Origin of the sequence: Thioclava sp. SK-1, assembly GCF_001705665.1 — a bacterium.
In the GTDB taxonomy this organism is placed as follows: domain Bacteria; phylum Pseudomonadota; class Alphaproteobacteria; order Rhodobacterales; family Rhodobacteraceae; genus Thioclava.
In genome coordinates this window covers 1-115343 of the sequence record NZ_MDHA01000044.1, presented here as the reverse complement: position 1 = coordinate 115343, position 115343 = coordinate 1, and the positions used below count along the sequence as shown (strand labels likewise).

The 115343-nt window shown below is 57.2% G+C and carries 94 protein-coding genes and 1 tRNA gene (1 of these 95 running past the window's edge); 72 read left to right on the top strand and 23 right to left on the bottom strand.

The window, feature by feature from the left end; all coding sequences use genetic code 11:
* On the bottom strand, window positions 1-366 hold the start of the coding sequence (locus BFP70_RS10720; RefSeq protein ID WP_141693170.1) for a LysR family transcriptional regulator. 609 nt of this gene lie to the left of the window's left edge; only the first 366 of its 975 coding nucleotides appear in the window; its start codon is at window positions 364-366; its stop codon lies off the left edge, out of view.
* Window positions 367-483: 117 nt separating this feature from the next.
* Here BFP70_RS10720 and chvE point away from each other — a divergent pair, with 117 nt between their 5' ends.
* The 17 genes from chvE to dacB all read left to right on the top strand — a co-directional run bounded on the left by chvE (window position 484) and on the right by dacB (window position 21918).
* Window positions 484-1536 carry a multiple monosaccharide ABC transporter substrate-binding protein gene (chvE, locus tag BFP70_RS10715; protein ID WP_066011567.1) on the top strand — a complete coding sequence of 351 codons (1053 nt, stop codon included), beginning with the start codon at window positions 484-486 and terminating at the stop codon, window positions 1534-1536.
* A 116-nt stretch (window positions 1537-1652) separates the two neighbouring features.
* Window positions 1653-3170 carry a multiple monosaccharide ABC transporter ATP-binding protein gene (gene mmsA / locus BFP70_RS10710; protein ID WP_066011745.1) on the top strand — a complete coding sequence of 506 codons (1518 nt, stop codon included), beginning with the start codon at window positions 1653-1655 and terminating at the stop codon, window positions 3168-3170.
* Window positions 3171-3182: 12 nt separating this feature from the next.
* Window positions 3183-4403, top strand: coding sequence for a multiple monosaccharide ABC transporter permease (gene mmsB / locus BFP70_RS10705; protein WP_066011566.1), 1221 nt, complete (start codon window positions 3183-3185; stop codon window positions 4401-4403).
* 2 nt (window positions 4404-4405) lie between these two features.
* Window positions 4406-5365 carry an AraD1 family protein gene (gene araD1, locus BFP70_RS10700; RefSeq protein WP_066011744.1) on the top strand — a complete coding sequence of 320 codons (960 nt, stop codon included), beginning with the start codon at window positions 4406-4408 and terminating at the stop codon, window positions 5363-5365.
* 15 nt (window positions 5366-5380) lie between these two features.
* Entirely contained in the window at window positions 5381-7132 is a 1752-nt protein-coding gene (gene araD, locus BFP70_RS10695) for an L-arabinonate dehydratase (RefSeq protein ID WP_066011565.1), read from the top strand.
* A gap of 29 nt (window positions 7133-7161) precedes the next feature.
* Window positions 7162-8667, top strand: coding sequence for an aldehyde dehydrogenase (NADP(+)) (locus tag BFP70_RS10690; protein WP_066011564.1), 1506 nt, complete (start codon window positions 7162-7164; stop codon window positions 8665-8667).
* Complete coding sequence (locus BFP70_RS10685) at window positions 8667-9563, top strand: 2-dehydro-3-deoxygalactonokinase (RefSeq protein WP_066011743.1); 897 nt, start codon at window positions 8667-8669, stop codon at window positions 9561-9563. The genes BFP70_RS10690 and BFP70_RS10685 overlap by 1 nt, the downstream gene beginning before the upstream one ends.
* Window positions 9560-10174: a 2-dehydro-3-deoxy-6-phosphogalactonate aldolase gene (locus BFP70_RS10680; protein WP_066011563.1), complete on the top strand. Its 615-nt coding sequence runs from the start codon at window positions 9560-9562 to the stop codon at window positions 10172-10174. Before BFP70_RS10685 ends, BFP70_RS10680 begins: the two co-directional genes overlap by 4 nt.
* Window positions 10171-11040 carry an SMP-30/gluconolactonase/LRE family protein gene (locus tag BFP70_RS10675; RefSeq protein ID WP_066011562.1) on the top strand — a complete coding sequence of 290 codons (870 nt, stop codon included), beginning with the start codon at window positions 10171-10173 and terminating at the stop codon, window positions 11038-11040. The genes BFP70_RS10680 and BFP70_RS10675 overlap by 4 nt, the downstream gene beginning before the upstream one ends.
* A gap of 62 nt (window positions 11041-11102) precedes the next feature.
* Window positions 11103-12044 carry a Gfo/Idh/MocA family protein gene (locus tag BFP70_RS10670; RefSeq protein WP_066011561.1) on the top strand — a complete coding sequence of 314 codons (942 nt, stop codon included), beginning with the start codon at window positions 11103-11105 and terminating at the stop codon, window positions 12042-12044.
* Window positions 12034-13107: an aldose epimerase family protein gene (locus BFP70_RS10665; RefSeq protein ID WP_066011560.1), complete on the top strand. Its 1074-nt coding sequence runs from the start codon at window positions 12034-12036 to the stop codon at window positions 13105-13107. Before BFP70_RS10670 ends, BFP70_RS10665 begins: the two co-directional genes overlap by 11 nt.
* 253 nt (window positions 13108-13360) lie before the next feature.
* Complete coding sequence (locus BFP70_RS10655) at window positions 13361-14611, top strand: Zn-dependent hydrolase (RefSeq protein ID WP_066011558.1); 1251 nt, start codon at window positions 13361-13363, stop codon at window positions 14609-14611.
* Window positions 14612-14803: 192 nt separating this feature from the next.
* Window positions 14804-16255 carry a dihydropyrimidinase gene (gene hydA / locus BFP70_RS10650; RefSeq protein WP_066011557.1) on the top strand — a complete coding sequence of 484 codons (1452 nt, stop codon included), beginning with the start codon at window positions 14804-14806 and terminating at the stop codon, window positions 16253-16255.
* Between the two features lie 113 nt (window positions 16256-16368).
* A complete protein-coding gene (locus BFP70_RS10645) occupies window positions 16369-18744 on the top strand; it encodes a mechanosensitive ion channel domain-containing protein (protein ID WP_066011556.1) in 2376 nt (791 codons plus the stop codon).
* Window positions 18745-18887: 143 nt separating this feature from the next.
* A complete protein-coding gene (locus BFP70_RS10640) occupies window positions 18888-19586 on the top strand; it encodes a phosphatidylserine decarboxylase (RefSeq protein WP_066011742.1) in 699 nt (232 codons plus the stop codon).
* A 73-nt stretch (window positions 19587-19659) separates the two neighbouring features.
* Window positions 19660-20400 (top strand): CDP-diacylglycerol--serine O-phosphatidyltransferase, encoded by a 741-nt coding sequence (gene pssA, locus BFP70_RS10635; RefSeq protein WP_066011555.1) that lies wholly within the window; start codon window positions 19660-19662, stop codon window positions 20398-20400.
* A gap of 99 nt (window positions 20401-20499) precedes the next feature.
* On the top strand, window positions 20500-21918 hold the full coding sequence (gene dacB / locus BFP70_RS10630) for a D-alanyl-D-alanine carboxypeptidase/D-alanyl-D-alanine-endopeptidase (protein WP_066011554.1): 1419 nt from the start codon (window positions 20500-20502) through the stop codon (window positions 21916-21918).
* A gap of 6 nt (window positions 21919-21924) precedes the next feature.
* On the opposite strand, the gene BFP70_RS10625 is transcribed toward dacB, so the two are convergent.
* Window positions 21925-22347: a tellurite resistance TerB family protein gene (locus BFP70_RS10625; protein ID WP_066011553.1), complete on the bottom strand. Its 423-nt coding sequence runs from the start codon at window positions 22345-22347 to the stop codon at window positions 21925-21927.
* A gap of 162 nt (window positions 22348-22509) precedes the next feature.
* Here BFP70_RS10625 and BFP70_RS10620 point away from each other — a divergent pair, with 162 nt between their 5' ends.
* Together BFP70_RS10620 and BFP70_RS10615 are read left to right on the top strand one after the other, a co-directional pair.
* Entirely contained in the window at window positions 22510-24156 is a 1647-nt protein-coding gene (locus tag BFP70_RS10620; RefSeq protein ID WP_066011552.1) for a lysine--tRNA ligase, read from the top strand.
* 225 nt (window positions 24157-24381) lie between these two features.
* Window positions 24382-26670 (top strand): glycosyl hydrolase family 28-related protein, encoded by a 2289-nt coding sequence (locus BFP70_RS10615; RefSeq protein WP_066011551.1) that lies wholly within the window; start codon window positions 24382-24384, stop codon window positions 26668-26670.
* Here the strand turns inward: BFP70_RS10615 and BFP70_RS10610 are convergent.
* Window positions 26667-27155 (bottom strand): HugZ family protein, encoded by a 489-nt coding sequence (locus tag BFP70_RS10610; RefSeq protein WP_141693175.1) that lies wholly within the window; start codon window positions 27153-27155, stop codon window positions 26667-26669. The genes BFP70_RS10615 and BFP70_RS10610 overlap by 4 nt on opposite strands.
* A 447-nt stretch (window positions 27156-27602) precedes the next feature.
* On the opposite strand from BFP70_RS10610, the gene acs reads away from it, so the two are divergent.
* From acs to BFP70_RS10565, 9 genes are all read left to right on the top strand, one after another.
* On the top strand, window positions 27603-29573 hold the full coding sequence (gene acs / locus BFP70_RS10605) for an acetate--CoA ligase (RefSeq protein ID WP_083217450.1): 1971 nt from the start codon (window positions 27603-27605) through the stop codon (window positions 29571-29573).
* The gene (locus BFP70_RS10600) at window positions 29570-30265 is read left to right on the top strand and encodes an adenylate kinase (protein WP_066011550.1); all 696 of its coding nucleotides are present in this window, start codon (window positions 29570-29572) and stop codon (window positions 30263-30265) included. Before acs ends, BFP70_RS10600 begins: the two co-directional genes overlap by 4 nt.
* Before the next feature lie 121 nt (window positions 30266-30386).
* Window positions 30387-30644, top strand: a complete 258-nt coding sequence (locus tag BFP70_RS10595; RefSeq protein WP_066011549.1) for a DUF4212 domain-containing protein — start codon at window positions 30387-30389, stop codon at window positions 30642-30644.
* A gap of 18 nt (window positions 30645-30662) precedes the next feature.
* Window positions 30663-32387, top strand: a complete 1725-nt coding sequence (locus BFP70_RS10590; protein WP_066011548.1) for a sodium:solute symporter family protein — start codon at window positions 30663-30665, stop codon at window positions 32385-32387.
* A gap of 88 nt (window positions 32388-32475) precedes the next feature.
* Complete coding sequence (locus BFP70_RS10585; protein ID WP_066011547.1) at window positions 32476-34299, top strand: DUF294 nucleotidyltransferase-like domain-containing protein; 1824 nt, start codon at window positions 32476-32478, stop codon at window positions 34297-34299.
* Between the two features lie 24 nt (window positions 34300-34323).
* Window positions 34324-34857: a hypothetical protein gene (locus BFP70_RS10580; protein ID WP_066011546.1), complete on the top strand. Its 534-nt coding sequence runs from the start codon at window positions 34324-34326 to the stop codon at window positions 34855-34857.
* Entirely contained in the window at window positions 34850-35233 is a 384-nt protein-coding gene (locus tag BFP70_RS10575) for a response regulator transcription factor (protein WP_066011545.1), read from the top strand. Before BFP70_RS10580 ends, BFP70_RS10575 begins: the two co-directional genes overlap by 8 nt.
* A 1-nt stretch (window position 35234) precedes the next feature.
* Window positions 35235-37316, top strand: a complete 2082-nt coding sequence (locus BFP70_RS10570) for an exonuclease domain-containing protein (protein ID WP_066011544.1) — start codon at window positions 35235-35237, stop codon at window positions 37314-37316.
* A gap of 94 nt (window positions 37317-37410) precedes the next feature.
* Window positions 37411-37484, top strand: a tRNA-Gly gene (locus BFP70_RS10565).
* A gap of 47 nt (window positions 37485-37531) precedes the next feature.
* On the opposite strand, the gene BFP70_RS10560 is transcribed toward BFP70_RS10565, so the two are convergent.
* Window positions 37532-39592 carry a glycosyltransferase family 2 protein gene (locus BFP70_RS10560; RefSeq protein WP_255356669.1) on the bottom strand — a complete coding sequence of 687 codons (2061 nt, stop codon included), beginning with the start codon at window positions 39590-39592 and terminating at the stop codon, window positions 37532-37534.
* Window positions 39593-39724: 132 nt separating this feature from the next.
* On the bottom strand, window positions 39725-40882 hold the full coding sequence (carA, locus tag BFP70_RS10555) for a glutamine-hydrolyzing carbamoyl-phosphate synthase small subunit (RefSeq protein WP_066011543.1): 1158 nt from the start codon (window positions 40880-40882) through the stop codon (window positions 39725-39727).
* Between the two features lie 168 nt (window positions 40883-41050).
* Between carA and BFP70_RS10550 the strand changes: the two genes are divergently transcribed.
* The 3 genes from BFP70_RS10550 to BFP70_RS10540 all read left to right on the top strand — a co-directional run bounded on the left by BFP70_RS10550 (window position 41051) and on the right by BFP70_RS10540 (window position 44510).
* Window positions 41051-41527 carry a GatB/YqeY domain-containing protein gene (locus tag BFP70_RS10550; protein ID WP_066011738.1) on the top strand — a complete coding sequence of 159 codons (477 nt, stop codon included), beginning with the start codon at window positions 41051-41053 and terminating at the stop codon, window positions 41525-41527.
* 98 nt (window positions 41528-41625) lie between these two features.
* On the top strand, window positions 41626-43686 hold the full coding sequence (locus tag BFP70_RS10545) for a PAS domain-containing methyl-accepting chemotaxis protein (protein WP_066011542.1): 2061 nt from the start codon (window positions 41626-41628) through the stop codon (window positions 43684-43686).
* A 128-nt stretch (window positions 43687-43814) separates the two neighbouring features.
* Window positions 43815-44510, top strand: a complete 696-nt coding sequence (locus BFP70_RS10540; protein ID WP_066011541.1) for a molecular chaperone DjiA — start codon at window positions 43815-43817, stop codon at window positions 44508-44510.
* A gap of 75 nt (window positions 44511-44585) precedes the next feature.
* Here the strand turns inward: BFP70_RS10540 and BFP70_RS10535 are convergent, their stop codons facing one another.
* The 4 genes from BFP70_RS10535 to BFP70_RS10520 all read right to left on the bottom strand — a co-directional run bounded on the left by BFP70_RS10535 (window position 44586) and on the right by BFP70_RS10520 (window position 59769).
* Window positions 44586-50336, bottom strand: a complete 5751-nt coding sequence (locus BFP70_RS10535) for a DUF11 domain-containing protein (protein WP_083217449.1) — start codon at window positions 50334-50336, stop codon at window positions 44586-44588.
* Window positions 50337-50408: 72 nt separating this feature from the next.
* A complete protein-coding gene (locus tag BFP70_RS10530) occupies window positions 50409-53045 on the bottom strand; it encodes an S-layer family protein (protein WP_066011540.1) in 2637 nt (878 codons plus the stop codon).
* A gap of 49 nt (window positions 53046-53094) precedes the next feature.
* Window positions 53095-53607 carry a hypothetical protein gene (locus BFP70_RS10525; RefSeq protein WP_066011539.1) on the bottom strand — a complete coding sequence of 171 codons (513 nt, stop codon included), beginning with the start codon at window positions 53605-53607 and terminating at the stop codon, window positions 53095-53097.
* A gap of 267 nt (window positions 53608-53874) precedes the next feature.
* Entirely contained in the window at window positions 53875-59769 is a 5895-nt protein-coding gene (locus BFP70_RS10520) for a GEVED domain-containing protein (RefSeq protein WP_083217448.1), read from the bottom strand.
* A 392-nt stretch (window positions 59770-60161) separates the two neighbouring features.
* Between BFP70_RS10520 and BFP70_RS10515 the strand changes: the two genes are divergently transcribed.
* Window positions 60162-60650, top strand: a complete 489-nt coding sequence (locus tag BFP70_RS10515) for a GNAT family N-acetyltransferase (RefSeq protein WP_066011538.1) — start codon at window positions 60162-60164, stop codon at window positions 60648-60650.
* A 283-nt stretch (window positions 60651-60933) separates the two neighbouring features.
* Here the strand turns inward: BFP70_RS10515 and BFP70_RS10510 are convergent, their stop codons facing one another.
* The 7 genes from BFP70_RS10510 to BFP70_RS10480 all read right to left on the bottom strand — a co-directional run bounded on the left by BFP70_RS10510 (window position 60934) and on the right by BFP70_RS10480 (window position 68250).
* Window positions 60934-61740, bottom strand: a complete 807-nt coding sequence (locus tag BFP70_RS10510) for an aldolase/citrate lyase family protein (protein WP_066011537.1) — start codon at window positions 61738-61740, stop codon at window positions 60934-60936.
* 133 nt (window positions 61741-61873) lie between these two features.
* The gene (locus BFP70_RS10505; protein ID WP_066011536.1) at window positions 61874-62887 is read right to left on the bottom strand and encodes a TRAP transporter substrate-binding protein; all 1014 of its coding nucleotides are present in this window, start codon (window positions 62885-62887) and stop codon (window positions 61874-61876) included.
* Window positions 62888-62940: 53 nt separating this feature from the next.
* A complete protein-coding gene (locus BFP70_RS10500) occupies window positions 62941-64218 on the bottom strand; it encodes a TRAP transporter large permease (RefSeq protein ID WP_066011535.1) in 1278 nt (425 codons plus the stop codon).
* On the bottom strand, window positions 64215-64766 hold the full coding sequence (locus BFP70_RS10495) for a TRAP transporter small permease (RefSeq protein ID WP_066011534.1): 552 nt from the start codon (window positions 64764-64766) through the stop codon (window positions 64215-64217). The genes BFP70_RS10500 and BFP70_RS10495 overlap by 4 nt, the downstream gene beginning before the upstream one ends.
* A 2-nt stretch (window positions 64767-64768) precedes the next feature.
* Complete coding sequence (locus BFP70_RS10490) at window positions 64769-65935, bottom strand: fumarylacetoacetate hydrolase family protein (RefSeq protein WP_255356668.1); 1167 nt, start codon at window positions 65933-65935, stop codon at window positions 64769-64771.
* A 138-nt stretch (window positions 65936-66073) separates the two neighbouring features.
* Window positions 66074-66790, bottom strand: coding sequence for a FadR/GntR family transcriptional regulator (locus tag BFP70_RS10485; RefSeq protein ID WP_066011532.1), 717 nt, complete (start codon window positions 66788-66790; stop codon window positions 66074-66076).
* A gap of 35 nt (window positions 66791-66825) precedes the next feature.
* Complete coding sequence (locus BFP70_RS10480; protein WP_066011531.1) at window positions 66826-68250, bottom strand: FAD-binding oxidoreductase; 1425 nt, start codon at window positions 68248-68250, stop codon at window positions 66826-66828.
* Between the two features lie 132 nt (window positions 68251-68382).
* Here BFP70_RS10480 and denD point away from each other — a divergent pair, with 132 nt between their 5' ends.
* The 3 genes from denD to BFP70_RS10465 are packed head-to-tail and all read left to right on the top strand — an operon-like array spanning window position 68383 to window position 72038.
* Window positions 68383-69366, top strand: coding sequence for a D-erythronate dehydrogenase (gene denD / locus BFP70_RS10475; protein WP_066011530.1), 984 nt, complete (start codon window positions 68383-68385; stop codon window positions 69364-69366).
* Window positions 69363-70256 (top strand): NAD(P)-dependent oxidoreductase, encoded by an 894-nt coding sequence (locus tag BFP70_RS10470; RefSeq protein ID WP_066011529.1) that lies wholly within the window; start codon window positions 69363-69365, stop codon window positions 70254-70256. Before denD ends, BFP70_RS10470 begins: the two co-directional genes overlap by 4 nt.
* Window positions 70257-72038 carry an IlvD/Edd family dehydratase gene (locus BFP70_RS10465; RefSeq protein ID WP_066011528.1) on the top strand — a complete coding sequence of 594 codons (1782 nt, stop codon included), beginning with the start codon at window positions 70257-70259 and terminating at the stop codon, window positions 72036-72038. It begins immediately after the preceding gene.
* Window positions 72039-72097: 59 nt separating this feature from the next.
* On the opposite strand, the gene BFP70_RS10460 is transcribed toward BFP70_RS10465, so the two are convergent.
* The gene (locus BFP70_RS10460) at window positions 72098-72982 is read right to left on the bottom strand and encodes a LysR family transcriptional regulator (RefSeq protein WP_066011527.1); all 885 of its coding nucleotides are present in this window, start codon (window positions 72980-72982) and stop codon (window positions 72098-72100) included.
* A 99-nt stretch (window positions 72983-73081) separates the two neighbouring features.
* Here BFP70_RS10460 and BFP70_RS10455 point away from each other — a divergent pair, with 99 nt between their 5' ends.
* Entirely contained in the window at window positions 73082-73579 is a 498-nt protein-coding gene (locus BFP70_RS10455) for a lactoylglutathione lyase family protein (RefSeq protein WP_141693174.1), read from the top strand.
* A gap of 42 nt (window positions 73580-73621) precedes the next feature.
* Here BFP70_RS10455 and BFP70_RS10450 read toward each other — a convergent pair whose 3' ends face one another.
* Together BFP70_RS10450 and BFP70_RS10445 are read right to left on the bottom strand one after the other, a co-directional pair.
* On the bottom strand, window positions 73622-74026 hold the full coding sequence (locus BFP70_RS10450) for a cupin domain-containing protein (RefSeq protein WP_066011734.1): 405 nt from the start codon (window positions 74024-74026) through the stop codon (window positions 73622-73624).
* 150 nt (window positions 74027-74176) lie between these two features.
* Window positions 74177-75061, bottom strand: a complete 885-nt coding sequence (locus tag BFP70_RS10445) for a LysR family transcriptional regulator (RefSeq protein WP_176715548.1) — start codon at window positions 75059-75061, stop codon at window positions 74177-74179.
* Between the two features lie 129 nt (window positions 75062-75190).
* On the opposite strand from BFP70_RS10445, the gene BFP70_RS10440 reads away from it, so the two are divergent.
* From BFP70_RS10440 to BFP70_RS10380, 13 genes are all read left to right on the top strand, one after another.
* Complete coding sequence (locus tag BFP70_RS10440; protein ID WP_066011525.1) at window positions 75191-75670, top strand: hypothetical protein; 480 nt, start codon at window positions 75191-75193, stop codon at window positions 75668-75670.
* Window positions 75667-76230 carry a peroxidase-related enzyme gene (locus BFP70_RS10435; RefSeq protein WP_066011524.1) on the top strand — a complete coding sequence of 188 codons (564 nt, stop codon included), beginning with the start codon at window positions 75667-75669 and terminating at the stop codon, window positions 76228-76230. The genes BFP70_RS10440 and BFP70_RS10435 overlap by 4 nt, the downstream gene beginning before the upstream one ends.
* Window positions 76231-76241: 11 nt before the next feature.
* Window positions 76242-76616: a Rid family detoxifying hydrolase gene (locus tag BFP70_RS10430; RefSeq protein ID WP_066011523.1), complete on the top strand. Its 375-nt coding sequence runs from the start codon at window positions 76242-76244 to the stop codon at window positions 76614-76616.
* Between the two features lies 1 nt (window position 76617).
* Complete coding sequence (locus tag BFP70_RS10425; RefSeq protein ID WP_066011522.1) at window positions 76618-77748, top strand: PLP-dependent cysteine synthase family protein; 1131 nt, start codon at window positions 76618-76620, stop codon at window positions 77746-77748.
* A gap of 206 nt (window positions 77749-77954) precedes the next feature.
* Window positions 77955-78890 carry a LysR family transcriptional regulator gene (locus tag BFP70_RS10420; protein ID WP_176715547.1) on the top strand — a complete coding sequence of 312 codons (936 nt, stop codon included), beginning with the start codon at window positions 77955-77957 and terminating at the stop codon, window positions 78888-78890.
* 8 nt (window positions 78891-78898) lie between these two features.
* Entirely contained in the window at window positions 78899-80359 is a 1461-nt protein-coding gene (locus BFP70_RS10415) for an NAD(P)/FAD-dependent oxidoreductase (RefSeq protein ID WP_141693168.1), read from the top strand.
* A gap of 44 nt (window positions 80360-80403) precedes the next feature.
* The gene (locus tag BFP70_RS10410) at window positions 80404-81369 is read left to right on the top strand and encodes a tripartite tricarboxylate transporter substrate binding protein (RefSeq protein WP_066011519.1); all 966 of its coding nucleotides are present in this window, start codon (window positions 80404-80406) and stop codon (window positions 81367-81369) included.
* A gap of 77 nt (window positions 81370-81446) precedes the next feature.
* Complete coding sequence (locus BFP70_RS10405; RefSeq protein WP_066011518.1) at window positions 81447-81920, top strand: tripartite tricarboxylate transporter TctB family protein; 474 nt, start codon at window positions 81447-81449, stop codon at window positions 81918-81920.
* Window positions 81921-81931: 11 nt separating this feature from the next.
* On the top strand, window positions 81932-83431 hold the full coding sequence (locus BFP70_RS10400; RefSeq protein ID WP_066011517.1) for a tripartite tricarboxylate transporter permease: 1500 nt from the start codon (window positions 81932-81934) through the stop codon (window positions 83429-83431).
* Between the two features lie 96 nt (window positions 83432-83527).
* Window positions 83528-84565, top strand: coding sequence for an alpha-hydroxy acid oxidase (locus BFP70_RS10395; RefSeq protein WP_066011516.1), 1038 nt, complete (start codon window positions 83528-83530; stop codon window positions 84563-84565).
* A gap of 227 nt (window positions 84566-84792) precedes the next feature.
* A complete protein-coding gene (locus BFP70_RS10390) occupies window positions 84793-87030 on the top strand; it encodes a TonB-dependent siderophore receptor (RefSeq protein WP_083217447.1) in 2238 nt (745 codons plus the stop codon).
* A 77-nt stretch (window positions 87031-87107) separates the two neighbouring features.
* A complete protein-coding gene (locus BFP70_RS10385) occupies window positions 87108-87788 on the top strand; it encodes a Fe2+-dependent dioxygenase (RefSeq protein ID WP_066011515.1) in 681 nt (226 codons plus the stop codon).
* On the top strand, window positions 87785-88453 hold the full coding sequence (locus tag BFP70_RS10380) for a tetratricopeptide repeat protein (RefSeq protein WP_218059672.1): 669 nt from the start codon (window positions 87785-87787) through the stop codon (window positions 88451-88453). Before BFP70_RS10385 ends, BFP70_RS10380 begins: the two co-directional genes overlap by 4 nt.
* Before the next feature lie 5 nt (window positions 88454-88458).
* Here the strand turns inward: BFP70_RS10380 and BFP70_RS10375 are convergent, their stop codons facing one another.
* Window positions 88459-88947 (bottom strand): MarR family winged helix-turn-helix transcriptional regulator, encoded by a 489-nt coding sequence (locus BFP70_RS10375; protein WP_083217446.1) that lies wholly within the window; start codon window positions 88945-88947, stop codon window positions 88459-88461.
* Window positions 88948-89078: 131 nt separating this feature from the next.
* Between BFP70_RS10375 and BFP70_RS10370 the strand changes: the two genes are divergently transcribed.
* The 7 genes from BFP70_RS10370 to BFP70_RS10340 all read left to right on the top strand — a co-directional run bounded on the left by BFP70_RS10370 (window position 89079) and on the right by BFP70_RS10340 (window position 97058).
* The gene (locus tag BFP70_RS10370) at window positions 89079-90773 is read left to right on the top strand and encodes an AMP-binding protein (RefSeq protein ID WP_066011512.1); all 1695 of its coding nucleotides are present in this window, start codon (window positions 89079-89081) and stop codon (window positions 90771-90773) included.
* Complete coding sequence (locus tag BFP70_RS10365; RefSeq protein WP_066011511.1) at window positions 90770-91585, top strand: enoyl-CoA hydratase/isomerase family protein; 816 nt, start codon at window positions 90770-90772, stop codon at window positions 91583-91585. The genes BFP70_RS10370 and BFP70_RS10365 overlap by 4 nt, the downstream gene beginning before the upstream one ends.
* A gap of 2 nt (window positions 91586-91587) precedes the next feature.
* Complete coding sequence (locus BFP70_RS10360; RefSeq protein WP_083217469.1) at window positions 91588-92505, top strand: SDR family NAD(P)-dependent oxidoreductase; 918 nt, start codon at window positions 91588-91590, stop codon at window positions 92503-92505.
* 45 nt (window positions 92506-92550) lie between these two features.
* Window positions 92551-93582: a TRAP transporter substrate-binding protein gene (locus BFP70_RS10355; protein ID WP_066011509.1), complete on the top strand. Its 1032-nt coding sequence runs from the start codon at window positions 92551-92553 to the stop codon at window positions 93580-93582.
* Window positions 93583-93651: 69 nt separating this feature from the next.
* Window positions 93652-94170, top strand: coding sequence for a TRAP transporter small permease (locus BFP70_RS10350; RefSeq protein WP_066011508.1), 519 nt, complete (start codon window positions 93652-93654; stop codon window positions 94168-94170).
* Complete coding sequence (locus BFP70_RS10345) at window positions 94163-95458, top strand: TRAP transporter large permease (RefSeq protein WP_066011507.1); 1296 nt, start codon at window positions 94163-94165, stop codon at window positions 95456-95458. Before BFP70_RS10350 ends, BFP70_RS10345 begins: the two co-directional genes overlap by 8 nt.
* Window positions 95459-95483: 25 nt before the next feature.
* On the top strand, window positions 95484-97058 hold the full coding sequence (locus BFP70_RS10340) for a tannase/feruloyl esterase family alpha/beta hydrolase (RefSeq protein WP_066011506.1): 1575 nt from the start codon (window positions 95484-95486) through the stop codon (window positions 97056-97058).
* Window positions 97059-97178: 120 nt separating this feature from the next.
* On the opposite strand, the gene BFP70_RS10335 is transcribed toward BFP70_RS10340, so the two are convergent.
* A complete protein-coding gene (locus BFP70_RS10335) occupies window positions 97179-97763 on the bottom strand; it encodes a hypothetical protein (protein ID WP_176715546.1) in 585 nt (194 codons plus the stop codon).
* Between the two features lie 104 nt (window positions 97764-97867).
* Window positions 97868-98836, bottom strand: coding sequence for an AraC family transcriptional regulator (locus BFP70_RS10330; protein WP_083217444.1), 969 nt, complete (start codon window positions 98834-98836; stop codon window positions 97868-97870).
* A gap of 142 nt (window positions 98837-98978) precedes the next feature.
* On the opposite strand from BFP70_RS10330, the gene BFP70_RS10325 reads away from it, so the two are divergent.
* The 5 genes from BFP70_RS10325 to BFP70_RS10305 all read left to right on the top strand — a co-directional run bounded on the left by BFP70_RS10325 (window position 98979) and on the right by BFP70_RS10305 (window position 104085).
* Complete coding sequence (locus tag BFP70_RS10325) at window positions 98979-100226, top strand: extracellular solute-binding protein (RefSeq protein WP_066011504.1); 1248 nt, start codon at window positions 98979-98981, stop codon at window positions 100224-100226.
* A 74-nt stretch (window positions 100227-100300) separates the two neighbouring features.
* Window positions 100301-101164: a carbohydrate ABC transporter permease gene (locus BFP70_RS10320; RefSeq protein ID WP_066011503.1), complete on the top strand. Its 864-nt coding sequence runs from the start codon at window positions 100301-100303 to the stop codon at window positions 101162-101164.
* A complete protein-coding gene (locus BFP70_RS10315) occupies window positions 101161-101979 on the top strand; it encodes a carbohydrate ABC transporter permease (RefSeq protein WP_066011502.1) in 819 nt (272 codons plus the stop codon). The genes BFP70_RS10320 and BFP70_RS10315 overlap by 4 nt, the downstream gene beginning before the upstream one ends.
* 4 nt (window positions 101980-101983) lie before the next feature.
* Window positions 101984-103036, top strand: coding sequence for an NAD(P)-dependent alcohol dehydrogenase (locus tag BFP70_RS10310; protein WP_066011501.1), 1053 nt, complete (start codon window positions 101984-101986; stop codon window positions 103034-103036).
* Window positions 103036-104085 carry an ABC transporter ATP-binding protein gene (locus BFP70_RS10305; protein ID WP_066011500.1) on the top strand — a complete coding sequence of 350 codons (1050 nt, stop codon included), beginning with the start codon at window positions 103036-103038 and terminating at the stop codon, window positions 104083-104085. Before BFP70_RS10310 ends, BFP70_RS10305 begins: the two co-directional genes overlap by 1 nt.
* 129 nt (window positions 104086-104214) lie before the next feature.
* Here BFP70_RS10305 and BFP70_RS10300 read toward each other — a convergent pair whose 3' ends face one another.
* On the bottom strand, window positions 104215-105249 hold the full coding sequence (locus tag BFP70_RS10300; protein WP_176715545.1) for a LacI family DNA-binding transcriptional regulator: 1035 nt from the start codon (window positions 105247-105249) through the stop codon (window positions 104215-104217).
* A gap of 155 nt (window positions 105250-105404) precedes the next feature.
* On the opposite strand from BFP70_RS10300, the gene BFP70_RS10295 reads away from it, so the two are divergent.
* From BFP70_RS10295 to BFP70_RS10245, 11 genes are all read left to right on the top strand, one after another.
* Window positions 105405-106379, top strand: a complete 975-nt coding sequence (locus tag BFP70_RS10295) for a substrate-binding domain-containing protein (protein ID WP_066011498.1) — start codon at window positions 105405-105407, stop codon at window positions 106377-106379.
* A gap of 109 nt (window positions 106380-106488) precedes the next feature.
* Window positions 106489-107529 carry an ABC transporter permease gene (locus BFP70_RS10290; protein WP_083217443.1) on the top strand — a complete coding sequence of 347 codons (1041 nt, stop codon included), beginning with the start codon at window positions 106489-106491 and terminating at the stop codon, window positions 107527-107529.
* A gap of 11 nt (window positions 107530-107540) precedes the next feature.
* Window positions 107541-108533 carry an ABC transporter permease gene (locus tag BFP70_RS10285; RefSeq protein WP_066011497.1) on the top strand — a complete coding sequence of 331 codons (993 nt, stop codon included), beginning with the start codon at window positions 107541-107543 and terminating at the stop codon, window positions 108531-108533.
* Between the two features lie 8 nt (window positions 108534-108541).
* Window positions 108542-109354 carry an ATP-binding cassette domain-containing protein gene (locus BFP70_RS10280; protein WP_066011496.1) on the top strand — a complete coding sequence of 271 codons (813 nt, stop codon included), beginning with the start codon at window positions 108542-108544 and terminating at the stop codon, window positions 109352-109354.
* A gap of 81 nt (window positions 109355-109435) precedes the next feature.
* Window positions 109436-110344 (top strand): sugar phosphate isomerase/epimerase family protein, encoded by a 909-nt coding sequence (locus BFP70_RS10275; RefSeq protein ID WP_066011495.1) that lies wholly within the window; start codon window positions 109436-109438, stop codon window positions 110342-110344.
* A complete protein-coding gene (locus tag BFP70_RS10270; RefSeq protein WP_066011494.1) occupies window positions 110344-111345 on the top strand; it encodes a Gfo/Idh/MocA family oxidoreductase in 1002 nt (333 codons plus the stop codon). The genes BFP70_RS10275 and BFP70_RS10270 overlap by 1 nt, the downstream gene beginning before the upstream one ends.
* Window positions 111346-111387: 42 nt before the next feature.
* On the top strand, window positions 111388-112560 hold the full coding sequence (locus BFP70_RS10265; protein ID WP_066011493.1) for a Gfo/Idh/MocA family protein: 1173 nt from the start codon (window positions 111388-111390) through the stop codon (window positions 112558-112560).
* A 26-nt stretch (window positions 112561-112586) separates the two neighbouring features.
* Window positions 112587-113528 carry a sugar phosphate isomerase/epimerase gene (locus tag BFP70_RS10260; RefSeq protein WP_066011492.1) on the top strand — a complete coding sequence of 314 codons (942 nt, stop codon included), beginning with the start codon at window positions 112587-112589 and terminating at the stop codon, window positions 113526-113528.
* Between the two features lie 18 nt (window positions 113529-113546).
* Window positions 113547-113846, top strand: coding sequence for a putative quinol monooxygenase (locus tag BFP70_RS10255; protein ID WP_066011491.1), 300 nt, complete (start codon window positions 113547-113549; stop codon window positions 113844-113846).
* The gene (locus BFP70_RS10250; RefSeq protein ID WP_066011490.1) at window positions 113846-114775 is read left to right on the top strand and encodes a TIM barrel protein; all 930 of its coding nucleotides are present in this window, start codon (window positions 113846-113848) and stop codon (window positions 114773-114775) included. The genes BFP70_RS10255 and BFP70_RS10250 overlap by 1 nt, the downstream gene beginning before the upstream one ends.
* Before the next feature lie 3 nt (window positions 114776-114778).
* The coding region (locus tag BFP70_RS10245; RefSeq protein WP_255356667.1) for a PfkB family carbohydrate kinase at window positions 114779-115343 on the top strand (565 nt) is incomplete at its 3' end.

Sequence of the window (115343 nt, the reverse complement as noted above, 5' to 3'; positions counted from 1 at the left end):
CAAATGCCCCAGTGCGGGACCGGTCACCGCACCCACCCGAACTGTTCCGCCAAGCCCGGCGCGCAGATCGGAAAATTCCTCTGCCATGCGCGTCAGGTCATGATTGATCCGCGTGGCATGTCGCGCCAAAAGCGCGCCTGCATTCGTGGGCTCCATCCCCTTGGCGCTACGGGTAAATAACGCGGTGGCCAGATTGCGTTCAATCTCTGCCAACATCCGCGATGCGGCAGGCTGGGTCATCTTGCAACTAGAGGCCGCAACCTGCAGCTGGCCATGTTCCGCGATTGCCGCCACAAGCCGGATTTGTGCGGGGCGCAGGCTTTCCAAATATTGGGCCATATGCGACATACCTATTTTGTTATACATATCACTGATACTGGTATTTGATCGGTATGTCACCAAAGGATACACCTATGCCAGCCTTTGGTGTCCAAGGGCGATCAGGAAGGCCCGGGGAGGGGCCTTCTGTCAGGGAGGAAATCGATGAAATTCATGAACTTCGCGGGTGCGCTCGCGGTGAGCCTTATCGCCATGACCGCAGCCCATGCTGATGGAATGGTTGGCATCTCGATGCCAACGAAATCCTCTGCGCGCTGGATCGACGATGGCAATAACATGGTCAAACAGTTCCAGGACGCGGGCTATGAAACGGATCTGCAATATGCAGAGGACGACATCCCCAATCAGCTATCGCAGATTGAAAACATGGTCACGAAAGGCGTAGACGTGTTGGTCATTGCGGCAATTGATGGCACGACCTTGTCCAACGCTTTGGCAAATGCGGCAGCGTCGGGTGTGCGTATTGTGGCTTATGACCGCTTGATCCGCGACAGTGGCGATGTCGATTACTATGCAACATTCGACAATTTCAAAGTGGGCGTGCAACAGGCGACATCGCTGGTTGACGGGTTGAAAGAACGCTTTGGCGATGGCCCCTATAACGTTGAGCTGTTTGGCGGGTCGCCCGACGACAACAACGCGTATTTCTTCTATAATGGCGCAATGTCGGTGCTGCAGCCGCTGATCGATGACGGCACGATTGTTGTGCAATCGGGTCAGATGGGCATGGATAAGGTCGGTACACTGCGCTGGGATCCGGCCACCGCACAGGCGCGTATGGATAACATCTTGTCGGCATCTTATACCGACAAAGACGTACATGGGGTCTTATCGCCCTATGATGGGCTGTCGATCGGGATTTTGTCCTCGCTTAAGGGGATTGGCTATGGCTCGGGCGATATGACATTGCCGGTGGTCACCGGTCAGGATGCTGAAATTCAATCGGTCAAATCCATTCTGGCGGATGAGCAATATTCAACCATCTTCAAAGACACCCGTGAATTGGCCCGTGTGACCGTTAATATGGTCGATGCGATGCTTGATGGCGGCGAGCCAGAGGTGAATGACACCGAAACCTATGACAATGGCGTTAAGGTCATTCCGTCCTATCTACTGGAACCGCTTCCGGTGGATAAGTCGAATGTTGAAGAGGTGCTGATCGGCTCCGGTTACTATACCGCAGATCAGATCGATTAACCCTCCCCCTTGGGCTGCGCAGTTGTGTCTGGGCAGCCCAACCGAACAATTTGTTCGACCCGTTCGGTGCGGATCAAGCCCGTGCCGTGATGGATCATGTGTTGAAGGGTGTGGCGATGACGACATTGCTCGAAATGCGCGAAATCACGAAAGAATTTCCAGGCGTTAAGGCGCTGGACCGCGTCTCGCTTTCGGTGGCGCAGGGGGAAATTCACGCGATCTGTGGCGAAAACGGGGCTGGAAAATCCACCCTGATGAAGGTTTTGTCAGGGATTTACCCGGCCGGCAGCTATGATGGCGAAATCTATTATGATGGCGCGTTGGCACAGTTTAAGACATTGTCTGACAGCGAAGACCGCGGCATTGTGATTATCCATCAGGAATTGGCCCTGGTGCCGCAATTGTCGATCGCGGAAAATATCTTTCTGGGAAATGAACGCGCCAAAGCCGGTGTGATGCAATGGCAAGAAACCTATGGCCGCACCGAAGCGCTGCTGGCCAAGGTGGGGCTGCGTGACAATCCCGGCACGCTGGTCGACAGTATCGGCGTTGGCAAGCAACAGCTGGTTGAGATCGCCAAGGCCCTGTCCAAGGATGTCAAACTGCTGATCCTGGATGAGCCAACGGCGGCCTTGCAAGAAAATGACAGCCGTAAGCTGCTGGACCTGATGCTGGGTCTGAAGGCGCAGGGCGTGACCTGCATCATCATCAGTCATAAATTGAACGAAGTGCGCTATGTGGCCGATACGGTCACGGTCATTCGTGATGGTATGGCCGTGTCACGGCTGGATGCGCGCAAAGGTCTGGAAGAAGACCAGATCGTGCGCGACATGGTGGGCCGCGATATGTCGGCACGCTACCCCGAGCGTGAACGCCATGCCGGTGATATTGTGATGCAGGTCGATGATTGGAACGTCTGGCATCCAGATCATGCGGAACGACAGGTGATCCATAATATCAGTATGAACGTCCGCGCCGGCGAAGTGGTGGGCATTGCCGGGTTGATGGGGTCTGGCCGGACCGAATTGGCGATGTCAATCTTTGGCAAAAGTTGGGGGCGGGCGATCTCGGGTCAGGTTAAGCTGCATGGCCGCCCGGCGGATCTGTCGCAGGTGGACCGGGCGATTGACGCAGGGTTGGCCTATGTTACCGAAGACCGCAAATCCCTTGGGTTGGTGCTGGATGAAACGATCCGTTTCAACACCACGCTGGCGCATTTGGAAGGCGTTTCAACCAAAGGCGTTCTGGCCGAGGCCCGCGAAACCGAAGTGGCCGAACGTTACCGTCAGGCGCTGCGCACCCGCACGCCATCAGTGATGCAACAGGTGGGCAACCTGTCAGGGGGCAATCAGCAAAAGGTGGTTCTGGCCAAATGGCTGTTCACCGAACCAGAGGTGCTGATCCTTGATGAACCCACGCGCGGCATCGATGTGGGCGCCAAATATGAAATCTATTCGATCATCAATGACCTGTCAGCACAGGGCAAAGGGGTGATCATGATCTCGTCTGAGATGCCAGAGCTTCTGGGCATGTGCGACCGGATCTACGTCATGAATGAGGGGGCTTTCGTGGGCGAATTACCCGCCGCCGAGGCCAGCCAAGAGCGCATTATGTCGCTCATCGTCAACGAATAAGGGGGAGTGGCGATGCCATCGAGCGAGCCGACCGAAACCGGTCTGAAATCCTATCTCAAGGCGCATATGCGCGAATATGGTCTGCTTTTCGCGTTGATCGCGATCATGGTCTTTTTCCAGATCGTCACGGGCGGCACGCTGATGCGGCCTGTGAACATCACCAACCTGTTCTTACAAAACAGTTTCATCATCATCATGGCGTTGGGGATGTTGATCGTCATCGTGTCGGGGAATATTGACCTGTCGGTCGGCTCTGTCATGGGATTTATCGGCGCGTTTTCGGCGGTGATGATCGTAGAGTGGAATATGCCGATCGCAGTGACCATTCCGGTTGCGCTGGTGATGGGCGGTCTGATCGGGGCTGCGCAGGGCTATTGGGTGGCCTATTGGAAAATTCCGTCTTTTATTGTCACTTTGGCGGGCATGTTGGTGTTTCGTGGCGCGTCGCTCTGGCTGTTGCAGGGCCAATCGGTTGGTCCCTTTCCGGGCGGTTTCCAGCTGCTGTCGACCGGGTTTGTGCCCGATATTCTGCCCCGCGATGCGACCTCTGGCATTGCTGCGGCGTTGGGGTCGCGCAATTTCAATGTGTTGGCGATGGGTGTCGGCGTTGCAGCCGCGGCAACTATCGTGTGGCTGGGCCTGCGTGACCGTGCCCGCAACGCCGCCTATGGTATTGTGGGTGAGCCGGTGAAATTCTTCTGGGCGCGCAATGCCATCGTTTTGGGTGCATTGCTGTTCCTGGCGTTCAAACTGGCCACATTTCGCGGGCTTCCCAATGTCTTGGTGACGATGGGCGTCCTGATCGTAATCTATTCCTTTGTCACGCAGAATACGGTGATCGGGCGGCGTATCTATGCGCTTGGCGGCAATGAAAAGGCCGCGAAACTGTCTGGGATCAAGACGGAACGTCTGACCTTCCTGGCCTTTGTGAATATGGGTGTGCTGGCGGCATTAGCTGGGCTGATCTATGCGGCGCGGCTGAATACGGCGACCCCCAAGGCCGGTTTCGCGCTGGAGCTGGATGTAATCGCGGCGGTGTTTATTGGCGGGGCGTCCATGTCCGGCGGCTCGGGTAAGATCGTCGGTGCCGTTGTCGGTGCCTTCATCATGGGGGTGATGAATAACGGCATGTCGATCATGGGGATTGGCATTGATTATCAACAGATCATCAAGGGGCTCGTGTTGCTCGCGGCGGTGATCTTCGATGTTTACAACAAACAAAAGCAAGGCTGATGATGTTCCTTTCGCAAGTGAAATCGGGCGGCGTTATTGTCCGCGAAGCCGAGGCGGCACGACTGATCGCAGGCACAACAATCTTTGAACTGGCCAATGAGGCGATTGCGAAATCCGCACCCTTGGCAGGCGTGATCCCGGCGGGGGGCGAGGCCGTGGACCTGCCCGCGTTGGCTGCCAAGGGGGTGTTGGATGTGCCGTTGCGCCATCCAGAACCTGCGCGGATGTATCTGTGTGGCACCGGGCTGACACATACCGGATCGGCGGCCACGCGCAATGCGATGCATGGCGATGCAGCCACTGAAACCGACAGTATGAAGATGTTTCGCATGGGTATGGAGGGCGGAAAACCCGCCCCCGGACAGCCCGGTGTGCAGCCCGAATGGTTTTATAAGGGGCCGGGCACCGAGGCCGTGGCCAGCCATGATCCACTGTTGCAGCCCAGCTTTGCCGAAGATGGCGGAGAGGAGCCAGAGATCGCCGGTTTCTATCTGATCGGGCCTGATGGCACGCCGCACCGGGTTGGGTTTTCGTTGGCCAATGAATTTTCTGATCACGTCACCGAGAAGGTAAACTACCTGTTTCTGGCCCATTCAAAATTGCGCCCGGCGTCGTTCGGACCAGAGCTTCTGGTGGGGGATCTGCCGCGCCATATCGAGGGGCGTTCGCGCGTTTTGCGCGGTGATCAGGTGATCTTCGATCAGCCCTTTGTATCGGGCGAAGACAATATGTCCCATTCCATCGCCAATCTGGAACATCACCATTTTAAATATGCGCCTTTCCGCCGCCCTGGGGATTTGCATGTGCATATGTTTGGCACGGCAACCCTGTCCTTTGGTGCGGGAGTGCGCACGCAGGTGGGGGATGTGTTTGAAATCTCATCACCGCAATTTGGCCAGCCCCTGGTGAACCCTTTGGCGCAAGCCAGTGATGCCGGCCTTGCCGCCGTCAGCCCCCTTTAAGATCGGAGCGAGCCCATGTCAGCCAGTGATTTCACGCCAGCCCCTTGGCCGCGCAAACTTCGTTCTACCCATTGGTATTCGGGCAATTCGCGCGATACGATCTATCACCGCGGGTGGATGAAGAACCAAGGCTATCCACATGATTTATTTGATGGAAGGCCGATTATTGGTATTTTGAATACATGGTCGGACCTGACGCCATGCAACGGCCATCTGCGTGAGCTTGCTGAAAAGGTCAAAGCCGGTATTTGGGAGGCCGGCGGCTTCCCCGTTGAGGTTCCCGTTTTTTCGGCCTCGGAGAATACCTTCCGTCCGACGGCGATGATGTTTCGCAACCTTGCTGCCCTGGCGATTGAGGAAACAATTCGTGGACAACCGATTGATGGTGCGGTGCTTTTGGTGGGATGTGACAAGACCACGCCATCTTTAATGATGGCGGCGGCCAGCTGCGATATCCCATCAATCGTGGTGACGGGCGGGCCAATGCTGAACGGGTATTTCCGTGGCGAGCGTGTGGGCTCTGGCACGCATCTGTGGAAATTTTCCGAGGCGGTGAAGGCCGGCACCATGTCGCAAGAAGATTTCCTTGAGGCAGAAGCCTCTATGAGCCGTTCTTCAGGCACTTGCAACACAATGGGAACAGCCTCAACGATGGCGTCCATGGCCGAAAGCCTTGGTATGGCCCTGTCGGGTAATACAGCGATCCCTGCGGTGGACAGCCGCCGCCGTGTGATGGCGCAATTGTCGGGGCGCCGCATTGTGCAAATGGTTAAGTATGACTTAAAACCATCTGATATCATGACGAAAAATGCGTTTGAGAATGCGATACGCACGAATGGGGCCATCGGCGGTTCCACCAATGCGGTGGTGCATCTTTTGGCATTGGCGGGCCGTGTGGGCGTTGATGTGACGCTGGATGATTGGGACCGTTGTGGTCGCGATGTGGCAACCATTGTAAATTTGATGCCATCAGGTGAATATTTGATGGAAGAATTCTTTTATGCTGGTGGTTTACCGGTCGTTCTTAAAAGATTGGGTGAGGCTGGGCAGCTGCATAAAGACGCGCTGACGGTCTCGGGTGCATCAATCTGGGATGAGGTCAAAGACGTTGTGAACCACAATGAAGACGTGATCCGACCGGTGGACAATCCGCTGACGGCACAGGGCGGTATTGCGGTGGTCAAAGGCAATCTTGCGCCCAAGGGGGCGGTGCTTAAGCCCTCGGCCGCCAGCCCGCATTTGCTGACCCATCGCGGCCGCGCAGTGGTGTTTGAAGATATCGATGATTACAAAGCACGGATTGAAGATCCCGATCTGGACGTCGATGAAACCTGTATTTTGGTAATGAAAAACTGCGGGCCAAAAGGGTATCCGGGCATGGCTGAGGTCGGCAATATGGGTCTGCCGCCAAAGGTTCTGAAAAAGGGCATCACGGATATGGTGCGGATTTCAGATGCGCGGATGTCGGGCACGGCCTATGGCACCGTGGTTTTGCATACTGCGCCAGAGGCTGCAGCGGGCGGCCCGCTTGCGGTTGTGCGTAGCGGCGATATGATCGCGCTGGACGTTCCGAACAGATCGCTGACACTGGAGATTTCGGATACGGAATTGGCTGAGCGCCTGGCAGCGTGGCAACCGATGCATGAACAGGCCACCGGTGGCTATGCCTGGCTGCATCAGGCACATGTTCAAGGCGCGGATACAGGCGCGGATCTCGATTTCTTAAAGGGCTGCCGGGGCAATCCGGTGGGCAAAGACAGCCACTAAGCGGCGGCACTGAATTCAAGGAGTTTGCAATGACATTTCACGGCCAACATCTGATTGCGGGCGCCCGCATTGGCAGCGATGACACATTCACCGCCAGCCAGATTGACGGCCCCGGTCATCCTGTGTCCAAAGGCAACCCAGAGCTGATTGACCGCGCCGTTTTGGCCGCCGAGGCCGCCTTTGACAGTTTCGCCGCCACCACGCGTGAGGCGCGCGCGACATTGCTGGACACAATCGCACATGAGATCGAGGCGCGCGGCGCGGCCTTGACGCAGATTGCCACCGCCGAGACCGGTCTGCCCGTTGCGCGTCTTGACGGTGAGCGTGGGCGCACCACCGGGCAGCTACGGCTGTTTGCCAACCACATCCGCGAAGGGACCTATCTGGATCGCCGTCATGATCCGGCCTTGCCCGACCGCGCGCCTTTGCCGCGGCCAGATTTGCGCATGATGCAGCGTCCGATTGGCCCGGTGGCGGTGTTCGGGGCATCGAATTTCCCATTGGCGTTTTCAGTGGCGGGCGGGGATACGGCCTCTGCGTTGGCTGCGGGTTGTCCTGTTGTCGTGAAGGGACACGAGGCACATCCGGGCACGGGTGAGCTGGTGGCAGAGGCGATCACCGCCGCGATTGCCTCATGTGGCATGGATGCGGGCGTGTTTTCCTTCGTGCACGGCGGCGCACAATCGGTTGGCGCGGCGCTTGTCTGCCATCCGCTGATCTGCGCAGTGGGCTTTACCGGCGGTTTGCGCGGCGGGCGGGCGCTGTTTGATCTGTGCGCCCAGCGGCCCGTTCCAATTCCATTTTTCGGTGAGCTTGGCTCGATCAACCCGATGTTCATCTTACCACAGGCCGGTCAGGCGCGTGGCGCGCAGATTGGCACAGCATGGGCGGGGTCCTTGACCATGGGCGTGGGGCAGTTTTGCACCAATCCCGGCGTGGCGGTGGTGTTGGACAGCCAGGCCAGCGCGGTGGCCGATGCGGCAAGCGTCGCGTTGCAAGGCGTGGGCCCACAACCCATGCTGACCGAAGGGATCGCACAGGCCTGCCGGGCGGGCACTGACGCGCTTATGCAGGTCAAAGGGGTGAGACCTATAATGCATGCGACCAGTGACGCGCGCAACGGTGCGCCGGGGCTGTTTTCTGTTAGTGCACAGGATTGGCTGACCACCCCGGCATTGGCGCATGAGATCTTTGGCCCGGTCGGCATTCTGGTGACCGTCCGCGATATGGATGAAATGCGCAAGGTGGCGCAATCGCTTAGCGGTCAGTTGACCGTGACCTTGCATTTGGAGGACGCTGATACGGATGCGGCGCAGGCCCTGATGCCGGTGCTGGAACGCAAGGCGGGCCGGGTGATGGTCAACGGCTTTCCCACCGGGGTGGAGGTAAGCGACACGATGGTGCACGGCGGCCCCTATCCCGCAAGCACGAATTTCGGCGCCACCTCTGTGGGCACAATGGCCATCCGGCGCTTCTTGCGCCCGGTATGTTATCAAAACCTGCCGCAGGCGCTGTTGCCGCGCGATTTGCAATGATGCAGATGGATTGGATTGCGGTCGATTGGGGCACGTCGCATCTGCGGGCTTATGCGATGGCAGGGACGCAGATTGTGGATCAGGCCACGTCCGCTGCGGGGATGGGGACGCTGTCGCGCGACGGGTTTGAACCTGCGCTTTTGGCGCTGATCGATGGGTGGCTGGGCCAGAAAACACGCGTGCCAGTGATTGCCTGCGGCATGGTCGGGGCGCGCACGGGCTGGCAAGAGGCGCCGTATCGTGGCTTGCCCTGTGCAGCGGTCAGCGCGGGTGCGTTGATGACGATTGTCACAGATGATCCACGCATTGCGGTGCAAATCGTGCCGGGTTTGTCGCAAGCTGCCCCGGCGGATGTGATGCGCGGTGAGGAAACGCAGATCGCCGGGTTGCTGGCAGATCACGCTGATCAGTTCGATCAGGTCATTTTGCCCGGCACACATTCAAAACATGTCATGGTCGCGGGCCAAACGGTCACCGGTTTTACCACGTATATGACGGGGGAGCTGTTCGCGCTTTTGTCACAGCAGTCGGTTTTGCGGCTGTCTATGGTGGCCGAGGAGGGCGCGGATGCGGGTCCCCAGGGCGCGGCCTTTGCCAAGGGTGTTGAGCTGGGCGCAACCGGGGCTTTGGCGCATCTGTTTGCCTTGCGCGCGGAGGCGCTTTTGCACGACCTTACGCCCGCGCAAGCCCGCGCGCGCCTGTCGGGCCTGTTGATCGGGGATGAGCTGCGCCATATTCGCCGCGCGACCCGCCCCATCGCGGTGATCGGCAGTGGCGATCTGGCGGCGCGCTATGCGCAGGGCTTGCAGTTGCTGGGCCATCGGTCGCACATATTTGACGGGGCCGATTTGGTCATCAAAGGGCTGGCAATGGCCCGCCGGAAGGAGACCGTATGACACGGAACTTGATCGCAATTCTACGCGGTATCACACCAGATCATGCCGCGCCTGTCGCGCAATGTCTGATTGATTGCGGGATCACTATGATTGAGGTGCCGTTGAATTCACCCGATCCGCTGGATTCGATTTCTGCGATGGTTGATATGGCACAGGGCAATGCGATGATCGGCGCGGGAACGGTGCTGAGCGTAGAGCAGGTGACACAGGTTGCGGCGGTGGGGGGGCAGTTGATCGTCTCGCCCAATTTCGACGCCGATGTGATCGCCAAAACCGTTGCGCTGGGGCTGCAATCATGGCCCGGCGTCTTTACCCCGACCGAGGCCTTTGGCGCGCTGAAAGCCGGAGCATATGGGTTGAAGCTATTCCCCGGGTCGATGGCCGGGCCTGCCGGGCTGAAGGCGATGCGTGCCGTGTTGCCACGCGATTGCCCTGTCTATGCCGTTGGCGGGGCAGGGCCAGAGAATTTCGCACAATGGATTTCCGCCGGCGCTGATGGGTTTGGCCTTGGAACGGCACTGTATACGCCGGGTCTGAGCGTCGATCAGATTCACGACCGGGCGCAGGCCATTGTGGCCGCCTATGATGACGCGGCCGGGGGTGAAGCATGACACCGCTTGATCACAAGCCCTGCGCCCTGGGCGAGGGTGCGCTGTGGCATCCGGGGCTTAAGCGATTGTTCTGGTTCGATATCACTGGGCAGCGTTTGCTGTCGCATGACCCCGCTACAGGGATGAACCGCGATCAGCCACTGCCAGAGATGTTCTCGGCAGCGGGATGGGTGGATGATGATACGATGGTGCTGGCATCGCAATCGGCGCTGTGGCGGTATCGGATTGACAGCCATGCGCTGCACCGTTTGCTGGACCTAGAGGCCGATAACACCCTGACCCGTTCCAATGATGGGAGGGCCGATCCGCATGGCGGGTTCTGGATTGGCACGATGGGGCGGCGCGCACAGCCCGGTGCCGGTGCGATCTACCGCTATTGGCGTGGCACATTGCGCTCAGTGGTGCAGGGGATCACCATTCCCAATGCGATCTGTTTTTCTCCCGATGGCACCACCGCGTATTATGCCGATACGCCGCAGCAAAAGATATTTGCCGTGGGGCTGAATGCGCAGGGCTGGCCCGATGGTCCCGAACGTGTTTTTGCTGATCTGGCCGCGCATGGGTTGAACCCCGATGGCGCGATCACCGATGCGCTAGGGCGGTTGCATGTCGCCTGCTGGGGCGATGGGGCGGTGCATGTCTTGTCCCCCGATGGTGCGTTTATCGCCCGACATCCGGTGCCGGTGCCGCATGTGACATGTCCGGCCTTTGGTGGTGCGCAATTGGACGTGCTGTTTTGCACCTCTGCGACCGAGGGCATGTCCGCGCAGGCGCTTAATGATGCCCCCCTGGCCGGGACAACCTTTGCGCTGCACGGGTCGGGCGCGGGTCGGGCGGAGCCTGCCATTGATCTGTCGCATATGTGATCTTCCGTCCACTTCCCAGGGACGAAATCCGTAACACGCTGATTTATATATAGGAGCCAGCTATGGCTGACCAAAGCCCCCTGATACAGCTTGGCCTTGTCGGGCTTGGCACGATTGCGCGAAATCAGCATCTGCCGTCTATCGCGCAGGTGCCGCAATTGCAGCTGACCGCCGTGGCCAGCCGCAATGCGACATTGGATGGCGTGGCCCATCATCATGATATTTCCGCGTTGTTGGCGGCGCATCCGGATGTGGCGGCGATCACGCTGTGCACGCCGCCGCAGGGGCGGTTTGATCAGGCCGCGCAAGCATTGGCCGCCGGGCGTCATGTGATGTTGGAAAAGCCACCCGGCGCCTCTGTCTGTGAGGTGCAGGCCTTGCAGAAAATCGCGAAAGATGCCGGTGTGACGCTGTTTGCCACATGGCATTCGCGCGAAGCTGCCGCTGTGGAAGAGGCACGGCGGATCTTGTCGCGCGCCACCATCACCGGCGTTGAGATTACCTGGAAAGAGGATGTGCGCCACTGGCATCCGGGGCAGGAATGGATCTGGCAGCCGGGCGGTTTGGGCGTGTTTGATCCGGGTATCAATGCCTTATCAATTCTGACGCGGATTTTACCGCAACCGGTGCATGTCACCCAGGCGATGTTGGAAGTGCCGCAAAATTGTCAGGCGCCGATTGCGGCGCAGATGGAAATGCGCATGGCCTCTGGCGCGCCTGTATCTGCGGTATTCGATTGGCGCCAGACCGGGCCGCAGACATGGGATATCGTGGTGCGCGCGCAGGGCGCTACGGTCACGTTGCATGATGGCGGCGCGCGGCTTGTGGTGGATGGCGCGGATGTGATCACAGCGCAGGATCAGGAATATCTGCGCCTGTATCAACAGTTTGCCGCCTTAATCGCATCGGGGCAGTCCGATGTGGATGTTACGCCGCTGCAACTGGTTGCGGATGCGTTTCTATTGGGCAAAAGAACCGAGGTCGAGGCCTTCCATGACGCCTAGACCGCAGGTTCAGATCTTTGGGCATCTGCCCGATGGTCGGGCCGTAGAATGTGTGACATTGGCGTTGGACAATGTGACGGTGCGGATCATGACCTTTGGTGCGGCTGTTCAGGCGCTGCTATGCCCTGATGCAGATGGCGTGGTCGATGATATCGTGCTGGGCCATGATACTTTGGATGGATATCTGGCGCATCGCAGCTTTTTTGGTGCGACGATTGGTCGTGTGGCCAATCGGATTGCCGGGGGACAGGTTGTCGTGCAGGGACGGCACCATGATTTGTCACGAAATGAGGGCACGACCTGTTTGCATGGCGGGGCGCAGGGGTTTGATCGCAGGCTGTGGAAGCTGCTGGATCACAGCGCCACACATGTCACGCTGAGCCTGACCAGCCCCGATGGGGATCAGGGTTTTCCCGGTCAGGTGGATTTGCAGCTGACATATGATCTGCGTGCGGCCGATCCTGATAAGGGCGGCGGTGTGGTGCTTGGCCTGTCCTATGTCGCGCAGACCGATGCACCAACCCCGCTGGCGTTGACCCATCACAGCTATTTTGCGCTTGCGGGCGGGCGCGCGCTGGCGGCCCGACCCAAATCCGCCTTAGAGATGCAGATCACCGCGCCTGCGGCACGATATTTGCCTGTGGGTCCGGATTTGATCCCGCATGCGCCCGCGCCTGTTGGGGCGACGCCGTTTGATTTTCGTAATATGCGTCAGCCTCTTACCGCCATACGCAGCGGGCTGTTGGCGGATTATGATCATTGCCTGTGTTTGGACGAAGGCTGGCTGCGGTTGTGTGATCCCGGCTCTGGTCGTTGCCTGCATCTGCAAACCGATCAGCCCGCCGTGCAACTTTATACCGGTGGGCAATTGTCGGGGGCTGTGAGCGGTAAGGGGGGCCGGGCCTATCGGGCACATGATGCGCTGTGCCTAGAGCCGCAGCCATGGCCCAATGGAATGAATATGCCCGCCCATTGGGGCGCGCCTGATATGATCTATGGGCCGCACCGGCCCTATAGCCAAAAGATGCAACTGCATCTGTTTGCGCAAGGCCGGCAGGTTTAAGCCCACGCCCCGACGCGTCTGGCGTTGATGAAATTTTATGCAATTTTGCGGGTTCAAACCGGTGACGCGGCGCGATGGGCTGCAGTTGTCTTGACGTGTTGTGCGGATCATGTCCCGATGTCCCTGACCGATTGGTCAAAAATGCCCCTGTCTGGCCGTGGTGCTTTGTGCTTGTGCTGTCGCAAACGGATGCCGGTTGGGCCGGGGGTGCATATCACGGCGCTTGGGCGCCGATCCCGATAAGGAGAGACCTATGCCAGCCGTCGCCCAAAACCTTCGCATCAATCCCCAACGCCTGTGGGACAGCCTGATGCAAATGGCGCAGATCGGTCCGGGGATCGCGGGCGGCAACAACCGCCAGACATTGACCGATGAGGATGCCCAGGGCCGTGCACTGTTTCAAACATGGTGCGAAGAAGCGGGAATGGTGATGGGTGTGGATCAGATGGGCACGATGTTTGCCACCCGTGCAGGCGAAGATCCTGATGCGTTGCCGGTCTATATGGGCTCGCATTTGGATACACAGCCGACAGGCGGGAAATTCGACGGCGTGCTTGGGGTTTTGGGCGCTTTGGAAGCGGTGCGCACGATGAATGATCTGGGGATCAGGACGAAACACCCGATTGTTGTGACCAATTGGGCCAATGAAGAAGGGGCGCGGTTTGCGCCTGCTATGTTGGCCTCGGGCGTGTTCGCGGGGGTGCATACGATGGGCTATGCCTATTCGCGCCGCGATCTGGAGGGTAAGACATATGGCGAGGAACTGGAGCGGATTGGCTGGAAAGGGGATGAGCCTGTGGGCGCGCGCAAAATGCATGCCTATTATGAGCTGCATATCGAACAAGGGCCAATCCTTGAAGCGCAAGCGCGTGATATTGGCGTTGTGACCCATTGTCAGGGGCTGTGGTGGTTGGAATTTACCCTGACCGGCAGAGAGGCCCATACCGGGTCAACACCGATGGCGATGCGGGTCAATGCCGGGCTTGCGATGGCGCGAATTTTAGAGATGGTGCAAGAGGTCACTATGGGTGAGCAACCTGATGCCGTCGGCGGTGTCGGGCAGATGCAATTTGCGCCCAATTCGCGCAATGTCTTGCCCGGATCGGTGGTATTCACGGTGGATATTCGCACCCCCGATCAGGCAAAGCTGACCCGGATGCGCGCCGCAATTGAGCGGGCGGCCGAAGCGATCTGTGAGGATCTGGGTGTGGGCTGCACGGTGGAGGCGGTGGGACATTTTGATCCTGTGACATTCGCGCCCGATCTGGTGGAGGCTGTGCGCACCGCCGCGCAGCGTTTGGGGTATAGCCATATGGATGTGGTGTCCGGCGCAGGGCATGATGCATGCTGGGCTGCAAAAATTGCCCCGGCGACGATGATCATGTGCCCATGTGTGGAGGGTATTTCGCATAACGAGGCGGAAGAGATTTCGCCACAATGGGCTGCGGCGGGCACGGATGTCTTGTGCCATGCCGTGTTGGAGACGGCGGTGATCATCGCGTGACGAGGCGCGGATTGCGGCCTGCGTGTCCTTAGGGGGCCAGCCCCCTTTTGGCGCCAAGCCGCCAATTCACCCCCGGGATATTTCAGGCAAGATGAAAGTGGACAGTGGTTTGGGATGTGATGATCTTTGCGCCGTTTTACCGGGGGTGAAATTGAGACCTAAGATTTTAAGAGACAATATAAGGGGCATGCGATGACCACAGTGATCAAGGGCGGCACGGTTGTGACTGCGGATTTGACCTATGAGGCGGATGTATTGGTGGAGGGGTCGCAGATTATAGCGATTGGCCCGGAGTTACAGGGCGACACCGTTCTGGATGCGGCGGGATGTTATGTGATGCCCGGTGGTATTGATCCACATACGCATTTGCAAATGCCATTCATGGGAACATATTCGGCGGATGATTTTGGGTCTGGCACCCGGGCGGCTTTGGCGGGCGGCACGACGATGGTGATTGATTTTGCGCTGCCCGACCCGGGGCAGAGCCTGCTGGATGCGCTGAAGCTGTGGGACAATAAGTCGGCACAGGCGCATTGTGATTACTCATTTCATATGGCGATCACCTGGTGGGATGAGCAGGTGTTCAATGAGATGGAGGAGGTGACAAAGCGGGGCATCAACACGTTTAAGCATTTCATGGCCTATAAAGGCGCGTTGATGGTCAATGACGATGAAATGTATGCGTCGTTCAAACGTTGTGCTGAGCTGGGCGCTATTCCTTTGGTACATGCGGAGAACGGGGATGTGGTTGCGGAATTGCAAGCCAAGCTGATGGCTGAAGGCAATTGCGGCCCTGAGGCGCATGCCTATTCCCGTCCTCCGCAGGTGGAGGGGGAGGCGACCAACCGGGCCATTATGATTGCGGATATGGCGGGGGTGCCGCTGTATGTGGTGCATACATCGTGTGAGGAGAGCCATGAGGCCATTCGCCGCGCCAAGATGCAGGGCAAGCGGGTTTGGGGAGAGCCGTTGATCCAGCATCTGACATTGGATGAAAGCGAGTATTTCGACAAGGATTGGGATCATTCTGCCCGTCGGGTGATGAGCCCGCCGTTCCGCAACAAGCAGCATCAAGACAGTCTTTGGGCGGGGCTTTCGTCTGGGTCATTGTCTTGCGTGGCGACCGATCATTGTGCCTTTACCACGGATCAAAAGCGCTTTGGGCTTGGGGATTTCAGAAAAATTCCCAATGGCACGGGCGGGTTGGAAGATCGCTTGCCGATGCTTTGGACCTATGGGGTGAGCACGGGCCGGATCACGATGAATGAATTCGTGGCAGTGACATCGACCAACATCGCAAAGATTTTGAATTGCTACCCGAAGAAAGGTGCGGTTTTGGTGGGATCGGATGCGGATTTGGTGGTTTGGGATCCGCAGGCGCAAAAGGTGATATCGGCAAAAGATCAACAATCTGCCATTGATTACAATGTGTTTGAGGGGAAATCCGTGACAGGTCTGCCGCGGTACACATTGACCCGCGGTGTTGTCGGTTTTGCCGATGGCCAGGTTGTAGCACCCGAGGGGCATGGGCAATTTGTGGCCCGTGATCCGGGCATGTCGGTCACGCGATCCCTGTCGACATGGAAGGCACTGACCGCCCCGCGCCCGGTGGAGCGTTCGGGCATTCCCGCAAGCGGGGTGTGAGCCAGGGTCACAAAGGCGTGACGCAGTTTGGCGTTTCAATTCGGTCGGTTTCTATGAAACATGGGGGCATCAGATTGTAATGAACATGTGGTGCCATGACTTTTCGACAACCGATGATCGCAAGATCGATAGCCGTTCTTTTGATGGCAGTCTTGTGCCTGCCTGCGCTGCGGGCGGGTGCCCAGACATCGTCAAGTGCCCAGACATCGCCAAGTGCGCAAACAACAGCAGAAGCGCCCGCAGCAGATAGTAAATCCAATCTGGATCTGTTGCTGGACGTGATTGAGAATGATCAAAGCCGCGCGGCATTGATTGATGAATTGCGTGCAGCCCAGGGCCGCGGCGATGATAATGTGCATAGTGCTGATCAGGTGGCCGATTCCGCTGTGACGGCCCTGGCCCCGCAGGGCGTTGCCACCCCGCCTGAGACCCTGTCATTCGGGCGCCGTATTGCATTGATCACCCAAAGCGTTGCCGAAGGCACGGCACATCGATTGACCTCTACCTGGGGGCAGTTACAGCAATCCCCCGCCGTGTTCGATGGGTTGAACGGGTCCGAGGTCAGCGTGCTTTTGGAGGCGTTGAAAGAGCTGGCGCTGATCATCGTGACCACGGTTGTCGTCTTTCTGATTTTGCGCCGGATGGGGCGGTCGATCTATGCCCGAATGGGCGCATCGGCAAAAGAGGGCGGCGTGGTGCGCACGGTGGCGTTGTTTTGTGCGTCGGCCTTGATTGATGCGTTGCTGGTCGTGGTGGCCTGGGCTGTCGGCTATCTTGTGGCAACGTTGGTTTTGGGCAATTTCGGCCAGATCGGTATCCGGCAAACGCTGTATCTGAACGCATTCCTTTTGGTGGAGCTTGTAAAGGTCGTGATCCGCATGGTCTTGTCGCCTTCGGCGCGGAATTTGCGGCCGTTGCCGATTTCAGACACAGGTGCATCCTATCTGACATCGCGGTTGAACCTGATGGTCGGCTTGGTGGGGTATGGCCAGCTGTTGATCGTGCCGATCATCAATTCCAACGTATCTGCCGCCGGTGGGCGTGCGATATCCGCGCTGATTGCGGTATTGGTTGTGGCCATTGCGGCCTGGCTGGTGATGCGCAATCGCAAGCCGGTGGCGCAGTGGCTGGCCCGTGGTGGCCAAACCCAAACCGAGGAAGAGGCACAGGCTGAACTGGCGCGTGACGCCCAAAAAGATCTGCCACAAGACAGCACACCCGATGAATTTCCGCAGGCCCAACCGCACTCTGGTCCCAAGCGCGGCTCATTCGATTGGATATCACGGCATTGGCATTGGGCGGCGATGGCCTATCTGGGCCTGATGCTGGTTCTGGTGCTGTCAAGCGGAGATGCGGCGTTTCAAAGTCTGATTGCCTCTGGTCAAGTGTTGATAATGGCCATTGTCGGCGTTGCTGTGTCAGGGATCTTGACGCGGATTATGGTGCGCGGCGTGGTCCTGCCCGACAATCTGACGGCGCGTTTGCCGCTGTTGGAAAGCCGGTTGAACCGTTTTGTTCCCAAGGCGCTGTTTGTGTTGCGGTTGGCGATCTTTGTGCTGGTGGTGGTGTTTGCGATGAACGCGATCAGCGTCATTGATCTGAAAGCCTGGCTGGCCAGCCAGATCGGGCTGCGTTTGACCAGTACGATCTTCTCGGTTGCGATGGTTCTGCTGGTGTCTTTTGGGATCTGGGTGGCGATGACCAGCTGGGTCGATTATCGCCTGAACCCAGAGTTCGGTTCGGTGGCGACATCGCGCGAACAGACCTTGCTGACATTGATGCGCAACGCCGCCACCATTGCACTGGTGATCATCACCTTGATGTTCGTTCTGTCAAAGGTGGGGCTGGATATTGCGCCACTTCTGGCCTCCGCCGGGGTGTTGGGCTTGGCCATCGGCTTTGGCGCGCAAAAGCTGGTGCAAGACATTATCACCGGCATTTTCATCCAGTTTGAAAACGCCATGAATGTGGGGGATGTTGTCACCGTTGGCGGTACGACAGGCGTGGTCGAGCGTCTGACGATCCGTTCCACCAGCCTGCGCGATGTGTCGGGCGTGTTTCATGTTATCCCGTTTTCCTCGGTCGATATGGTCAGTAACTATATGCGCGACTTTGGCTATTTCGTCTGCGATATGGGCGTGGCCTACCGTGAGAATATCGAGGATGTGAAACAGGCCATGCTGGACGCGTTTGACGAGCTGCGCGCAGATCCTGAACATGCCGCAAACATCATGGCGGATTTGGAATGGTTCGGCGTGAACAGCTTTGGCGATAGTGCGGTGGTCTGCCGGGCGCGGATCAAATGCGTTCCGGGCAAACAATGGGGAGTGGGTCGTGCCTATAACGGCGTGCTTAAGACCGTGTTTGATGCGCGCAATATCGAAATCCCCTTTCCGCATCAGACGATTTATCTGGGCGAGGCAAAGGACGGCAAAACCCAGCCATTCCATGTGACGATGGACACGCAGGAGGGCGCAGCGCAAACCTAAGCGTGATCGCCGTCAAGACCAAGGCAAACAGCCGCATCTTATCGGGTGCGGCTGTTTCATTTTGCACCGATTTGCAGGCCGTGCGTTTGCAACTGGCCCCGATTGCGGTAAGCACGGGGAAACCTGTAGCAAAGGGCTTCTTAATGTCTGTTTCCATGCTTTCGACTTTCGTAAAGCCGATGCACCCCGAAGGGCGCAAGTTCGTCGCGATTTTTGCCGCCATTGCCCTGATCTTATTTTTGATCTGGGAGCCGCTTGGCTGGGTCGGTGTTGGGCTAACCGTTTGGTGCTACTATTTCTTCCGCGACCCAGAGCGGGTGACACCCGTGCGTGAAGGGCTGATGGTTTCGCCTGCGGATGGCGTTGTGTCCTTGTTGGAACCCGCCGTGCCGCCTGCGGAGCTGGGTTTGGGGGATCTGCCATTGACCCGCGTGTCGGTGTTCATGAATGTGTTCAATTGCCATGTGAACCGTTTGCCCTACGCGGGCAAAATCACCCGTGTGGCCTATCGTGATGGGAAATTTTTGAACGCATCTCTTGATAAGGCCAGCTCTGAGAATGAGCGCAACGGCCTTGCGGTGCAGATGGAGGACGGGCGCTCATATGGTGTGGTGCAGATCGCAGGGCTTGTTGCGCGCCGCATCCTATGCGAGGTCAAAGAGGGTCAGCAACTGCTGTCGGGGGAACGGTTTGGCCTGATCCGGTTTGGCTCACGTTTGGATATTTACCTGCCTGAAGGGGTTCATCCGCTGGTCTGTATCGGACAAACCATGGTCGCGGGTGAAACCGTTTTGGCCGACATGCGTTCTGATGAAGAGCCCCGCAGCGGCGGCATTCGCTAAGCTCAGACCCCGGCGCTGCGTTTAAACCCTATGCGCAGCGCATTTTTTGCGGCCAGCCCCGAAAGGACAGCCCATGCCGAGTTCAGATCCACACCGGTCCAAACCGGACCGGATGCCCTTTATTCAGCTTTTGCCGAATTTGGTGACGATTTCGGGGATGTGCCTTGGGCTGACCTCGATCCGGTTTACGATGGTTGACCGCTATGAAACCGCTGTGATGCTGATTGTATTGGCTGCGCTGATTGACGGAGTTGACGGATTGATTGCGCGCCGCCTGAAGGCGACATCGGAATTTGGCGCCGAGCTGGACAGCCTGTCAGATTTCCTGTGCTTTGGTGTGGCGCCTGGGTTGCTGGTCTATCGGTTTGCCCTGGGGGAGACGAATTCACTTGGCTGGGTCTTTGTGCTGGTCTTTGCAGCGGCGGGATGTCTGCGCCTTGCGCGGTTTAATGTGATGCGCGCCGAACCGGATTCGATGCATCATTTCACCGGCGTGCCCGCGCCTGCGGGGGCGGGGCTGTGTCTGTTGCCGGTGTTCCTGAGCTTTGCTGGAATTGTCGATGTGCGTGCCGCGCCGGTGCTTGTGGCACTTTGGGTCGGCTTTGTCGGGATGTTGATGATTTCGCGGATCCGAACGTTCAGCCCGAAATCCTTGCGCGTGCCGCGTTGGGCTTTTGCGCCAATGTTGATGGGCACGGTGATCGCCATGGGGCTGATGTTCAGCCGGTTTTGGCTATTGCTGGTGATCGTATCGCTGATCTATCTGGCGATGTTGGTGCCGCCGATGATCAAATCCAAAGGCCGGCTGTTGTAATCACAGTTTGCGCAGCGGTCATGCCCGCCCTTGTGCGGGCGAACCCGCCTGGGTTACGGTAAACCTATATCTATTTATTTGCCATGTTCTGGGGGCGATATGCGTTATTCGCGGCGGGTCTTTTTAACAACATTGTCGGCTACGGCATTGTGTGCTGCGACGCCTTCGTTTGGGGTGACGCGCGCTGTGTCGTCGTTGATCGCCGCGGCCAATTTGGGCGGCGATGTTAGCTTTGTCGTGGCTGATGCGCGCACAGGGCAGGTTCTGGAAAGCAGCAACGCGGGCAAGCCAATGGCACCCGCGTCCACCGCGAAGGCGCTGACCTCTATTTATGCCCTAGAGACATTGGGGCCCGATTTCCGCTTTTTGACCCGGTTGGTGGCGACCGGGCCGGTTGTGAATGGCGTTATCCAAGGCGATCTGATCCTGGCTGGCGGTGCTGATCCAACGCTGTCGACAGATGATCTGGGCGCAATGGCAGCCGAACTGACAAGCACCGGCGTGCGCGGCATCACGGGCAAGTTTCTGATCTGGGCAGGGGCGATCCCCTATGCCGCGCAGATTGACCGCGACCAACCAGAATATGTTGGCTATAACCCCGCGATTTCCGGGATGATCCTGAATTATAACCGCGTGCATTTTGAATGGAAACGTGCGGGATCTGGCTGGGCGGTGGGCATGGATGCGCGGGCGAAACGCTATGTGCCGCGCGCCTATACGATGACCATGAGCGTGGCCAATCGTGACGCGCCGTTGTTCAGCTATTCCGACCGTGGAGGCAAGGAAAACTGGACCGTGGCGCGCAGCGCGCTGGGGCGTGGCGGCTCGCGTTGGTTGCCCGTGCGCCACCCCGAGACCTATGCAGCAGACGTGTTCCAGACCCTGGCGCGGGCGCAGGGTTGCCCCTTGCCCACGCCAGAGGTGGTGCGCAATATGCCCGGCGGCACGGTTCTGGCCAGCCATGTATCGGATAAGCTGCCGGTGATTTTGGCCGATATGCTTAAATATTCCACCAATATCACTGCGGAGGCCGTGGGCATGACCGCCAGCGCAATGCTGGGCGCGAATGCACGGCTTGGTCGCTCTGCCGGGGTGATGAGCGATTGGTTAAGCCAACGCGCCGGGGTCGGATCAGCGGCATTGGTGGATCATTCGGGATTGGGCGGGGATGGCCGGATTTCTGCGATGGATATGGTGCAGGTGCTTCTGCGCCTGGGGCAGCAGCGCGGCCTGCGGTCTTTGATGAAACCCGTAAAACTGCGCGATGAGACTGGCAAATTCCGCCAAAGCCAATCCCTGAAGATTGATGCGAAAACCGGGACGTTGAATTTCGTATCTACTTTGGCGGGCTATATGACGGCGGCAGATGGGCGCGAGCTGGTCTTTGCGATTTTCACCGGTGATTTAAGACGTCGCGCACAGGCTAAGAAAGTCGACAAACCGCAGGGGTCAACCGCCTGGGTGCGGCGGTCGAAGATCTTGCAAAGCCAGCTGTTGGAACGCTGGGGCACGTTGTAGCGCAGCCTACAGCGTCATATGACGGGCGCGCGCACCCCATTCAATAGAGGCGGCGTGCAGGCGGTCAATTGCCAGCTCGCTGCGGATTTCTTCTAACATACGCAATTCCGTTTGCATCAATGTGCCATCGGCGGCGGCAACATCACAGGCCAGCGCGTAGGCGGTTTCAAACAGCCGATCGGGCAATGTGTCCCGCACAAGGCCGAACAGCGCATCAATTCCGTCCTCTTCTTCAAACAGCGAATAGACCGATGTGGCGACCGCGCCGATCCGGTCAGTGTCATAGCTGCCAAAAATGGGCATGTGATTGACCATCCGCTCAATCGCCAGAAGTTCGGATGTGGTGATATTCTCATCCGAGGCAGAGACGGCCACCATAACGGCAATCAGGGCATCTTGTGGTGAAAGCGAAGGCAGGGTGTCTGGCACGTTAGGCATCCTTATAAACGTCTCTTTTGGTTCGGCATGGGGCCGTTTCAGCCAAGAGTTATTGACGATCCCTGCGCCGTTCAATAGGGGAGGCACAACAGGGGGCACAATGCGCCCCTTTTTGCCGTTATCCTTTTGCCCTGACACCCGATGAGGTATGTTATGACGACCCTGCGCGATGCTGCGATGAAATCCAAGGCCTGGCCCTTTGACGAAGCGCGCCGGGTGCTTAAACGCTATGAAAAGGCGCCGCCCGAAAAGGGCTTTGTGCTGTTTGAGACCGGCTACGGCCCATCGGGTCTGCCCCATATCGGCACATTTGGTGAGGTAGCGCGGACAACCATGATCCGCCGCGCCTTTGAGGTGATTTCCGATCTGCCGACCAAACTGATCTGTTTTTCGGATGATATGGATGGGATGCGTAAAATCCCATCGAATGTGCCAAATCAAGAGCTGCTTAAGGCCAATGAGCAAAAGCCGCTGACATCGGTCCCTGATCCGTTTGAGGAATACGACAGCTTTGGCGACCACAACAACGCGATGCTGCGCCGATTTCTGGACACGTTTGGCTTTGATTATGAATTCTACTCGGCGACCGAGTTTTATAAGACGGGTCAATTCGACACGGTGCTAAAACGTGCGGTCGATCATTATGAAGACGTGATGAAGGTCATGTTGAAGTCCCTACGTGATGAACGTGCGGCGACCTATTCGATCTTTTTGCCGATCCATCCCGAAACCGGGCGGGTTTTATATGTGCCGATCAAATCGGTGAATAAAACCGATTACACGATCACTTTCGACGATGAAGACGGGCGCGAATGGACGTTGCCTGTGACCGGTGGCAATGTGAAATTGCAGTGGAAGCCGGATTTTGGTGCACGCTGGGCCGCGCTGGATGTCGATTTTGAGATGTATGGCAAGGACCATTCCACCAATACGCCGATCTATGACCGGATCTGTGAAATCCTTGGCGGCAAGAAACCAGATCATTTTACCTATGAGCTGTTCTTGGATGCCAATGGCGAAAAAATTTCTAAATCCAAGGGCAACGGCCTGTCGATTGATGAATGGTTGACCTATGCATCGACCGAGAGCCTGGGCTATTTTATGTTTCTTAAGCCCAAGACCGCCAAGCGCATGCATTTCGATATTATTCCCAAGATGATGGATGAATATCACCAACAGCTGCGCGCCTATCCGGGGCAAAGCGTGGATCAGCAGTTGAACAACCCGGTGTGGCATATCCACGGGGGTAAGCCGCCGGAATCGAAAATGGTGGTGCCGTTTTCGATGTTGCTGAATTTGGCCTCGGTCGCGGGTGCATCGGATAAGGACGGGCTGTGGGGCTTCATCAAACGCTATGCGCCAGATGCCTCGCCTGAGGCCAACCCTGATTTGGATCAGGCTGCAGGTTTTGCGCTGCGCTATTTCGATGATTTCGTGAAGCCGACCTTGCAGTTCCGTGCCCCTGACGACAAAGAGCGCGCGGCCCTTGAAGATCTGGTTGCCGCTCTGCGTGATCCAGCCGCAGCCGTGGCGCAAATTGCCAAGAAAAACGCGATGGATGGCAAGGAAGAGGCTGCGCCCGAAGCCGATATGACATCGGATGATTTCTTGCAAACGGTGGTGTTTGCGATTGGCAAGAACCACGGCTTTGAAAACCTTCGCGACTGGTTCAAAGCGCTGTATGAGGTGCTGTTGGGGCAGTCGCAAGGGCCGCGCTTTGGCGGGTTTATTGCGCTTTATGGTGTAGATGAAACCGTCGTTTTGATTGAGCGTGCCTTGCAAGGTAAGCTGGCAGTTTAACCAATTTGCGATGATTTATTTTTAAAAAACGCCTGGAAAGCAATGTCTTGTCGGGCGTTTTTAATGTGTTGCACTAACCATAGGTCGGTCCGGATAGGAAATATTTAACCTTTGCGCCCAGCCTGCGAGCCAAGGTGGCAAAAGATCTTCGTAAGACGTTTGGCTGGACCGTCCCAGAGCGCGTTTGGCGGGTGATGCCACGGCTTTGTCAAAAGAGGTTAGGGCATGAATAAGGTTATCACCGATGGGCTGGCGCTGATGCCGCCGGGATTTTCGCAAGGTTTGGATCTATGGTCCAAAGAGAATGGCACCGCCGGGTCTGCGACCTATGCCAATGATGCGAATGCGGCGGTCGTGGCGGCGGATGCGGATTTCGGATCCTGCCTTGAGCTTTACAAAACCGCATCAACGCAAAAGCTGCGCTACATGGGGCAGACGCCGATCCTGCCCGGTGTGTATTTGCAGATTACGGCGCGGGTGAAAGCGGTGAGTGGCAATTTGCCTTCGGTTCGGATTGCGGGCTATGCGATGGATGGATCGAGCCATGTCAGCGGATTGACCGAGATTGGCAACACCGTGAGTTTAGACAGCTATGGCACAGTGGTCACGGTGCGCGCGATTGTGGGCACCGGCACGCGCGGCGGCGTGGACATGCCCTGGGGCGTGGGGCCGGCCTATGGGTTCTTTGGTCTGGACCTGACAGGGCAGAACGGCGGCGTGGTGAGGATCGACGATCTGGTGATCGAAGATATCACGCAGGCGTTTTTGCGCGATATGATGGATTGGGTTGATGTGCGCGATTTCGGCGCCGTGGGCGATGGAAGCACCGATGACCGTAGGGCATTCTTGGCGGCCGATGCGGCGGCGGGGGGGCGCCAGATCGTGGTGCCCGAGGGGGAATATTACCTTGGCAGCACCGTGTCCATCCATGCGCCGATCCGGTTTAGCGGCACAGTCACAATGCCTGTTTCGGCCCGTCTGGCCCTGACCCACAGTTTTGATTTCCCCACCTATGCCGCGGCGTTTGGCGATGAGGAGCTGGGGTTTAAAAAGGCGCTTCAGGCGTTGTTTTCCTATACGGATCACAACGTTTTGGACCTGAAAGGGCGCCGTGTGGAACTGTCTGGCCCGGTGCGTATTTCAGAAATTGCACCGGATCTAAGCGCGTTTTCCAACCGTCGGGTGCTGCAAAACGGGCAGTTCAACGCGATTGCCGGCGCGGAATGGGAGGATGTGGTTGTTACCTCGCAGGCGAGCTATGCGACCGGTCAGGAGCGGCAGCTGACCGATGTTGCCAATATTGCCAATATCGCAGTGGGGTCGCGGGTGACCGGAACTGGGGTTGGCCGGGAAGTCTATGTGAAGGCGGTCAATGTCGGGGCGGGCTCTTTGACGCTGTCGCAGCCGCTGCATGGCGGGTCAGGCACGCGCAATTACACCTTTACGCGCAACCAATATATCCTTGATTTCAGCGGCATGGATAAATTGGACCGGTTCAATATCGCGAATGTCGAGATGTTGGGAAACGGGGTCGCGAGCGCGATTATGCTGGCGCCTGACGGGCAGATGTTTCAGATCCGTGACAGCTATATCACCCATCCCAAAGACCGCTGCATTACCTCTATCGGGCGGGGGTGTCAGGATTTGCTGGTGGATGGATGCCAGATGCTGTCGGATGAACAAAACACGCTGGCGCAGAACCGCAGCTCGGTTGCGATCAATGTCAATGGAAATGACAGCAAGATCCGCGACAGCCGGTTCGTGCGTTTTGGCACGACCTTTGTGATGAACGGATCGGGGCATTTGATCGTGGGAAATCATTGGTTTCAGGGCGATAACAGCGATAATGGATCGCGCGTGGCGGGGTTGGTCTTTACGCAGCCCAATGTGCAATCCGCCGTCACAGGCAATTATATCGACAACAATGTCATTGAATGGACCAATGAGCATGACGCGACCCCCGATTTTGGGGTGGAGTTCAGCTTTGGCGGGCTGACGATGACAGGGAACACCTGTATTTCATTGGATTCAGCGACGTGGTTTACGTTTTTATCGGTAAAGCCCTATGGTTCGGGCCATTTTCTGCAAGGGCTGGTTGTGTCCAACAACGTGTTCAAATCGCTGAATGGCACGATTGATCGCATTGAGAAGGTGGACACCACATTTGCTGATCTGGACCGATCGCGGATGCGCAATGTGATTTTTGAGGGCAACACCTATAATGGGATCAGCAAATTTACCGCCAGCCCGGTGTTGCTGGAGGTCAATCAGGCCTCGGCGCAATCGGTGTGGACGGTGCAGGCGAGCGATTATTTGCCCTTTGACGGTTGGGCGCGCAATGTGGAGAGCATCGTGGCAGAGGGGATGATTTCCAATGCCGGAAACGGTCGGGTGATGGCAATGCCTTATGTTGCGGTAGAACAAGGGTCGGGCAGGCAGAATGTCACGCTGAATTGGCCGGAGGCTGCAAAGGGCCGGGTGCATGTGCGGGTGCGGATGGATAATCCGACCTAAGGTGCAACAGAGGGCAGGTCCTGATCTGTCAAATGCCAGCTGCGTCCGAACCCGCCATTCAGATTGGCATCCACCGGGCGCAGCTCAATGAAAGAAAAGTCAGGCAGGTCGATATAGAGCTTGGATTTCGGATGATCGGCCAGCCAGCGATCGCGCAGGCTGGGCGCCATCGCGTCCATCGGATCCAGCCAATGGGCGGTCACGCGCAGGCTTAGCCGGGGATGAAACAGCGGATCGCCCTTTGGGGCCACATCACCCAATAACAGCCCTGCACGCGGATCGGCCTGTAGGGCTTTGGCATGGGTGGCCAACCCGGAGATCAACGTCCATAGCCCGCCTTGCGGCCCCGGTCCCAAGGCAATCCGTGTGACTTGCGGATGCCCTGTGTCCGGATCAAGCGTGCCAAGCGATCCAAACCGTGCCCTGTCTATCAGCTGCGCCGCCAATGCGCGGGCCTCATCATCTGTTGCGGTCAGTGGTGTCATACGATCTGGCAATTGGCGATCTGGCATTTGGCGCGCCCTTTAGGACATTTCTTTCTTTCACTGTAGCGCGTTCTTCCCTTGGGGCAAGATGACAAAAAAGCGCCGAATCAACTCATGGGTGCGTGGGGTGTGTCGGTCGCGAATGCTGCGTAGCAGCATTAACCTACAGGACATAAAAATTAACATGATGTTGCGGACCCATGCCGTTATGTTCATGCCTGTAACAGGCAACGGCTTGAAATAAAGTATCAAATTGCTCGTTATATTCACAACATTAACAAATTTATACCCATTTTCGTCAATAAATTTACAGAAAAAATCAATACCAATAGGGGGTTACATGATCATGACTGTGCGGTTTACACTGAGCTGGGGAAGAGCGTTACCGGGACCTCCGGGCGCTGGACGCGGCAGTCGCCGCAAAAGAACATTGAGGGAGGAGACGCCATGTCCACTCAGGAAAAGCACAGTGATGCGCCGATGATGCGTGACATTCCGGCCGGGTTCGAAAACGCACATGCCGATACCGCAAAATATCGCGAGATGTATAAAGAGTCGGTCGAAAACCCAGAGGCATTCTGGGGCCGTGAAGGCAAACGTCTGGATTGGATCACACCCTATACCAAAGTGAAGAACACCGATTTCACCTTTGGTCATGTGTCGATCAAGTGGTTCGAAGACGGTGTGCTGAACGCCAGCGTCAACTGTGTGGATCGGCATTTGGCGACGCGCGGCGATCAGACGGCGATTATCTTTGAACCCGATGAGGCAAGCGACCCGGCACAGAATATCACCTATAACCAGCTGTCCGAAAACGTGAACCGGATGGCAAATGTGCTGTTGTCGCAGGGGGTTATGCGTGGCGACCGCGTGGTGATTTATCTGCCGATGATCCCAGAGGCGGCCTATGCGATGCTGGCCTGTGCCCGTATTGGTGCGATCCACTCTATTGTTTTTGCGGGCTTTTCGCCCGATGCTTTGGCGAACCGGATCAATGATTGCGGTGCCAAGCTGGTGATCACCGCCGATACTGCACCGCGCGGGGGACGGCGCACGCCACTGAAAGGAAATACCGATCTGGCACTTTTGCATTGCTCGGATAAAGTGCGTTGCCTTGTGGTAAAACACACTGGTGATCAAACCACTTGGATCGATGGGCGCGATGTCGATGTAAAAGCCATGATGGCGCTTGCATCGCCAGAATGCCCGCCGCGCCCGATGAATGCCGAAGACCCGCTGTTTATTCTGTATACTTCTGGCTCGACCGGGAAACCCAAGGGTGTTGTGCATTCGACCGGCGGCTATCTGACCTATGCGGCGATGACGCATCAATATGTGTTTGATTATCATGACGGCGATGTTTTCTGGTGTTCAGCCGATGTGGGTTGGGTCACGGGACACAGCTATATCGTCTATGGTCCCTTGGCCAATGGCGCGACGACGGTGATGTTTGAAGGCGTGCCGACCTATCCCGATGCGGGCCGCTTTTGGGCCGTATGTGAAAAGCACAAGGTCAATCAGTTCTATACCGCGCCAACCGCGATCCGCGCATTGATGGGGCAAGGCACGGAATGGGTTGAGAAATACGACCTGTCAGATATGAAGGTTCTGGGCACTGTCGGGGAGCCGATCAACCCAGAGGCCTGGACGTGGTATGATAAGAATATCGGCAAAGGCAAATGCCCGATTGTCGATACATTCTGGCAGACGGAAACCGGCGGCCATATGCTGACACCGCTGCCCGGTGCGACCCCGACCAAGCCGGGTTCGGCCACGCGGCCGTTCTTTGGCGTGAAGCCGGTAATCTTGGATCCGCAGACCGCAGTACGGCAGGATGAAACCCAGGCCGAGGGCGTGTTGTGTATCGCGGATAGCTGGCCGGGGCAGATGCGCACCGTCTGGGGGGATCATGAACGGTTCCAAGAGACCTATTTCAGCCAATACAAAGGGTTTTATTTCACCGGAGACGGCTGCCGCCGTGACAGCGATGGCTATTATTGGATCACGGGCCGGGTTGACGATGTGATTAACGTGTCGGGTCACCGGATGGGCACGGCAGAGGTTGAATCCGCTTTGGTGGCGCATCAGGCAGTGGCAGAGGCCGCGGTTGTTGGCTTCCCGCATGAGATCAAGGGCCAGGGCATCTATGCCTATGTCACTTTGATGAATGATGCCGAACCCTCTGACGCGTTGCGCAAAGAGCTGGAGACATGGGTGCGCACTGAAATCGGCCCGATTGCCAAGCCTGATGCGATCCAATGGGCGCCGGGCCTTCCAAAGACCCGCTCTGGCAAGATCATGCGCCGGATTTTGCGCAAAATCGCCGAGAATGACACCGGTTCTATGGGGGATATCTCGACTTTGGCGGACCCGTCGGTGGTCGCAGAGCTGATCGACAATCGGTTGAACAAAGGATGAGCGATTTGGCAGGAAACGTGACCACCAAACCCGCCGTTTTGATCCTTCTTGGCCCGCCTGGGGCCGGGAAGGGCACACAGGCCCGCAAATTGGAAGATCAGTTTGGGCTGGTGCAATTGTCCACCGGTGACATGCTGCGCGAGGCGGTGGCCAATGGCACGCCGGCGGGGCTTGCAGCCAAATCGGTTATGGAGGCCGGCGGTCTGGTCAGCGATGAGATCGTGCTGGCGATCTTGCGCGATCGGCTAAGCGCGCCTGATACCAAGGCCGGCGTAATCCTGGATGGGTTCCCGCGCACGGCCGGGCAGGCCGAAGCGCTGGACAGCCTGTTGGCCTATAGCGGCCAAAACGTCACGGCGGCGATTGCGATGGAAGTCGACGATGAGGCCATGATTGCCCGCGTTGCAGGGCGTTACACCTGTGCGGGCTGTGGCGAAGGCTACCATGATGATTTCAAGCAACCTGCAGCTGCGGGAGCTTGTGACAAATGCGGCGGCACGGAATTCAAGCGCCGTGCCGACGATAATGCCGAAACTGCGCGCAATAGGCTGCAGGCCTATCATGCGCAGACGGCACCGCTGATTGCCCATTACAAGGCACTTGGCAAGCTTGAGGCAATTGATGCGATGGCCTCCATCGACGAGGTTGCCTTGGGTCTGGGAACGATCGTTACGCGCGTATCGTCCCAGTAGATCGCATAAGCCCCGCATATGGTTGAGGAGCCATATGCGGGCGGTTTGATCTGATTTTGGGGAGGGGCAGGGCCTGTCACGGGGCCTGTCACAGGAGGAAATCAATAAGGGAGTGCACCCTATGGATGACACATCATCGTCCAACGCCTATTGGAAGGCGAATATCCGCACGATTCAGATCTTTTTGGTGATCTGGTTCGTTTGTTCCTTCGGCTTTGGCATCCTGCTGCGTCCGATGCTGTCCGGCATCGGAGTCGGTGGGACTGACCTTGGCTTTTGGTTCGCCCAGCAGGGCTCTATTCTCGTGTTCCTCGTGCTGATCTTCGCCTATGCGGCGCGGATGAATAAGCTCGACCGTGAACATGGCGTAGAAGAATAAGGGAGGCAAGTAAGACCTATGGATCAGTTTACCCTGAACCTGCTGGTGGTCGGTGCAACCTTTGCGCTGTATATCGGCATTGCGATCTGGGCCCGTGCCGGGTCGACCGCAGAATTCTACGCCGCCGGCCGGGGTGTTCACCCGGTTATGAACGGGATGGCCACCGGCGCTGACTGGATGTCGGCGGCATCGTTTATCTCAATGGCGGGGATCATCGCCTTTGGTGGGTTTAACACATCTGCCTATTTGATGGGTTGGACCGGCGGCTATGTGTTGCTGGCGATGCTGTTGGCGCCCTATCTGCGTAAATTCGGCAAATTCACCGTGCCGGAGTTTATCGGCGACCGGTTCTATAGCCAAACAGCGCGGACTGTGGCCGTTGTGTGCCTGATCATCGCGTCGGTCACCTATGTGATTGGTCAGATGACAGGGGTCGGCGTTGCGTTCTCGCGCTTCTTGGAAGTGTCGAACGAAACCGGCCTGTTCATCGGCGCGGCCATCGTCTTTATGTACGCGGTTGTGGGCGGCATGAAAGGCATCACCTATACGCAGGTGGCGCAATATGTCGTATTGATCGTGGCCTATACGATCCCTGCGATCTTTATCTCATTAGAGCTGACGGGCAATCCGATCCCGGGCCTTGGCCTGTTCTCGCAGACGCAATCGGGACAACCGCTGTTGACCGAGCTGAACGGGCTGTTGGTTGATCTGGGCTTCTCGAATTACACCGAGCAGACAGATACCACGTTGAACATGTTCTTGTTCACCTTGTCGCTGATGATCGGCACTGCGGGGCTGCCCCATGTGATCGTGCGGTTCTTCACCGTGCCAAGCGTGGCCGATGCCCGGGTTTCTGCTGGTTGGGCGCTGGTGTTCATCGCCTTGCTGTATCTGACGGCCCCTGCCGTGGGTGCGATGGCGCGTTTGAACCTGATCAACACTGTCTATCCGCAAGGTGTGGCCGAAGCACCGCTGGCCTATGAGGCGCGTCCTGACTGGGTCAAGAACTGGGAACAGACCGGTCTGTTGAAGTTTGACGATAAGAACGGCGATGGGCTGATCCAATATGTGGCAGATGATGCGGCCAATGAATTCACGGTGAACCGCGACATCATTACCTTGGCCAACCCTGAAATTGCGAACCTGCCCGGTTGGGTGATCGCATTGGTTGCGGCAGGTGGTCTGGCGGCCGCATTGTCCACGGCTGCGGGTCTGTTGATGGCGATTTCATCGGCTGTGTCGCATGATCTGATCAAATCGCAGATCAACCCGTCGATCTCGGAAAAAGGTGAACTTCTGTCGGCGCGTATCGCGATGGCAGTGGCGATTGCGGTTGCAACATGGTTGGGTCTGAACCCGCCCGGATTTGCGGCGCAGACGGTGGCCTTGGCCTTTGGTCTGGCGGCAAGCTCGATCTTCCCGGCACTGATGATGGGGATCTTCTCAAAGCGGATCAACAACACCGGTGCGGTGGCTGGCATGTTGTCAGGCCTGATCGTGACGCTGATCTATATTTTCTTGCATAAGGGCTGGTTCTTTGTCGCGGGCACCGCAAGCTTCTCGGATGCAGATCCGTTGTTGCTGTCGGTCAAATCGACATCCTTTGGTGCAGTGGGTGCCTTGATCAACTTTGTCGTCGCCTTCGTGGTGTCGGGTATGACCAAGGAAACCCCACAAGAAATCCAGGATCTGGTGGAATCCATCCGCGTGCCAAAAGGCGCTGGCGCGGCTGTAGATCACTGATTTTGTTTTGCAAAACCGGGATGGGCTGTGCAGCAATGCATGGCCCATTCTTTCCCCCAGCCACCTTTTCCCTATAGGAGAGCCGATTATGGACACGCTGTCGCCCGTTCTCGCGTTTTTGGAAGGTGTGCATCCCTATGACGCCCTGCACAGGGACGAGCTGACGCGGGTCGCCGGTTCCTTTCTGCGCATGGAGGTGCCTGCCGGCGCCACCATTTACCGCCATGGCTTACCGCTTGACGGGCTGTATCTGATCCAGTCGGGCGGAGTGGAAGTCACTGACCCCAATGGCGCCCTGGTGTCCATTCTTGGGCCGCGCAATTCCTTTGGTGAGCGTGGGCTGATGCGCGACGGGTTGGCTGTGACAACGGCGACCGCCTGCGAAGATTGCGTGTTGCTGCTGTTACCCGCCGCCGTGTTTCACGGGCTGGTGCAGCGGGCAGCACCGATGCGGCGTTTTTTCACGCGTGCGCGCGGCGGTAATCTGCGCAAGGGCTCTGATCTGGCAACGACGAAACTGTCCGATCTGTTGTCGCGTGACCCTGAAAGCTGCACAGCCGATACCACTGTGGTCGATGCCGCGCGCAAGATGCGAGACCTGAAAATATCGTCCCTGGGCGTTTGCGATCGCGATGGTATGTTGTTGGGTGTGATCACGCAGCGCGATATGTCCAACAAGGTGGTGGCGGGGAATTTCCCGCCCTCGGCAAAGGTGGGCGCGATCATGACCGCCGATCCGGTCACACTGGCGCCGCATGCGCTGGGATCGGATATCTTGCATGTGATGCTGGAAAACCGCATCGGACATTTGCCGATTACGGATCACGGGCGGTTTGTGGGCATGATCACCCAGACGGATTTGACGCGGTTTCAGGCGGTGTCTTCGGCGGTGCTGATCCGCGATGTGGCCCAGGCCCGGACCGTGCATGATCTGGCGCAGGTCACGGCGCTGATCCCGCAATTGTTGGTGCAGCTGGTCGCCAGCCATCAAAGCCATGAGGTCGTTACACGGTTGATCACCGATATTGCCGATGCCGTCACGCGGCGTTTGCTGGTCATGGCGCAGGCGGAATTGGGCGCGCCACCGGTGCCGTGGCTGTGGCTGGCTTGTGGATCGCAGGGGCGGCAAGATCAGACCGGGGTGTCAGATCAGGACAATTGCATGATCGTGGATGATGCGGCCACGCCGGAGGATATGATCTATTTCCAACAATTTGCCCAGATCGTTTCAGAGGGGCTGAACGCCTGTGGCTATGTATATTGTCCGGGCGATATGATGGCGTCTAACCCGCGCTGGTGTCAGCCTTTGCACGTGTGGCAAGGGTATTTCCGCAACTGGATCGCCACGCCCAGCACCGAGGCGCAGATGTTGGCCTCAGTCATGTTTGACCTGCGTGCCATTGGCGGGCCAGCGCCGTCGCTTTTTCATGATTTGCAGGCGCAAACCTTAGAAACCGCATCGAAAAATTCGATATTCGTGGCGCATATGGTGGCCAATAGCCTGACCCACACACCGCCCCTGGGCCTGTTGCGCGGCTTTGCCACCATCCGCACTGGCGAGCATCGCAACCAGATCGATCTGAAACATAACGGGGTGGTGCCGGTGGCGGATCTGGCGCGGGTCTACGCGCTGCGCGGCCGCATCACAGAGGCCAATACGCGCAATCGGCTGCAAGCGGCGGAAGATTTCGGTGTTATTTCGGATTCGGGCGCGCGCGATCTTATCGAAGCCTATGATTTGATTGCAGGAATGCGTTTGGAAAATCAGTCGAACCTGATCCGGTCAGGTCGGGCGGCGGATAATTTTCTTGCGCCCTCGGATCTGTCAGATTTTGAACGCTCGCATTTGCGGGACGCGTTTGTCGTGGTGCGCACGATGCAAGGCGCGCTGGGGCATGGCCGTGTTTTGTGAGCCGTGCGATGGAAAGGATATAGGATGATTACGGATTTTATCGCGATGCTCAGTGCCGGTGTTCTGGCAGGTTTGGTCATGTTTGCCGTCCGTCATGCGATGCGCAGATGGCTGGGTGCCAGCGTGCCGAAATGGATCACGCCTGCGGTCGCGGGGGTGACAATGCTGGGCTACACGATCTATGCGGAATATACATGGTATCCGACGATGCGTGCAGCATTGAACGATGATGTGGCCGTCGCCATCGCCGTACAAGACAGCAATTGGTGGCGTCCGTGGACCTATGCGGTGCCGGTCACAACGCGGTTTATGGCGTTGGATCAGGGGCGGATCACCGATAGCGCGTTGCCGCAGACCGAATTGCTGCTGGTGAAACGCTGGGCTCCAGTGCAGGCGGTTCCGGTTGCCTTTGATTGCGCGGCGCATCGGCGTGCGGATTTGATCGGGGGGGCGGCGCTGCGCGATGGTGATCTGACCGGCGGGTCATGGGTGACGGTGGGTGTTGATGACCCGGCGCTCGCGCTGGCCTGTGGCGGCCAGGAGCAAACCCATGGCTGATCCACGCCACGTTTTGATCATTGAAGATGAGGATAATATTGCCATCGCGTTGGATTATCTGATGACGCGTGAGGGCTTTACTCATGACCGGATTGCCACCGGCGCCGGCGCGGTGGAGCGTATTCGTGGCACTCGTCCTGACCTTGTGTTGCTGGATATCATGCTGCCTGAGGTGTCAGGGTTTGAGATTTGCCAGCAGGTACGGGCCGATCATGGCTGTGACCGGGTTAAGATTTTGATGATGACCGCGCGCGGTTCAGCGATGGAGCGGCGCAAGGGCCTGGCCCTTGGGGCGGATGGGTTCATCGCAAAACCCTTTGATCTGCAAGAACTTCGCACAGCTGTGCATGAGATGCTGGACCGGGAGGGCGCGTGACATGCATCTGCCCCGGCTTAGCCTGCGTCTTCGGATCGCTGCGATCTTTGGCGCGCTTGGGGCCGGGTCTGTTGTCGCCATCATCGGCGCCACATGGTGGGATCAGGCCCGTGGCGGCGCGGGCTGGCTGGGCGCGGCGGTGGCGGGTTTTGCGGTTCTGGGGCTTATTGTCTGGGTCTGGGTGCTATTCGACGATCATGTCGCAAAGCCGATAGAGCGGCTGTCGGGAGCAATGCGCGCGCGCAGCCATGCCGATGTCGCTGCGCGTTTCCCGACCGATATAGGTCCCTATCTGGGCGATTTGCCCAATGCGGCGGCCGATGTGACCACTGCATTGGTGCAGACGCGGCATGATCTGACCCAGGCGGTGATGCGTGAGACACGTCGATTGCAGCTGCAACGCGACCGGTTGCAGGCGCTGTTGGCGGATGTGCCAGTCGGTGTTGTTCTGTGTTCGGTCGATCATCAGGTGGTGTTTTACAACGGTCAAGCCGTTGATTTTTTAGGTGGAAACCGCGCGGGCGACCAGGGGCTTGGTTTGCGCCGCGGGGTGTTTGATTATCTGCATGCAGGGCCGATTGTGCATGCCTACAGCCGGTTGCAGGCGACGCAAGATCCCGATGCCGCATCGGATCTGCTGTGTTCTACCGTCGCGGGCGGGGCGATCCTGGCGGCGCGGATGCGTTTGCTGACCGGGGAGCAGGGGCAGGCGGAGGCCGGCTATGTGCTGACATTGCGCGATGTGTCAGCTGATGTCGCCGCGCACCGCACACGTGAGGATCTGATTGATGCGTTGTTTGATCAGGTGCGCCGTCCGGCGGCGGCCTTGCAATCGTTGATCGGCGTTTTGACAGATCCGGCAGGCCCCGTGGGAGAGGCGCGCGACCGCGTGCGGCTGGCGGCGCAAAGCGAGGCGGGCGGCTTGGCGCGGGCGATCCACCATCTGCAGGACCGACATGAGGCGGGCCGGGCAGAGTGGTGGCCGCTGGCGATGATCCGTGCCTCGGATTTAGGGGATGCGGTGCGCGCGCGGATTGAAAGCCGTGGCGGGGCGCTGATGCCTGTCGCCTCGGCGTTGATGTTGCGTTGCGATGGGTTTGAGCTGGTCGCGCTTTACGCGGCGCTGGAAGCCTGGTTGCGCGATGGGCGCGATGGGTTTCGGCTGGAAATTTCCGAAGATGGCACCGGGGCGATGTTGGCGCTGGAATGGATGGGGCCTGCAGTGTCGATTGCGATGTTGGAAGATTGGCTGGATCAGCCGCTGGATATGCGTATGGCGGATTTGACGGGGCAGGCGGTTTTGACCACCCATGCCAGCACACTTTGGCCCGAAGAAATGAGCGATGGCCGCGCCCGGCTGTGTCTTCCCCTGCGCGAGGCGCGGCGCGCGACGGCACGTCCCACGCGGCCCGCCCGCGCGGTCGTCTATGACTTTGATCTGCTGTCGCAGGGTCCGGGGGGCGATCTGGCGCAGATGCCGCTCGATCAATTGACATATGTGGTATTTGATACCGAAACGACCGGTCTGCGGTCGGATGCGGGGGATGAAATCGTTCAGATCGCCGCGCAGCGTATCGTCAATGCCCGCCGGGTAGAGGCGGAGATGTTCGATACATTGGTCAATCCGGGCCGCGATATTCCGGCAGCTTCAACGAAAATCCACGGGATCACCAATGCGATGGTGCAAGATGCACCCACGATTGCAGAGGTCGGGCGCAGGTTTCACCGGTTTGCGCATAACGCAGTGTTAGTGGCGCATAACGCCCCGTTTGACATCGGTTTCTTGCGGTTGAAAGAGCCGGTGATCGGCCAGAAATTCACCCATCCCGTGCTGGATACGGTGCTGTTGTCAGCCGTGGTTTTTGGCCAATCCGAAGATCACAGTCTGGACGCGCTGACGCATCGGTTGGGTATCACCATCCCGGAGGAGGCTCGTCACACTGCGCTGGGGGATACGCTGGCCACCAGCGAGGCGTTTTTGCGCCTGTTGCCTGCGCTGCAAGCCCGGGGCCTGACGCGGTTCGGCCCGCTGATCGAAGAGCTGCGCAAACATGGCCGCCTGTTACAAGACCTAAACCGCTGATCTGCCGATCCGGGGAATGGCCCAAAAATTTGCGTTCTTGTGCAGCGCGCCCTCTTGTCTAGCGGGCAGGTGCAGGGTAAAAGTCCGATGCAATGCGGGTGTATCTCAATGGTAGAGAAGCAGCTTCCCAAGCTGATGACGAGGGTTCGATTCCCTTCACCCGCTCCAATCCCTTTCCAAATTTTGATTGAGCGGATGCACATAGTGCGCAATTGTCAGTCGATCAGCGGTGCGATCGACAAACGTTCGCGCGTAGGGGCAGGCGCGGTGACAGCCACCGGTATTGGCACCGGAAGTAAATCAGGATGGGTGTCAAAAATCCCGTGGTCAGTTTTGTCCCAGTAAAACGGACGGTGGATCAGCTCTGATACGGCTTTCCAGCCCGCCAAAGCACCGATCGGGAAATACAGATGCAGGCTTGGCACCCATGGCAAAAGGTGGCGATGTTCTGCACCGCGCACGGCATAGATCCCGGTCCCTATCTGTACAAGCTCTGTCGTGATGAAAAATGCAATCAGCAGCGACAGCAGATCGGGCGGCATCATTGGCTGTAGCGGATGCGGCAGACCCAGTGATAGCAGCCAGAAGCTCCATAACAACGGGGCAAGAAGATATTGCGATACGCAGCCTAAGAACATGATTTGAAAGCCGATAAACTGTCTTGGCCCCAGATCGCGCCACAGTTGGGCGGGATTGCGCATATGCACCATCCATGTCATCGCATAGCCCTTTAACCAACGCGACCTTTGCTTGATCCATGCGCGGGGGCGGCAATTGGCCTCTTCGCGGGTGACGGACTTCATCAGTTCTGTGCGGTAGCCTTTGCGCGCCAGACGTATTCCCAGATCGGCGTCTTCGGTGACGTTATGCGCATCCCACCCGCCCAGAGTTTCCAACAGATCACGGCGAAAAAATAAGGTGGTGCCGCCCAATGGGATCGGCATTTTCAGCCGCGACAGTCCGGGTAAGATCACCCGAAACCATGTCGCATATTCAATGGTAAAACAGCGCGACAGCCAGTTAATCCGCGGGTTGTAATAGTCTAATATCCCTTGCACACAGGCCAAATTTTCGTCACCCTTTGCAAAATGTGCAACGACATCATGCAGTTGATCCGGATCGGGCATATCTTCGGCATCATAAACCCCAACGATAGAACCGCGACAGAAATTAAGTGCGAAATTCATTGCGCGGGGCTTAGTGCGGATTGGTCCATTTGGCACGGTGATAACGCGCATCCAGATCGGCAACGGCGTCTGGGCAAGGGCCGTGCGGGTTGCGTGGTCGCTTTCTTCAATGACAAGCAGCACATCCAGCAGCTCTGGCGGGTAATTCAGCCGCGCCAATCGCGCGATAAGGCGCGGCGCGATGGTCGGCTCGTCAAACATTGGCACCAAGATCGAAATGATCGGCAGGCGGGTGTGCGCCTTGGGGCGTGGCACTGTTTTGGCGGGGGGGTGCCGCTCATGCAAGATATGTGCGGCGCAGGCGCAGGCGCGCAGCACGCTGCTGGCGGCCAATGTCACGATCATCCAACAAAACAATACCGACAGCGTGGCAATCGGTGCCGTGGCTGCCACAGCAACCCCGGCAGCACAGGCAATGGTAAATGCGGTTTTGGGCTTTGGCCTTGGCTGGGGGCGGCAGCTTAGCTGGGGCTCTAACAGGCGTTCCGCACGGCGGATTAATGCGGTTTGACGGCTGGTCAGCAGGCTTTGGTGAATGGCACTTTCAGATGCCAGAAGCATTCGGTATGGGCCAAGTTCCGGCGGAAAGGTTTTGACTATCTGCGCGAAATATTCAGGCCGTGCGGTGGCCACAGCGCAGACGCCCCCGATACACCGCCAGGGCACAACCGTTTCACGCAGGCACAGATCTGCACCAAAGGCATCAATCAATCGTGGGTCCGGACGCTGCACGGCCAGATCAATTTCGTTTACCTTCCATTGGTATGCCAAGGCGGCCATCAGATCGGGTTCGCGCACCCAGCCACGGGTCAATAGAATTTCCCCCAAACGGGCCGCTTCACGTCGACGCAGGGCAAGAGCGCGTAATAGCTGTTGCGGCGTGATGGCGCCGCGTTCAAGCAATATCTGCCCCAAGGGTTTGCGCCGCACCGGGACGGTCGGAATGCGCGGGCGTGGGGCCGGTCGATTGGCGGGCGTGGCCTCGTCCTGGCGTTGCATAAAGGCGTTAATGAAGGCGGTCGCGGGTGCCTCTGTCAGCCCGCGCGGGGCAGGGGATGTAACGATATGGTAATTCGGCGGTAGGGACATGGCGTGGCTGCTTATCCAATTGCAACCTTAGCGTGCATCCGCTTAGTTAATGATACGTTAAATAAAAACGACACGCCCGGGAGCGTGTCGAATGATCTGTGGATAACTCTGTGGTCAAATGAAGACCTTAGGTCAACGTGTCTTCATCGCGTCTGCGAAACGCTCAAACAGATAGTAGCTGTCCTGCGGACCCGGGCTGGCCTCGGGGTGGTATTGAACCGAGAAGACGGGCCGGTTGCTCATCGCGATGCCACAGTTGGATCCGTCGAACAATGACACATGGGTCTGTTCCACACCGTCGGGCAGGGTCTGGCTGTCAACGGTGAAGCCGTGGTTCATCGATGTGATCTCAACCTTACCGGTTGTCAGGTCTTTGACCGGGTGGTTCGCGCCGTGATGACCGTGGTTCATCTTGATGGTCTTTGCACCAAGGGCAAGGGCAAGCATCTGATGGCCAAGGCAAATTCCGAAGACCGGCAGATCTGTTTCCAACACGCCCTTGATCATTGGCACGGCATAGGCGCCGGTTGCAGCCGGGTCTCCGGGACCGTTGGACAAGAACACGCCATCTGGATTAAGTGCCAAAACCTCTTCGGCGGTGGCGCTGGCCGGAAGCACAGTCACATCGCAGCCCGCAGAGGCCAAGCAGCGCAAAATATTGCGTTTTGCACCAAAATCAATGGCAACAACCTTGGGGCCGCCTTCGGCCTTGGGTTGATGCCCATCAGGCCAGGCCCAGCGTTTTTCGTTCCAGCGATAGGACTGTGCACAAGTAACATCTTTGGCAAGGTCCAGCCCTTCAAGGCCGCTCCAGTCGCGGGCTTGTTTTACAAGGGCTTCAATGTCGAAATTGCCTTCTGGATCATGGGCGATGGCGACATTAGGTGCGCCTTGCTGACGGATCGCGCGGGTCAGGCGGCGGGTATCGACACCGCCGATACCGATCCGGCCCGTCTTGGTTAGCCAATTGACAAGATTGTCGGTGGCGCGCCAGTTCGATGGCTCGGTCGGGTCCCATTTCACCACCAACCCGGCGGAAACGGGCTGCGCAGTTTCGTCATCTTCCGGCGTTACACCGACATTGCCGACATGCGGAAAGGTGAAGGTCACAACCTGACCAGCGTAGGACGGGTCGGTCATGATTTCTTGGTAGCCAGTCATGGCGGTGTTGAACACCAGCTCGGCAACCGTGGTTCCGGTTGCGCCGAACCCACGGCCGTAAAACAGCTGCCCATCGGCCAAGGCGATGACAGCGGTGGGTTTGTCGTTGGACTGATAGTTTGCAGGCATGGTGCGACTCCCCGGACAAAATCTGCTGGAACCTACGAGCGACACGCGAAGGGGTCAAGGGGGCTTTGCATATTTGTGTTGTCTATGTTTATCAATAACTTAGGCTGCTTGTGCGTTGCGGGGCAAATCGCTATTGTGGACGCTTGCTTGGAAACTGGGGATCAGACCATGGAAATGCGTGCAAAGATTGCCGCTGCGCTGAAGACAGCGATGAGGGATAAGGACAAAATGCGCTTGTCGACCCTGCGGTTGGTAAATGCTGCGATCAAAGATCGTGAAATCGCCATGCGGTCTGAGAGCGACGCGCCAGAAGTTGGCGATGCCGAGGTTCTGGCGATTTTGGGTAAGATGGTGAAGCAACGACAAGAATCGGCGCGCGCCTATGAAGAGGCCGGGCGTTTGGAACTGTCCGAGAAGGAACGTTCGGAGATTTCGGTGATCGAGGATTACCTGCCCCGCCAGCTGTCAGAAGCGGAGGTTGAAGCGGCGGTGGACGCCGCGATTGCCGCAGTGGGGGCCACATCGATTCGCGACATGGGCCGTGTGATGGGCGAACTGAAATCGCGCTACACCGGGCAGATGGATTTTTCGAAAGTGGGTCCAATTGTAAAGACCCGCCTGGGATTCGTGGCCCAGAACGGTTGATAGTGGCAGGGTGGGAAGAAAGGTTCTGCGGCGGAAAGGCTTTATTCAGAATTATATGCCAGAAATTACATGTAACCTGACCTTAATCTGGATAGTACATGTTTTTTCGCAAGCCCTCTGCCGTATCTGCCCCATCGATGACACAGCTTGAGACAGCCGTGGATCAGAGCATGGCTGTTATCAAGTTCCAGCCCGATAGCACGATCGTGACGGCCAATAAGAATTTTTGCGATCTGATGGGCTACTCAGAGGCGGAGATCGTTGGACAAAAACATCGCATTTTTATGATGGATCAGGACCTGAATGGCGACAGCTATCAGGCCTTTTGGGAGAAGCTGCGCTCTGGCAAGCCCCATCACGAAACCCTGCGGCGAAAGACAAAGGCCGGAAAAGCCGTGCATATTGAGGCCAATTATGTGCCGATAAAGGATGCGAAGGGCGATGTCGTCGAGGTCATAAAGCTGGCCTCTGATGTGACACGCTACGCCACGGCCCGAATGGCGATGAGCAGCAAACTGGATGCGATGAACGCGTCCTCTGCTGTTATCGAATTCGATATGGAGGGTAATATCATCTATGCCAATGATAATTTCCTGTCGGCCACCGGATATTCTGCCGAAGAGTTGCGCGGCCAGCATCACCGGATTTTCATGGATCCTGACGAGCTGTCCGGCGCCGAGTACAAAACCTTTTGGCAAAATCTGGGCCGTGGAGAATTCATCCGTGGAGAGTTCCGCCGCAAGAAGAAAAACGGCGACACATTGTGGTTGAGCGCAAGCTATAATCCGATGCGCGATGTCGATGGAAATTTGATCAAAGTTATCAAGTTCGCATCTGACATTACAAAGATTAAACGCACCAATCTGGATAATGCGGGGCAGATGAACGCGTTAGATGCCAGCCAAGCGGTGATTGAATTCGACCCAAAGGGTAAAATTTTGAAAGCGAATGACAATTTCCTATCGGCAGTGGGGTATTCGCTGTCCGAAATCGTTGGAAAACATCATTCGATATTCGTTGCACCGGAAGAACGCGAAACGTCCGATTATACCAAATTTTGGGCAGATCTGGGCGCAGGGGTGTTTAAGGATGGTGAATACCGTCGCATCCGTAACGACGGATCTGACGTGTTCATCCAGGCGACCTATAATCCCATCGTGGATGGCAAGGGGCGCGTGTATAAGGTGGTGAAATTCGCCAGCGATATCACCCAACGCAAGAAGGCGATTGCCGGGTTCCAAACCGTGATTGAAAAAATGAGCCATGGTGATTTGACCGGGCGTATGAATGAAGCTGTGCCGGCGGATCTGGAACGGCTGCGTGAGGCGTTGAACGCGTCGATGTCGAAGACGGCGACATTGGTAGGTTCTATTGTTGCCAGTGCCGAAACATTGATGACCGAAAGCGGCAGTTTGACAAATGCGGCGGCGGATCTGGGCCACCGGACAGAGTCGCAAGCCGCCTCGTTGGAGCAAACCGCCGCCGCGATTGAAGAGCTGGCAAGCTCTGTCAAAAGTTCTGCGATGGGTGCGAAAGACGCGGCCAAGACCGTTGGGACGGCCAAGGATCGCTCGGTTGCCGGGCGTGCGGTGGTGCAGCAAACCATCACAGCGATGACGGAAATCGCCAACAGCTCCCAATCGATTTCGCGGATCACTTCTGTGATTGATGATATTGCTTTCCAGACCAACCTGTTGGCGCTGAATGCCGGTGTTGAGGCCGCACGGGCAGGCGAGACAGGGCGCGGGTTTGCCGTGGTGGCGTCTGAAGTGCGTGCTTTGGCGCAACGGTCCTCGGATGCGGCGCGCGAAATCGCAACATTGATCGAAACATCTGAGAAGCAGGTGCAAAGCGGTGTGTCACTTGTCGATCAATCAGGCACAGCTCTGAGCGAGATCGAGAACCTTGTTTCGACGTTGGATACATTGGTGCGTGGCATTGCCGCGTCTGCCGAAGAACAATCAATTGGTCTGAATGAAATCACATCGGCGGTTACGCAGCTTGACCAGCTGACGCAGCAAAACGCAGCAATGTTTGAGGAAAGCTCGGCTGCCACCAATGTGCTCAGCCAAACGGCCAAAGAGCTCACTGCAGAAGCGTCAATCTTTATTCTGTCTGAAAGCGGATCACCCTCTTACGCGGTGCGCCGCGCCTCTTAAACAGGTGACGCATATGTCGCAATATAAGCGGGCGCAGTGATCATTTCATATACGCCCGTTGCGCTGCGGGTAGTGATAGCGAAAATGTCAGGATGCATTCCGCCGCGAGTCAGTTTAAACTGATGCGTATGGATAAGCCGCTTTCAATATGGTCCCGCATTGCAGCCATCATTGCCGCCCTTGCACGGGGCGAGGGATTGTCTGTTGTTTTCGATTATTTGCGCGCGCCTCCTGAGCGGTCTGTGGCTTTTACCATTGCTGTCATCGCGCTTGGCGCAAAGATGGCTAAGGCCGATGGGCATGTCACCCGCAATGAGGTGGAAACTTTTCGCCGTATTTTCCAAATTCCGCGGGAAGAAGAGGAAAACGCTGCGCGTGTCTTCAATCTGGCACGCACGGATGTGGCGGGATTTGATGCTTATGCCCGTAAGATCGCCGCAATGTTTGGCCCTGGTGATCCGGTTTTGAAAGATATTTTGGAGGGACTGTTTGCGATCGCCGTTGCAGATGGCGATTACCACGAAGCCGAAGACGCCTTCTTGCTGGAAGTGGCACGTATCTTCGGGTTGGAGCAATGCTGTTTCCGCTCGATCAAGGCCACATTGGTCCCCGATGCAGAGCCCGACCCCTGGACGGTTCTTGAGGTCACGCCGGGTGCGCCGCTGGATCAAGTTCGCGCGGCATGGCGCAAAGCGGTCCGTGAAGCTCATCCTGACCGCGCCATTGCGCGGGGGCTGCCCGAAGAAGCCGTGAAACTTGCACAGGAACGAACTGTTGCGTTGAACCGGGCGTGGGCCGAAATTCAGGCCTCTACTGCCGCGTGAGTGTTCATAATATAATATCTTTTCGTATGAGCTTGGCCTATTTGCATAGTGAATATGCAACCGGGCTAAATCACACTACTTGGCAAGAAGCCCGTTCAGGCGATCCCATAGGCTGTCATCCAGCAACAGGTTTACGCGCAGATAGGCGCCGTCCTGATATAGATCAGACTGCCCCGCGACCTCGTCAGACACAGCGTTAAAGCCCACAGCAATGAGCGCGCCTTCTGTTGGGGAAAAGCCAAGCTCGGCGCCAATGCCGGTCGTGCCGGCGCCATCATTGTCCCACAGCCGGGCGGCATTCATCCCGAATTGAAGGCGGTCATCGAAGAATTCGACGTTCAGCCCGGCTTGTAACAGCTGTGTGGTCGTTTGTGCGTAGGTTGGACCGACACAGATCGATTGATGCTGCCCGGCATATTTTCCGTTCAGCCGCAGGTTCTCGGTGGGTTCATAATGCGCGTCGACTGACCATAGATGCGTTTCATTGCGGCCATGCCTTTGTTCTAACCGATGCTCATACCAACCCAACACATCCAGCCGTGGATCTGATACGGGACGATAGGCAATGCCCAGCCGGGTCCGAATGCGTTGGTGATGGGGTTTGCTGCGTTTGTCGACGGCAACACGGGTACGGCCCAGCAGTGCCCAATCTGGCGTGACCTGCGCCGCAAGGCCAAGGCTTGCATAGAATGTGGTTCCATCTGGCTCTATCGTCGTGTCGAAATCGGCGTCTCCAACCCTTGTCCCGGCATGGTTTTCCCATGTCGCGCCCAGGGTGATGCTGGTCAACTCTTCACCTCCCGTCTTGGCCTTTCGCGAATGTTCCAACCCCAAATTCAGGGTCGTAGCGTCATTGATCTGCCACTGTGTGTCTACGCCCTGATGCAGCGTTTCTTCCAGGTCATCGGGGGCTTCGCTGATTTCTGTCGTGCCGCTTAACCATGAGTTAAGTTGATATTCCATGCCCCAGCGCGCGCGTGATAACAGCATACGGCGGTCAAATGTCAGCTCCACCTCATTATAGCTGCGCCAGCCCGGCGCGGGTTCTCGGTAGCTGCCCAAGACCAGTTCAGCGTGATCGCGGTTTTGGCCGATGACAGGCAGGCGAAGCCGCGCACGGATCGCCACATCAGGACGGCTTGTGGGGGACCAATCCGCCCCAATGATCACCGCGCCATCTTCTCCGCGCCGACCATCTTGTGACCGGCTGGCCAGTTCCAGACCTATTTCGCCACGCAATCGATCGTTAAAGCGGCGCGCATATAGTGCCTCGATTTCAAGTGAATCCCTGTCTGCGCTGCGATCTTTTAGATATTGCGCCACGAGTTCCAGGTCATTCTTGTCGTCCAACGCCACGCCATATGAGAGACGCATTTGCGTTGTGCCCGCACGCGCCAAGCCGCCGCCGGCGACAAAATTATTTCCGGTGTGAATGGCTTCAAATCGCAGCTGCTGATCTTGGGTGCGCAGATCATAGGATAGCCGCCCTGCCTGATCACGACGCCCAGCGAAATCGACGGACCGTGCCAGCTCGGCCTCCCATATGCCACCCCTGAGAGTTTCATGGCGTAGATAGGCAGATTGCAGCTGTTCACGCGCGGGGTTGCCCTTGGGCGCATCGGAATGGACCCCGCGCGCGCCCAGCGTGGTCCGCTCGTTCAGCGCATAGTTGACCTCGCTGCCATAAAGCCAATAACGGGCCGCGCCATCGTGCTCGACCTCATAAGTGACGCGGACCGAGATCGGGTTCCCTTGCAGATCATATTGGCGCAGCGGGTCGTCAAAGGTGATTGTATTGCGGAAGAAATCCAAAATGTAATCCGTGCCACGCCGCAATGAAGTGGCGGTTAAAATATCTCCGCCATCTTCGTCACGCACCAAGACCTCAACACGTTCTGACCCCTCGACATAGCCCGCCAATGTCAGATTGTAGGGGCCAGACACGCCGCGCCCGGGAAATTCAACCACTTGCTGGTTTTGGGCGGTGTATGCGCCGAAGACAGTGACCGATACGCGATCATTTTCCCAATGTGCCTTGGCTCCGGTGGCGACGCGGCGCTGTCCGCCCAGTTTGAACGCGCTGGCCTCTGGCTCAATCGCGATGTCGCCGTAAAGCATGTAGGATCGGCCCTGTTCCACTTTTACATAAAGATTGCTTGAAGATTGGGCATCATAGCCGCGTTCTGAGCTGTCGCCATAGATCGGATAATATTCATCGGCCTGAATGTCACGAAACAGCCGGTCTTCTGTATCGCGATCAGAGCTGTAGCGCAGCGTCAAAAGCGACTCTCCGCGGATTGCGCCTTTGAAATACAGCTCTCCGCGTAAGCCAGTGGTTGTGTCTTCGAAAGGGTTGAGCCGCCCATCGCGCAGCAACGCGCCCGCAGTGTTTTTGTTGAGCGCAATCGCGCCTTCGATCACCCCGATTAGGATGTGCTCGTTCAGGTCAGGGGTAAAGGTGATGGCGGCCTGCGCGGTGTCGAAACCGGCACGAATGATCAGCGTATCTGGACCCGCGATTTGCGGCGCGATCAGGTTGAACGTTGCCTCGCCATTGTCGATATAGGCCTGCACGCCGGGGGCGCCGGGGCGGATATCTTCGACATCCCACAGCGCCTTGCCCGCCGATAGCGTCACGGTGGCAGAGGCAGGGACAGGCAGGCCGCGCGCATCCAACAGGCGTACAACCACCGGGATCTTATTGACCGGATTGGCGCTGGCTGTGTCGGGGGCGATAATGTCAATGCGCGTGGCATCGCCGGGTGCCGTTACACGGACGTCATGGCGCAACCGTTCAATACCAAACCCATCGCGTCCCACAAGGACCAGATGGTTGTCGCCTGCGCGCAGGGTGACGGCGATAAATTCAATGGCTTGAACGTTTTTTTCGCCCCAGCGGCTGTGTTCGCCAACGCGCTGCGATCCAAGGGGGCGGCCGTTCACGATCAGATCCAAGGTTAAATCTGCCCTGGCTTTTACACGAATGTTTTGCGTTCGTCGCTTTAGGATTTGTCCGTCTTCCAGATCCAAAAAAACCGCCGTTTCATCAAACTCTTTGATCATCGCATCGAGCGGCCGGCGAGGTGTTCTGGTTTTCTCTGTCAGGGTAGGGCGCAAAACACCATGTTGCGGATCTTCGTTTTGGGCCTGCAAAAGCGACGGCGTCAGATGTGTGGTGGTGGCCACCCCGGCTTCGGAGCGCGCGGAAAGGGTGGTGGCGCGCGTCGCCTCAATGGGCAGGTCAGTGGCGTGCAACCCGGGGCGTTTCATGTCTTGGGTGAAGTGATCGCGGCGCGCCGTGACCTCGGCCAGCGTGTCGGGCGTGCACGCCAGAACCGCGAAATTTTCTACCCGCATTTCTCCACGGCGCAGGGGCACCAGACGCGTTCCGCCGCGGCCAAGATCATTGCTGCGCGTCACACGTATTTGCGTATTGGCCGGCAATGTCGCGCTTTGCACCCCGAACGCGTGTGTGACGGGGCGTAGTCCGGGAAGCGAGTATTTGCCATTGATATCAGTGACAACAAACAGCCCCTCCTGTGTGACGATGCGAATTCCGGGGATGCCGGGTTCTGATGTGCCGTCTTGGCGCCCATTGGCGTTGCAATCCATGAATACCGTGCCTAAAACCGTGCCTTGCCGCGCAAACACTCCGCCCGAATTGTCCAGCCGTACCACAGCACGCGCCAGTGCCGATTGGTGCAAAATCCCGCTGCCGGCTTGGCGACCAGTCAAAATCGCGGTGTTTTCAAGCTGTCCTTCGTGTGCGACTGCGGTGACGGCCATGGCATAGCTGAGCTTATAACTGCCCAGCGGCAGCAGATTTCCCAAATCGAACACCATGTCGCCATCGGCGTCGGCCATCGGGTCGGCCAGTGCTGTTCCATTCAAGCTGGACGATCCAGGCACGATGCGCATTCCCCGGTCGGGGCGGTCAAAAACCTGTGCCCCAACAAGGGCTTGTTGCATGTTGTTGGTCAGCGTCAGCGTGTAGGTTACAAAATCACCCTGTGTCACACGGTCACGATCTGCCTGTTTGCGCAGCCCGATGGGCGCGCCATAAAACGGATCCAGCGGCAGGTCCGAGACCGAGATCACCCCGCCACCATGGTTAAAAATCGCGCCGAACGCGGCCTGTGTTGTGCTGCGCCCAAAGCCGCGAAACTCTGCCCGGATTGACGGGAATTGCCAGTCAGACGTATCGGCAATGTCAAAACGGTAGCGCCCCGGCGGTAATGTGCCAAAGGCGAAAAAACCACGCGCGTCACTGCGTGTGCGGGCCGTTTCACGCCCCGTGTTCGCATCGATCAACACAAGTGTCACATCGGCAACCGGCGCATTGGTGATCGCATCAAAGACAAAATTTCCTGGCTCTACCTGCACTGTGGCCTGTAGGGCCGTACCCCCGCATTGCGTTTGCGCATGCAGATGATCCCCTTGGATTGCGGCGATAACCCCATCCGCGTGCACAGCCTGTGCCATGTCTGCAATGGGCAGCGGAGGCGTGACGAAAACCCCCGTGTTGGCCCCTGTTTCACGCGCCAAAATGGGTTCGATGTCTCCGGTCAGCTGGCTGCGCAGCATGACCATGAGCGTGTCGACTGCTGTGGAAATGTTACACGCGCCAGAGGTCACGCGCAGCGCAATATCGGAGCCCAGCGTGGCATGATCCACCCCTGTTTCGGTGTGGGGATCAATGATATGCAACTGTCCCGGCGCATCCCGATTGGCGATATAGCGCACCGTGTTGGACGGCAGGTCGAACGCGCCGGAACCGCCCGTGCCATAGGTTTGTGCGGTATTCTCCACCTCAATTTCGCCAAGCGTATGGTCCAGAGTGACAGAAAATGCCACGTAATTGGCGCGCCCAGACGCATAGGCACCAGGATGAAAAAAAGCAACCGCGTCAATTGTGCGGGAATCATTTGGCCGCTTCGTCAGATAACTGTGCTTGGGATCGCCACGGCGATGATACAGCGGGGTCAGCCCACCATTTTGAACGATTTCAGCGAAAACCGTATTCAGTGGCACGCTATCGCGCAGCACAATACCTGCGGTTTGGGTGCCGTTGATTCGTACAGGTGCAGCGTCGATTATGTCATAGGCGGCAACGGCCATGTCGGACATATTGCGCAGCCGCAGATCATAGCGCAGCGTGTCACGGGTATCGCCAGGCACAATGGATTGCGTTTTCGTTAGCTCCAACGCGGCCAAGACGATAGTGGCTTGTCCCATGGCGTCGCCCGTCACCTGCTGTGCAACGGCGTTGTAATCGGCATGTAAGATGAGTTCGGCTTGAAACTGGTCCCCCGGTTGCGCGCCTTGAGCAATGCGAAAGCTGTAAATCAGATCAATCGTTTGTCCCTGTTTCAACGTGAGTTGGACCGAAGGATCGACGGCTAAATCATCACGGTCGACAAGGCCATTGCCATTCACATCACGCACGAGCCGGGCATCGCGTACTAGCGCGACCGCGCCGCGCAGCTGGATCTGCGGTGCGATCTGTAAGGACACATTGCCGGTATTGCGGATGCGGTAATAATAATGGTCACGGGTACCGCGTGAGATGTTTAGCCGCGTCTGGCCGGAAATATCTACGGCGGGAACGGCGGCAACGCGGGCCTCCACCGGATTTGACTGAATGGTCTCCATCAGCCCAAGGGCGGTGTTGAAATAGGTGGTCTGGGCAATATTGCGAATGACCGTGCCTGCCGTGATCGGGCTGGCCAGACTGGTCTGTGGCGTGGCGCAAAGGCCCAGGGCGATCACAATCCCAAGGCGCGCGCATAGGCCCATAGCATGTGCAAAGCGGATGAAGCCTCGCATTACTCGTGCTCCTTAAAGACCAATGACCCGATGCGCAGGCGTAGCCCCCGTGCCAAGGCAGGGCGGATCGGGTTAATTGTCCACCCGCACGGTGAATTCAATCCGAGCCACCCCGCCGGGTAAAACCGTTCCATGATCACTGGAAATGCTCGTGGTGGTGACGGTGGCGGTGCTGCTTGTCGGGAACAGCGTTTCAGGGCAAAGCCCACCGCAATTTGTCACCGTCGTATAGGCTGGAGCCGTGTCAGAAATGCGCACATTATCGGCGTCAAACGCGCCGGTATTTGCGGCCACGATCATGTAGCGGATGCATTGCCCGGGATCGACATTTTGGCGCGTCTTGGAAAATGTGCCGACGGTTCCATCACAGGCGCTGTCAATATATTGGTATTTATTCAAGGTCACATCGCCGGAAACGATGATAATCCGGTCTTGCACAGAGTTATCGCTTGTATCGGCATCCGTTCCCGCACCCAGGTTCAAGCTGGTCGCGACGCTAAGCGTGGCAATTTCCAGAACGCCGGCGGTGGCGGTGGATGGGGTTTGGACACGGTAGATCACCGAAATGCTGCCCCCCAGCGCAAGACCATTCACGCCGCTGCTGATCCCATCAGTCAGCTCATCAAAATTCTCGATCACCGGGTCGGAGGCATCCAGAACCCCATTTTCGTTTTGATCCCAGAAAATTGCACCCGCGAAATCGGACAGCCCGCCATGCGCAATCGCGCCTTCGGTGATGGCGACATTGCCCGCGTTGGTGATCGTATGAAAAATATCTACCACACCGCCAGGCGAGGCCTGTACATCCTGGCTTTCGATGATGTGAATATCGAATATTTCGCTGACGCTCAGCGCGTTGACAATCCGGTCAGATTGTCCTGACACCGCGCTGGAGACTTTGATATCTATGGGAGCCGTGCCGGGGGCGGCTGTTTTCGCCGGGATCACCGTGACAGAGATGGCGGATTGCTGGCCGGCAGGAATTGTTCCGGTGTTGCTGATCAGCGTGCCATTGGCGTTGCGGAACTCTACGGTCCACCCGCTCGGCAATGCCTGATCCAGTGTCAGGTTATAACTGTCTGATACGGGACCATTATTCTCGACAATCATGGCGAATGTAACAGGCGCACCCGGTGCGACAGCCTGGGTGATCCAAGGGGCGCCGCCATTGGTTGGGGCCGCTCCATCGCCCTCGGCACCGACCAGTGTATTTTCCAGATCGACACTGGCGGCGAGGATCGCACCGGTAAATTCTGCCGTGGATGTATCTGTGACGCCTGAGGCGTCAGAGGTCACGGTGACGACCGCAGTGTAATCCGTGGTTGTGGTGGGGAGCAGATTGCTGGGCAAAGTGGCAATCAGCGTGACACGCGTGCTGGCGTCAATCCCTAATGGTCCGACGGAGCCGATGATCGGCGTCACCCCATCGGCGCCGACGATACGAAATGTGGTGTCTGCAGGGAAATCGGTATTGGCGACCGAGACCACAAAGCTATCTGCTTGATTGGAGTGATTGGTGACAATAAATTCATGGCGAATAACCGCGCCTTGGAAGACATCTGCGGTTTCGGTGACGCTGTCGTTTTGGGCGCCATCATCATCGGTCGACGAGGTCACCGACCCATCTGGGGACCCATCGGCATTGATCGCCGTATCTGCGATAGAGGCCGAATATTGATTGGCGATTACGATGGATGCAGTGTTCGAGTTCGGGAATGTGGTGCCGTTCACGGTTTGGGTCGCAACGTTGGTGATCAGCCCGGCATTGGCGCCGGCGGCCACTGTTGCTTGAAACGTGACTCGCCCGGATCTGCCAGAGGCCACCGAGGACAGGTTAAAATTCACGGTCTGAGTGCCGTCAAATTCCCATGCGATCGTTTCGCCATTGCCATTGCTGGCATCGGGCGTGGGGGCACCATCCGCATCATCCAGAGCCACACCGGAATCCGACCAGCGTGCCGATCCGGGCACATAGCTCAAGCCGGTGCTTAGGACATCTTCGACGGCGTAATTGGTCGCGGCAGTCAGTCCGGTGCTGGAATATGTCAGCGTGATTGTGACCGTATCGCCGGCGTCGATAATGTTGGGATTACCCGCCGAGGCGGCATCGGCCACCATAGATTTCACCAGCTCGACAATTGCGTCATTGGAAATGGTCAATGTATCGGTATTGCTGGATAAAACGGTGCCATCTAATTGCGACGCGGCTTGGACGGTTATGGTTTCTGCCCCCGCGGCGGTAGCGGGCACAGTGGCCTCGATGACCACGCCGAACTGCTCACCCGGGGCCAAGACCGGCGTTTGGCTTAACGATGTCGCACTATCGGCAACCCCGTCCATATTCGCGTCCGGGTAAAACACCAGTTGCGACGTATTCAGCGTACCGCTGCTGTCTTCCGTCGCCGTTAACGTAAAGGCGTCGGGCCCATTGCCTTCATTGGTGATAATATGTGGCAAGAAGGCTTTGCCGCCGGGCGCGATGGTTTCGGAATTGTCGGATGTCAGTGTCACGCCGGCGACTTGCTGCACGAGTGTTTCAACGGTGTTGGAGGTCACGGTGATCGTATCACCTGACGCATTGGTGTAGGTTGCGACAGCTTGGTTGCCGATGACTGCGCCGGCTTCGGGCGCTGCATAGGCTGCGCCGCATATGCACGCGCTAAAAGCCACTGCGCTTGCATAGCGCAGGAATGCAGGATGATACGTCACGATGAATTCCTTGGATTAAGCTTTATGCACGAACAGTATGGGCCCTGTGTCAGTTGACGCGGACGCGGTAACTGTTGAAGGCGGTTTCACCCGGCTCTAGCGTATTTGCGTATCGCCAGCGCACTGCGACGATTGCGCTGGCGGGCAGGGGTTCGTCTTGCACTACGCCGCGGCCATCGATCACTTTGCGCATGGCGGGCAGGGTGGACCATTCCAATCCGTCCTGGGTTGGGTCCAGTTCGGCCTGCACTTCAAATGTCGCCGGGACAGAGCTGCTTTGTCCGTCTATCGTGATGGTCACGCCCTGCGGGACGGGCGCCGCAATCACCAGACCGGCCATCGCATCCTGTGTCATATTTGCATGGCTAAGCTGGTAGTGGATGAGCTCACCGGGTTTGACGCTGTCGCGGGTGATCAGCTGTTCTTGCCCCTCTGCGTTATATTCAACAATCTGATAGGAGAACTGGCTTTCCAGTGTCTGCGCCCAAGTCGCACTGGCCGCAGCAAAAAGCGCCATTACGGCGATCAGCACCAAAGCCTGACGATCAAAGAGAAATGACATAGGCAGTTCCTTCGTAACCGAGAAAAATTTCAGCGTTTACCACCTTAGATTGATTTTAGTTTAGATAGTCTTACTGGCATTCATTATGATCTATAGGATGCTGAAATAATTGATATTTTTTGTTTTTTTGTCCGTTTCTGCTTTGTGAATCTGAAAAAAGGGCAGGTAATTACTTGGTTTTCGGAAGGGATTTCTTCCCATGGATGCAATCTATGGATGTGATGATTCGTCCCTGCATGTGAACGACACGGTCGTGGTCGCTCGGGCTTAGGGCGCAATCTGCACTTGGAATGTCACACTGCCTGTCGCACCGGGGGGATGGGTCCCCGCGCATTCCCAGCGTAGCGGCCCGGCATAGCCAGCGTTGTTTGGCGAAGGCACGGCAAGGGTGCAGATCACATCCGTGCCAATTGCGGTGGAGCTGGGGATCGGCGCCGCGAGGGTCGTGTAGGGCGGTGTTCTGTCGTGGATCACAATTTGCGTTGCGGGCAGAGTGCCGGGATTGTCCAGATAGATGCGATATTCCAGCACATCCCCTAATGCCGCCCCGTTGCTGACGCCTTCGGGAGTGCCCTGTGTGATGTTACGCACGGTTTTACGCAATGTCAGCTGCCCTTGAGAGCTATCGACGCGCACCACATCGGTGTTGCGAACTTGCGCGCTGAGACCGGTCGCGCCATAGGTTGTATCCGCGATCAGGTCAAAGGCGATGCTGGCCCCCGGGCTGGCCGCAGACGAGGCTGTGACCCTAATCACCAGGCAGATGCGCGTGTCTGCCGTGATCGGCTGCGCCCCGTTCACAGCCGTTATGGGGGTGCCATTACAGGCTGGGTCGAGGAATATTCCGGTTGAAAATAATCCTGGCATTGTCGCTTGGTGCACGTCAATTTCAAAGGTTACATTGCCTGGGGCTTGGGCTGTATACTCATGGCGGAGGGTGATAACCTGTCCCGAGCGCATTGCGGCCTGTTGGCTGTTACGCAGCCGTGCAGAGGGGATCACGCCGAAATTCAGATTGCTATAGGTGCCGCCCGAAACGGGGGTAAAGCCGAAGCTTCCGTCGCGCGCTTGCGTATTCACCAGACCGGGCAATGTGCCGGGGGATTCGGACACAACTTGGCCGTCCGAAGTTGGCGCCAGCGTAACAGTGACAGCGCTGTTGAACCCCTCTGGCAAGGTCAGCGACCATGTGCCGTCCGCGGCAACCACCGGCTGGCCCAGCACGGTCCCGACGGTATCCGCGACAGTTACGGTCGCATCAGGAATTCCCGGTTCTTGAGCCCCTTGGAGACCATCATAGGCGGTGTCCCCTGCCGCCCCGTTGTCGCGAAACACCGTGCCCGACAGGGTCGGCCCCATGCCAATGAAACTGACCGTTGCGCTGGCCTCATCATCATCGACAATCCCATCGGAAAGATCGTCGCGAAGCGTGCCGACCGCCGGGTCGCTATCGGGATCGGGTATGGCCGAGGCCACGATCTCTGCCGTATTGGTATGGGTGCCGGTGGCCTTCATCACCACACGCAGCGTCAGTGTCGCGCTGGTGCCATCGGGCAGATCGGTCAGGGTCCAGATCCCGCTGCTGGGGTCATAACCCATCGCCTGTGCTGCAGCATCATTAGAGACATAGGTGAACCCATCGGGGATCAGATCGCGCACCCGCACATCCGTTGCGGTGGCCGGGCCATCATTCGTCACGGTCAAAACAAAATCAATCTGCGCTCCGTCTTGTGCAGATGACAAGGCGGCACCTGATGTGTCAAAGGCTGCTTTGTTAAGCGACAGATCGGCCTGCAAAGCCGTTGCTTCAAACCCGAAATCCTGATCAGAGGTCTCGGCGCCGGTCATCACCGTGACGCCGATGCGCGGGTTCGGGGTGCTGATCGTTCGGTTCGCGGGTATCTCGGGATCCGCCTCGTTTACCTCAATCCGGTAGGTCACAGTGGCATCGACCCCGGCAAAAACATAGCGGCCATCACCATCGGTTTGGGTGGTGGTGACCAATATGTCATCTGTCAGGTCTGCCGGTGTCGCATTATCGCGGTATAGGGCCATAGAGATATCGGCGGGCAGGCCGCTTTCGCCCACATCATAGGCCCCCGATGCGTTGCTGTCGTGATACAGCCTGCCCGATATCGTGCCTTCGGCAAATACGGTCGAGGCATAGAAAGATCCTTTTCGGCAGGAGGCACCATCATTTCCGATCTGCGCGGAACCTGTTCCATCCACCTTAAAGAACTGAAAGCTGGCTGGGCGGTCCCCGGCCTCGCCCAGCTCAAGCGCAAAAATCTGTTGCGAGACATTATCATAGGCGTAGAAATAGCCGTTCTCATCCATCCAGACGGAGTCCAGCTGATATGATCCGGTGCCTGCCGGCAGTGTCACATTGTCCGCCACAAGCACGGTTGAGGTCGCACCAGCCACCCCACCAAGCGGATCGAGCGCATAAATGTCATTGCCATTTGCCACCATATATAACAGCCCGTCGCGTGGGTTATAGGCCATATCCAGGCCATTGGGCGCGCTGCTGCCTGCCTCTAACACGCCCAAATTGGTTGGGGCGGACGGGTCGGAAATATCGACAAGCTGATACCGCCCCGTTGTGGCCTGAGAATTATAGATCAACACGCCATTTGGCAGAATTTCCAGCGTGGTTCCCACCGGTTCTAATCCCAGCGCGGACATATCACTGACCAGTTGCACAGCACCTGAATAGGTGACGCGGTGCAACTGAAACGTATTGCGAAAAATGCCGTAAATATAGTTGTCGACCTCGTTCCAGCCCCAGCCGGACATCGTGTATGTGCCAGAGAAATTGGCAGGATAAGTCGTGCCGTTGGTGCTATAACTGCCGGCAGACCCGCTGATCTGTAGCTTTTCTAAAATCGGCTGCGCACCGCTTTCATAGATCATATAAAACCCGGTGTCGCAAACCAAAGGCGCATTGGGATTGGACAGGGTAACAAGGTAATCTTCAACCTCCCCATCCAGATTAAGCCCGTCAAAGGGTTCCAGCCCGACAATGCTGGTGGTGGACCAACGCACGCGCGCATAAGATATGCCGTTGCCAATATCCCCCGGCACGGGAATTTCCAGACTGATCTGATTGTTGAATACCCCATCGGTGTCGCCGGCGCCGCCGTCACGGTAATTGACCGCGACCTGTTCAGAGGTCTCAAACCTGCCGTTTTGATCCCAGTCGACCCAAAGCTGCAGGTTTGTAATCCCCGATAATACCGGCAAGCCAAGCGCCAGCTGCAAGCTAAGCGTTTCATGGGTTTGCACCGTCAGGTTTTGTGTCGTGCCCGCCTCTAACACCGGGAAAAGCGCGATGGCATCTTCATCATCACTGCCGGCCAGATCATCGGCATCGGCGGTGACACTGTTTTGCGGCACCCATTCAGTATCGGGTAGTCCGGCGCCAAGATAAATTGAGGGTACGACAATATGGCGTGGGTCACCATAGCTGGCCGGGGCATCGCCGCGATCCACCAGATCTGCGGCGACGATCACCAGCGAGTAATCCTCTACCTCGCCATCCAGGGCGAAGCCTGCCGCGGGCAGGCCCGGCGTGCTGGCATAACGAAACCGCGCGTATGTTGTCGCGGTCGTGGCATCGGTGGGCACGGCCACATCCACCTGAATCACACCATCGCCTGCGACAGTATCAAACCCGGTGCCGTCATCTGACAGATCGCTGGCAATACGTTCGCCCAGAGTTTCCTCAAACACGCCGTCCCCGTTGAAATCAATCCAAGCCTGCAAAACGCCTGCACCGGTTACCGGAATATTCAGCGTGCTGATCGCGCCCTGTGTCATTACGGGGAAAAGGATGGCATCTTCATCGTCATTATCGATCAGGTCATCTGCGGTGGCGGTGGCATCGGATTGCGCCACGATTTCAATATCTGGTGCAACCGACCCCAAATATATGGTGGGGGAGGGTCTGACGGCATGAGCCGCCACCAGATACGTGACCGGCGCATCGCCGAAATCCAGCCCAAGCCCATCAAACACAGCCAATGTCACCTTGGCGCGGTCGCAATCGCCCGGCGTCAGGCTGTCGCACAATCGGTAATCGATCGTATATGTCCCGGCGGGCACCCCGGGCGGCACAATCACCCGTCCCGCATCCACTCCAGAGGTTTCCAGAACAGGCACCGGGTCGCCATCATTTTGCGGAACCGCCGGGGTCAAAACCTCCAATGTGGCGGTGGGGAACAGCGCGGGCAGCGCGTTAATCGTGTCATTGACCAGAACCTCCCCCGCGGTGCCACCAAGCAAGCTATTCAGGGGCGAGGCGGTGTAATCATCGTCGCGCGCGATCACATCGGCAGAGCTATTGACGATACCGCATAGCAAAATACCCGAACCGCGCGTGGCCGGATTGGTGGATGAACCGGTAAAGCCATGAATGAACGCGCCTTCTATAAATGTGTCATATTCATAGGTGGCGTAATTGTCGAAATTGGTTTCATTGGGTTCATCGATCCAATTGCTGGGATCACCCTGTTTTGCGGGGTCCATTGCGATGGCCTGGCCCGGCGCGGGAAAAGCGACAAGAGGTGCCGTGTTAAGATAGCTTATGGCACGCGGCGAAGAAACGGGGCCCACAACGTCCGAACTGTCATCAGAACTGCCACGGCTGTCCACATCGGTTTGCTGCACGATCACACCGTTAATCCGGCTTTGTTCAATTGCGATGCCTTGCGGATTGGCCGGGGTGGCGGTGCCATCTTGCACAAGGCGCAGCCGATAGGTCACATAGCCATTATTTGATGGGGTCATTAATGCTTGCAGTGACCCTTCCAGCTTTACGGCGCTGGCATTGCTGATCTGATCCAGCTGAAACACCACATCAATGGCATTGCCGTTGACATCTTCGGTAACGTCATCGAACAGGAAAATATCGGAGGTGGTTAAGGCTGCGGCACTGCCGGGCCCTGCCAACTGGCTACGCGTGTGGGCAAAGACCGATTGAGGGGTGCAGTTTTGCGCGCCGCTGTCCCCCGATAATACGCTGGTCACAAGCGAAAGTGACTGGCTGTTGGATTGCAGTCGGGCTGAAAAGGCCTGACCGATGGCGCCGATCCCGGCGGTGGCTGTGCTGTTGACCGTTCCGGTCAGCACGTCAAGCGCGGATATCGTATAGGGTGCGGTGCAAGTCACCGTGCCGCCAGGCGCGATTGGGGCGGTGATCGCCGGACATGTCACACTGCCCAGAAGATCATCTTCAATCACCACATCCTGACCAATGTTAAAGGGTAATTCGCCATTGTTGGTGACGGTATAGCTGTAGGTCACTGTGTCGCCTTGCAGGCCCGAAATGGGCGTGACCGACCGTGCCAAAGAGATGGATTGATCCACGGTAAAATTGGCGTTGCCAAACATCCCAAGTCCGCGCGCACCGGGATCATATGTGGTGAAGACGTTGTAATTCCGAACATTCTGGATGCTTTCATCATACCAAAATGTCACGGAAGAAGTCGCATCCGGGAAGGTCGCGCGCACAGACCCCGTATCATCATTGGGCGACGTAGGCGAGCCGGTCGGTCCCTCAAAATAAATACATTGCGCCTGATTGGCTGTGATTGGTCCGGTCAAGCCAGAGCCAAACCCCGGCCCCACCACGACAGAAGGTGTCAAACTGAGCGTGCTAAGCGTGGGATTGCCATTATCACCAAACACGGTCAAAAAATCACAGCGGTCAGAAACAGCATTGTTGTCGGTGCTGTCGATGTCGAACACATCAATCGTCAGGTCGTCGACAAGAATGGCAATACCGCCAGAACTGGCCGAGACAGTAGAGATCGTGCGGGAGTCGCCAATCGCGCCCTGATTTTGCGGCGCATCCACTACCAAGATCAGCGATTCCGTGCTGCCGCCGAAAATCGTTACGTCGTCGGGGGTGGGAATGGTGCCACCAGCCCCGTCAGGATAGCCCGCGAAAGGGCCGGTATGGGTGACGGTGACATCGACCTCAAACCCGTTTTGGTCTCTCAGCGTGCGGACTAAGGGGCCGGTCACGCCGGCGGGCCAGTCGAATGCTTCCCAATCAATTTGAAAATCACCGGCATGGGCCGCAGGTCCGCCAAGCCCCCAAAGGATTGCAATTGTTTGACATATCGCGCTGGCCCTGTGTCGCAAGATCCGATGTATCACTCAATCAACCCTAACCTGCATCCGTGCGAAGCGGCGTGTCGTGTCCGTGTTCAATTTTTAGTGCCAAATCAACGAATAATGATAGCAATCTTGATACGATATAAGCGCGCCGGCTGACGCCATATCAACCCAAAGGAGAATCTTCTCTATGACGATAGGGGGGGTATGCTTACCGATAGGTTACGATTTGGCCGTATACAGGTGGAGCGAATTTGAAAATCATCAGATAAGCCTGCCCATGTTGCCACCGGGCATTGATCTTGGCTGGGCTGTCAAAGTAAAGGCTGCGCTTCGATAGTTTGGCACCATCGTCATGAATGCTAACGTCAACAGATTAGTTCGGTTTTTTTCGTAGGTTAGATCGAAAACCATGACAACTGGTCGGAGGCAAAATGATCAAAATAGACATTGCGGACCCAAAAGATAAACAAATCTCTGACCTTATTGGCATACATACAGCCTATGGTGACGCGCATTATCCGAGTGAAAGCAATACTCACGTCTATTTGGACGAATATGAAACAAGCGGAGTGCTTCTTTTCGGTGCTTGGAAAGGCGACGAATGTGTCGGGATTGCTGGGCTGAAATCCCTTACGGGCGAACACGGCGAACTAAAGTCGATGCATGTTCTTGAGCAGACGAGAGGTAAGGGCGTTGGCACCCACCTGATAGACACGGTTATTAAAGCGGCCAATGAGAGGGGCCTAAACCGTTTGTCACTTGAGACTGGAAGTCGTGAGGCGTCAGCAGCCGCTCGCAGGCTCTATGCAAAAATTGGTTTTGAATATTGCGGACCTTTCGGCGGTTATAGGGAAGATCCAAATTGTGTCTTCATGACGATGTGCCTTGCCCAGGCCATAAAACCCTTTGGATCAAAGTGACTGCGCCCGATTAACAAAGCGGCCAAAGGCTGCTGGGGCGCGCGCAGACTGTAGCGTCATACGCCACACCACTCATAACAGGGAAGGCGTTTGTAACGAGCGGGCGATCTTGGCTTTTGGCTGACATTGCGCCGCGCTGTTTTTATCCGAATTTTTAGCAAGCCAAGGGCCGGCTTGTGCGTTTCGCTGCCAACGGTCCGTGTTGCGGTTTGGGACCGAGCGGGCAGGGTGCATACAGCATATTTCGTCATCAGACAGGCTTAGGTGCTGCGCAATGGCCAGGTCAATAAACCTTTGTCTGGGCTGTGGCGTGGGCGGGAGCAACCGCATGAAAATCAGCCAACAGCTTTGATGCCCCCAGCGCCAAAAGCCCGACATCGTGACCGATCGCCACGAATGTTGCACCCAATTGCGCATATCGTTTTGACAGCGCCAGGTCCCCGATCAAGATCCCCGCGGCTTTGCCGTGACCAATCACGCGGGCAATAATATCTTCGATCACGCGCTGCACTTGCGGATGTGCGGGATTGTCCAGATGGCCAAGGCTTGCGGCCAGATCGGCTGGGCCAATGAACACCCCGTCAACGCCCTGTGTCGTTGCGATTTCATCAAGATTTTCCAACCCCCGCACCGTTTCTACCTGCACCAGAAGGCAGGCTTGGGCATCGGCGGTGGGCACATAATCCGCGATGCGCCCAAAGCCAGAGGCCCGCCCGACGACAGCGCCCACCCCGCGGATACCATGGGGCGGATAACGCATCGCACGCACCAAAGCTTGGGCGTCTTGTGCTGTTTCCACCATCGGCACCAGAATAGTTTGCGCCCCGGCATCCATCAGTTGTTTGATCATCCACGGCGCCCCCATCGCGGGCCGGACAATAGGATGTGCGCCGCTGCCCCGTGTCGCCGCGATCTGACCAGAAATTGTCACCAGATCATTTGGCCCGTGCTCGGCGTCAATCAATAGCCAGTCATAGCCCGCATCAGCGCAAAGTTCGGTGCAGTAGGGGCTGGCAAGATCTTGCCACAGGCCGATCTGCAACTGGCCGTTCGCCAATGCGGCCTTAAACGGATTTTCGGGGGCGGGCATTGCAATCTCCTGACGATAGTATCGGGGCATGCCAAGCGGCGCATTACGCTGGTGCCTGTGGTCGTGCTTGTAACTGGCGGTGTTCGCAAGTGGTCCCGCCAGCGGACTGGCGGGACCGATTGGCAGGCAGGGCTTAATTGGCCGCCCGCATTTCGCTTAGCGTGTTTTGGACCATGTCAACCACATCTGCGCCAATTTCGACCTTATGGGTTTCATACACAGGCTGCGATTTTTCCAACATCCGCACCTGTTCTTCGGGCGAGACCGTGTTGAATTTCAAACCAGCTTTTTCCATTTTCGCCAGGGATTCTTGGTTCAGCGTCTGGATCACCTCGCGTTCAACGTCGCGACCAACCACAGCACATTCACGCAATGCGGCCTGTTCCTCGGGAGAATATGTGTCGAAAATTGGCTTGGAGAACAGGAACAGGAATGGCGTATAGGTATGTTTTGTTTCGCTGATATAGCTTTGCACCTCATAGAATTTTGAGGTGTCGATTGTCACATAGGGGTTTTCCTGCGCATCGATGGCTTTTGTTTCCAGTGCCGAGAAAACCTCGCCAAAGGACATCGGCGTCGCATTTGCCCCGAAGTTTGAGAATGTATCAAGGAAGATGTTATTTTGCATGACGCGCATCTTCAGCCCGTCAAGATCCTCCCATTTTGTGATAGGGCGTTTGGAATTTGACACGTTGCGGAAACCGTTTTCCCAATAGGCCAGATTGATCAGCCCAACGCCTTCCAGCTTTTCATTCAAGAAATCACCAAATTCGCCATCCATGACAGCATAAGCTTCTTCGTTGGAACGAAACAGGAAGGGCAGGTCAAATACACCAAGCGCAGGCTCGATCCCGACCAAGGGCGACGAGGATGTCACCACTGCTTCTTGCACACCCGAGCGCAGCGCCTGTGTGGCCTGTAAATCGCCGCCAAGCGCGCCGCCCCAGAACCCCGTCATCTTCATCATTCCGCCGGTTTTCTCATCCAGACAGGCCTGCATCGCATCCATGCCGTTGTGAACGGGATGGTCCTCTGCGATCCCATTCGAGACACGGAAATTGCGTTCTTTGAATTCTGCCAATGCGGGGCTTGCGACCCCGCAGGCCACGGTCAACAGCAAGGCTGCTTTCAGGTTCAATTTTTTCATGTGATCCTCCCTAATCAAGTGAAAAATATTTGGTCGTGAGCGACCGGTTCGGCTCAGTAGAACCAGCTTGCAGGCACAAGAACGATCTGTGGGAACACAACCAGCGTCAAAACGACGAGGATCTGCGCCAGCAAAAACGGCCAAACGCCTGCGATCACGCGGCCAAGGGGCAATCGTCCGACCCCGCTGACCACATTCAGCACCACACCAACCGGCGGCGTTAGCAGGCCGATGCAGCAATTCATGATAAACATCACCCCGAAATAGACCGGGTCGATGCCTGCCTCTTTGATGATTGGCAGCAGAACCGGCGTCAGGATCAAAATCGTGGGTGTCAGATCCAGCGCGGTGCCCACAACAAGGATCAGCGCCATGATCGCCAACATCAGCAAGATCGGCCGGTCAATCAGTGGTTTGATATAGGCCGAGATTTCAGCCGGAATATTGGCCGCTGTGATCAGCCATGCTGACACAAGCGCAGCACAGACCAAAAACATGATCGCCGCCGTGGTACGGCCCGCGTTCAAGATCACCTTGGGCAGGTCGGTCAGCTTCAGTTCCCGATACACGCAGGTGCCAACGAATAGTGCATAAAACGCGGCAATTACGGCGGCTTCAGTCGGTGTGACGACGCCGAATTTAATCCCCCCCAATATAATCACCGGCATGCCAAGCGCCCAAAGCGCGCGCCCCCCTGTGCGACCGCGTTCGGACCAGCTGGTCTTGGGCAATGTTGCCACTTCGTCATTTCGTGCGACAATGATCCAGGTAACAATCAGCACCAGCCCCATCAGAACGCCCGGCACGATCCCGGCCATAAACAGCTTTGAGATAGAGATATTTCCGGCCACACCGAAAATGATAAAGGCCATCGACGGCGGGATGATAGGCGCAATGACACCACCCGCGGCAATCAACCCTGCAGAGCGTGGCAAATTATACCCCGCCCGGGCCATCATCGGCAGCAAGATCGCCGCCAGCGCCGCGCTATCGGCTGCAGCAGAGCCAGAGATACTGGCCAGGATTATCGCCGCGAAAATCGCCACAATGCCCAGCCCGCCGCGGATATGGCCCACGCAGGCAATAGAGAAATCAATGATCCGCTTGGACAGGCCACCGGCGTTCATCAGCTCTCCGGCCAGAATGAAAAACGGGATCGCCAGCAAGGTAAATGTATCCGCACCGATCATCATATTCTGTGCGATGATCTGGGTGTTGAACATATCCATATAGGTCATCAAGGCGACACCGCAGACGATCAGCGCAAAGGCCACCGGCACACCGGTCAACATAGAGCCGATCAGCGATGCAATAAAGACAACAAGTGTCATTTGGCACCTCCGCGCGGGTCTGGGGTCAGAGGTTCATCAATCAGGTGGCGTTCGCCTGCGAAGGCCGCGATTTCGGCCTCAGTCATGCGCCCTGATAACAGCCGCGCCAAACGTGTAGCAGAGATCGCAGCGATCATCCCGGCGGTAAACATCCCCGTGCCATAGACCCATGCCATTGAGATCCCGGACACCGGCGCGTTCATCGTAATATTGATCGGAAGCTGCTTCCATGTGCCCAGAAACAGCACCCAGGAACAGCCCAGAATGATCACCTCTGACAAGCCCATCATCACCATTCGGCCCCGGCGCCCCAAGGCCGCTACGAATGTCTCCATCCCCATATGCATGTGATGACGATGGGCAACGACCGCCCCGATAAAGGTTAGCCAGACAAAGAAAAAACGCGACAGCTCTTCCGATACCGGAATGCCTGAATTCAACCCGTAGCGTAGCACGACGTTTAAAAAGACCATCACGGCCATGCCGGCCAGCAACACGATCAGCACAAGGTCCAAAAAGCGGTAAAACAGATCGAAGATGCGCGCCATGATCACAACCTTTCTCCCAGCCCGCGGGTCAGCAGGTTGCGAAACAGGGCGGTGATGCCAAAGTCCCATTGTGGGCAAGTATCGGATTTCGCAACCCAATTCACCAGCCGCCCCAGCGCGGGCGATGAGATTTCAACCCGATCTCCGACATCATGTGTGAACCCTTGGCCAGGGTGGTGACGGTCTTTGGTGGGGGCGAACATCGTGCCCAGGAACAGTACCGCACCATCTGGATATTGATGGCTGCGATTATGCATTTGACCGACCAGATCGGCAGGCCGGCGCGAGATTGCCCGCATCGGACTGTTCCCGGACATGGTGAACCCGTCTTTGCCCTCGACATGCAACGAGACGACAACGTCATCAATACTGTCCAATGTGAAATGATCATCAAACAGCCGGATAAACGGTCCCAGCGCACAAGAGGCGTTATTGTCCTTGGCCTTGCCCAGCAGCAGTGCCGAACGCCCCTCAACATCGCGCAGGTTGACATCATTGCCCAGCGTTGCGCCTACAATCTGCCCGGCGCCATTGGTGATCAATACAACCTCTGGCTCTGGGTTGTTCCACTGCGACATAGGATGAATGCCGACCTGATCGCCGCACCCGACTGCAGACATGGGCTGTGATTTGGTGAAAATCTCGGCATCGGGGCCGATGCCGACCTCCAGATATTGCGACCACAGGCCCATGTCTTGCAACAGCGCCTTCACCTGTGCGGCCTTATCCGATCCGGCTTTGATATCGCGCAAATTCTCCCCGATCACCGGGGCCAGTTTTGCGCGTATATCATTGGCGCGCGCGGCATCGCCGCGGGCCTGTTCTTCGATCACACGTTCTAACATGCTTGCGGCGAATGTCACACCGGCGGCTTTGATCGCCTGTAGGTCAATGGGGGCCAAAAGCCGTCCCGCAGACCCATTCAAAAAACCGTCTAGCGAGCCCAGACAGGGCAGGTCCGACCGTCGCACGATCTGATCCATGTCCGCACGCTCTAACAGATGGGTCATGGTCGCAGCGATGCCTGTCAAATCATACAGGTTTTCACCGCGAACGGTAACAATACAGGGACCGCCCTGCGCGGTTACCCAGACGCGCCCTACCAGCACGGCCCGATGATGATCATCCGGCAGCACCTGGCCCGCCCTCAACATATGCGCTGAAGCCAAAACATCCTCCCTTACATTCGCGCAGCGCCTCCACTCGCTCCGCCAGACATATGATGTCTGACAACAATACAACAGCAGGGATGCCAGCAGCGCAAGCCAAAACTAGGCAGGGGAAGGATAAAAATTGGACCGTTTTTTTTATGAATAAAATTCGATACTTAGTCCAACACGCTGCGCTGATCCGATCAAGTGTCGGCGCATTGCCGCGCGTGCGACCACCGGATCTTTGGTGCGGATCGCGTCGCGAATGGCCGTGTGTTCTTCAATCGTGTGGGCAATCACATCCTCTAATTGCCCTTCGGTCCTGGCGATCACAATCACATGGCTGATTCGATCTGAAATCGCGCCGATAAACTGGCCGAAATATATATTTCCGGTAGCTTCTGCGATAATGCGGTGAAAATCCAGATCGGCCTCCACGCCAGAGCCGCCCCAGTTCTCTGTATCGGTGATCCGGGAAAGTGCCGCGCTTAGCGCGTCCATCTGTGCAGTGGTGTGATGCACGGCAGCAAGGGCGGCAGCCTCCATCTCAAGTGGGATACGCAATTGATAAAGCGAGCGAAAATCGTGCCGGTCCATTGCCTTAGCATCATCAAGATAGATTTGTCGCGCCGGGCGTTCCAGGACAAAGGCGCCAACGCCTTGACGGCTTTCGACCAGGCCTTCGCTGCGCAGTTGCGCAATCGCTTCCCGTACCACCGTCCGGCTGACGCCAAATGTCTTGGCCATCATATGTTCAGTCGGCAGCTTATCCCCGGGCTGCAAGCTGCCCTCATAGATACGCTTGGCAAATTCCGAGGCAATCCGGGTCGGCAGATGCGCAACGCGTTTGATCTGTTCTAAGCCGCTGTCCATATGTCTTCCTTTTACCAGACATCAGATCGCATAGGCTAAAGATCGATCTGACAGCCCCCATTCATCGTTACAGCTGGATCGATAGCCGTTTTAACCGCGCCCAGCAATCTGCGGTGAACATCAGTAAGTCTCTGATCAAAATCGTGTTTCTTTAAACGACCGATCCCATGTTCCGCGCTGATGGAGCCGTTATAACGGTCCAGAACCTGATTGACGATCTGTTTGGCGCGGTAAATCTGCGCATCTATATCGCTGCTGTTGTCTGGCAACATATTCAGATGCACATTTCCATCGCCTACATGGCCATAGGACACGCAGATAACACCGGGCATTTCAGCCAGGATCGCGGCTTCTGCTTCGATGACGAATGTGGCCACTGATGACAGCGGCACAGATATATCGGTGCGCAGATGTTTGCCGCGTTTCGCCTGACCTTCGTTCATCCCTTCGCGGATCAGCCATAGATTGCGTGCTTGTGTCTGGGACTGTGCCACCACCCCGTCTTTGACCAGTTCTGCGTCAAACGCATATTCAATGAATTGCGCCATCAGGTCGTCAATGTTCACCAGGCCAGAGCCTGACAGCTCCATCAACACATAGGCGGGATGCGCGGCTTGCATCGGCAGCACCAGATCGGGCAGCCCCTCTTTTGCCAGCGTAAAGGCCAGTGGTGGCAGGAATTCAAACGCCGACATCAGGTCACAGCATTGTCGTCGGGCGTGGCGATATAATGTGATCGCATCGTCAAGCGAGCCAAGCGCAAGCAGCGCGGTGGCCACCTGTTCGGGTGCAGGCGTCAATTTGACCGATACGGCTGTTATAATGCCTAAGGTTCCTTCAGATCCAATGAAAAGGTGTTTAAGATCAATGCCTCTATTGTCTTTGCGCAGCCGTGTAAGCCCGTCGAACAGGCTGCCATCGGGCAGCACAACCTCTACGCCTAACAACAGATCTCGTGTCATCCCATAGCGTAGAACATTCACCCCACCCGCATTTGTGGCGACATTCCCACCCAATCGGCAGCTGCCCTGCGCGCCCAGTGTCAGCGGGAAATATAACCCGGCCTGAGCAACACTTTCCTTAAAGCTTTCCAGCACAATCCCGGCTTCGACCACAGCCGAAAAATCCTCTGGATCCAGCCGGCGAATAGCGGTCATTCGCTCCAGTGACATCACAACCTGCTGGTCAGGGTGATCTGGCATTGCCCCCAAAACCAGCCCGGTATTTCCGCCCTGCGGCACGATCTGCAGGCTCAACTGCGCTGCAGCACGCACGCAGTCTTGCACTTGGGCGGTGGTGCGCGGGCGCAAAACCGCAATCGCATCAGACTGCATGTCGCCATGCCAATCGCGGCAATAGGGGGCGATACCATCCCCGGTCATCACTACATCTGCACCCAACCGATCTTGCAGCGCGCGTGCAGCATCTGTGCCTGTGTGGCGGTCCTTAACGGCGTCCATCTGTTTTCCTCCTGCGAACGCTTACCCGCCCAGATCGGGTAAATCCTCTCTTGCGTTTCCTATCATGTTGTCAGACAACATTACAATACCAGACTGGCGGGGAGGTCAGTCCGAAACGTCGCGGAGGACAAAATGCACAGTTTAATCATCGGTGCCGCCGGAATGGTGGGGCGCAAGCTGACACAAGATCTGCTGAAGAATCCGCAGTTGGGCAGCGCGCAGATCACAACGCTGGATCTGGTGGATGTCATTCCCCCCGATCGGCCCGACACATCACAGATCACACTTCGTTGCCAAAAGGCGGATCTGTCCGACCCTACAATAGCTGCGACATTGATCGCGCAGCGCCCAGAGGTGATTTTCCATCTGGCAGCGATTGTCTCGGGCGAGGCAGAGGCCGATTTCGACAAGGGCTACCGCGTCAATCTGGATGGCACGCGCGCCTTGTTTGATGCGATCCGCCACGAACATGATCGCAATGGATATACGCCGCGCGTGGTATTTGCCTCTTCTATCGCCGTGGTGGGGGCGCCCTTGCCCTATCCTATTCCTGATGAGTTTCACACGACGCCACTTACCAGCTATGGCACACAAAAGGCGATTTGTGAGCTGTTGCTGGCCGATTACACACGACGCGGAATTTTTGATGGGGTTGGGATCCGGCTACCGACCGTGTGTATTCGTCCGGGCAAGCCCAATAAGGCAGCCTCTGGCTTTTTCTCGGGAATTTTGCGTGAACCTCTGGTGGGGCAGGAAGCGGTGCTGCCGGTGCCAGACACGATCCGCCATTGGCATGCCTCGCCCCGGTCGGCGGTTGGGTTCATGCGCCACGCGGCCAGCATGGACACGGGCGCGATCGGGCCGCGCCGCAACCTGTCCATGCCCGGTGTATCTGCCACCGTGGCAGAGCAAATTGAGGCGCTGCGCCGGATCGCCGGTGACGCTGCAGTGCAGCTGATCCGCCGCGAACCTGACGCCGCGATCACCGCGATGTGTAAAGGCTGGGCCCCAGGGTTTGAGGCCAAACGGGCGTTATCGCTTGGGTTTCGTGCCGAGACGAATTTTGAACACATCATTCAAGCCCACATTGAGGATGAGTTGGAAGGTGTCAAATGAGCCAGATCGCCTTTTTAGGAACCGGCCTGATGGGCGCGCCAATGGTGCGTCGCCTGTTGGCTGCGTCCCATGATGTTAAGGTCTGGAACCGCGACGAGGCCAAGGCGCGGGCATTGCTGCCTGATGGGGCACATCTGGCCCAAACGCCGGCACAGGCCGTGCATGGTGCGCAATATATTTTTACGATGTTGTCAGACGGCACGGCAGTAGAGGATGTGATCTTCACCCAAAACACGGCTCAGGCAATGGGGCAGGGCGCGGTTTTGATCGATTGCTCTTCTATTGCGCCCGATATTGCGCGCGATCACGATGCCCGATTGGCGGCGTTGGAAATTGCTTATTGTGACTGCCCGGTTTCAGGGGGTGTAGCCGGTGCAACCGACGGCACGTTGTCACTGATGGCAGGGGGCGGCGCACAGACGATTTCAGATATTGCCCCTGTCATGGCGGCGTTGGGGCGGTTGACCCATGTTGGCCCTGCGGGTGCCGGCCAGATTTGCAAATTGGCCAATCAGCAGATCGTTGCCATCACCATCGGGGCCTTGGCCGAGGCGATGGTGCTGGTCCAGGCAGGCGGCGCGGATCGGGCGAAATTTCGCGATGCGATCCGCGGTGGATTTGCCGAAAGCCGGATATTGGACCTGCATGGCGCCAGGATGGTGGCGCGCGATTTCACACCCGGCGGTCCCTCACGCCTGCAACTCAAAGATCTGGATGCGGTGATGGGTATGGCGCAGGGTAAGGGGCTGACCCTGCCACTGTCGCAACAAATCCGCGATGAATACGCCGATTTTGTGGCGCAGGGCCATGCCGAGGCCGACCATAGCGGCCTGTTGCTGTATATCGAAACCTTAAACGCCGCACCGCGCGCGAACCCACAGGACAGATAAATGACCGATACCGCGCCCAAACCCCGCTTGCGGTCCCAAGATTGGTTCGATAATCCCGATCATGCCGATATGACCGCGCTGTATCTTGAGCGATTTATGAATTACGGCACCACACCGGAAGAACTGCGCTCTGGCAGGCCGATCATAGGGATCGCGCAATCGGGCAGTGACCTGAATCCGTGCAACCGGCATCATCTTGATCTGGCCAAACGCGTGCGTGATGGGATCCGCGATGCAGGCGGCATTCCGATTGAATTCCCAACCCATACGCTGTTTGAAAATTGCAAGCGGCCCACGGCGGCGCTGGACCGCAATTTGACCTATCTTGGGCTGGTAGAGCTGCTGTATGGCTATCCGTTTGACGGTGTTGTGCTGACCACAGGCTGCGACAAAACCACCCCGTCGTCGCTGATGGCTGCGGCGACGGTCGACATTCCAGCCATTGTTCTATCAGGCGGGCCGATGCTCGACGGCTGGCATGAGGGCGATCTTGTCGGCTCTGGCACGGTGATCTGGCGGTCACGGCGCAAATATGCGGCTGGGGAAATCACCCATGATGAATTCTTGGAAACGGCATTGGACAGCGCGCCGTCAATCGGCCATTGCAATACGATGGGCACGGCCTCGACGATGAATGCAATTGCCGAGGCTTTGGGCATGTCGCTGCCCGGTTGCGCAGCAATACCGGCGGCCTACCGCGAACGTGGACAGATGGCCTATCGCACGGGAAAACGCGCGGTGGAGCTGGTGTTAGAAGATATCCGACCCTGCGATATCATGACCCGCGCGGCCTTTTTAAACGCGATCCGGGTCAATGCAGCGATTGGTGGCTCGACCAATGCACAGCCTCATATCGTGGCCATGGCCAAACATGCCGGGGTCGATATCACGGCAGAGGATTGGCAGACATATGGGTATGACATACCGCTTTTGGCCAATGTGCAGCCTGCGGGCAGATATTTGGGCGAACGGTTCCACCGGGCGGGCGGCGTTCCTGCGATCATGTGGGAATTGCTACAGGCCGGAAAGCTGGACGGCACCTGCGCCACGGTCAGCGGCCAACGCGTGGCCGATACGCTGAACGGACGTGAAAGCCGGGACCGGGAGGTTATCTTTCCCTATGGCGCGCCGATGATGGACCGCGCGGGGTTCTTTGTTCTGTCGGGCAATCTTTTTGATTTCGCGATCATGAAAACCAGCGTGATCTCAGAGGAATTCCGTGCCCGCTACCTGTCCGATCCGGGGGCCGAGGGGGTTTTCGAAGGCACGGCCTATGTGTTTGAAGGCTCAGAAGATTATCACAACCGGATCAATGACCCCGCCTTGGATATCGACGAACGTTCAATCCTGGTCATTCGCGGCGCAGGTCCGTTGGGCTGGCCCGGCTCTGCCGAGGTGGTGAACATGCAACCGCCCGATCGGTTGTTGCGCCGCGGGATCACCTCTTTGCCAACAATCGGGGATGGGCGGCAATCAGGAACCGCGGACAGCCCCTCAATTTTGAACGCCTCACCCGAAAGCGCGGCCGGGGGCGGTTTGGCATGGCTGCGCACAGGGGACCGCATCCGTATTGATCTGAACAAAGGCCATTGTAACATGGTGGTCGAGCCCGCAGAGATTGCCCGGCGCAAGGGCGAGGCCCTGCCTGCGGTGCCGCCCTCTGCGACACCCTGGCAAAAGCTTTACCGTGAGACGGTGACGCAGATGGACGAGGGCGCAATCATTCGCGGTGCGGATGATTTTCAGCGTATCTCGCGTAAATTGCCGCGGCACAATCACTGACATATTGGCTCGGCGCCTCAGATTTGGAGCACCGGGCCGACCCAAGGTGTGGCACGCGGTCACAATGCGGTCAGCCGCGCGGTGATTTTTGCGCGCAGATGTTCAACGCGTGCCGCCATCACACGGTTTTTGCGCTGGATCAGCCACAGATCATGGCAGATAGGATTGGGCAGTTGCGCGATGGTCAGTCGTGCCCGGTCATGAAACGTGTCAACGCCGCTTCTGGGCAATATCGTATAGCCAAGACCACGGACAACAGGGTCTGGGATCTGTCCGATTTGATTGACAAAGCTGCGCCTGACCAGGGCCTCGGCCCCACGATATTCCTTGGGGAAATTTGCGCCCAACAGCTCATCTGCATGGGCGTAGCCATCGGGATGGGCAATGAACCCCAGCTGATTTAACGCCGCCAGATCCGTGGGTGTGTGATGCCCTAGCGGCAGCAACAGGCACAGCTCGTCTTGTCCCGCACGCAGACCTTCCAGCCGTGGATGGCTGGGCGGATGGCTGATCACGCCCAAATCAACGGTGCCATCCACAACGCCCTGCATCACCAGGGCTTCGGGTGCGGCCGTCAACATAATGCTTAGATCAGGTGCGGTCTGCATTTCCTGCATAAAGCAGGGGTATAGCAACAATGCGATTGAGCCAGAGCAGGCGACGCTGACATCCCCCTTGGTGGGATCATCGAACTGCAGCGATTGGCGGAAATTTATCTCTTCTTGGCGTCGGCGCCGACCAATCTCTGCTACCGCCGCACCCGTTGGTGTCAGTGTAAAGCTTTTGCCATCGCGCGACAGCAGGGGCTGGCCCAACTGCGCCTCCAGCTTCTTCACATGTTGGCTGACGCCGGGTTGGGTCATGTTCAACACATGGGCTGCACGGGTGAAATTCCCGATGTCGCACAGGGTCACAAATGTGTCCAACCATGTCGCGTTGAGCATGATCTATTCCAGCTTGTTATGATTATGCGGTCAAATCATAATTTGATGAATGCGCAAAGTCACGCCAAATATCGTGCCAACATCACAAGGAGACAGATGATCATGACCACACCGCGCACATTCTCCCATATCGGGCTTTCTGTGCCTGACCTTGACAAGGCGGTTGAATTCTACCGCGATGTCATGGGCTTTTACGTCATTATGCAACCGACTGAAATCGCGCAGGATGACAGCGATATCGGTGTCATGTGTGATGATGTTTTTGGCCCGGGATGGGGCAAATTCCGTATCGCACATTTGTCGACCGCAGACCGGATCGGGTTTGAGTTGTTCGAATTCCCCAAAAATCATGCGCCTAATGATAATTTACCCTTTCGGCAGACTGGCCTGTTCCATTTCGCCATCCAGGATCCCGATCTGGAAGGGTTGCTGGCGCGCATCCTTGCAGCCGGTGGCAAACAGCGCATGCCGGTGCGCGAATATTTCCCCGGCGAAAAACCGTATCGTATGGTCTATGTCGAAGACCCGTTCGGCATTGTGTTTGAGCTGTATTCCCACAGCTATGAGCTAACCTACTCCGCCGGCGCCTATAGCTAAGGCCGAGGTGCGGGTGCGGCACGTTGCGGGCAATCAATCGGGTCAGGGATCTGGGCCAAGATAGTCTAGGTCGCTGACCTGTTCCATCCAGGTGACGGCGCTACCGTCGATGCTTTCTTGGATGGCGATATGGCTCATGGCGGTGGTGGGGCAGGCGCCGTGCCAGTGCTTTTCTGAGGGCGGAAAGACCACAACATCGCCTTGTGAGACCTCCTCTATGATGCCGCCTTCGCGCTGCACCCGACCGCGACCAAAGGTAATGAGGATCGTCTGGCCTGCCGGGTGGGTATGCCATGCGGTGCGCGCACCGGGTTCAAATGTCACATGGGTGCCGCTGGTGCGTCCGGGGGCGTCGGCCTGAAACAGCGGGTCAATACGGACGGTGCCGGTGAACCAATCAGCAGGCCCTGCGGCCGAGGGGGCGGTGCCACTGCGGATGATTTTCATCATGAATCCCTTTCCGTTTGCGCCGTGAATTCGGGGCATACCGCGCCAGAATTGCATGTTGGGCCGCCCGGCGATAGCCCGCTTAAAGATGCGCCCACGTCCGCCCGGGCCTGTGCTTTGGTTTGGGCCTATCGCGCCGGGCGCGACAAATCAGGACCCGGCCGGGGGCAAAAGCGCCTGACTGGCCTGCGCAAACCCTTCAATCAACTGTGTCGTGGTGCTGGAAACCTCTTGTCCGGCGCGATGAAACAGGCCAAATTCATAGGGGATGTCCTCTTGCAAGGGCACGGTTTTGACGCCTTCAATGGCAACCCCAAGGGCCGAGACCGGATCAACGATCGCAATACCAAGCCCAGCCCGCGCCGCCAAAATAGCATTGAGCGAGCTATTGGTTGTTAGCTCTTTCTGCGGGGTGATGCCTGCACGGCCAAAGGCTGCGTCAATCTTATGGCGGATGCGGTAGCTATTGCCCAAAGTCAGCAGGCGGCTTTGGGCAAACATTTGATATGTCACGCGCGTCACCGCGCTGTCGCGTGGCACCACAGCCACCAAAGCTGCGCGATGCGATACCAGACACTCCACCCCCGCATGTGCCAGCGGCAGGGCGCATATTCCATAATCCACCGCGCCCGACTGCACTGCTTGGGCCAGATGCTCTGCGCCCATCGTGTTGACCGAAACACAGGCAGGAAGGTCGATGTTCAGCCCGGCCAATATTATCGGCAACAGGCCTGCTGCCATCGTTGGGGTGGCGGCAATGGTCAACGATCGGATCCGCGTGTCGCGCAGTGCGGCGGCGCGATCAGCGACCTGTTTGTAATTGGTCATCAGCCGCTGCGCGTCCTCAAAGAACTGCACGCCATTTCGGGTTGGTGTGATGCGTGGTCCATTGCGTTCAAATACGGCAAAGCCAAGCACGGCCTCTAGATCACGGATGAGGCGGGTGATCGCAGGCTGTCCGATGCCCAGATGTTTGGCGGCGCCGGTCATTGACCCAGAGGCCATGACGGCGACGAAGGCCTCAATCCCACGCATATCAGGTCGTCCATTATTCTTGTTTGACATAGTGTCGCCTCTATGATCTTTAATTGAATTAATCGGTCTTCATTATGCTTAATTGGCATAGCTGCCCGATGCAAGAAACCATGATAGCAAAGCGATCCTATGACCCAAACGCGTGATGCGATTGACCAAGCCGCCGGCCTGACCCATCAAGGTGCCGTGTGGCACCATCGTCAATATCGGCCCGAATTTGTGTCCGGTGCGGCGGCGTGTCGTCAAGCGGTGCTGCACCCCGATATTGATCTGGGCTTGTCGGCACAGCTGCGTGCGGCCGTGGCGCGCAGAATTGCGCTGACCGGGGGCAATATCGCCCTGCGTGATGCCTATGCGACGCCAGATGACGCAGATTTACAGGCATTTTCGGATGGGCGGCCCTGTGACGACCCGGCCTTGCATGTTTTGGCCGGGCATGTCGATATGATCGCAAATGACCCCAAAGCGGCAAGTTCTGCGCATTTGCAACGGCTGCAAGACGCGGGCTATAGCACAGCACAGATCGTCGCCTTGTCGGAACTTTGCGCCTATGTCTGTTTTCAGATCCGTTTGGCGCATGGTCTGGCTTTGCTGGAGGATCTGTCATGAGCGATATTCCCCAAATCAAGCTGAAACCGCTGACATGGTCGCCCTATCTTGCACCGGTCGAAGTGGCACAGGCGACGCCAGCGCAACTGGCCGCGATGCAGGTCACGCCGTCGGCCAAGAAGGTTTCCCCCTATGTGCGTCTTTTGGCGCATGATCCCGAAAGCTATGTGGCGCGCACCAAGCTGTTCAACGCGATCATGTATGCTGAAGCTGGCCTGCCCAGAGAGGATCGTGAGTTGGGCGCTTTGGGTGCATCTTTGGTCAATGGGTGCCGATATTGTGCAAATGTGCATGCGCGCCAACATGCCAAGCTGACGTCCTCGACCGCTGTGATATCAGCGCTTTATGCAGGAAGGGTAGATGTTTTAAGCGCGCGCGATCAGGCGATTATGACCTTTGCCGAGGCCTTGACCGCCACACCGCCCAAAGCCGATCGCAGCCATATGGAGCAGCTGAAAGCCTGCGGGATGGACCCGGTTGAGATCATCGATCTGATCCATTCTATCGCGATTTTCGGCTGGGCGAACCGGTTGATGCACCCCCTTGGACAGGCACATTGAAAGAGCTTACTATGACCCCTATTGAGACCACAGCAGCCCCCGCAGCCATTGGCCCATATTCCCAAGCGATGCGCGTTGGAAATTTATTGTTCGTATCCGGGCAATTGCCGATTGACCCCGCAACGGGCGCATTTGCCAGTGACGAGCCTGTGGGGCAAATGCGCCAATGCATGACCAATATCGCAGCGATTGCTGCCGCCGCAGGAACGGATATTTCCAGCACGGTGAAAACCACGATATTGGTCACGGATCTTGGCCAGTTCGCCCAGATCAACGAGGCCTATGGGGCGGTATTTACTGCGCCTTTCCCTGCGCGCGCCTGTTATCAGGTGGCGGCGCTGCCTAAGGGGGCGCAGGTGGAAGTTGAAGCTGTGATCGCGTGTTAACATGGGCACTGTAACCCCCAGATCATGCCGCTTCCCCTTGCCCGAATTACCGGATTGTGCAGAACGCGATTGGGCGCGACGCGCCATTGCGCTTTTGACAGGGGATGCGCGTCGGTCGGCCGATACACATCTGATCAAACCTGTTTTCCCCGGTTTGGAGGGGATTGATATTTATCTAAAGGACGAAAGCACCCATCCCACCGGATCGTTGAAACATCGTTTGGCGCGGTCGTTGGTGCTTTATGGAATTTGTAATGGCAAAATCGGGCAGGGCACGACGCTGGTCGAGGCATCATCGGGATCGACCGCCGTGTCAGAGGCCTATTTTGCACGGCTGTTGAAACTACCGTTTATTGCGGTCATGCCGCGCAGCACGTCGGTGCAAAAAATTCATGAAATTGAACGGTTTGGCGGACGATGTCATTTTGTTGACAGCTCCGCTGAGGTCTATGCAGCCGCCCAGCACATTGCGGTGCAAACAGGCGGGCATTATCTGGATCAGTTCACCAATGCCGAGCGCGCCACAGATTGGCGCGGCAATAACAATATTGCGGAAAGCATCTTTGCCCAGATGGAATGGGAGGCAAATCCGGTTCCACAATGGGTGGTAATGAGCGCGGGAACAGGCGGCACCTCGGCTACGATTGGGCGCTATATCCGGTATCGCAATCTGGCCACGCGGCTATGCGTGGTCGATGTTGAGAATTCGGCGTTTTACGACAGCTATTGCTCAGGCGATCTGACGACGACCTGTGTGCAGGGATCGCGAATTGAGGGGATCGGCCGACCACGGGTGGAGCCTTCATTCCTGCCAGATGTGATTGATCACATGATCCGAATTCCCGATGCGGCGTCTTTGGCGGCGATGCATGTGTTGTCAAACCGGATTTTTCGCCGGGTGGGCGGATCGACAGGGACCAATTTCTGGGGCTTGTGCTGGGTGGCATCGCAAATGCGCCAGGCAGGGCAAACTGGCTCTTTGGTCTCGATCATCTGTGACAGCGGTGCGCGCTATACGGACACATATTATAACGAGGATTGGCTTGGCGCGCAGGGGTTTGATCTGGCGCCGTGGACAACCGCGTTAGAGCGGTTTTTGGATGCTGGCTCGTTGGATTTGTCGGTCAGCTAAGCGGCACAGCTTACAGGTTATTGGGGGTGGGGTTCGCAGTGTTGCGGACCCTGTAGGCGCGTAGATGGCCGTGCCGCTGAGCCTTCTGTGTCTGTATGCGCAAATTTGCATCATTAGCACGCCATAATTCAAAAAAGGCATGCTACCTTCGCAATTTATGCAAATAAAGAATTGATCCATCGAACCAATGCAATAAATGTATGTATATGACTCGCAAAGATCTCCTCTCATTCCTCAAAGTTGCAGAAACCGGATCTGTAACGCAGGCCGCTGAAGCGCTTGGTCGGTCACAGCCCTCTGTGACGCGCTGCTTGCAAGATTTGGAAGCCACGCTTGGATTTGCCTTGGTGGAGCGTGTGGGTCGGCGCATTTCCCTGACCCAGGAAGGCGTGGCCTTTGAAGAGGAGGCGCGCCGGTTGCTGGCGATGTTTGACGGTATGCCGCAACGGGTGCGCGCGCGTGTGGCGCAGGCCAAGCAACCGCTGACAATTTCCGCCACCACTGCGTTGGGCACCGGGTTGGTGCCGCATGCACTGGCGCGGTGGGGGCTGGACCAGCGCCCGACAGAGATCCGCCTGATGCAGGCCGCGCCAAATGGTGTGGCGCAAGATTTGCTGAACGGGGCGGCACGGGTTGGATTGTCGTCCTTACCGTTGGATGTGCCGGGACTGCGCTGTCTGCGTCAGTTTTGCGGCCCGCTTGTGGTGGCCCTGCCGGAATGCCGTGCAAAGGATTTTCCGGAGGGTATGCCGGTGTCGTTGGCGGATGTAGCCCGCGATCGCGTGGCGATGATGCTGGATCAGACGCGGTTGCAAGGTCGGATCATGCATAGTTTGCAGACCGCAGGGTTGGAGCCGTCCCATGTGATCAAGGCCAACTCCACCATCGCCGCCTTACAATTCACCCGGTTTCTGGGCGTGCCCTCTATTGTGGAACCGATCACCGCCTATGGTGCCACGCCGCGCGGCGTGATTTTACGCAAACTATCAGAGGAAATCGAATTTTCCTTTGGTTTTTTTCTTGCGGAAACGGCTGCGCCATCGCGTGACATCATGACCTTTTTTGACGTTTGCGAAGCGGCGTTGTTTGATTTGGATCCTGCGTTGCGCCGCATTGATGCAGCACCGGATGCAGGGAAGTGAGAGCAAGTATGACCCCCGATCATGATGGTTTGGCGCAGCTTGAACGCCGCCTTGTAAAAGATATGACAATGTTGGAATTGCCCGCGAAATCATGGGTGCCGCAGCGGTCCCATAATGGGCAGCCGGTGCGCGATGTGATCTTTATCGGTGCAGGCATGTGCGGTTTGGCTGGCGCGGCCAAGCTGCGATTGGCCGGCATTGACAATGTTGTGCTGTATGATGCTGCGCCCAAGGGCCATGAGGGGCCATGGGAGACATTTGCACGGATGGAGACATTGCGTTCGCCCAAGACATTGGCGGGACCGTGCCTTGGTCTGCCCGCCCTGACGTTTCGCGCGTGGTATGAGGCACAATGGGGCGAGCCCGGGTTTGACGCGCTGACATTGGCACCCAAGGGCGACTGGATGCGCTATCTGCAATGGTATCGCCAGGTCATGACGCTAAATGTCGTCAATGAAACTCGTGTGACCAAGGTTGAAGATGCAGGTGCGGGGCTGATTGCGGTGCGGTTGCGCGATACCAACGGCGAGCGGGTGGAACATTGCCGTCATCTGGTGTTGGCGACCGGGCGCTCCGGTCTTGGCGGCGGGGCTGTGCCGGGTTTCTTGAATGGTGTGGATCGCCAATTCTGGGCCCATAGCGCCGATGATATTGATTTTGACCGTCTGCAGGGAAAACGAGTGATCGTGATCGGGGCGGGGGCATCCGCGATGGATAATGCCGCTACAGCACTAGAGGCTGGCGCGGCGAAGGTGGAGATGTTGATCCGGCGCAAACACATGCCGAGGGTCAATAAAATGACCGGTATCAGCTCTCAGGGGGTGGTGCATGGGATGCGCCATTTGCCCGATGCCTGGAAATACCGGTTCAACGATTACGTTAACAGCCAGCAGGTGCCGCCGCCGCGCCCGTCCACGCTGCGGGTGACCCGCCATAAAAATGCACGCATTTTCATGGGCTGCGCGGTTACCGATGTTGTGGCGCAGGGCGATCATGTGACGGTTCATACCCCGCTTGCGCAGTTTCAGGCGGATTTCGTGATCGCCGCCACTGGCTTTCGCAATGATTTTGCCGGGCGCGAGGAATTCGCAGCCTTCAGCGATGCGATCAAGACATGGAATGACGGGGTCTATGATCGGACGATGGGGCGCGCAGTACCCTTCATGACTGATGCGCCCTATCTGGGGGATGCGTTTGAATTCCTGCCCAAACAGCCCGGTACATGTCCGATGCTGGCGCGGATCCACTGCTTTAACGATGCGGCGATGTTATCGCATGGCAAAGTGTCGGGCGATATTCCAGCCGTATCGGTTGGCGCAGATCGGTTGATGCGCGGCATCGCCTCGGCCTTGTTTGCTGCTGATGTTGAATACCATTTTGAACGCCTTCAAGCCTATGACACGGCAGAGCTTCAGGGCGATGAATGGGACGATGCAAGCGCTGCTTTGATGTCAAACCAGACCGCATAGGCGGCATCCAGATCTCCATTTTTCCAAAACAGGGATATGATCCAATGAAACACCATGCAATTTCGTATCTGACGGCCCTGGGCCTGGCGGCGTTTGGGGCGACCACGGCTGCGGCGCAAAACTATCCAGAGCATTCGGTTGACGTGATCGTTGCCTTTAATCCCGGCGGCGGCACGGATGTCGCCGCCCGCACCATTGAACCTTATATTGAGAAATATCTGGGCGAAGATCTGGTGATCTTGAACAAACCCGGGGCGGGCGGCGAAGTGGGCTTTTCGCTTTTGGCGGCCAGCGATCCGGATGGCTATACCATGGGGTTCATCAACTTGCCTGCGATGTATAGCTATTCTTACGAGCGTGAGACGGCCTATTCCCCCGACAGCTTCACCGGGGTTGCCAATCTGGTATATGATCCCGGCGTAATCGTTGTGCGCGCGGATAGTGAATTTCAGACGCTGCAAGATTTGGTGGACTACGGCTTAGAAAACCCCGGCGCCTTGCCCATCGGCACATCGGGTTCGGTCGGATCGTCTGAACATATCGCCATTTTAGGTGTCGAAGCGGCGACGGGTGCGAAATATAATCATGTGCCTTTCGGGGCCACGGCGCCGCTGCGCACAGCCTTGTTGGGTGGCCATGTGCAGGTTGCGGCCTTCAACCTGTCAGAGGCGGATGAATATGTCGAAGACGGTTCGATGCGCTTGCTGGGCGTCATGAGCGAGGAGCGCTCTGACATGGCACCCGAAACACCCACATTCCGTGAACAGGGTGTGGATGTGATTTCGGGCACGTCGCGCGGGCTGGCCGTTCCAAAAGGTACGGATCCTGCGATCGTGGCCAAACTGTCGGAAGCGGTTGAAAAGGCGATCAACGATCCAGAATATATCGCCAAAGCCGAGGCCGCAGGCGTTCCAGTGCATTATATCGGCGGTGCCGATTACGACACGTTCCTTAGCAATGTCAGCACATCGCTTGATGCAGCATGGGCTGCCACACCCTGGAGCAAATAAGGCCCAATTCTGGCCTGTGGATCACGGCGGTCGTGCCGTGGTCCTGAACATTGGATGACCCCGGCAGGAGAGATCGCATGAGCTACCGGACGACAGAAATAGCGATGGCGGCCGGCCTGGTCGTGCTGACGGTGTTGGGCTGGTTTCAGATCCGTGACCTGCCGGTGGATGCACGCATGTTTCCGGCGGTGCTGCTGGGGGTGATCGGGGTGCTGTCTTGTTGCATGGTGATCCGTGGCGTGATTGGTCGCGCAGCCCATCTGCGCGCCCAATCGGCGCAACAGTGGTCCTTTGCAATCAGCGCGCCGCGGATGGTTTTGGCCTTTGCTCTGCTGGGGGCATATTTCGTCGTCCTGCCATTTGTTGGTTTTTTCACCAGCTCTTTCGTGTTCATCATGTTGGTTGGGTGGATCGCAGGTTACCGAAAACCTGTGCCTCTGGCGCTGGCGGCGGCTGGGTTTTGCGCCTTTGTTTATATGGTCTTTGTGGCGTTGTTTGATCGCCCCTTGCCGCCAGAATTCTTCCTCACGCTGTTTGCGACCAACCTGTAAGGATCCCGCTCATGGAGACGCTTCAAGCCATCATGCATGCCTTACCCGAGGTTCTGGCGTGGCAAAATTTCCTTGCGATGGTCATTGGCACGCTGGCAGGGATGACCGTTGGCTCGTTGCCCGGTCTGACAGCGACAATGGCGATTGCGGTGTTGATCCCATTGACATTTTCCATGTCGCCTTTGGTGGCGTTGGGGATCATGGCAGGGATTTACAATGGGGCGATGTATGGCGGGGCGGTGCCGGCGATTTTGCTGAATGTGCCCGGAACGCCGCCGTCAATCGTAACCACGTTTGATGGCCATCCTTTGGCGAAACAGGGCCGTGCAGCACTGGCGTTGAAAGTGGCGTGCTGGTCTTCGGCCATCGGGGGGGCATTCAGTGCGTTGTCGTTGATGGCGCTTGCGCCGCCATTGGTGAAGGTCACGCTGCTGTTTGGTCCGGCGGAATATTTCTGGCTGGGTATTTTGGGCATGTCCTCTATTGCGATTTTGTTAGGGGCGGATCCAATCAAAGGGCTGATCGCTGCGGCACTGGGGTTGTTGCTGGGCACCGTTGGATCTGACGTCGTCACCGGCGAGCAACGCTTTACCTTTGGCCGGTTAGAGTTGATTGACGGGATCAATCTGTTGGTGATCTTGACCGGGCTTTATGCCATTCCACCAGCAATCCGCATGCTGGAACAGGTGTTTCGCCCCGATGCCGCAAAGATTGAAATCAAGGGCCATCCCGATGACAGCTTTGCGAAAAACTTCCGCTACCTATTGCCGACATGGTTGCGTTCGTCGGTGATCGGGATTGGTGTGGGGATTTTGCCTGCAACTGGCGGGTCGATGGCCGCGTTTTTGGCCTATAATGAGGTGCGCCGCAGCGCCAAGGATCCCGATGGGTTTGGCAAAGGCGATATTCGCGGTGTGGCAGCGGCGGAGACGGGGAATAACGCCGATAATTCAGCCGCGATGATCCCTGCCTTGGTGTTGGGGGTCCCGGGCAGCGGGGTGTCAGCGGTGATCTTGGCGGGGCTGTTGGTACATGGGTTGCAACCCGGCCCGCAGTTGTTCCGCGACACGCCCGATATTGTTTACGGATTTATGTGGCAGATGTTGTTTACCTCATTCATGCTGTTCGCATTGGGGGGCAATATTGCCTCGCGGTTGTTTGCGCAGGTCATGCGCCTGCCACAGGTAATTTTGGCGCCGATGATTATGTGCCTGACGCTGGTGGGGATTTATGCGCTGTCCAATGACATGTTCAATGTGTGGATCATGTTTGCGATGGGGATTGTGGGCTATGGGTTGAACCGGATGGATTTTCCGTTAGCCCCGATCGTTCTGGGCTTGGTTCTGGGCAATATGATTGAACAAAACCTGCGGCTGACCTTATTGATCCATCAAGGCGATGTCACGGCGCTGATCGCCTCGCCCTTGTCGAAGCTGCTGTTTGGCCTGTGTCTGGTGCTGTGCTGTGTGCCACTGTATCGCCGGGTGAAAACACGGTTGAAACCGGCCTGATCCACGCGCGCGCCTGCGCCCAATGAACCTGGCTGGCATCTGCATCAGTAATTTGATAAAAACACTCAAGATATTGCCGCGCAGGACGATATACAGATGACCTCTTTGCCAGTGAATGCCTATGACGCGCTTGCCCAAGCCCGGATGGAGCAGGGCGCCTATGCCTATGTCGCAGGCGGGGCTGGGGACGGGGCCTGCGTGGCACGCAATCTTGCCGCCTGGCGTGATCTGATGTTATGCCCAAAGCTGATGCGACCGATGGCCGATATGTCGACTGCGCGGCATGTTTTCGGTCTGGATCTGGCCTTTCCCTGCTTGATTGCGCCGATGGCTTTTCAACGCCTTGCCGATCCGCTGGGCGAACAGGCGATGGCAATGGCCGCCAAGGCGCAAGGCGCCGGGATGATTTTATCGTGTCAAACCTCTGTTGAACCGGAACAGGCAATGGCGCAGCCCTTTTGGTTTCAGGTATATTTTCAACGCGATATGGGACAAACCCGGGCGTTGATTGATCGTGCGGCAGCAGCAGGGGCAACCGCAGTCGTGGTCACGCTGGACGCGCCGTTAAACGGGGTGCGCAACCAAGAGCGCGCGGCACATTTCACCCTACCCAAGGATGTTGCACCGGTGATGCTGCCCGCGCTGTCCGAACCGATGTCGCTTGCGCAGGCGTTGGCACAGGCGCCTAGCTGGGAAGATCTTGCCGCGCTATGTGCAAACAGCGCATTGCCGGTGCTAGCCAAAGGCATCTTGAACACGGCTGACGCAACGCATGCGGTAGACTGCGGATGCGCGGGTGTGATCGTGTCCAACCACGGCGGGCGCGTGCTGGAGGGTCTGCCCGCCACCGCAGATATATTGCCCGCAATCCGCGCCGCATTGCCCGACACCGTACTATTGGTCGATGGTGGTCTGCGGTCGGGCGAAGATCTGTTTCGCGCCATGGCGCTGGGTGCGGATGCGGCCTGTATCGGTCGGCCCGCGTTTTTCGCGCTCGCGGCGCACGGTGCGGTGGGGGTGGCCAGCTGTTTGCGCCGCCTTCACGATGAACTGTGTGTGACAATGGGATTGATGGGAACGACCGCATTGGCCGAAATCACATCAGACTTTGTTTTACAGCCGTCGCGGATCTGATGTCTTTGTGCAGCGGCCCGAAACGACCGCATGTGACGCATCATCTTGCGTTATGGTTGCCCGATTGTGACTCTTTTCCAGATTTGCGAAAGAAAATCAGCCTTTCCTATTGCTGACTTATTTTATCGGAATTAAGGATCACGAAGAATTCAAGTCAGCCAGCCCATCCTTATGATCGTAACACGATTGGGCAAGCCAGTGCTTTCCTTCCCTTCTGGAGACACATAATGGATCTACGACGTTCCGCTGGCACAGCCACTGCAATTGCTGCATCTTTTGGGGCGACATTGCCCAATGGTGCGGCCGCCCAAGACACAGATAACGCATCTGTCATCGAACTTGATACCATCCTTGTCGAGAATGAGGGTGAAGGTGTTGTGAACACTAATGAAGAAGGCACCGGGGTAAGCCGCCTTCCGGCCTCGGTCAAAGAAACACCTAAGATCGTCAATGTTGTAAGCGAAGAGGTTCTCACAGAGCAGAACGTAACGACGCTGGAGCAGGCGCTGCAAAACGTGCCTGGTATCACGATTTCCACCGGCGAGGGCCGTGGTGGTGTGGGCGGCGACCAGTTCCGCATCCGTGGTCTGCAATCGGGTGGCGATCTGTATCAAGACGGTCTGCGCGATTTCGGCGTATACACGCGCGATACGTTCAACACCGAAGCAGTACAGGTGATCAAAGGCCCGGCAGGCGATGCGTTTGGGGTGGGAAACACAGGTGGTGTGATCAACCAATCCACCAAAAAAGCGCATTTGGGCGACGCCAATGAAGCCAGCATCAGCTACGGCTCTGGCAATCTGGGCCGTGCCACACTGGATATGAATAAGCAGCTGGATGAGACTTCGGCATTGCGGTTCAATCTGATGGCGCAGGGTGGCGATGTGGCCGACCGTGACAATATCAGTAAAGACGCCCGTGGGTTTGCATTCGATTACGGCACCGGAATCGGCACCAGCACTGAATGGCATATCGGCATGGAGCATCTGGAAAATCGCGGCACGCCGGATTACGGTCAGCCGATGGCCACAGATGCGAATGGTATCGCACGCCCGCTGTTGGAATACGGGATCGCCGGGTATGACCGTGATGTGTCTTATGCGCGCAGCTATGACAAAGACGACAGCGATCATACCACGATCACGTCAACTTTGACGCATCAGATGAACAACAACGTCACAGTGACCAATGAAACGCGTCTGACCCATTACGCGCGTGAATATGCGGTCAGCGCGACGCCGTCATGTTCGGAAGATTGTCTGGCGGCATTGCAGTCGGGCAGCGACTATACCACCAACCTGTCTGCAGGCGGTGGTGTAGGATATCGTTTGGATGGCTGGGCGATCCAAAACGTCACCACGGCGAATGCGGAATTCACGCTGGGGAAGATCCGCAACAAGGCGCAGATTGGCGTTGATGTCAGCTATCAATATCTGGATCGCTATGGTGCCGCATGGAACCAAAGCCGCGATACCGCAACTTCGATCTTGAACCCGCAATACAGCTGGCCGGGATATTCCGCCAGCTATGATGATCTGGCGTGGAATGCGACCACCACCAATGTCGGTGTGTTCGTGTCCGACCGCGCATGGCTGACCGAACAATGGTCAATCCTGGGTGCGGCGCGTGTGGATTACTTCAAAACCACATTGCAAGCGGCTGATGAGGATGAAAATTCGGCTGAAACGACCGAAATCAACCCAAGCTTTGCGATTTTCTACGAACCTAATGCCAATGTCACGACCTATTTCTCGGCAGCGCGCAGCTACCGTCCGCAGGGCACGGATGTGGCGACAATCACCACGACCTCGATCGGGTCGCAGGTTGTCACCGACGGCGCGTATTTTGAGCCAGAACGTTCGGATGCGTTGGAATTGGGTGCGAAGGTCAACATGCTGGATGGGCGTCTGGGCCTGACAGCGGCAATGTTCCAGATCGACAAGCGCAATTCCTATAATGCGAATGAAGATGGCACGACCGGGTTCCAAGACGGTGGCCGCAATGTCCGTATTCGCGGGATCGAATTGGGCGCGTCGGGTCAGGTGACCAAAGATCTAAGCATCACCGCCGCGTATTCCTATCTTGATAGCGAGCTGCGGACGCCGAAAAATGAGACAAGCTATGACAATGCCGGAAACGAAGTGTCTGGCGTGCCACAGCACAATCTGTCGCTTTGGGCGAATTACGCGCTGCCCTATACAATGGCAAAACTGCCAGGTCAGCTAAGCGTTGGTGGCGGTCTGCGTTATGCTTCGGAATATTACGCCAATGACCAAAACACCGCGATCATTCCCGAAAGCTTCTCGGTGGATGCGGTTGTGGCCTATGAAACCGATACATGGCGTGCAGCGGTCAACCTGTATAATCTGACCGACCACCAGAATTACGGCGCATCGTTCAACGCGACGCGTGCAACGCCATTGGCGGGGCGCACGGTTGCTGCGACATTCGCGGTTAAATTCTGATCCGCTAAATCGTTTGGCAAAAAATGGGCGGGGCCGTGTATTGGCCTCGCCCGTCTATGATTTTAAGGAGCTGTTCGATGCTGCTGCATATCCCCGACCTTCTGACCAAAGATGAAACCGACCATTGCTGCGCGGTGTTGCAGCAATCGCAATGGGCCGATGGGCGTCATACAGCCGGGGATCAGGCCGCCAAGATCAAGAACAACCTGCAAATTCCAACCGACAGTGAAGAGGCCCGTGCACTTGGCGATATCGTTTTGCGGGCCTTGGGACGAAATGCGTTGTTTAACTCTGCTGCATTGCCATTGCGTGTGCTGCCGCCGATGTTCAACCGCTACGACCCGGGCATGACCTTCGGCGCACATACCGATAACGCAATTCGGTCTTTGCCCAATGGGATGCGAATGCGTGCTGATGTGTCAACCACGCTGTTTCTGACCGATCCCGATACCTATGAGGGCGGGGAGCTGGAAATCGAAGATACCTATGGCACGCAGCGGGTGAAATTTGCGGCTGGCGATGCAGTTCTGTATCCGGCGTCAAGCCTGCACCGCGTGATGCCTGTGACCCGTGGCAGCCGCTGGGCATCATTCTTCTGGACACAATCCATGATCCGCTCGGATGAAAAGCGTCGCAACCTGTTTGAGCTGGACAAAGCTATCCAATCTATCCGCGCGCAGCTGGGTGATGACAATCCTGGCGCCTTGGGCGTTGTGGGGCATTACCATAATCTTCTGCGCGAATGGGCCGAGCTGTGACGTCCGGCTTGGTTCGTGACACAGAGCTGGCGCTAGGTCAGATCTGTGTGGACCAGGGCGACGCCGCCGGTGCCTATGATGCATTTGCCGCCGCAGCCCGTGCCGGCGATCCGCGCGGATACAACATGCTGGGGCGGTATTTTCAATGTGGGTGGGGGGGATCTATCGATGGGGTCCGCGCCGCACAATATTTCCGCAAGGCTGCAGAGCTGGGCGATGTCTGGGCGCTGTTCAATCTTGCGGACCTGCATCTTCAGGGGCTTGGCGTGTCGCAAAATCCGCAAAAGGCACTGGGGCTATATCGTCGCGCCGCCGAACACGGGCTGGCCAAGGCGCAAAATATGCTTGGGATTTTTTACGAAACCGGCCAGCATGTGTCGCAAGATCTGGACCGGGCGTGTGATCTGTTTGATGCGGCGGCCAAGGGCGGTGATTGCTGGGGGTTCTTTAACCTTGGCCGGTTGTTTTTGGCTGAAGCTCAGCATGAGGCCGCGCAGGGGGCGTTTCGGGCCTCATTGGCGGTGGGATATCCGGGGTATTGGCATGTGTTGGCCGACAGATTGGCCGGTCATGATGACCCCGCATTGGTGCGTATAGGCGATACGGCGCGCGCCGCGGCCAGAGGGGAGTTTGATCCCATAGCCGCAAAACACGCGCAGGCATAACGCTGCTACGCGCGAATATTGTCGATCATCTCGCCCAGCATATCCAACAGGCGCTCCCGGTCGGCGGGGGCGATTGTGCGCATCATCTTTTCGTCATGTTCCATCGCATGTTGACTAAGCGTGGCCACCGCCGTTTCACCTTTATCGGTCAGCCAGACGCCTTTGGCGCGGCGATCCTCGGGGATGGCGCCGCGCCGTAAGATCCCGTCCTTTTCCAACCGATCCAAGATCGTCACAAGGCTGGATTTTTGCAAGCCGACGGCCTCGGCCAATTTGTTTTGCGGCTGGCCGGGATTGGCCAACACAAGGCTGAGCAACCCAAGATAGCGTGGCGCGGCACCGTGATCGGTCAGTTTCTCCTCGAATTGTCGATAGGCCAAAATTTGCGCCAGCCGCAACCTATACCCCAAAGAGCGATCCAACGCGCTGCGGCGCAGGCTTTGTTCATCGGCCTGGGTCGTATTGGGGACGGCGTTTTCTTGCATCTGGGACATTCCTATTCTTGACAGGTGTCAAATTTGGCATAAGGTTCGATATCGAACAATACGACATCGCACTATACGGGCATGTTGTATTTTGCCCGGTTGGAGGACCAGGGGCAAGCCAAGATAGGGAGGGGAACGCGATGTCAATTCGCGCGTGCGCATGGTGGAAGCCCACTGCGCAGGACGAACTGCTGGATATCACCTTGGGTGCGCTGCTGGATCAGCAGTCAGTGCAGCATCGCGACCGCTGCGCCGTCATCGCGGTTAACACAGCATCAGGGCAAGAGCGCCGCTGGAGCTATCACGCGTTGGCGGCGCAAAGCGATGATCTGGCGCGCGGCCTGATCGCCTGGGGCGTGGGGCATGGCGATCATGTCGCTGTCATGAGCGCGAACCGCGCGGAATGGGTGTTGTTGGAATATGCGTTGGCGAAGATTGGTGCAGTTTTGGTAACGGTCAATCCGGCGCTGCATATGCGTGAGCTGACCTACCTGCTGGTGCAAGGAGAGGTGTCGCATCTGATTTTTGCCGACCGGCTGCGCCATCATGATATTGCGGCGATGTTGGCGCAGATGCTGGCCGATGCGGTGCCCTTGGGGGGCGGTGTAATCCGCAGCTCTGATTTTCCTGCATTGCGTGCCATCGCGGCGCTGGATAGCGGGTTGGCATATGCCTTGCCTTTTGCGGCGCTTGGGCAGATGGGCGTGAAGGTGACGGACGACCAGTTTGTGCAACGCACCCGTGCGGTAACCCCAGATGACGTCCTGCAAATCCAATATACCAGCGGCACGACGGGCAAGCCAAAAGGGGCAATGTTGTCGCATCGCTCTACGGTCAATAACGCCCGCCTGATGGGGCTGCGCGCGGGGTTCGCCGCCAACGATGTGCTGCTAAGCGCGATGCCGCTGTTTCATACGGCGGGCTGTGTGTGCAATGTGATGTCGATGCTGGCCTGTGGTGGCTGTGTGGTCGTCTTGGACAGTTACGATCCGGGCTCTATGTTGGCACAATGGGAACGCCACGGCGCGACCATTATCAACGGTGTACCCACGATGTATAGCCGGATGCTGGATCATCCCGATTTCACCCACAGGGACACGGGCAGTTTGCGCATCGCTTTTATGGGCGGCACCGCCATTCCCCCCAGTTTGATGGCCCGGGTTTGCACGGCCACGCAGGCCGAACCGATGATTATCATGGGCATGACAGAATGCAGCCCGATCATCACCCAAACCGATCCAAACGACCCGCTTGATCTGCGCTATGGCACGGCGGGAATCCCACTACCACATACGGAAATCCGCATTTGTGACCCCGACAGCGGTGCGGTCTTGGACTGGGGCGAAAAAGGCGAGCTGTGCATACGCGGCTATTTGTTGACCCTGGGATATTTCAACATGCCCGATATTACAGCCCAGGCAATAGATGCCGATGGTTGGCTGCACAGCGGCGATCTGGCGGTTCTGGACCGCCCCGGCCATTTGCAGATTGTCGGACGGCTAAAAGATATGATCATTCGCGGCGGCGAGAATGTCTTCCCGGTGGAAATCGAAGATTTCTTGCTGGAACATCCCGGTATCAGTCAGGCACAGGTGATCGGCGTGACCGATCCTGATCTGGGTGAAGAGATCTGCGCCTTTGTTTTGTTGGCACCGGGGGCGACGCTAGGTGCAGATGAAATTCAGGCGCTGTGCCGGGCCAATCTGGCGCGTCATAAACTGCCCAAATATGTGCATATCGTCACCAGCTTCCCCATGACACCCAATGGTAAAATCCAGAAATACGCGCTGCGCGATATCGCGCAGTGCCTGATGCAAGAGGACGCCTGCCCATGAGCAATGCGCTGCCGCTGTTATATGAAAAAACCGATGGGGTTGCCGTGCTGACCTTCAATCGTCCACAGGCACGCAATGCCATCAGTCCCGAGGTAGCCTGCCGATTGGCCGATGCGTTCTCGGATGTGGCGCAAGATGCGGCGGTGCGTGTGGTGATTTTGACCGGGCACGGCGATAAGGCGTTTTGCAGCGGTGGTGATCTGGCCCTGACCTTGCCGCTGATGACCGGGGCGCGCCAGCCGCAAACCCCGTGGGATCATCGTTTGTTGGACGACCCTTCGATGATGGATCGTTCTGCGCTGCGCGGATTTGAGCTGAACAAACCGATTATAGCGGCGATAAACGGGCCATGTATGGCGGGCGGCATGGAGACGGTTTTGGCCACCGATATCCGTATTGCAGCCGAACATGCGACATTCGCGTTGCCAGAGGTGCGGCGGGGGTTGATCCCTTTCGCCGGGTCTTTGGTGCGGCTGCCACGACAAATTCCGCAATGTCTGGCGATGGAAATGCTGCTGACAGGGGAGCCGATCAGCGCCGCACAGGCGCTGTCGGCAGGAATGATCAACCATATTGTGCCTGCGCCGCAGCTGTTGGATCGGGCTTGGGAATTGGCGCGCCGGATTGCCGCCAACGGTCCGGTGGCAGTGCAAGAGGTCAAGCGCACCGTTCTGGCCGCCAGCGGCGTGACGCTGGAAGAGGGCTATCGGATGGAGGATGCGGCCAAGGCGCGGGTGATGGCCTCTGATGATGCGCGCGAAGGGCCACGTGCCTTTATGGAAAAACGTGCAGCTGTATTTCGGGGGGTATGACCATGACCATCTCTTTAAACGGGCAGGTATATGTTGTTACCGGGGCCGGGCGGGGTATTGGACGAGCCATCGCCATTGCGCTTGCGGCAGCAGGTGCAGCCGTTGTCGTCAATGATCTACAGGCGGATATAGCGCAATCGACCGTGGATCAGATAATCGCCGAAGGCGGTCAGGCGGCACCGGCTGTTGCGGCCATCGGCACGGCACAGGCCGCCGCGCTGTGCATCGATACAGCCGTGACCGAATTTGGCCGCATGGATGGGATGGTGGCGAATGCGGGCGTTCTGCGTGATGCGATTTTATGGAAGGCCACGGATGAGGATTTCGATTTGGTGATCCACACCCATCTGCGCGGCGCTTTCACCTGTGGCCGGGCAGCGGCACAATATTTCCGTCAAGGTGGGCTGCGTGGGGCCGGGCAGGGCGGGGTGGTGATGCTTGTGTCCTCGGTCGCAGGGCAGCGCGGCAACCCCGGCCAAACCGCTTATAGCGCGGCAAAGGCGGGTGTGGCGGCATTGACGCGCACATGGTCGATGGAATTGTCGCGCAGCGGGGTAAGTGTGAATGCGATCGTACCGACGGCGCTGACACGGATGGTGGCGACCATTCCGGGGTTGGAGGACGCGGTGCAGGCCGCCGAACGCGGCGCCCCGATACCCGAGCGGCTGCGTCATGATCTTGGGCTTGGAACCGCGCAGGATGTGGCGCCGCTGGCCGTGTTTCTGGCCTCGGAACAAGGGCGTGAAATCACCGGCCAATGCATCGGCATCGGCGGCGATCGGCTGTCGTTATGGTCGCATCCGCAAGAAGTAGCGCTGTGCCATCACGCGGGCGGTTGGAGCGCCCAAAGCATCGCCCGTGCATGGACAACCGATCTGGCCGCGCAGCGTCAAAGCGTGGGCATCGGCACCAAGACCTAAGGCAGGCATTCACCAACATCATATGTTTCATTGGGAGGAGACACGATGACCACCATGACAGCACGTCGCATAGCAAAATTATTGGTCGGCGCCGCATATCTTGGCATGGCCGGGGGCGCGCAGGCTGATACGGCACTGCGCCTGGCACATTGGCTGCCACCCAGCCATGCATTGCAAACCACAGGGTTTGAACCTTGGACACAGTCGATCTCGGATGCGTCGGACGGCAAGATCAGCTTTTCGATTTTTCCCGCGCAGCAGCTGGGATCCGCCACCGATCACTATGATCTGGCGCGCGATGGGATCGCAGATATCACCTATGTCGCGCCCAGTTATCAGCCCGGCAGGTTCCCCATCATCTCATTGGCGGAACACCCGTTCATGGTCACCAATGGCATTTCAGGATCTGCGGCGTTCAATGATTGGTATATGGACTATGCTGCGCAGGAAATGCCCGATGTTCATGTTTGTATGGCATTCATGCAAGACCCTGGCACATTGCACACGGTTGAACAAATGACCCAACCGTCGGACCTAAAGGGCAAAAGCATCCGTCCCGCCAATGCGGTGATGGGGTCGATGATTTCGCTTTTGGGTGGGGCAAGCGTTCAGGTGCCAGCACCCGAAGTCCGCGAGGTCATCGCGCGCGGTGCTGCCGAAGGCATCACTTTCCCATGGGACAGTGTCTATCTGTTCGGCATCGACAAAGAGACGAAATATCACATTGATTTCCCACTTTATACGACGGTGTTCGTAATGGCGATGAACAAGGCCACATATGAGGGCATGCCCGAGCCGGAGCGCGCGGTGATGGATGCGCATTGCACATCTCAATGGGCGCAAAAACTGGCATCAGGCTGGGCCACACAAGAGCAATCTGGCCGCAGCCGCGCCATCGCGGATCCAAGCCATATCGTCTATGCTCCTACGGCCGAGGATGTCGCCATCTGGCGAGATGCCACCGCACCATTGATGCAGGCATGGCGCAGTCAGGTCGGGCAGGCGGGACATGATCCGGCACCGATCGAAGACCGTTTCCGCACCATCATGGGCGCGGCTGACGCGCTGTATGACTAAGCCATCCGCGCGACCTTGTTCCAATGGGTGCAAGGCCGCGCCCAATGTCTGATTGTATCGGAGACCCTCATGCCCGCTTTGCGAAATTTTATCCGCTGCGGCGCGACTGCGGTGGAAACCGTGGCTGCGGCATGCCTTGCTGCGGTGACGGTGATCGTGTTCGCCTCGGCCCTTGGCCGCTATGCCTTTGCTGCGCCTATCCCGGATGCGTTTGATCTGTCGCGGTTATTGCTGGGGCTGGCCATCGCATGGGGCTTTGCTGTGTTGGGATTTCGCGGCGGGCATATTTGCGTTGACCTGCTGGTTGAGGCTTTGCCCCCCCGCCCGCGCCGCGTCGTAGAAATCTGCGCGCAGCTGGTGCTATTGGCCTTTACCGCAACATTGGCGTGGAAAATCTTTGGCCGCGTCGTCAGCGCCTATGCCTCGCATGAGGCGACATTCGATTTGCGATTGCCGATCTGGCCGCTGCTGGCTGGCATCTGGCTGGGGGTGGCCATAGCGGTGGCGACCACATTTGCGGGGCTGATCTGGCTGCTGACCGGACGTGGCCTGGATGAATTTGAGCCTGAGGACCTTGATCATGAGTGAAACAGATGTGATTGCGATTGCTGGGTTTACCGTGCTGTTTGGCCTGATGGCATTGCGCGTTCCGGTGGGTATCGCGATGGGGGTTGTTGGCGTGGGCGGGTTCGCGCAGATCGCAGGCTGGGGACCGGCGTTGAACCAATTGGCGATTTCTCCGCTGCGGGTGATCACCGATTACAACACGTCGCTGATCCCGATGTTTATTCTGATGGGTGTGTTTGCCACGCGTTCGGGCATCTCGGCAGAGCTGTTCGGGGCGGCACGCGCTTGGGTGGGACATCTGCGCGGCGGGCTGGGCCTTGCGACGATTTCTGCCTGTGCGGGCTTTGCTGCTATCTCCGGGTCATCGGTGGCCACGGCCGCAACCATGAGCCGCGTTGCTCTGCCGCAGATGCGCAAAGCGGGTTACCGAGATGAGCTGGCAACGGGGGTCATCGCCTCGGGTGGGACATTGGGGATCTTGATCCCGCCTTCGGTCGTGCTGGCGGTCTATGGCTATATTACGCAACAAGATATCGGCACGCTGTTCATCGCGGGTGTGGTGCCCGGCGCGTTGGCGGTGGGGATGTATCTGGCCGTGGTCTGGCTGATCGCGGGCAAACAGGCCGACCGCGGACAGCGTTTAACATTGCGCGCCCGTTGTGGTGCGCTGCGCGGCATATGGGCCGTGATGGTGCTGTTTGTTGCTGTGATCGGCGGAATTTACGCCGGTGTCGTCACCCCTACAGAGGCCGCCGCCGCCGGTGCCTTTTTGACCGGGTTAATCGGTGTCTTGCGCGGGCGGTTAAATATGCAAGGGCTGCGCATCTGTCTGGTCGAGGCACTGCGCACTGCCGTGTCCATCTATACGATCTTGATCGGGGCGATGTTGTTCAGTTACTTTCTGGCGATCACCCAAACGCCACAAAAAATCACAGCATGGCTGACAGATCTGGATCTGGGCGCCTATCCGACCTTGGGCCTGATATTGATGTTTTTCCTGATCATGGGCTGTATTTTGGATGCGATGGCGATGATCATCTTGTTGGTGCCTATCGTCTATCCGGTGGTTGTCGCACTGGGGTTTGACCCAATCTGGTTTGGTATCATCGTTGTCATGACGGTGGAGCTGGGGATGATTACCCCGCCGATCGGAATGAATGTCTATGTCATCAATGCGGTGATCCGCGATGCGAAACTGATCACGATTTTTCGTGGGGTGATGCCTTTTGTGGCTGTGGATCTACTGCGTCTTGTGGTGTTGGCGTTGATCCCGGCGATCACCCTTTGGCTGCCCAATACAATGAACTGAACGACAGTCACCTAAGGAGGATATGATGACTTTCTTTACACCCCGCCATCGGTGGGCGGCTTTGCCGATCCTGTTTGGCACGACATTTGCCACCGCCGCTTTAGCCCAAGACAACGAAACAACCGCCTGTGCCGCTTTGGCCGGGGTTGCCAATTTTGATACGATTATCAGTCGTGCGCAGGAAATGCCCGCTGCCGATGGCTTGCCCGCTTATTGCATGATCCAAGGTGTGATTGAGCCGCGCGTGGGCGCCCAAGGCCGCGTGTTCGGCACCGGATTTGAACTGCGCTTGCCGCATGAGTGGTCGGGGCAATTCTTGTTTCAGGGCGGTGGTGGCTGGGACGGCAGTGTCGATCCCTCTGTCGGGGTGATCGACCGCACCAACCCTGAAGACACCGCGCTGGGGCGTGGGTTTGCGGTGGTCAACACCGATGCTGGTCACACTGGTGACAGCGCGACAGATGGTTGGTTTGGCATTGATATGAAGGCGCGGTCCGACAACGGCTATAATTCCGTTACCTTGGTCACTCAACGCGCCAAAGCATTGATTTCAAGATACTATGGGCAAAAGCCACAGCATTCTTATTTCTTTGGCTGCTCGAACGGTGGGCGTCAGGGCATGGTGGCTGCGGTGCGCACGCCCGAGGCCTTTGACGGCATCATCTCTGGCGCGCCCGCTTTTGATCTGACCAACTCAATCATCGCGTGGAATTGGAACACACGGGCCTTGATGCAGGCCGCGCCTGTTGGGGCAGATGGCGTGCCGGTCGCTGCGCAGGCGTTTTCGGATGCTGATCTTGATCTTGTATCACAGGCGGCCATTTCCGCCTGTGACGGTGACGATGGGGCGCGTGATGGACATGTTTTTCGTCCCACGCACTGCAGGTTTGATCCCAGCGTTTTACAATGCACCGAGCAAAAAACGGCGCAGTGCCTAAGCCCACAGCAGGTGACGGCCCTACAGATGATCCAAACCGGGCCAACAGACAGCACTGGCGAAGTGCTTTACACTGGCTGGCCGCTTGCCGATATGGCGGGTGCGTCGGGGATGCGGGCATGGATGTTGGGATCTTCTACAACCGCTTCGCCCAATGCGCGTGGTTTCAGCTTTTCACAGGGGTGGATGCGCACGGTTGGCGCGACCCCGCCACGGCCCGATTTCAACGCGATGGAGTTTGATATCGACGACCGCGAATTCTTGATGGAGAACGCGCCGGTTTTCGCCGCCACCGCGACCGATTATCAGCCATTCCACGATCACGGTGGCAAGATTTTATGGTGGCACGGGAACGCAGATCCAGCGTTCTCGGTCACGCATTTCCTTAAATGGTATGCACAGTTTCAGCAGGACAATTCCAACGCCGACACGTTCTCGCGGCTGTTTTTGGTGCCGGGGATGCATCATTGCGGCGGCGGGGATGGGTTGATCAGCTTTGACGCGCTGTCACCGATGGTGGATTGGGTCGAAAATGGGGTCGTGCCAGAGCAGATCGCGGCGACCGTTCCGGGCGGCACGGCGGCGGAGGCGCGGCCATTATGTGCCTATCCGGCCTATGCGCAGCCCACGGCGGATGGCAAAGGCTTTAATTGCGGCCAATAAGCCTATTTTCAGCCCCCGGTTGTCACGGGCCAATAAGGGCCTGTGGCGCGGGGGCACCATCGTTCCGCCCCGAAAACTATATCGTCCACGAACTGGAGCCCTAAGCCGGGTATTCAACTGTCAGGGTGGCGTGCCGTGGCACTGCCCATGGTCGTCATACCACCAGCACAGGGTTTCTTCCTCTGCCCTGCTGCGGCCGTCTTCTGGTGCGGCCCCCATGCGCAAGAAGCGATGACAGTCCAGACCAGCAATCTGCATCCGGCCTGATACCCCGTGACCCAGATGGCGCGACATGACCCGATCAATCAAACGCGATGTCAGCTCGTGCGGTTGGGCGCAATCGGGGTTGGCAAGGATCGCGGCCTCTCGGCTTTGGCGTGCCGCATCGGCGGCGGTGATGTCAGCAACCTTTGTGCGGAACTCTGCCTCGGTTGCGATATAGGCCTCCAGCGCAGGGATGGATTTTTGCGGTGTTTTCTTTAACTTTAGCCGCCCATCCTGATACAGATCGTACAGCATGCGCGCCCCGATAGGCGATGTCAGCTGAACAGGGGCATCGTAGAAGGCCAGCTCTTTCTCATCCGATGACAGGCGCACTGATTTGGTCCGGCCCGCCAATACGGCACGGCGCAACCCCGCCAGGGCAGGGGTGCGATGCACATTTGGGATCATATCAATCACCGAAAGCGCCGGCCTCATCAGCATTTGTATATCCCAAAGCATATACGGCCTTCTTTCATTTTATGGGGGTAAGCAGGGATGGTATATCGGCAGGCGCGACGCGTCCAGCGGTGATTGTTGACACAGCCTCAGTCAGTACGCAGCTGGGACGTGGTGCGAATATTCGACACTTTGCGGTATTCGCGCGGGGTCATCCCGGTTTCTTGCAAAAAGGCGCGGTTGAAATTGGACAGGTTGGTATAGCCCGACTCAAAACAGATATCGGTTACAGCATCGCGTGTCTCTGCAAGCATCGTGCACGCCCGTGAGATGCGGATGGCGCGTTGGTAGCTTGAAAATGTCGTGCCGGTCAGCGCCTTGAAGCTGCGCGAAAATGTGGATGGGTTTGCGCCCGCCAGATCCGCGGCCTCTTGCATCGATACAGAGGGGTTGGCCTGAATATGCTGGATCGCGCGGTCAATCTTGGCATGGCGGCCACGGGCAAGATGGGCATAGCCGCTGGCGAAACCAGGGCTGGCCAACAGGCGACGTTCATCGGTCTGGGCAAATATGTCCAAAATTTCCGCGAATAACCCCAGACCGATGGCCGGAGGGCTGGTCAGCAACTGGATCATCAACGCGCCGGCGCGGGCCTCGGCCTGTCCTGTCAACGCAATGCCGCGTTCGGCCAAAGGCGCAAGTTTGGCAAGGCACCGCAATTCCGCCACGCCATGCCCATTTTGCATTAAATTTGGCGCGTCAAATTGCAAAACGTAATCACGCCCGGGCTGGACCAATCCCGGAGAGACCCAATTGTGCGGTAAGTTGCTGCCGCAAAGCGCAATATGGCCAGGTTCAAAACTGCCGATATGATCCCCGACATAGGTATATCCGCGCGCATGGGGGATGAAGTGGATCTCCCATTCCGGGTGGTAATTCCATGTGCACAGCGGGTGCGGATAATCATCTTGTCGGATCAGATAGGACCGACGTTCGGGGATGTTGATGCTTTCGCGGGTGGCTTCAGTCGGGCGCGGCGGCCGGGTCAAAAGCGCGGCCGCAGGGTCCGATGGGGCCGACCCGGGATCATTCTCCGACCGATCATCCGATGATTTCATTCGATCATACCCCCTTTGATGGCCATGTTTTGCCAAAATAGTATCAGTTTTTAGCAAGTAGGAAACTATTAACTGCACCGAATCTTCGCCAGTCTATGGCCTCACATTCAGGTGAGACCTGGTTCTTTGGGAGGAGAATACCGTGAAACCTACTTTGATCCCCGCCACATGTCTGGCGGCCGTTTTTGCCACATCCGCAGCCGCGGCACCGATCTGTAATGATGATCTTTGGGTGCTGGCGCAGCCTCGCGATGGTCTGACATTACTGGAAGATTATGTGGATGAATTCGAAGAGCTGTCCGGCGCGGGCTTTCAGATTGAATATCTGAACGAAAATGACCGCCGCGCCAAATCGCAGGCAGATGCGTCGACCGTCGGCAGTTTCGATGTCTATTATGTCGATGAGGCCAATCTGCCGCTGTTTGCATCGTCGGACTGGATCGTGCCTTTGGGCGATTATTACCCGCAAGATTATGATTATGACGATTTCGACGCTGGCATGCGCAGCGTTGCCTCTTATGACGGAAAACAATGGTTCGCCCCAATTCAGGGCGGTGGCGATTTGATGGTGTATCGCACGGATCTGTTGGATGCAGCAGGTATTGCCCCGCCCAAAACTTGGGAGGAGTTCAAGACCGCAGTGAAGGCGCTGCACGATCCTGACAACGGGGTATATGGCGTGGCGCTGCGTGGTCAGCGTGGATCGGGCGCAAATGTCTGGCGCTGGTTGCCGCTGTTTGCGGCGCATGGTGGCGAATGGGTCGATGAAAACGGTGATTTCGCGTTCAACTCTGACGCGGCGGTTCAGGCGACAAAGGAATATCTGGACCTGTTCCAATATTCCGCACCGGGCACGCAGACCGGGTCATTTGATGAATCCACCGGGGCGTTCCGGTCAGGCAAAGTGGCGTTGATCATCGAATCCGCGCCTTTGGGGGCAATGTCCAAAGACCCAACGCAAAGTCAGGTGGTTGATACGGTGGCCTTCAGCCCGCCGCCTACGCCGCTGCCTGGATCGGGCTATGCGCATGGTTTTGCCATTGCTAGCCGCGCCAACCCGACCGAGGAAGAAAAGGCCTGTGCGGGTCTGTTCGTCGCCTGGGCCACATCGAAAGAGCAGGAAGCCCGCCGTCTGGCCGCAGGTCAACCCGGTGAGCTGACGCGCAAAAGCACATATGAAAGTCCTGAATATGTCGCGACATTTGGCGAAAACCTGTCACTGGCGATGGCCGACACCGGGGCCAGCACCAAGGTATTGTTTTGGCAAGATCCTGATTGGCAGGAATTGGGCAATGCATGGGGCATCAAACTGGAAGAGATGATCACCGGGTCGCGCAGCGATATCAAAGGCGCGCTTGATGAGTTGGAGCAGCTCGCCAACAGCTTCTGATTTATCCTCATCTCGCTTGGGGAGGGGGTGCGCCAGCGCGCCCCCTTACCCTGCATATCTTCACGGAGACGATTATGAGACTCGGGCGAAGCCTTCCCGTTGTATTTCTGGGGCCCGCGCTGATGGTCTTGATCATCCTTGCGGCCGTTCCCACGCTTTATGCGTTCAATATCTCGTTGCAAAACAGAACCCTTAGCGCGCCGGATGCGGATTACATCTGGTTCGCCAATTACCTTGCGATGTTCAGCGATGACCGGTTTTTGAACGCGCTTTGGGTGTCGTTGAAATGGGAAGTTCTGACGGTATCTGCGACCATGATTGTCAGCATGGGATTGGCCATCGCGATGTTTGAAGCCGCATCGCCGCGCTGGCGCAAAGTGCTAAGCATCTTGTTTATTATCCCGGTGCTGCTGCCGCGCGTCTGTGCTGCTTTTGTGTGGAAATTCTCGTTTCATCCACTTTATGGCGCGGTGACATGGCCCGCGCGGGCAATCACCGGCGACACGCCTGACATCTTGTCTTCGCCAGCGGGGGCGATGTTTGCGGTGGCGTTTGTGGATGTCTGGCAATGGGGACTGTTCTTTGCGGTGATCATCTTGAAATTGCTGGAGGCCTTACCGCCGCAACCGCTTGAGGCGGCGCGAATTGATCGCGCCAAACGGTGGGAAATTCATGCCTATATCACGTTGCCGATGCTAAAGCTGCCGCTGATTTCGCTGCTGTTGGTCAAGGCGATTGAATCGCTTCGCTCTTTCGATCTGGTCTATGTGATGACCCGTGGCGGCCCCGGCGTGGCCACCGAGACCCTGGATATGTATGCCTATTCTCAGGGGTTTATCGAGGCCGGGAATATCTCCTATGCCTCTGGAATGGCGGTGGTGATGCTGGTGCTGACTGTCGTGATGTTCACCGTAATCTGGAAAAGGCTGAACCAATGAAACCTGTTACATTCGTGTTGCGGCTGGTTCTGGTGATTGCGGCGCTGCTGGTGGTGCTGCCGCTGGTATGGACCCTGTTGAACGCGTTCAAAACCAATGCCGATCTGTTGGTCAGCACGCCCAAACTGATCTTTACCCCGGTGTGGGACAATATGGAGTATGTGCTCAATCGGCGGTCTGTTGCGCGGGCGCTGGTCAATTCACTGGTGATCTGTGGCTGGGCGGTGGTGCTGGGCGCGGTATTGGGTGTGCCCGCGGCCTATGTGATTGCGCGGGTGAAAAACCGCATCACACAAGAGGCGCAGTTTTTTGCCCTGTCATTGCGGTTTTTGCCCCCCGTTGCGGTGGCCATCCCGATGATGGTGATCTGGCTGGGGCTGGGGCTGTATGACTCGCGTGTGGCCCTGATTATCACCTATATGACGATCACGGTGTCGATCACCATTTGGCTGTCGATCCCGGCGTTTGAACGTGTGCCCCTTGCAATTGAGGAAGCGGCGCGGGTGGACCGCTTGGGTCCCTATGCCACCTTCTTTCGCATCGCCTTGCCGGTTGCCAAATTGCAGGTGTTATCAGCCATCGCGTTTTCGTTTATTTTGGTGTGGAACGAGTTTTTGCTGGCGATGATGTTGACCACATCACGAGCCAAAACGCTGCCGATTATCGCCTCTGAAATGTCCCAACTGGGGATGAGCGTGCCTTGGGGCATCTTGAATGCTGCCGTGGTGCTATTGTCGCTGCCCCCGTTGATCCTTTTGGCCCTTGTTGGGGCAGGGTTGAACTCTGCCTTCTCCGCAAAAACATCTCAGGAATGACCTAATGAAAGCACTTGTTCTGGAGCGTAAGGGCGAGCTGTCCCTGCGCGATATCGATTTGCCGTCCACGCTTGGCCCCGGGGATGTGCGCATTCGCTTGCACACGGTGGGGATTTGCGGCTCTGACGTGCATTATTACACGCATGGGCGGATTGGTGATTTTACAGTGGATGCGCCGATGGTGCTTGGCCACGAAGCCTCTGGCACGATTACTGAAATCGGTTCAGATGTGACAGGGCTGAAGGTCGGGGATCGGGTCTGTATGGAACCGGGCGTGCCCGATCCCAATTCGCGGGCCTCGCGGTTGGGGCTGTATAATGTGGATCCGGCGGTGACGTTTTGGGCTACGCCGCCGATCCACGGGGTTCTATGCCCGGAAACCGTTCATCCAGCAGCATTTACCTTCCGTCTGCCCGACACCGTGTCATTCGCACAAGGTGCGATGGTTGAACCCTTTGCCGTGGGCATGCAGGCGGCCAAACGCGCAGGGATCGCACCCGGCGATACGGCGGTGGTCATCGGCGCAGGCACCATTGGTATAATGACAGCGCTTGCGGCGCTTGCGGGCGGATGTTCACGGGTGCTTATTTCAGATCTGTCCGCCGATAAGCTGCGGATCGCGGAATCCTATCCCGGCATTACGGGTGTCAATATCCGCGACACCAGCTTGCAAGAACCGGTTGCAACCTTGACCGGGGGCTGGGGCGCAGATGTGGTGTTTGAATGCACTGGGGCGCAGGCAGCAATGCGCGATCTGTTTCATATTGTGCGCCCGGGCGGCACTGTGGTTTTTGTCGGGCTGCCACCCACGCCGGTCGAAATCGACATTTCGGCGGCTACGGCACGCGAATGCCGGATGGAAACGGTGTTTCGCTATGCCAATGTGTTTGACCGGGCATTGGATTTGATTGCGGCGGGCAAGGTGAATCTGACGCCGCTGCTGTCAGGCACGTTTCCCTTTGATAAGTCCATCGCGGCGTTTGAACGTGCAGCCCAAGCCCACCCTACGGATGTGAAACTGCAAATCCGGGTGGATATGGAAAGTGAGGCCGAGTGATGGCAACGGTAGAATGTTCAGGTCTTCGCAAATGCTATGGCTCGCATGAGGTTATTCGCGATTTCAACCTGTCGATAGCGGATCATGAATTCGTTGTATTTCTTGGCCCGTCGGGCTGCGGAAAATCGACCCTTCTACGGATGATTGCCGGGCTGGAAGATATCACCGGGGGCGATTTGCTGATCGGTGGCACGCGGGTGAATGACAATGATCCCGGAGAGCGCGGGATCGCGATGGTTTTCCAAAACTATGCGCTTTATCCGCACATGAGCGTGCGACAGAATATCACCTTTGCGCTGGAACGCGCCGGTGACAGCAAAGAGCGGATCGCCAAACGTCTGGCCCCGGTGGTGGAAAGCCTGGGCTTGGATGTTTATCTGGATCGCAAACCGACGGAATTGTCGGGCGGTCAGCAGCAGCGGGTGGCCATCGCGCGGGCGATGATCAAAACACCCGAAGTGTTCTTATTCGATGAGCCATTATCGAACCTTGATGCCAAGCTGCGCGGCCATTTACGGGTGGAAATTGCGCGTTTGCATAAGACACTGAAAAGCACTTCGATTTATGTCACCCATGATCAGCTGGAGGCGATGACGCTGGCGGATCGGATCGTGTTGATGTATCAAGGCCGGATTGAGCAGATGGGCACACCGGAGGAAATCTATTCCCGCCCGGCCACGCTGTTTGCCGCCGGGTTCATTGGCACACCCAATATGAATTTTATCACTTTCACCGTTCAAGAGGGGCGACTGCGTGATGGCACGCTGGATCTGCCCGCGCCCGAAGGGGTGACGGGACATGTGACATTGGGCATCCGCCCCGGCGCTGTTGAGGTTCTGGATGCGCCGGCGCATGATGCGATCCCGGCGGTGGTGGAGCGTGATGAATTCCACGGTGAAACCAGGTTGGTGGCACTGACCTGCGGCGTGCAGGGGCTGATGGCGGCTATTCCTGCGGCGCGCAAACTGCACGAGGGGCAAAACCTGTTCATCCGTTTTCCATCGCAATCGCTGCATTATTTCAATACGGATACGGGCCGACGCCTGTGACCGCTGCGCGGTGATGGTGCAGCAGGGCTGGCGCGGTGAACGGTGACCCAAACCGGGCCAGTCCCCGGCCAGCCTAAGACGACCCAAGCAGGGATGGCCAATAGCGCGGCGTATCAGATTGATGCGCTGCTAAATGCTCTCGGGTGTGACAATGTCAAAGGGCACAGTGCATTGCACAGTGGTGGCGCGCCCCTTTTGTTCAACGGCGTCAATCATCGTCTGAACCAAGGCTTCTGGTGTTGCCTTTAGCGGGTGGCATAGTGCGGCGGTGATCAGCCCCTCTGACAGGCCCTTGCGGGTTTCAGGGCCGATGTCGCGACATACCAGCCGGATTTGACTTTGCCGGGTTTGCGGGATTTCACGTATCGCCCGCAAGACGCCAGAGATACCGCCGCCCACGATAAAAATCCCAACAAGATCCTCAGAGGATTTCAAAAGATCACGCGTGATTTCATACGCTTGCAGCGGCTCTTCATGGGTGGTCTGGCTTTCTTCAATCATAAATTCCGGAGCAATCTCGCGGAAATAGGATCGAAAGCTGGCATCCGCCACATCCTGACATTGATACCGCGGGTTGCCCTGAAATATGACAAGCTTTCCCGGCACGGGTGACATGTTATGAATGAACCATGCAGCGGTTCGTCCCACGCGCCAATTGTCTGTGCCCACAAAGGCGGCACGTTCTGGCGCCGACTGATCCGTGATATAGGTGATGACGGGTTTGCCAATCTCATTCAGGGCGCGGATCGTTTGGCTGATTTGCGGATGATCGGGGGCGATGATCGCAACAGCATCGCAGTGCTGTCCCAAAGAATACAGCCTGTTGGAGAAATTCTCGGGCGTAAGAAGATCTACAAAATCCACAAGCGGATCGACAACATCCAAAGGCCGCAAACGGCAGGCTTGTCGAATTTCGCGGGCAAACATTTGATACAGTTCACGCGTTGATTGCTGCAGCAAAAAACCAAACCTGTAATGGGGGGCCGATTTTCGGATCTGATCTTCGATCGCACCCAGACCATAAAATCCGATCCGTTCTGCGGCTGCGTGGACGCGTTGGGCGGTGGTGCCTTTTACCGTTCCTGCCCCCGATAAGATCCGGTTCACGGTGGAAGTGGAAACCCCGGATTCGCGCGCAAGATCGGTGATTGTCGGGCGTTTCATCATAGGTCTCCTGCCTAGGTTAATCTCATAATGAATGATATAAAATGATACAAATAACGCAGAAAATCGCAAGATGTATTTCATTATCTAGCAAGCTCGCTTACCCCTTTCCTCACAAGGGGCCTGCACGGGAGACAGGCCAGGGAGCATCAAATATGAAAAATGTAAGCCGTTTCGCGGCGTTTACGTCGACGGCCATCGTGGCCGCATTTACCGCAACTGCTGTCATGGCAGCCGATATCTTCGTGATCGGCGGCAAGCCCGATGATCCGTTCTGGTCTATCGTGAAACGCGGCGCCGAAGACGCGGGTATGGTTGCCGAGGCGCAGGGCGGGTCGGTCACTTGGCTGGGACCGCAAAACTATGACAATCTTGGCGTGGATGCAGCAGAGCTGATCCGTCAGGCCATTGATCAGGGCGCAGATGGGATCGTTGGTCCAAATTGGGTTCCAGAAGCGATGGATCCCGCGTTCGAGGCCGTGACGGCCGCGGGCATCCCGCTGGTCATCTACAACGCCGGTGGTTTGGAAGCGGCCGACCGTTTGGGCGCGATGAACTATGTCGGGGCGAATGAATTTGGATCTGGCGAGTCCGCCGGTGCCTATATGACGAAAAACGGCAAGTCCAATGGCGTGTGCATTAACACCATTCCCGGTGCTGCCAATGTCGAGAATTTCTGTGCAGGCTTTGTGCAAGGCATGACAGATGGCGGTGGAGAGGGCGGGGTTTTGCCATTGCCTGCGACTTCATTCGGGTCCGCTACGGCTGTGGCACAGGCGGTTCGGGCGCATCTGCTGCAAAACCCGCAGATTGATGCGGTGTTCACCGTCGGTAATGTCGATTCCAATTCGGCAATTTCGGGTGTGCAGCAATCGGGAAAATCCGGCCAGGTCTTGGTCTGTGGGATGAATTTCGACGAAACCATTCTGGCACAGATCAAAGACGGCAATATGGCCTGCGCAATTGACCAGCAGGGCTATCACATGGGCTATCTTGCCGTATCAATCCTGAACGCCAATGCGAATTTTGGCCTGACCGTTCCCACGCGCGAAATTCTCACCGGTCCTGGTGTGATCGACAGCAGCAATGTCGATGCGACGATTGCAGGCGTGAAAGCCGGCACCCGCTAAGCAAACGCGATTTATGACGGATCCTTTGGCCTGTGATGGGCCAACTGCCCTAGGCACAGGCCTGGGGCGCCGTCCGAGCGCGCAAATTCTTTGAATTTCGAGGACCAAAATGACCTCTGTCACGCAATCTTTACCGGATGAAACCAAGAAGTCTGCGTCAAGCGCGATCGGGCGTTTGATCCGGCGTCCTGAAGCAGGCTCTTTATTAGGGATGCTTGCCGTATTTGTCTTTTTCTCTGCGGTGGCGTCAAATATCTTCGTTCAACCCGCTGGCTTTGCAAGCTGGCTTAATGTCGCGGCCGAAATCGGTATCGTTGCATTGCCTATCGGATTGCTGATGATCGCGGGCGAGCTGGACCTGTCTATCGGGTCTGTGATCCCTGCTGCATCGCTGATCGTAGCTGTGATCTCAGGCTATCACGGCTTGCCCGAGATCGTAGGCATTGGTGCCGCGCTGGTCTTTGGCCTCACAGTGGGGTTAGTGAACGGGTTTTTGGTAAATCGCACCGGTGTGCCATCGCTAATCGTTTCTATCGGGATGATGTTTGCGGTGATGGGGCTGACGTTGGGCCTGTCGGTTCTGCTGACCGGGTCGACTTCGGCCAATATCGTGCCAGATGCCTTTTACAAATCCATTCTGGGCCAATTCGTTGGTGGGATGTTCGCGGTCACGATCTTTTGGTGGTTGGGGTTCATCGTGGTGGTTGCGTATATCCTGCATGTCTCGCCCATCGGGAATTGGATCTATGCGCTTGGCGGAGATCGCATTTCAGCGCGCAATGCAGGTATTCCGACCGAGAAACTGACCATCGGCCTGTTTATGATGTCCGGATTTTCGGCGGCCTTTGTCGGCGTCAGTCAAGCGATGGTCTATCAAAGCGCACAGGTTGCAGGTGGTCAGGCGTTTATCTTCAACTCTATCATGTGTGTGGTGATTGGCGGCGTGCTGCTGACGGGCGGCTTTGGATCTGTTCTAGGAATCGTTTTGGGCACCATCACCTTTTCGATGGTGAACCAAGGGATCTATTTCACCAGTTTTGACGCGAATTTAGGCTCTGTCATCATTGGCGCGCTGTTGTTGATCGCGGTGTTGATGAATGACACGTTCCGCCAGCTCGCGCTCTCATACTCCAGCAAGAAAAAATCCTAAGGAGCACGGCGATGAACAACTTTTTGGGGAACTTCCTACGTCGGCCCGAAGCGGGCGCTGTTATAAGCCTTTTGATTGTGGCGGCCTTCTTTGTGATCTTTGGCGGAGTTCAGATCGACCGGTTTCTTGGCGCGGCGTCTTGGGTCAACTTTGCGGCCAACCTTGGTATTGTCGCTATCCCGGTTGGGCTGTTGATGATTTCGGGTGAACTGGACATCTCTATTGGGGCGATGATCCCGGCAGGCTCTATGACGGTTGCGATTGTGTCGGGCCATTACGGGTTGCCCATTTCAGTGGGGATCATTGCGACTTTGGGGTTGGGGGTCGTGATTGGCTTGATCAACGGGCTGCTGACAGTCAGAACCTCTGTCCCGTCGTTGATTATCACACTGGCCACGCTGGTGGCGATGCAGGGGATCATTCTGTCTGCCTCGGTCTTGTTGACCGGTAATGCCTCTGTGCCGTTGGAGGCTCCGGATTGGGCGAAGGCGACATTTGGTATCTTGATCGGCGGATCCTATCAGATCGTGATCATCTGGTGGCTGGGTCTGGCTGCGGTGTATTGTTTCTTTATCCATCACACACCAGTCGGGAATTGGCTGTTTGCGATGGGGGGCGATACCGAAAGCGCGCGAAATGCGGGTATCCCGGTGGAAAAGATGACGATCACCTTATTCGTGCTGTCATCCACATCTTCTGCCTTTGTGGGAATGTGCGGCGCAATCTTATTCAACTCTGCCCAAGTGTCGGGTGGTATGAATTACATCTTTAACGCCGTGGTGTCGGTGGTTGTTGGTGGGGTTCTGTTGACGGGTGGGTTTGGCTCGGTCGTTGGGGTGTTCTTGGGCACCATTACCTTCGCAGTGGTCAATCAGGGCATCTATTTCACCGATATCGACCGTAATTGGTCGTCGCTGATCATCGGCGTAATGCTGTTGCTGGCCGTTTTGATCAACAATTCCTTCCGCAAATTCGCGCTGTCCTACAGCCCCAGTAAGAAGTGAGAACTGCTATGGTTCACCCTGTTCTTGAGCTTAAAAATGTAAACAAATCCTTTGGGCCGATTGATGTTCTGCATGACATTTCCCTGAGTGTGAAAGCAGGCGAAGTTCTGTGCCTGCTGGGTGATAATGGCGCGGGCAAATCGACGCTGATCAAGACGCTGGCCGGGGTGCATAAACCAAGCTCTGGCACTATTAAGATGGATGGTGAGACCATCACCTTTGATAAGCCAAAAGACGCAGCAGATCGCGGCATTGCCACAGTACACCAATTTGGCGGCACCTTTCCGTTGATGTCGATTGGGCGCAGCTTTTTCGTGGGCGTGGAGCCCGTGAAGAAATTTGGTCCGTTCAAAGTATTCGACCGCAAAACTGCGAATGAAACAGCGGTGAAAGCGGTTCAAAGCTTTGGCATCACCCGGATTGATGATGGCGACCGCCTGATTGGTGGATTGTCGGGCGGCGAACGCCAGGCATTGGCCATCGCGCGGGCGGTGCATTTCGGGGCGCGGGTCTTGATTTTGGACGAACCCACTGCCGCTTTAGGCGTCAAGCAGGCCAGCCATGTGCTGCGCATTGTCATGGAGGCGAAAAAGCGCGGCATCGCCGTGATCTTTATCACCCACCAGGTCACGCATGCGATGGCGGTAGGCGATCATTTCGCCGTGCTGATCCGTGGCGCTTTGGCCGCCAATTTCATGCGCGGCGAACGTTCGCGCGAAGAAATCACGGATCTGATGGCGGGCGGAGAGGCGTTGGCCGATCTGGATGACCATATGGAGCCATCCTCAAATCAGAGCGCCGCGGCCGCATCGCTTGCCTAAGCGCGCTCTGGCGTTCGCCCCTCCCTTCGAACTCCTCCAAGGCGGACGCCATCCAACTCTATTGCAGCGAAAGTGAAGACCATGAAGCATACTTTAGACCCGCATATGATCCGGCATCTGTCGCTGGAAGAGACCGTTCGCAAGGTTGCGGAGCTGGGCTATGACTATGTTGAAATGTCACCGCGACCGGATTTCTTTTCGTGGTGGACCCGCCCGAAAATGTATCCGGAGCGCATTCAAAGCTTTAAGAAAGCATTACGTGACAACAATGTAGGTCTTGCATCAATCCAACCGATGTATCGGTGGTCCAGCCCCTATCAAGACGAATGGGATGTCGCTATTGAGAATTGGAAACGCGCGATTGAACTGGCGGTAGAGCTGGAATGCCCGTTGTTCGTGTCCGAATTCGGCCGTGGTGGATCGCCCAATCGCAGCCTGAATGACCGGTCCGGTTTGCATCGGCCCGAAACCTGTGAAGGCCAGTTTTTCCGGGCAATGGATATTCTTGTTCCCTTGTTGGAACGCGAAGGGATCAAACTGTCTTTGGAGGCGCATCCTGAAGATTGGGTAGAAGAAATCGCACCAGCCATCGACATCATCAAAACCATCAACTCACCATTGGTTCGGGCGTCGTTCATAGCGCCACATACGTTCTTCTACGGTCCTGATATGGTGGCCAATCTGCGTTCCACCGCAGGCTATCTGGAACATGTGCGCCTGGCCGACACCTATGACCACAACAAATCGTCTGAGCTGCGTTACATCGTGAACCCGCCCGAAAGTAAAGTTCGCGTGCATCAGCATCTAGATTACGGTCAAGGTGAAATTGACTGGGATCTGTTTTTCTCGACTTTGGCAGATATGAAATTCGATGGCGTGCTGTCGAACTGTGTGTTTGCATGGGAAGACCGCGCCGAAGACAGTGCCCGTTTTATGCTGGCTGAGACAAAACGCTATCTTGCGAAATATTCCATGTCAGGGGGCGCATGATGGCCCTGAAAATTGGTGTAATTGGCACCGGCATGATCGGCCAGGACCATATCCGCCGTCTGACGCAGGTGTTGTCAGGCGCCCAGATCACAGCGGTGACTGATATTGATGCCGTACGCGCTGCTGCTGCGGCGCCTGCCGGGGCGCGGGCGACGAACACACCACAAGAGCTGATCCGCGCAGATGATGTAGAGGCGGTCGTGATTTGTTCTTGGGGTCCAGCCCATGAGGAGCAATTGCTGGACTGTATCGCCGCAGGCAAGCCGGTGTTTTGTGAAAAACCCTTGGTGACATCGGAACAGGCTGCGCTGCGCGTCATTGATGCCGAAGCCGCCTTTGGCCGCCGTCTTGTACAAGTGGGTTTCATGCGCCGCTTCGATGCAGATTATCGCAGTTTGAAGGCGGTGATTGACGGTGGCACACTGGGCACGCCGCTGATGTATAAATCGGTGCATCGCAATGTCTCGGTCCCGGCGGGGCTTTATACCTCTGACATGCCGCTTAATGACACATTGGTGCATGATGCCGATATTTCGCGCTGGTTGCTGGATGATGAAATCTCCGCAGTGGAGGTCCGCACACCGCGCCGTTCGTCGCGCGGACAAGATCTGCGCGACCCGGTCATGGTGATGTTGTATATGGGCTCTGGCGCAATTGTTGATGTCGAGATTTCGGTGAATATCGCCTATGGCTATGACATTCGCGGCGAAGTCAGCTGTGAACAGGGAATAGCGGCGCTGCCCAATCGCCCAGCCACGGTGATCTCCGATCAATTTGGCATACGCCAGGCGATACCGCGTGATTGGCGCGATCGTTTCATCGATGCCTATGATCAAGAGTTCCGCGAATGGATAATCGCGGCCCAAAAAGGCGGGGCGACCGGCCCGTCCACATGGGATGGTTATGCCGCGACACTGGTGGGCGATGCGGCTTTGCGCGCTGTCACCAGCGGCGCGCGTGAACCCATCCATATGCGTGACAAACCAGACATCTACGCCTGAACTAACCAACATCATTCACATAAGCCTGCACAGGAGACCGCCATGATAAACGGCGAACGAACACTTATGCGCCCTCTACGCTGGGGCATGGTCGGCGGTGGCCGGACCGGTCAAGTTGGCTATAAGCACCGAACGGGTGCATTGCGCGATGGCACCTATCAGTTGGTGGCCGGTGCGTTCGATCTGGATGCGCAGCGCGGTCGCGAATTTGGCACGAATTTGGGCGTGGCATCGGATCGCTGCTATGCGACCTATCAAGACCTCATCGCTGGCGAGGCAGATCGCGAAGACAAGGTTGATGTTGTCTCGGTCGCCACCCCAAATTTCACCCATTTTGAAATCACCAAAGCGTTGTTGCAGGCGGGGATCCATGTGATCTGCGAGAAACCGCTGTTCTTTACTGTCGCGGAATGTGATGAAATTCGTGATCTTGCCTCGAAAAACGGTTTGATTGTGGGCGTGACCTACGGCTTCACCGGCCATCCATTGGTGCATCAGATGGCGGCGATGGTGGCCAAGGGATTGCTGGGCGATATCCGCATCATCGACATGCAATATACCCATGGGTTCAATGCGGGTGACGACACCAACGCAGGCGATGCCGTCAAATGGCGCACCAACCCTGCGACCGCGGGATCCACCTTTGTTTTGGGAGATATAGGCACACATTTATATTACCTTTCCGAAGTGGTGTTGCCCCATATCAAGGTCGAACGTCTTCTGTGTGACCGCAAAGCCTTTATTCCCACGCGTGCGCCGCTGGAAGATCATGCCACTGTCTTGATGCATTACGACAATGGTGCACGGGGGCGGCTATGGTCGTCTTCGGTCAATGCCGGAAATATGGGATCGCAACGCTACCGCTTTATCGGTTCAAAGGCATCGGTCGAATGGTCGGACAGCCATCCCGATCAGCTGCTCTATGAAGTGCAGGGCGAACCCAATCGTATCTTGCATCACGGCATGTCTTATCTGGAAGACGAGAGTCTGGCGGTGGACCGCATGGGCGCGCTGCATACCGAAGGTCTGGGCGACAGCTGGGCCAATATCTACCTGTGGATCGCGCAGGCCATTGATGCCCGAATGCGCGACGATGACGCCTTTTTGGCCAGCCATCATTACCCCGGGATTGAGGCCGGCACAGAAGGCGTGCGCTGGTTGGAAAACTGCGTCCGCTCGGCCGATGCGGGTGCGGCCTGGGTCGATTACAAATAACCGTCTCTTTCGAGGAGTACAGAGACATGAAACTTTCAATTTGCACCGATGTGATGGCCGATCTGTCCTTCACGGATATGTTGGATAAATGCGTCAAGCTGGGCGTCGAGGGCATCGAGATGACCGGCGGTGGTTGGTCATCGGGCCCGCATTTCCGCGCGGATGAACTGTTGGCAGATAAGGCGCTTTTAGCCCAAAAGCTGAAAGAAATCGAAGCTAGGGGCCTTAGCATTGCAGCGCTGAATTGTTCGGCCAACCCGCTGGATCCGGGCGCGATGGGCACCCGCCATCTGACCGAGATGAAAGACACCATCCTTCTTGCAGGTGAGATCGGCGTCGAGACCATCGTCACCATGTCGGGCCTGCCCGAAGCCGCCCCCGGCGACAGCGTGCCCAACTGGTTAGTCTATACCAAAAGCTGGCCAGATGAGATGCCAGAGCGCGACCGATATCAATGGGAGGACCGTGCTTTCCCGTTGTGGAATGAGCTGGTTGAATTTGGCAAATCCGCCGGGATCAAACGCTACGCGCTGGAAAATTTCTCCGCGATGTTGGTGTGGAACCCTGAAACCCTGTTCCGATTGCGCAATGAGGTCGGTGATATGGTCGGGATGAACCTCGATCCGTCGCATCTGATGTGGATGGGCGCGGACCCGATTGCCTCGGCGCGGGCATTGGGGTCAGCGATCCACCATTGCCACGGAAAAGACACGCGGATCGAACGCGGCCTGTGCGATGTCAACGGGTTGCTGGAAACCAAAGACGTGACCGATGTTGCCAACCGCGCGTGGAATTACGTCGCGGTCGGGGCAGGGCGTGATCTGCAATGGTGGAAAGAGTTTTTCTCGGTCGTGAGAATGACTGGCTACAACGGTTGGGTGTCTTTGGAGATGGAGGATTTCACCATGTCCACCAACGCGGGAATTCAGTCTTCCATCGACGCGCTGCAAGCAACGATCATACGCTGAGAAGAAGGACAGGTTCAGATGTATAAATTCATCATTACCATCGACTTACAGCCGGGCATGCGCGACATCATCCTTGCGCGGGCACCGCAAGCGCAGCTTGCCACCCGCGCCGAGCCCGGCTGCCTTGGTTATGATTTCTACATCTGCACCGACAATCCAGACCGCCTCGTCTTCATTGAAACATGGACCGACGAGGCGGCACATGACGCCCATATGCGCGAAGCACATACCATTGAATTCATTGAGTTCCACGAAAGGTTTCACACCGGTTTATGTTTTGAAACGGTCAATTTGTCGGCGCCGAAGGATACAAATTAATGCCCGGTCCCATCACTATCACATCCGCGCCATGCTGTTGGGGCGTGGATGATATCACCAACCCACATCTGCCCGCATGGGAGGCGGTGTTTGACGATGCCGCTGCCGCAGGATTCGGCGGGCTGGAGCTGGGGCCATATGGCTATGTCCCGCTTGATGTTGCCCGGGTGTCGGATAGCTTGGCGCAGCGCGGGCTGTCGATTGTGGCAGGCACTATTTTTGATGATCTTGTGTCGCGCGAAAATCGCCAGGCGCTGGTATCGCAAACCCATGATATCTGTGCCTTTATCACCGCGTTGCCCAAACCGGCCAGCCATTCCGGCCAGCGCTTTGACGCGCCCTATCTGACTGTGATGGATTGGGGACATGATATCCGCGATTACAGTGCCGGCCACAGTGAGTTGGCCGTGCGATTGTTGCGTGATGATTGGGCGGGAATGATGGAAAACATCCGCCAAATTGCGCAAGTCGCACGCGATGATTATGGGGTGCGTGCGGTGATCCATCCGCATGCCGGCGGCTATATTGAATTTGCAGATGAGCTGGCACAGTTGGCCGGCGATATCGCACACGATCTGGCGGGCTTGTGTTTGGATACGGGCCATTTGGCCTATTCGGGCATGGATCCCGTAGCCACATTGACGCGCTATTGGGACCGCGTGGATTACATCCATTTCAAGGATATTGACCCAATCGTTTATGATCAGGTCATGGCTATGCGTATCCGCTTTTTTGATGCCTGTGCAAAGGGTGTCATGTGTCCAATTGGACAGGGAAATATCGACTATGCCGCGATCCGCGATGTGCTCTTTGATAAGGGCTATGGCGGCTATATCACCATCGAGCAAGAACGCGACCCGCGCAATGTGACCTCCATTTTGGATGACCTTGCCGCGTCGCGCAGCTTTCTCCAGAAGACAGGCTTTTGAACTATGACCAAGGATTTGGACGTAATCACCATTGGGCGCGCAGGTGTTGATTTATATGGGGCGCAAATCGGCGGCCGATTGGAGGACATGGGCAGCTTTGAGAAATACATCGGTGGCAGTCCGACCAATATCGCTTGCGGTACCTCTCGGCTGGGGTTGAAAACCGGGCTGATCACCCGCGTGGGTGACGAACATATGGGCCGGTTCATCCTTGAGCAACTGGCGCGTGAAGGTGTGTCGGTAGAGGGGGTCAAGACCGATCCTGACCGTTTGACCGCGTTGGTGATTTTGGGCATTCGTGATGAAGAACAGTTCCCGCTGATTTTTTACCGCGAGGATTGCGCGGATATGGCGCTATGCGAACAGGATATCGCCGAGGATTTCATCGCACGGACCCGCGCAGTTGTGGCCACGGGGACGCATTTGAGCCATCCGCGCACGGAGGCTGCGGTGCTTTGCGCGTTGGAGCTTGCGCGCAAACACGGTGCGCGCACAGCGTTGGACATTGATTACCGGCCCAATCTTTGGGGTGTTGCGGGTCATGGTGATGGCGAAAGCCGTTTTGTTG

Bases quoted from the DNA above. Each gene is read 5' to 3' on its own strand.
- chvE (WP_066011567.1), top strand. From the start codon at position 484: ATGAAATTCATGAACTTCGCGGGTGCGCTCGCGGTGAGCCTTATCGCC.
- mmsA (WP_066011745.1), top strand. From the start codon at position 1,653: ATGACGACATTGCTCGAAATGCGCGAAATCACGAAAGAATTTCCAGGC.
- mmsB (WP_066011566.1), top strand. From the start codon at position 3,183: ATGCCATCGAGCGAGCCGACCGAAACCGGTCTGAAATCCTATCTCAAG.
- araD1 (WP_066011744.1), top strand. From the start codon at position 4,406: ATGTTCCTTTCGCAAGTGAAATCGGGCGGCGTTATTGTCCGCGAAGCC.
- araD (WP_066011565.1), top strand. From the start codon at position 5,381: ATGTCAGCCAGTGATTTCACGCCAGCCCCTTGGCCGCGCAAACTTCGT.
- BFP70_RS10690 (WP_066011564.1), top strand. From the start codon at position 7,162: ATGACATTTCACGGCCAACATCTGATTGCGGGCGCCCGCATTGGCAGC.
- BFP70_RS10685 (WP_066011743.1), top strand. From the start codon at position 8,667: ATGCAGATGGATTGGATTGCGGTCGATTGGGGCACGTCGCATCTGCGG.
- BFP70_RS10680 (WP_066011563.1), top strand. From the start codon at position 9,560: ATGACACGGAACTTGATCGCAATTCTACGCGGTATCACACCAGATCAT.
- BFP70_RS10675 (WP_066011562.1), top strand. From the start codon at position 10,171: ATGACACCGCTTGATCACAAGCCCTGCGCCCTGGGCGAGGGTGCGCTG.
- BFP70_RS10670 (WP_066011561.1), top strand. From the start codon at position 11,103: ATGGCTGACCAAAGCCCCCTGATACAGCTTGGCCTTGTCGGGCTTGGC.
- BFP70_RS10665 (WP_066011560.1), top strand. From the start codon at position 12,034: ATGACGCCTAGACCGCAGGTTCAGATCTTTGGGCATCTGCCCGATGGT.
- BFP70_RS10655 (WP_066011558.1), top strand. From the start codon at position 13,361: ATGCCAGCCGTCGCCCAAAACCTTCGCATCAATCCCCAACGCCTGTGG.
- hydA (WP_066011557.1), top strand. From the start codon at position 14,804: ATGACCACAGTGATCAAGGGCGGCACGGTTGTGACTGCGGATTTGACC.
- BFP70_RS10645 (WP_066011556.1), top strand. From the start codon at position 16,369: ATGATCGCAAGATCGATAGCCGTTCTTTTGATGGCAGTCTTGTGCCTG.
- BFP70_RS10640 (WP_066011742.1), top strand. From the start codon at position 18,888: ATGTCTGTTTCCATGCTTTCGACTTTCGTAAAGCCGATGCACCCCGAA.
- pssA (WP_066011555.1), top strand. From the start codon at position 19,660: ATGCCGAGTTCAGATCCACACCGGTCCAAACCGGACCGGATGCCCTTT.
- dacB (WP_066011554.1), top strand. From the start codon at position 20,500: ATGCGTTATTCGCGGCGGGTCTTTTTAACAACATTGTCGGCTACGGCA.
- BFP70_RS10620 (WP_066011552.1), top strand. From the start codon at position 22,510: ATGACGACCCTGCGCGATGCTGCGATGAAATCCAAGGCCTGGCCCTTT.
- BFP70_RS10615 (WP_066011551.1), top strand. From the start codon at position 24,382: ATGAATAAGGTTATCACCGATGGGCTGGCGCTGATGCCGCCGGGATTT.
- BFP70_RS10610 (WP_141693175.1), bottom strand. From the start codon at position 27,155: ATGACACCACTGACCGCAACAGATGATGAGGCCCGCGCATTGGCGGCG.
- acs (WP_083217450.1), top strand. From the start codon at position 27,603: ATGTCCACTCAGGAAAAGCACAGTGATGCGCCGATGATGCGTGACATT.
- BFP70_RS10600 (WP_066011550.1), top strand. From the start codon at position 29,570: ATGAGCGATTTGGCAGGAAACGTGACCACCAAACCCGCCGTTTTGATC.
- BFP70_RS10595 (WP_066011549.1), top strand. From the start codon at position 30,387: ATGGATGACACATCATCGTCCAACGCCTATTGGAAGGCGAATATCCGC.
- BFP70_RS10590 (WP_066011548.1), top strand. From the start codon at position 30,663: ATGGATCAGTTTACCCTGAACCTGCTGGTGGTCGGTGCAACCTTTGCG.
- BFP70_RS10585 (WP_066011547.1), top strand. From the start codon at position 32,476: ATGGACACGCTGTCGCCCGTTCTCGCGTTTTTGGAAGGTGTGCATCCC.
- BFP70_RS10580 (WP_066011546.1), top strand. From the start codon at position 34,324: ATGATTACGGATTTTATCGCGATGCTCAGTGCCGGTGTTCTGGCAGGT.
- BFP70_RS10575 (WP_066011545.1), top strand. From the start codon at position 34,850: ATGGCTGATCCACGCCACGTTTTGATCATTGAAGATGAGGATAATATT.
- BFP70_RS10570 (WP_066011544.1), top strand. From the start codon at position 35,235: ATGCATCTGCCCCGGCTTAGCCTGCGTCTTCGGATCGCTGCGATCTTT.
- BFP70_RS10560 (WP_255356669.1), bottom strand. From the start codon at position 39,592: ATGTCCCTACCGCCGAATTACCATATCGTTACATCCCCTGCCCCGCGC.
- carA (WP_066011543.1), bottom strand. From the start codon at position 40,882: ATGCCTGCAAACTATCAGTCCAACGACAAACCCACCGCTGTCATCGCC.
- BFP70_RS10550 (WP_066011738.1), top strand. From the start codon at position 41,051: ATGGAAATGCGTGCAAAGATTGCCGCTGCGCTGAAGACAGCGATGAGG.
- BFP70_RS10545 (WP_066011542.1), top strand. From the start codon at position 41,626: ATGTTTTTTCGCAAGCCCTCTGCCGTATCTGCCCCATCGATGACACAG.
- BFP70_RS10540 (WP_066011541.1), top strand. From the start codon at position 43,815: ATGGATAAGCCGCTTTCAATATGGTCCCGCATTGCAGCCATCATTGCC.
- BFP70_RS10535 (WP_083217449.1), bottom strand. From the start codon at position 50,336: ATGCGAGGCTTCATCCGCTTTGCACATGCTATGGGCCTATGCGCGCGC.
- BFP70_RS10525 (WP_066011539.1), bottom strand. From the start codon at position 53,607: ATGTCATTTCTCTTTGATCGTCAGGCTTTGGTGCTGATCGCCGTAATG.
- BFP70_RS10515 (WP_066011538.1), top strand. From the start codon at position 60,162: ATGATCAAAATAGACATTGCGGACCCAAAAGATAAACAAATCTCTGAC.
- BFP70_RS10510 (WP_066011537.1), bottom strand. From the start codon at position 61,740: ATGCCCGCCCCCGAAAATCCGTTTAAGGCCGCATTGGCGAACGGCCAG.
- BFP70_RS10505 (WP_066011536.1), bottom strand. From the start codon at position 62,887: ATGAAAAAATTGAACCTGAAAGCAGCCTTGCTGTTGACCGTGGCCTGC.
- BFP70_RS10500 (WP_066011535.1), bottom strand. From the start codon at position 64,218: ATGACACTTGTTGTCTTTATTGCATCGCTGATCGGCTCTATGTTGACC.
- BFP70_RS10495 (WP_066011534.1), bottom strand. From the start codon at position 64,766: ATGGCGCGCATCTTCGATCTGTTTTACCGCTTTTTGGACCTTGTGCTG.
- BFP70_RS10485 (WP_066011532.1), bottom strand. From the start codon at position 66,790: ATGGACAGCGGCTTAGAACAGATCAAACGCGTTGCGCATCTGCCGACC.
- BFP70_RS10480 (WP_066011531.1), bottom strand. From the start codon at position 68,250: ATGGACGCCGTTAAGGACCGCCACACAGGCACAGATGCTGCACGCGCG.
- denD (WP_066011530.1), top strand. From the start codon at position 68,383: ATGCACAGTTTAATCATCGGTGCCGCCGGAATGGTGGGGCGCAAGCTG.
- BFP70_RS10470 (WP_066011529.1), top strand. From the start codon at position 69,363: ATGAGCCAGATCGCCTTTTTAGGAACCGGCCTGATGGGCGCGCCAATG.
- BFP70_RS10465 (WP_066011528.1), top strand. From the start codon at position 70,257: ATGACCGATACCGCGCCCAAACCCCGCTTGCGGTCCCAAGATTGGTTC.
- BFP70_RS10460 (WP_066011527.1), bottom strand. From the start codon at position 72,982: ATGCTCAACGCGACATGGTTGGACACATTTGTGACCCTGTGCGACATC.
- BFP70_RS10450 (WP_066011734.1), bottom strand. From the start codon at position 74,026: ATGAAAATCATCCGCAGTGGCACCGCCCCCTCGGCCGCAGGGCCTGCT.
- BFP70_RS10445 (WP_176715548.1), bottom strand. From the start codon at position 75,061: ATGCGTGGGATTGAGGCCTTCGTCGCCGTCATGGCCTCTGGGTCAATG.
- BFP70_RS10440 (WP_066011525.1), top strand. From the start codon at position 75,191: ATGACCCAAACGCGTGATGCGATTGACCAAGCCGCCGGCCTGACCCAT.
- BFP70_RS10435 (WP_066011524.1), top strand. From the start codon at position 75,667: ATGAGCGATATTCCCCAAATCAAGCTGAAACCGCTGACATGGTCGCCC.
- BFP70_RS10430 (WP_066011523.1), top strand. From the start codon at position 76,242: ATGACCCCTATTGAGACCACAGCAGCCCCCGCAGCCATTGGCCCATAT.
- BFP70_RS10425 (WP_066011522.1), top strand. From the start codon at position 76,618: ATGGGCACTGTAACCCCCAGATCATGCCGCTTCCCCTTGCCCGAATTA.
- BFP70_RS10420 (WP_176715547.1), top strand. From the start codon at position 77,955: ATGACTCGCAAAGATCTCCTCTCATTCCTCAAAGTTGCAGAAACCGGA.
- BFP70_RS10415 (WP_141693168.1), top strand. From the start codon at position 78,899: ATGACCCCCGATCATGATGGTTTGGCGCAGCTTGAACGCCGCCTTGTA.
- BFP70_RS10410 (WP_066011519.1), top strand. From the start codon at position 80,404: ATGAAACACCATGCAATTTCGTATCTGACGGCCCTGGGCCTGGCGGCG.
- BFP70_RS10405 (WP_066011518.1), top strand. From the start codon at position 81,447: ATGAGCTACCGGACGACAGAAATAGCGATGGCGGCCGGCCTGGTCGTG.
- BFP70_RS10400 (WP_066011517.1), top strand. From the start codon at position 81,932: ATGGAGACGCTTCAAGCCATCATGCATGCCTTACCCGAGGTTCTGGCG.
- BFP70_RS10395 (WP_066011516.1), top strand. From the start codon at position 83,528: ATGACCTCTTTGCCAGTGAATGCCTATGACGCGCTTGCCCAAGCCCGG.
- BFP70_RS10390 (WP_083217447.1), top strand. From the start codon at position 84,793: ATGGATCTACGACGTTCCGCTGGCACAGCCACTGCAATTGCTGCATCT.
- BFP70_RS10385 (WP_066011515.1), top strand. From the start codon at position 87,108: ATGCTGCTGCATATCCCCGACCTTCTGACCAAAGATGAAACCGACCAT.
- BFP70_RS10375 (WP_083217446.1), bottom strand. From the start codon at position 88,947: ATGTCCCAGATGCAAGAAAACGCCGTCCCCAATACGACCCAGGCCGAT.
- BFP70_RS10370 (WP_066011512.1), top strand. From the start codon at position 89,079: ATGTCAATTCGCGCGTGCGCATGGTGGAAGCCCACTGCGCAGGACGAA.
- BFP70_RS10365 (WP_066011511.1), top strand. From the start codon at position 90,770: ATGAGCAATGCGCTGCCGCTGTTATATGAAAAAACCGATGGGGTTGCC.
- BFP70_RS10360 (WP_083217469.1), top strand. From the start codon at position 91,588: ATGACCATCTCTTTAAACGGGCAGGTATATGTTGTTACCGGGGCCGGG.
- BFP70_RS10355 (WP_066011509.1), top strand. From the start codon at position 92,551: ATGACCACCATGACAGCACGTCGCATAGCAAAATTATTGGTCGGCGCC.
- BFP70_RS10350 (WP_066011508.1), top strand. From the start codon at position 93,652: ATGCCCGCTTTGCGAAATTTTATCCGCTGCGGCGCGACTGCGGTGGAA.
- BFP70_RS10345 (WP_066011507.1), top strand. From the start codon at position 94,163: ATGAGTGAAACAGATGTGATTGCGATTGCTGGGTTTACCGTGCTGTTT.
- BFP70_RS10340 (WP_066011506.1), top strand. From the start codon at position 95,484: ATGACTTTCTTTACACCCCGCCATCGGTGGGCGGCTTTGCCGATCCTG.
- BFP70_RS10335 (WP_176715546.1), bottom strand. From the start codon at position 97,763: ATGCTGATGAGGCCGGCGCTTTCGGTGATTGATATGATCCCAAATGTG.
- BFP70_RS10330 (WP_083217444.1), bottom strand. From the start codon at position 98,836: ATGAAATCATCGGATGATCGGTCGGAGAATGATCCCGGGTCGGCCCCA.
- BFP70_RS10320 (WP_066011503.1), top strand. From the start codon at position 100,301: ATGAGACTCGGGCGAAGCCTTCCCGTTGTATTTCTGGGGCCCGCGCTG.
- BFP70_RS10315 (WP_066011502.1), top strand. From the start codon at position 101,161: ATGAAACCTGTTACATTCGTGTTGCGGCTGGTTCTGGTGATTGCGGCG.
- BFP70_RS10310 (WP_066011501.1), top strand. From the start codon at position 101,984: ATGAAAGCACTTGTTCTGGAGCGTAAGGGCGAGCTGTCCCTGCGCGAT.
- BFP70_RS10305 (WP_066011500.1), top strand. From the start codon at position 103,036: ATGGCAACGGTAGAATGTTCAGGTCTTCGCAAATGCTATGGCTCGCAT.
- BFP70_RS10300 (WP_176715545.1), bottom strand. From the start codon at position 105,249: ATGAAACGCCCGACAATCACCGATCTTGCGCGCGAATCCGGGGTTTCC.
- BFP70_RS10295 (WP_066011498.1), top strand. From the start codon at position 105,405: ATGAAAAATGTAAGCCGTTTCGCGGCGTTTACGTCGACGGCCATCGTG.
- BFP70_RS10290 (WP_083217443.1), top strand. From the start codon at position 106,489: ATGACCTCTGTCACGCAATCTTTACCGGATGAAACCAAGAAGTCTGCG.
- BFP70_RS10285 (WP_066011497.1), top strand. From the start codon at position 107,541: ATGAACAACTTTTTGGGGAACTTCCTACGTCGGCCCGAAGCGGGCGCT.
- BFP70_RS10280 (WP_066011496.1), top strand. From the start codon at position 108,542: ATGGTTCACCCTGTTCTTGAGCTTAAAAATGTAAACAAATCCTTTGGG.
- BFP70_RS10275 (WP_066011495.1), top strand. From the start codon at position 109,436: ATGAAGCATACTTTAGACCCGCATATGATCCGGCATCTGTCGCTGGAA.
- BFP70_RS10270 (WP_066011494.1), top strand. From the start codon at position 110,344: ATGGCCCTGAAAATTGGTGTAATTGGCACCGGCATGATCGGCCAGGAC.
- BFP70_RS10265 (WP_066011493.1), top strand. From the start codon at position 111,388: ATGATAAACGGCGAACGAACACTTATGCGCCCTCTACGCTGGGGCATG.
- BFP70_RS10260 (WP_066011492.1), top strand. From the start codon at position 112,587: ATGAAACTTTCAATTTGCACCGATGTGATGGCCGATCTGTCCTTCACG.
- BFP70_RS10255 (WP_066011491.1), top strand. From the start codon at position 113,547: ATGTATAAATTCATCATTACCATCGACTTACAGCCGGGCATGCGCGAC.
- BFP70_RS10250 (WP_066011490.1), top strand. From the start codon at position 113,846: ATGCCCGGTCCCATCACTATCACATCCGCGCCATGCTGTTGGGGCGTG.